At 66.1% G+C, this 111,080-nt stretch carries 101 protein-coding genes, 2 tRNA genes and 1 pseudogene (2 of these 104 only partly in view); 58 read left to right on the top strand and 46 right to left on the bottom strand.

Annotated elements, in window-relative coordinates:
- From ACY34H_RS13260 to ACY34H_RS13250, 3 genes are all read right to left on the bottom strand, one after another.
- On the bottom strand, positions 1 to 322 hold the 5' portion of the coding sequence (locus ACY34H_RS13260) for a hypothetical protein (RefSeq protein ID WP_464977963.1). It extends 59 nt beyond the left edge of the window; the window shows 322 of its 381 coding nt (coding positions 1-322); it begins with the start codon at positions 320 to 322; the stop codon falls past the left edge of the window.
- A gap of 48 nt (positions 323 to 370) precedes the next feature.
- Positions 371 to 523, bottom strand: coding sequence for a DUF3309 domain-containing protein (locus ACY34H_RS13255; RefSeq protein ID WP_107141531.1), 153 nt, complete (start codon positions 521 to 523; stop codon positions 371 to 373).
- Between the two features lie 90 nt (positions 524 to 613).
- On the bottom strand, positions 614 to 1,057 hold the full coding sequence (locus ACY34H_RS13250; protein ID WP_464977962.1) for an outer membrane lipoprotein: 444 nt from the start codon (positions 1,055 to 1,057) through the stop codon (positions 614 to 616).
- Positions 1,058 to 1,420: 363 nt separating this feature from the next.
- Here ACY34H_RS13250 and ACY34H_RS13245 point away from each other — a divergent pair, with 363 nt between their 5' ends.
- From ACY34H_RS13245 to ACY34H_RS13235, 3 genes are all read left to right on the top strand, one after another.
- Positions 1,421 to 1,906 carry a hypothetical protein gene (locus tag ACY34H_RS13245; protein WP_464977961.1) on the top strand — a complete coding sequence of 162 codons (486 nt, stop codon included), beginning with the start codon at positions 1,421 to 1,423 and terminating at the stop codon, positions 1,904 to 1,906.
- A gap of 63 nt (positions 1,907 to 1,969) precedes the next feature.
- Positions 1,970 to 2,296 (top strand): BON domain-containing protein, encoded by a 327-nt coding sequence (locus ACY34H_RS13240; protein ID WP_464977960.1) that lies wholly within the window; start codon positions 1,970 to 1,972, stop codon positions 2,294 to 2,296.
- Positions 2,297 to 2,355: 59 nt separating this feature from the next.
- On the top strand, positions 2,356 to 3,555 hold the full coding sequence (locus ACY34H_RS13235; protein WP_464977959.1) for an AI-2E family transporter: 1,200 nt from the start codon (positions 2,356 to 2,358) through the stop codon (positions 3,553 to 3,555).
- 170 nt (positions 3,556 to 3,725) lie between these two features.
- Here the strand turns inward: ACY34H_RS13235 and ACY34H_RS13230 are convergent, their stop codons facing one another.
- From ACY34H_RS13230 to ACY34H_RS13220, 3 genes are all read right to left on the bottom strand, one after another.
- On the bottom strand, positions 3,726 to 4,631 hold the full coding sequence (locus ACY34H_RS13230; RefSeq protein ID WP_464977958.1) for a YihY/virulence factor BrkB family protein: 906 nt from the start codon (positions 4,629 to 4,631) through the stop codon (positions 3,726 to 3,728).
- Between the two features lie 144 nt (positions 4,632 to 4,775).
- Positions 4,776 to 5,813 carry an OmpA family protein gene (locus tag ACY34H_RS13225; protein WP_464977957.1) on the bottom strand — a complete coding sequence of 346 codons (1,038 nt, stop codon included), beginning with the start codon at positions 5,811 to 5,813 and terminating at the stop codon, positions 4,776 to 4,778.
- 392 nt (positions 5,814 to 6,205) lie between these two features.
- Positions 6,206 to 6,475 carry a hypothetical protein gene (locus ACY34H_RS13220; RefSeq protein WP_464977956.1) on the bottom strand — a complete coding sequence of 90 codons (270 nt, stop codon included), beginning with the start codon at positions 6,473 to 6,475 and terminating at the stop codon, positions 6,206 to 6,208.
- Positions 6,476 to 6,774: 299 nt separating this feature from the next.
- Here ACY34H_RS13220 and ACY34H_RS13215 point away from each other — a divergent pair, with 299 nt between their 5' ends.
- The 5 genes from ACY34H_RS13215 (at position 6,775) to ACY34H_RS13195 (ending at position 10,834) form a co-directional block, all read left to right on the top strand.
- Positions 6,775 to 7,347 (top strand): winged helix-turn-helix domain-containing protein, encoded by a 573-nt coding sequence (locus tag ACY34H_RS13215; protein WP_165391023.1) that lies wholly within the window; start codon positions 6,775 to 6,777, stop codon positions 7,345 to 7,347.
- A gap of 162 nt (positions 7,348 to 7,509) precedes the next feature.
- Positions 7,510 to 8,424 (top strand): M90 family metallopeptidase, encoded by a 915-nt coding sequence (locus ACY34H_RS13210; RefSeq protein WP_464977955.1) that lies wholly within the window; start codon positions 7,510 to 7,512, stop codon positions 8,422 to 8,424.
- On the top strand, positions 8,424 to 9,737 hold the full coding sequence (locus ACY34H_RS13205) for an ATP-binding protein (protein WP_464978096.1): 1,314 nt from the start codon (positions 8,424 to 8,426) through the stop codon (positions 9,735 to 9,737). The genes ACY34H_RS13210 and ACY34H_RS13205 overlap by 1 nt, the downstream gene beginning before the upstream one ends.
- Before the next feature lie 133 nt (positions 9,738 to 9,870).
- Entirely contained in the window at positions 9,871 to 10,422 is a 552-nt protein-coding gene (locus ACY34H_RS13200; protein ID WP_464977954.1) for a glycine zipper domain-containing protein, read from the top strand.
- Between the two features lie 46 nt (positions 10,423 to 10,468).
- Positions 10,469 to 10,834 (top strand): hypothetical protein, encoded by a 366-nt coding sequence (locus ACY34H_RS13195; RefSeq protein WP_464977953.1) that lies wholly within the window; start codon positions 10,469 to 10,471, stop codon positions 10,832 to 10,834.
- Positions 10,835 to 10,861: 27 nt separating this feature from the next.
- On the opposite strand, the gene ACY34H_RS13190 is transcribed toward ACY34H_RS13195, so the two are convergent.
- The 7 genes from ACY34H_RS13190 to ACY34H_RS13160 form a co-directional block, all read right to left on the bottom strand.
- Positions 10,862 to 11,770, bottom strand: coding sequence for a universal stress protein (locus ACY34H_RS13190; RefSeq protein ID WP_464977952.1), 909 nt, complete (start codon positions 11,768 to 11,770; stop codon positions 10,862 to 10,864).
- Between the two features lie 62 nt (positions 11,771 to 11,832).
- On the bottom strand, positions 11,833 to 12,234 hold the full coding sequence (locus ACY34H_RS13185) for a TraR/DksA family transcriptional regulator (protein WP_464977951.1): 402 nt from the start codon (positions 12,232 to 12,234) through the stop codon (positions 11,833 to 11,835).
- Positions 12,231 to 12,758 carry a hypothetical protein gene (locus ACY34H_RS13180; RefSeq protein WP_464977950.1) on the bottom strand — a complete coding sequence of 176 codons (528 nt, stop codon included), beginning with the start codon at positions 12,756 to 12,758 and terminating at the stop codon, positions 12,231 to 12,233. Before ACY34H_RS13180 ends, ACY34H_RS13185 begins: the two co-directional genes overlap by 4 nt.
- The gene (locus ACY34H_RS13175) at positions 12,755 to 13,666 is read right to left on the bottom strand and encodes a hypothetical protein (protein ID WP_464977949.1); all 912 of its coding nucleotides are present in this window, start codon (positions 13,664 to 13,666) and stop codon (positions 12,755 to 12,757) included. Before ACY34H_RS13175 ends, ACY34H_RS13180 begins: the two co-directional genes overlap by 4 nt.
- Positions 13,667 to 13,761: 95 nt before the next feature.
- On the bottom strand, positions 13,762 to 14,580 hold the full coding sequence (gene otnI, locus ACY34H_RS13170; protein ID WP_464977948.1) for a 2-oxo-tetronate isomerase: 819 nt from the start codon (positions 14,578 to 14,580) through the stop codon (positions 13,762 to 13,764).
- Positions 14,581 to 14,708: 128 nt separating this feature from the next.
- On the bottom strand, positions 14,709 to 16,148 hold the full coding sequence (locus ACY34H_RS13165; protein WP_464977947.1) for a DEAD/DEAH box helicase: 1,440 nt from the start codon (positions 16,146 to 16,148) through the stop codon (positions 14,709 to 14,711).
- 183 nt (positions 16,149 to 16,331) lie between these two features.
- Positions 16,332 to 17,114, bottom strand: a complete 783-nt coding sequence (locus ACY34H_RS13160; RefSeq protein WP_464978095.1) for an inositol monophosphatase family protein — start codon at positions 17,112 to 17,114, stop codon at positions 16,332 to 16,334.
- Between the two features lie 224 nt (positions 17,115 to 17,338).
- Between ACY34H_RS13160 and ACY34H_RS13155 the strand changes: the two genes are divergently transcribed.
- From ACY34H_RS13155 to ACY34H_RS13130, 6 genes are all read left to right on the top strand, one after another.
- Positions 17,339 to 18,118: an RNA methyltransferase gene (locus ACY34H_RS13155; protein WP_464977946.1), complete on the top strand. Its 780-nt coding sequence runs from the start codon at positions 17,339 to 17,341 to the stop codon at positions 18,116 to 18,118.
- Between the two features lie 68 nt (positions 18,119 to 18,186).
- Positions 18,187 to 19,119, top strand: coding sequence for an esterase/lipase family protein (locus ACY34H_RS13150; protein WP_464977945.1), 933 nt, complete (start codon positions 18,187 to 18,189; stop codon positions 19,117 to 19,119).
- Positions 19,120 to 19,273: 154 nt separating this feature from the next.
- A complete protein-coding gene (locus ACY34H_RS13145) occupies positions 19,274 to 22,903 on the top strand; it encodes an EAL domain-containing protein (RefSeq protein ID WP_464977944.1) in 3,630 nt (1,209 codons plus the stop codon).
- A gap of 12 nt (positions 22,904 to 22,915) precedes the next feature.
- On the top strand, positions 22,916 to 23,182 hold the full coding sequence (locus ACY34H_RS13140; protein WP_464977943.1) for a hypothetical protein: 267 nt from the start codon (positions 22,916 to 22,918) through the stop codon (positions 23,180 to 23,182).
- Between the two features lie 85 nt (positions 23,183 to 23,267).
- Entirely contained in the window at positions 23,268 to 23,936 is a 669-nt protein-coding gene (locus ACY34H_RS13135) for a TetR/AcrR family transcriptional regulator (protein ID WP_464977942.1), read from the top strand.
- Positions 23,933 to 24,481: an LOG family protein gene (locus tag ACY34H_RS13130; RefSeq protein WP_464977941.1), complete on the top strand. Its 549-nt coding sequence runs from the start codon at positions 23,933 to 23,935 to the stop codon at positions 24,479 to 24,481. The genes ACY34H_RS13135 and ACY34H_RS13130 overlap by 4 nt, the downstream gene beginning before the upstream one ends.
- 166 nt (positions 24,482 to 24,647) lie before the next feature.
- On the opposite strand, the gene phaP is transcribed toward ACY34H_RS13130, so the two are convergent.
- Together phaP and ACY34H_RS13120 are read right to left on the bottom strand one after the other, a co-directional pair.
- Positions 24,648 to 25,214, bottom strand: a complete 567-nt coding sequence (gene phaP, locus ACY34H_RS13125; RefSeq protein WP_464977940.1) for a TIGR01841 family phasin — start codon at positions 25,212 to 25,214, stop codon at positions 24,648 to 24,650.
- Positions 25,215 to 25,383: 169 nt separating this feature from the next.
- A complete protein-coding gene (locus ACY34H_RS13120; protein ID WP_464977939.1) occupies positions 25,384 to 26,541 on the bottom strand; it encodes a hypothetical protein in 1,158 nt (385 codons plus the stop codon).
- Between the two features lie 239 nt (positions 26,542 to 26,780).
- On the opposite strand from ACY34H_RS13120, the gene ACY34H_RS13115 reads away from it, so the two are divergent.
- Complete coding sequence (locus tag ACY34H_RS13115; RefSeq protein ID WP_464977938.1) at positions 26,781 to 27,179, top strand: VOC family protein; 399 nt, start codon at positions 26,781 to 26,783, stop codon at positions 27,177 to 27,179.
- Between the two features lie 64 nt (positions 27,180 to 27,243).
- On the opposite strand, the gene ACY34H_RS13110 is transcribed toward ACY34H_RS13115, so the two are convergent.
- Together ACY34H_RS13110 and ACY34H_RS13105 are read right to left on the bottom strand one after the other, a co-directional pair.
- The gene (locus ACY34H_RS13110; protein WP_464977937.1) at positions 27,244 to 28,611 is read right to left on the bottom strand and encodes a chloride channel protein; all 1,368 of its coding nucleotides are present in this window, start codon (positions 28,609 to 28,611) and stop codon (positions 27,244 to 27,246) included.
- Between the two features lie 99 nt (positions 28,612 to 28,710).
- Positions 28,711 to 29,040, bottom strand: a complete 330-nt coding sequence (locus ACY34H_RS13105; protein ID WP_464977936.1) for a four-helix bundle copper-binding protein — start codon at positions 29,038 to 29,040, stop codon at positions 28,711 to 28,713.
- A 274-nt stretch (positions 29,041 to 29,314) separates the two neighbouring features.
- On the opposite strand from ACY34H_RS13105, the gene ACY34H_RS13100 reads away from it, so the two are divergent.
- Positions 29,315 to 30,679: a glycoside hydrolase family 27 protein gene (locus ACY34H_RS13100; protein ID WP_464977935.1), complete on the top strand. Its 1,365-nt coding sequence runs from the start codon at positions 29,315 to 29,317 to the stop codon at positions 30,677 to 30,679.
- A gap of 7 nt (positions 30,680 to 30,686) precedes the next feature.
- On the opposite strand, the gene ACY34H_RS13095 is transcribed toward ACY34H_RS13100, so the two are convergent.
- Together ACY34H_RS13095 and ACY34H_RS13090 are read right to left on the bottom strand one after the other, a co-directional pair.
- Positions 30,687 to 31,661: a Bug family tripartite tricarboxylate transporter substrate binding protein gene (locus ACY34H_RS13095; RefSeq protein ID WP_464977934.1), complete on the bottom strand. Its 975-nt coding sequence runs from the start codon at positions 31,659 to 31,661 to the stop codon at positions 30,687 to 30,689.
- 42 nt (positions 31,662 to 31,703) lie between these two features.
- Positions 31,704 to 32,762 (bottom strand): porin, encoded by a 1,059-nt coding sequence (locus ACY34H_RS13090; RefSeq protein WP_464977933.1) that lies wholly within the window; start codon positions 32,760 to 32,762, stop codon positions 31,704 to 31,706.
- Positions 32,763 to 32,947: 185 nt separating this feature from the next.
- Here ACY34H_RS13090 and ACY34H_RS13085 point away from each other — a divergent pair, with 185 nt between their 5' ends.
- The 4 genes from ACY34H_RS13085 (at position 32,948) to ACY34H_RS13070 (ending at position 37,888) form a co-directional block, all read left to right on the top strand.
- Positions 32,948 to 33,637, top strand: a complete 690-nt coding sequence (locus ACY34H_RS13085) for a response regulator (protein ID WP_464977932.1) — start codon at positions 32,948 to 32,950, stop codon at positions 33,635 to 33,637.
- A gap of 13 nt (positions 33,638 to 33,650) precedes the next feature.
- Positions 33,651 to 35,093 carry a sensor histidine kinase gene (locus ACY34H_RS13080; RefSeq protein WP_464977931.1) on the top strand — a complete coding sequence of 481 codons (1,443 nt, stop codon included), beginning with the start codon at positions 33,651 to 33,653 and terminating at the stop codon, positions 35,091 to 35,093.
- A 250-nt stretch (positions 35,094 to 35,343) separates the two neighbouring features.
- Positions 35,344 to 36,819, top strand: a complete 1,476-nt coding sequence (locus tag ACY34H_RS13075) for a CitMHS family transporter (RefSeq protein ID WP_464977930.1) — start codon at positions 35,344 to 35,346, stop codon at positions 36,817 to 36,819.
- Positions 36,820 to 36,973: 154 nt separating this feature from the next.
- Complete coding sequence (locus ACY34H_RS13070) at positions 36,974 to 37,888, top strand: GntR family transcriptional regulator (RefSeq protein WP_464977929.1); 915 nt, start codon at positions 36,974 to 36,976, stop codon at positions 37,886 to 37,888.
- Positions 37,889 to 37,927: 39 nt separating this feature from the next.
- Here ACY34H_RS13070 and ACY34H_RS13065 read toward each other — a convergent pair whose 3' ends face one another.
- Together ACY34H_RS13065 and ACY34H_RS13060 are read right to left on the bottom strand one after the other, a co-directional pair.
- Positions 37,928 to 38,824 (bottom strand): cupin-like domain-containing protein, encoded by an 897-nt coding sequence (locus ACY34H_RS13065; RefSeq protein WP_464977928.1) that lies wholly within the window; start codon positions 38,822 to 38,824, stop codon positions 37,928 to 37,930.
- 11 nt (positions 38,825 to 38,835) lie between these two features.
- The gene (locus tag ACY34H_RS13060) at positions 38,836 to 39,369 is read right to left on the bottom strand and encodes a YgjP-like metallopeptidase domain-containing protein (protein ID WP_464977927.1); all 534 of its coding nucleotides are present in this window, start codon (positions 39,367 to 39,369) and stop codon (positions 38,836 to 38,838) included.
- A 48-nt stretch (positions 39,370 to 39,417) separates the two neighbouring features.
- Between ACY34H_RS13060 and ACY34H_RS13055 the strand changes: the two genes are divergently transcribed.
- From ACY34H_RS13055 to ACY34H_RS13040, 4 genes are all read left to right on the top strand, one after another.
- A complete protein-coding gene (locus tag ACY34H_RS13055) occupies positions 39,418 to 40,269 on the top strand; it encodes an endonuclease (RefSeq protein ID WP_464977926.1) in 852 nt (283 codons plus the stop codon).
- A gap of 159 nt (positions 40,270 to 40,428) precedes the next feature.
- Complete coding sequence (modB, locus tag ACY34H_RS13050) at positions 40,429 to 41,100, top strand: molybdate ABC transporter permease subunit (RefSeq protein WP_464977925.1); 672 nt, start codon at positions 40,429 to 40,431, stop codon at positions 41,098 to 41,100.
- Complete coding sequence (locus tag ACY34H_RS13045) at positions 41,097 to 41,768, top strand: ATP-binding cassette domain-containing protein (protein WP_464977924.1); 672 nt, start codon at positions 41,097 to 41,099, stop codon at positions 41,766 to 41,768. The genes modB and ACY34H_RS13045 overlap by 4 nt, the downstream gene beginning before the upstream one ends.
- Before the next feature lie 10 nt (positions 41,769 to 41,778).
- A complete protein-coding gene (locus ACY34H_RS13040; RefSeq protein ID WP_464977923.1) occupies positions 41,779 to 42,621 on the top strand; it encodes a TOBE domain-containing protein in 843 nt (280 codons plus the stop codon).
- A gap of 21 nt (positions 42,622 to 42,642) precedes the next feature.
- Here the strand turns inward: ACY34H_RS13040 and ACY34H_RS13035 are convergent, their stop codons facing one another.
- The 3 genes and pseudogenes from ACY34H_RS13035 to ACY34H_RS13025 form a co-directional block, all read right to left on the bottom strand.
- A complete protein-coding gene (locus ACY34H_RS13035; protein WP_464977922.1) occupies positions 42,643 to 43,146 on the bottom strand; it encodes a Dps family protein in 504 nt (167 codons plus the stop codon).
- A gap of 437 nt (positions 43,147 to 43,583) precedes the next feature.
- Positions 43,584 to 43,844, bottom strand: a pseudogene (locus ACY34H_RS13030) (KGG domain-containing protein); the annotation flags it as partial.
- A gap of 303 nt (positions 43,845 to 44,147) precedes the next feature.
- On the bottom strand, positions 44,148 to 44,753 hold the full coding sequence (locus ACY34H_RS13025; protein WP_464977921.1) for a hemerythrin domain-containing protein: 606 nt from the start codon (positions 44,751 to 44,753) through the stop codon (positions 44,148 to 44,150).
- A gap of 215 nt (positions 44,754 to 44,968) precedes the next feature.
- Between ACY34H_RS13025 and purU the strand changes: the two genes are divergently transcribed.
- Both purU and ACY34H_RS13015 read left to right on the top strand, forming a co-directional pair.
- On the top strand, positions 44,969 to 45,835 hold the full coding sequence (gene purU / locus ACY34H_RS13020; RefSeq protein ID WP_464977920.1) for a formyltetrahydrofolate deformylase: 867 nt from the start codon (positions 44,969 to 44,971) through the stop codon (positions 45,833 to 45,835).
- 10 nt (positions 45,836 to 45,845) lie between these two features.
- The gene (locus tag ACY34H_RS13015; RefSeq protein ID WP_464977919.1) at positions 45,846 to 46,388 is read left to right on the top strand and encodes a YaeQ family protein; all 543 of its coding nucleotides are present in this window, start codon (positions 45,846 to 45,848) and stop codon (positions 46,386 to 46,388) included.
- Here ACY34H_RS13015 and ACY34H_RS13010 read toward each other — a convergent pair.
- The gene (locus ACY34H_RS13010; RefSeq protein ID WP_464977918.1) at positions 46,385 to 47,506 is read right to left on the bottom strand and encodes a serine hydrolase domain-containing protein; all 1,122 of its coding nucleotides are present in this window, start codon (positions 47,504 to 47,506) and stop codon (positions 46,385 to 46,387) included. The two genes, ACY34H_RS13015 and ACY34H_RS13010, sit on opposite strands and share 4 nt — an antisense overlap.
- Before the next feature lie 119 nt (positions 47,507 to 47,625).
- Here ACY34H_RS13010 and ACY34H_RS13005 point away from each other — a divergent pair, with 119 nt between their 5' ends.
- Positions 47,626 to 48,066, top strand: a complete 441-nt coding sequence (locus tag ACY34H_RS13005) for a copper chaperone PCu(A)C (protein WP_464977917.1) — start codon at positions 47,626 to 47,628, stop codon at positions 48,064 to 48,066.
- Positions 48,067 to 48,216: 150 nt separating this feature from the next.
- Here the strand turns inward: ACY34H_RS13005 and ACY34H_RS13000 are convergent, their stop codons facing one another.
- From ACY34H_RS13000 to ACY34H_RS12980, 5 genes are all read right to left on the bottom strand, one after another.
- The gene (locus ACY34H_RS13000; protein WP_464977916.1) at positions 48,217 to 48,993 is read right to left on the bottom strand and encodes a head GIN domain-containing protein; all 777 of its coding nucleotides are present in this window, start codon (positions 48,991 to 48,993) and stop codon (positions 48,217 to 48,219) included.
- 325 nt (positions 48,994 to 49,318) lie between these two features.
- Positions 49,319 to 50,602 (bottom strand): cytochrome c, encoded by a 1,284-nt coding sequence (locus ACY34H_RS12995; protein ID WP_464977915.1) that lies wholly within the window; start codon positions 50,600 to 50,602, stop codon positions 49,319 to 49,321.
- Positions 50,599 to 51,378 carry a c-type cytochrome gene (locus tag ACY34H_RS12990; protein WP_464977914.1) on the bottom strand — a complete coding sequence of 260 codons (780 nt, stop codon included), beginning with the start codon at positions 51,376 to 51,378 and terminating at the stop codon, positions 50,599 to 50,601. Before ACY34H_RS12990 ends, ACY34H_RS12995 begins: the two co-directional genes overlap by 4 nt.
- Before the next feature lie 70 nt (positions 51,379 to 51,448).
- Positions 51,449 to 52,132: a 3'-5' exonuclease gene (locus ACY34H_RS12985; protein ID WP_464977913.1), complete on the bottom strand. Its 684-nt coding sequence runs from the start codon at positions 52,130 to 52,132 to the stop codon at positions 51,449 to 51,451.
- Positions 52,132 to 52,659 (bottom strand): ProQ/FINO family protein, encoded by a 528-nt coding sequence (locus tag ACY34H_RS12980; RefSeq protein WP_464977912.1) that lies wholly within the window; start codon positions 52,657 to 52,659, stop codon positions 52,132 to 52,134. The genes ACY34H_RS12985 and ACY34H_RS12980 overlap by 1 nt, the downstream gene beginning before the upstream one ends.
- Before the next feature lie 527 nt (positions 52,660 to 53,186).
- Here ACY34H_RS12980 and rpoD point away from each other — a divergent pair.
- From rpoD to ACY34H_RS12965, 3 genes are all read left to right on the top strand, one after another.
- The gene (rpoD, locus tag ACY34H_RS12975) at positions 53,187 to 55,664 is read left to right on the top strand and encodes an RNA polymerase sigma factor RpoD (protein WP_464977911.1); all 2,478 of its coding nucleotides are present in this window, start codon (positions 53,187 to 53,189) and stop codon (positions 55,662 to 55,664) included.
- 254 nt (positions 55,665 to 55,918) lie between these two features.
- Entirely contained in the window at positions 55,919 to 56,230 is a 312-nt protein-coding gene (locus tag ACY34H_RS12970) for a hypothetical protein (protein WP_464977910.1), read from the top strand.
- 53 nt (positions 56,231 to 56,283) lie between these two features.
- Entirely contained in the window at positions 56,284 to 56,997 is a 714-nt protein-coding gene (locus tag ACY34H_RS12965) for a YjjG family noncanonical pyrimidine nucleotidase (RefSeq protein ID WP_464977909.1), read from the top strand.
- Between the two features lie 31 nt (positions 56,998 to 57,028).
- Here the strand turns inward: ACY34H_RS12965 and ACY34H_RS12960 are convergent, their stop codons facing one another.
- The 3 genes from ACY34H_RS12960 to ACY34H_RS12950 form a co-directional block, all read right to left on the bottom strand.
- The gene (locus ACY34H_RS12960; protein WP_464977908.1) at positions 57,029 to 58,123 is read right to left on the bottom strand and encodes an HAF repeat-containing protein; all 1,095 of its coding nucleotides are present in this window, start codon (positions 58,121 to 58,123) and stop codon (positions 57,029 to 57,031) included.
- A 61-nt stretch (positions 58,124 to 58,184) separates the two neighbouring features.
- The gene (locus ACY34H_RS12955) at positions 58,185 to 59,171 is read right to left on the bottom strand and encodes an SMP-30/gluconolactonase/LRE family protein (protein WP_464977907.1); all 987 of its coding nucleotides are present in this window, start codon (positions 59,169 to 59,171) and stop codon (positions 58,185 to 58,187) included.
- A 149-nt stretch (positions 59,172 to 59,320) separates the two neighbouring features.
- The gene (locus ACY34H_RS12950; RefSeq protein WP_464977906.1) at positions 59,321 to 59,659 is read right to left on the bottom strand and encodes a zinc ribbon domain-containing protein YjdM; all 339 of its coding nucleotides are present in this window, start codon (positions 59,657 to 59,659) and stop codon (positions 59,321 to 59,323) included.
- A 71-nt stretch (positions 59,660 to 59,730) separates the two neighbouring features.
- Between ACY34H_RS12950 and ACY34H_RS12945 the strand changes: the two genes are divergently transcribed.
- Positions 59,731 to 60,399 carry a GNAT family N-acetyltransferase gene (locus tag ACY34H_RS12945; RefSeq protein ID WP_464977905.1) on the top strand — a complete coding sequence of 223 codons (669 nt, stop codon included), beginning with the start codon at positions 59,731 to 59,733 and terminating at the stop codon, positions 60,397 to 60,399.
- A gap of 10 nt (positions 60,400 to 60,409) precedes the next feature.
- Here ACY34H_RS12945 and ACY34H_RS12940 read toward each other — a convergent pair whose 3' ends face one another.
- Positions 60,410 to 61,051, bottom strand: a complete 642-nt coding sequence (locus ACY34H_RS12940) for a GIN domain-containing protein (RefSeq protein ID WP_464977904.1) — start codon at positions 61,049 to 61,051, stop codon at positions 60,410 to 60,412.
- Between the two features lie 243 nt (positions 61,052 to 61,294).
- On the opposite strand from ACY34H_RS12940, the gene ACY34H_RS12935 reads away from it, so the two are divergent.
- A complete protein-coding gene (locus ACY34H_RS12935) occupies positions 61,295 to 62,668 on the top strand; it encodes a S41 family peptidase (protein WP_464977903.1) in 1,374 nt (457 codons plus the stop codon).
- 95 nt (positions 62,669 to 62,763) lie between these two features.
- Complete coding sequence (locus ACY34H_RS12930) at positions 62,764 to 63,243, top strand: hypothetical protein (RefSeq protein WP_464977902.1); 480 nt, start codon at positions 62,764 to 62,766, stop codon at positions 63,241 to 63,243.
- A gap of 78 nt (positions 63,244 to 63,321) precedes the next feature.
- Here ACY34H_RS12930 and ACY34H_RS12925 read toward each other — a convergent pair whose 3' ends face one another.
- The gene (locus tag ACY34H_RS12925; RefSeq protein ID WP_464978094.1) at positions 63,322 to 64,251 is read right to left on the bottom strand and encodes an IS1595 family transposase; all 930 of its coding nucleotides are present in this window, start codon (positions 64,249 to 64,251) and stop codon (positions 63,322 to 63,324) included.
- Between the two features lie 163 nt (positions 64,252 to 64,414).
- Positions 64,415 to 67,336, bottom strand: a complete 2,922-nt coding sequence (ppc, locus tag ACY34H_RS12920) for a phosphoenolpyruvate carboxylase (RefSeq protein ID WP_464977901.1) — start codon at positions 67,334 to 67,336, stop codon at positions 64,415 to 64,417.
- Positions 67,337 to 67,602: 266 nt separating this feature from the next.
- Between ppc and hemC the strand changes: the two genes are divergently transcribed.
- The 5 genes from hemC (at position 67,603) to ppa (ending at position 72,367) form a co-directional block, all read left to right on the top strand.
- Positions 67,603 to 68,508 (top strand): hydroxymethylbilane synthase, encoded by a 906-nt coding sequence (gene hemC, locus ACY34H_RS12915; protein WP_464978093.1) that lies wholly within the window; start codon positions 67,603 to 67,605, stop codon positions 68,506 to 68,508.
- Between the two features lie 3 nt (positions 68,509 to 68,511).
- A complete protein-coding gene (locus tag ACY34H_RS12910) occupies positions 68,512 to 69,318 on the top strand; it encodes a uroporphyrinogen-III synthase (RefSeq protein WP_464977900.1) in 807 nt (268 codons plus the stop codon).
- Positions 69,315 to 70,478 carry a uroporphyrinogen-III C-methyltransferase gene (locus ACY34H_RS12905; RefSeq protein WP_464977899.1) on the top strand — a complete coding sequence of 388 codons (1,164 nt, stop codon included), beginning with the start codon at positions 69,315 to 69,317 and terminating at the stop codon, positions 70,476 to 70,478. Before ACY34H_RS12910 ends, ACY34H_RS12905 begins: the two co-directional genes overlap by 4 nt.
- 1 nt (position 70,479) lies before the next feature.
- The gene (locus ACY34H_RS12900) at positions 70,480 to 71,676 is read left to right on the top strand and encodes a heme biosynthesis HemY N-terminal domain-containing protein (RefSeq protein WP_464977898.1); all 1,197 of its coding nucleotides are present in this window, start codon (positions 70,480 to 70,482) and stop codon (positions 71,674 to 71,676) included.
- Between the two features lie 151 nt (positions 71,677 to 71,827).
- A complete protein-coding gene (ppa, locus tag ACY34H_RS12895; protein ID WP_464977897.1) occupies positions 71,828 to 72,367 on the top strand; it encodes an inorganic diphosphatase in 540 nt (179 codons plus the stop codon).
- Between the two features lie 191 nt (positions 72,368 to 72,558).
- Here ppa and ACY34H_RS12890 read toward each other — a convergent pair whose 3' ends face one another.
- Positions 72,559 to 73,011 (bottom strand): MerR family transcriptional regulator, encoded by a 453-nt coding sequence (locus ACY34H_RS12890; protein ID WP_464977896.1) that lies wholly within the window; start codon positions 73,009 to 73,011, stop codon positions 72,559 to 72,561.
- Positions 73,012 to 73,086: 75 nt separating this feature from the next.
- Between ACY34H_RS12890 and ACY34H_RS12885 the strand changes: the two genes are divergently transcribed.
- The 4 genes from ACY34H_RS12885 to ACY34H_RS12870 all read left to right on the top strand — a co-directional run bounded on the left by ACY34H_RS12885 (position 73,087) and on the right by ACY34H_RS12870 (position 79,769).
- On the top strand, positions 73,087 to 74,328 hold the full coding sequence (locus ACY34H_RS12885) for an NADH:flavin oxidoreductase/NADH oxidase family protein (RefSeq protein ID WP_464977895.1): 1,242 nt from the start codon (positions 73,087 to 73,089) through the stop codon (positions 74,326 to 74,328).
- 113 nt (positions 74,329 to 74,441) lie between these two features.
- Positions 74,442 to 75,857, top strand: coding sequence for an aryl-sulfate sulfotransferase (locus tag ACY34H_RS12880; RefSeq protein ID WP_464977894.1), 1,416 nt, complete (start codon positions 74,442 to 74,444; stop codon positions 75,855 to 75,857).
- Between the two features lie 84 nt (positions 75,858 to 75,941).
- Positions 75,942 to 78,329, top strand: coding sequence for a TonB-dependent receptor (locus ACY34H_RS12875; RefSeq protein WP_464977893.1), 2,388 nt, complete (start codon positions 75,942 to 75,944; stop codon positions 78,327 to 78,329).
- A gap of 12 nt (positions 78,330 to 78,341) precedes the next feature.
- The gene (locus ACY34H_RS12870) at positions 78,342 to 79,769 is read left to right on the top strand and encodes a sulfatase family protein (RefSeq protein WP_464977892.1); all 1,428 of its coding nucleotides are present in this window, start codon (positions 78,342 to 78,344) and stop codon (positions 79,767 to 79,769) included.
- A gap of 155 nt (positions 79,770 to 79,924) precedes the next feature.
- Here the strand turns inward: ACY34H_RS12870 and ACY34H_RS12865 are convergent, their stop codons facing one another.
- The 3 genes from ACY34H_RS12865 to ACY34H_RS12855 form a co-directional block, all read right to left on the bottom strand.
- Complete coding sequence (locus ACY34H_RS12865; RefSeq protein WP_464977891.1) at positions 79,925 to 80,596, bottom strand: transposase; 672 nt, start codon at positions 80,594 to 80,596, stop codon at positions 79,925 to 79,927.
- 130 nt (positions 80,597 to 80,726) lie between these two features.
- Positions 80,727 to 81,362 (bottom strand): DUF4214 domain-containing protein, encoded by a 636-nt coding sequence (locus ACY34H_RS12860; RefSeq protein WP_464977890.1) that lies wholly within the window; start codon positions 81,360 to 81,362, stop codon positions 80,727 to 80,729.
- Positions 81,362 to 82,783, bottom strand: coding sequence for a hypothetical protein (locus ACY34H_RS12855; protein ID WP_464977889.1), 1,422 nt, complete (start codon positions 82,781 to 82,783; stop codon positions 81,362 to 81,364). The genes ACY34H_RS12860 and ACY34H_RS12855 overlap by 1 nt, the downstream gene beginning before the upstream one ends.
- Before the next feature lie 148 nt (positions 82,784 to 82,931).
- On the opposite strand from ACY34H_RS12855, the gene ACY34H_RS12850 reads away from it, so the two are divergent.
- The 3 genes from ACY34H_RS12850 to ACY34H_RS12840 all read left to right on the top strand — a co-directional run bounded on the left by ACY34H_RS12850 (position 82,932) and on the right by ACY34H_RS12840 (position 87,899).
- Positions 82,932 to 84,137: a serine hydrolase domain-containing protein gene (locus ACY34H_RS12850; protein WP_464977888.1), complete on the top strand. Its 1,206-nt coding sequence runs from the start codon at positions 82,932 to 82,934 to the stop codon at positions 84,135 to 84,137.
- A gap of 214 nt (positions 84,138 to 84,351) precedes the next feature.
- Positions 84,352 to 87,468 carry a TonB-dependent receptor gene (locus ACY34H_RS12845; RefSeq protein ID WP_464977887.1) on the top strand — a complete coding sequence of 1,039 codons (3,117 nt, stop codon included), beginning with the start codon at positions 84,352 to 84,354 and terminating at the stop codon, positions 87,466 to 87,468.
- Positions 87,469 to 87,599: 131 nt separating this feature from the next.
- On the top strand, positions 87,600 to 87,899 hold the full coding sequence (locus ACY34H_RS12840; protein WP_464977886.1) for a hypothetical protein: 300 nt from the start codon (positions 87,600 to 87,602) through the stop codon (positions 87,897 to 87,899).
- A gap of 66 nt (positions 87,900 to 87,965) precedes the next feature.
- Here the strand turns inward: ACY34H_RS12840 and ACY34H_RS12835 are convergent, their stop codons facing one another.
- Positions 87,966 to 89,108, bottom strand: coding sequence for a GNAT family N-acetyltransferase (locus ACY34H_RS12835; RefSeq protein ID WP_464977885.1), 1,143 nt, complete (start codon positions 89,106 to 89,108; stop codon positions 87,966 to 87,968).
- Positions 89,109 to 89,459: 351 nt separating this feature from the next.
- Here ACY34H_RS12835 and ACY34H_RS12830 point away from each other — a divergent pair, with 351 nt between their 5' ends.
- The 3 genes from ACY34H_RS12830 (at position 89,460) to ACY34H_RS12820 (ending at position 94,055) form a co-directional block, all read left to right on the top strand.
- Entirely contained in the window at positions 89,460 to 91,514 is a 2,055-nt protein-coding gene (locus ACY34H_RS12830; RefSeq protein ID WP_464977884.1) for a TonB-dependent receptor plug domain-containing protein, read from the top strand.
- A 77-nt stretch (positions 91,515 to 91,591) separates the two neighbouring features.
- Complete coding sequence (locus ACY34H_RS12825) at positions 91,592 to 93,655, top strand: NAD(+) synthase (protein WP_464977883.1); 2,064 nt, start codon at positions 91,592 to 91,594, stop codon at positions 93,653 to 93,655.
- A 61-nt stretch (positions 93,656 to 93,716) separates the two neighbouring features.
- The gene (locus ACY34H_RS12820; protein WP_131146791.1) at positions 93,717 to 94,055 is read left to right on the top strand and encodes a P-II family nitrogen regulator; all 339 of its coding nucleotides are present in this window, start codon (positions 93,717 to 93,719) and stop codon (positions 94,053 to 94,055) included.
- A gap of 93 nt (positions 94,056 to 94,148) precedes the next feature.
- On the opposite strand, the gene ACY34H_RS12815 is transcribed toward ACY34H_RS12820, so the two are convergent.
- The 3 genes from ACY34H_RS12815 to trxB all read right to left on the bottom strand — a co-directional run bounded on the left by ACY34H_RS12815 (position 94,149) and on the right by trxB (position 96,579).
- Complete coding sequence (locus tag ACY34H_RS12815; protein ID WP_464977882.1) at positions 94,149 to 94,775, bottom strand: trimeric intracellular cation channel family protein; 627 nt, start codon at positions 94,773 to 94,775, stop codon at positions 94,149 to 94,151.
- Between the two features lie 127 nt (positions 94,776 to 94,902).
- Positions 94,903 to 95,610, bottom strand: coding sequence for a Smr/MutS family protein (locus ACY34H_RS12810; protein WP_464977881.1), 708 nt, complete (start codon positions 95,608 to 95,610; stop codon positions 94,903 to 94,905).
- Between the two features lie 18 nt (positions 95,611 to 95,628).
- On the bottom strand, positions 95,629 to 96,579 hold the full coding sequence (gene trxB / locus ACY34H_RS12805) for a thioredoxin-disulfide reductase (protein ID WP_464977880.1): 951 nt from the start codon (positions 96,577 to 96,579) through the stop codon (positions 95,629 to 95,631).
- Positions 96,580 to 96,860: 281 nt separating this feature from the next.
- On the opposite strand from trxB, the gene ACY34H_RS12800 reads away from it, so the two are divergent.
- The 5 genes from ACY34H_RS12800 to ACY34H_RS12780 are packed head-to-tail and all read left to right on the top strand — an operon-like array spanning position 96,861 to position 102,335.
- Positions 96,861 to 99,269, top strand: a complete 2,409-nt coding sequence (locus tag ACY34H_RS12800; RefSeq protein WP_464977879.1) for a DNA translocase FtsK — start codon at positions 96,861 to 96,863, stop codon at positions 99,267 to 99,269.
- A gap of 5 nt (positions 99,270 to 99,274) precedes the next feature.
- Positions 99,275 to 99,904: an outer membrane lipoprotein chaperone LolA gene (gene lolA / locus ACY34H_RS12795; RefSeq protein WP_464977878.1), complete on the top strand. Its 630-nt coding sequence runs from the start codon at positions 99,275 to 99,277 to the stop codon at positions 99,902 to 99,904.
- An 11-nt stretch (positions 99,905 to 99,915) separates the two neighbouring features.
- The gene (locus ACY34H_RS12790) at positions 99,916 to 101,223 is read left to right on the top strand and encodes a replication-associated recombination protein A (protein WP_464977877.1); all 1,308 of its coding nucleotides are present in this window, start codon (positions 99,916 to 99,918) and stop codon (positions 101,221 to 101,223) included.
- Positions 101,224 to 101,239: 16 nt separating this feature from the next.
- Positions 101,240 to 102,061, top strand: a complete 822-nt coding sequence (locus tag ACY34H_RS12785) for an alpha/beta fold hydrolase (RefSeq protein WP_464977876.1) — start codon at positions 101,240 to 101,242, stop codon at positions 102,059 to 102,061.
- Positions 102,039 to 102,335, top strand: coding sequence for a YciI-like protein (locus tag ACY34H_RS12780; RefSeq protein WP_137316981.1), 297 nt, complete (start codon positions 102,039 to 102,041; stop codon positions 102,333 to 102,335). Before ACY34H_RS12785 ends, ACY34H_RS12780 begins: the two co-directional genes overlap by 23 nt.
- A 41-nt stretch (positions 102,336 to 102,376) precedes the next feature.
- On the opposite strand, the gene ACY34H_RS12775 is transcribed toward ACY34H_RS12780, so the two are convergent.
- Positions 102,377 to 106,141 carry an ATP-binding protein gene (locus tag ACY34H_RS12775; RefSeq protein ID WP_464977875.1) on the bottom strand — a complete coding sequence of 1,255 codons (3,765 nt, stop codon included), beginning with the start codon at positions 106,139 to 106,141 and terminating at the stop codon, positions 102,377 to 102,379.
- A gap of 430 nt (positions 106,142 to 106,571) precedes the next feature.
- Here ACY34H_RS12775 and ACY34H_RS12770 point away from each other — a divergent pair, with 430 nt between their 5' ends.
- From ACY34H_RS12770 to ACY34H_RS12755, 4 genes are all read left to right on the top strand, one after another.
- Positions 106,572 to 106,772 carry a hypothetical protein gene (locus ACY34H_RS12770; RefSeq protein WP_464977874.1) on the top strand — a complete coding sequence of 67 codons (201 nt, stop codon included), beginning with the start codon at positions 106,572 to 106,574 and terminating at the stop codon, positions 106,770 to 106,772.
- A 99-nt stretch (positions 106,773 to 106,871) separates the two neighbouring features.
- Entirely contained in the window at positions 106,872 to 108,161 is a 1,290-nt protein-coding gene (serS, locus tag ACY34H_RS12765; RefSeq protein ID WP_464977873.1) for a serine--tRNA ligase, read from the top strand.
- 79 nt (positions 108,162 to 108,240) lie between these two features.
- Positions 108,241 to 108,330 (top strand) — tRNA-Ser (locus tag ACY34H_RS12760).
- A 450-nt stretch (positions 108,331 to 108,780) separates the two neighbouring features.
- A tRNA-Ser gene (locus ACY34H_RS12755) sits at positions 108,781 to 108,870 on the top strand.
- 343 nt (positions 108,871 to 109,213) lie between these two features.
- Here the strand turns inward: ACY34H_RS12755 and nhaA are convergent.
- Complete coding sequence (gene nhaA / locus ACY34H_RS12750; protein ID WP_464978092.1) at positions 109,214 to 110,431, bottom strand: Na+/H+ antiporter NhaA; 1,218 nt, start codon at positions 110,429 to 110,431, stop codon at positions 109,214 to 109,216.
- 275 nt (positions 110,432 to 110,706) lie between these two features.
- Between nhaA and ACY34H_RS12745 the strand changes: the two genes are divergently transcribed.
- A protein-coding gene (locus ACY34H_RS12745) for a sensor histidine kinase (RefSeq protein ID WP_464977872.1) crosses the window boundary here: on the top strand, positions 110,707 to 111,080 show its beginning. It continues 2,560 nt past the right edge of the window; 374 of the gene's 2,934 nt are visible here — the first part of the coding sequence; it begins with the start codon at positions 110,707 to 110,709; its stop codon lies off the right edge, out of view.

Below are 111,080 nucleotides of genomic sequence, written 5' to 3'. Positions count from 1 at the left end.
GGTCCTGCACGCTGGCCATGTCGCGCCGGTAGGTTTCGCGCGCCTCCCGCACGCAAGCCTTGCGTTCGCCGCTGGCGGCCCCCTTGCAGTCGTTGAGCGCCTCGTTCAGCGCCGCGCCGATTTCCTTGCGCTTGGTGGCAATCTGCGCCTGCATCGTGCCGTCGGCCTTCATCCAGCGCGCCGGTTCGCCGCGGGCGATTTCCCGTTGCTGTTGCTGCGCCATGGTAGGCGAGGTGCTTTGTGCCGCCGCGTTGCTGCCCAGCCCGGCGATTCCGGCCAGGCCGGCGGCCAGCGCCGCGCCCGCGATGATTCGTTTCATCATGATTCCCCCATCAAAGCAGCGGGGCGCCGCAGCGCCCCGTGTTTTCCGTTACAGCCTGCCTGTCAGCAGCATGATCAGCAGGATCACGACGATGAGGCCGGCGATGCCGCTCGGGGCATAGCCCCAGTTCCTGCTGTGCGGCCAGGTCGGCAATGCGCCGATCAGGACGAGTACCAGAATGATCAAGAGAATAGTGCCCATGGTTGGTCCTTTATTTATGTTTGTCGAAGTGAATGCTGGGACTCGATCGCGATGCGCGGCCGCGGCCACATGGCCGGCACCGCGCAGCCGTCAATACCGGTACACCCGGCCGTCCACCATCCGCACGCGGCTGCCCACGCGCAGGTCGTAGGCGCTGTCCTGGTTCACGGTGCGGTAATCGCCGTTATCCAGGCGGATGCTGATCTGGTACATGTCGTGCGGGGCATTGCGGTTCGATTCGATCTGGTTGCCGACGAGGGCACCGCCGATCGCACCGGCAGCGGTGGCTGCGGTACGGCCGCCGCCCGAACCGACCTGGCTGCCTACCAGTGCGCCGACCAGGCCGCCCGCTACCGCACCTGCACCACTGGTGGCGGGATCCACGCGCACGACCTGGATATTCTCGATCGTGCCGTAGGTGGAAGCATCGGCCTGGGTCGAGTAGTTGGTGCCGGTCGGATAATTACTGGCGCAACCCGCGGTCAGCAGAGTGACCGCGACCATCGCTGCGCTCAAGGCGTGAGTTGGTTTCATGTTAGTCCTCCTCGATGATGTGGCATCAGATTAGTCCCGCGCCGCGGCAGGGGTCTGTGCGATGCCGCACCCTGTCCTGTCGAGTCACGCCGGACCCGGCGCTTCGCTGCCGTTGTGGCAATTGTTGCAAAACATGCACTGAATGTACGCCAGCGTACAGAACGCCGGGTGCGGACAGGCGACACTGTGGTCATGGAGAACAGGCATGGAGTCATCGGCATGAAAGCGGCAAGTGTCGCGGCGGGGTGCGCAACGAATCGGGCAATGCATTGCATAACGGATCGCACGGCGACCAGCACAGTGAAAAGAGTGTTGAACACCTCGGTCCGGCTCGCCGCATTGCTGCTATGCGCAGGAACGGCCATGGCGGCCACGCCGGAAGCAAAGACGCTGTTCGAGAATGCAAAGGCGGCCGCTGCCGCCGAATACAAGGCCGCGCGCGAGCACTGCAATGCCGCTGCGGGCAACCCGAAGGATATCTGTATCGCCGAGGCCAAGGCTGCGCGCGTGCGTGCCGAAGCCGATGCCACGGCGCAGTACCGCAATACGCTGCGGGCCTACACCAAGGCGCGCATCGATATCGCCAATGCCGACTTCGCGCTGGACCGCACCCGCTGCGCCGCATTGACGGGCAACGAGCGCGACGTGTGCGTGGAGCGGGCCAAGGCCAGCCGCACCGCCGCGCTGGCCGATGCGCGGGCAGACAAGAAAGTCATCCAGGCGCGCAGCGATGCGCGCGAGGATAAAAGAATCGCCGAGTACAAGGTCGCCGCAGAGAAGTGCGACGCCTTGGCCGGCGCGGCCAAAGACCAGTGTGTCGCGGCTGCGAAATCCCAGTTCGGCTATTGAGGCCGGCCGCTGGTCAGAAGCTCGTTTCCGGGCATTTTCACAACACGAAGAAGGAGTTCTATCATGATCGCTAAAAAATACGTTGCTCAAAAAATCGCCACTGCCATCTTCACCGCCGCCACCGTGTTCACCGTCGTTGGCTGCGCCAGCACGGCCACCAAGGAAGGCACCGGAGAATACGTCGACGACGCAGTCATCACCACCAAGGTGAAGTCGTCGATCTTCAACGAGCCGACCCTGAAGGCCACCGAGATCAACGTCGAAACGTTCAAGGGTACCGTGCAGCTGTCCGGCTTCGTGGCCCAGCCAGGCGACATCACCAAGGCCGGCGAGATCGCCCGCGGCGTCAAGGGCGTGAAGTCGGTGAAGAACGACATCCGCGTCAAGTAATCAGGACGCGGCCGGACCGCCCGGTGCTCCACCGGAGCGGCCCGGGCCGCGGTGCAAGAATGGACCGTCCGCACATCGTTTCCCCCGAGCCGGCCACGCCGGCCGATCCCCCGACGGAAGGCGGCGAGCACGCGTCCAAGCTACAGTTTCCGCTGCATGTGCATGCGAAGGGCCTGGCGCTGGGCATCATCGCCACCGTCGCCTTCCTGTATGCGCTGCAATGGGGCAGGAACTTCCTCGTTCCCCTGTTGTTGGGGATCTTCATCGCCTATACCCTCAATCCCCTCGTCAACTGGCTCGAACGCCTGCGGATCCGGCGCATCATCGGCGCGACGCTCGTGACGGGTGCGATCTTCGGCGGCTCGCTCGTCGTCATCGACAAGGTGCACGGCGAGTTCCAGAACATCGTCGAGGAACTGCCGACCATTACCCACAAGCTTTCCAGGCTGCTGGCCTCGACCACCGGTTCCAGCACCAGCACCATCTCGCGCATCCAGGCCGTAGCCAACGAGATCGAGCAGGCCACCGCCGGCAGCAGCGCGCGCCGCGCCGCCAAGCGGCAGCACGAGGCGGCCGCCACCCCGTCCAACGCCAGCCCCAGTACCGGCGGCATCCGCGTAATGGACTGGGTCTGGGTCAGCGCGCGCGGCCTGATGGGGTTTCTTTCGCAGGCCACGATGGTGATCTTCCTGGTGTTTTTCCTGCTGCTGTCGGGCGACACGTTCAAGCGCAAGCTGGTCAAGCTGACCGGCCCGTCGCTGTCGAAAAAGAAGATCACCGTGCACATCCTGGAAGACATCAACACGTCGATCCAGGCCTATATGTTCATGCTGCTGGTGACCAACGTGCTGCTGGCGCTGCTGATGTGGGTCGCGCTGCGCGCCATCGGCCTGGAAAACGCCGGCGCCTGGGCCATCGTGGCCGGGCTGCTGCACATCATGCCGTACTTCGGCCCGCTGCTGATCACCAGTGCCACCGGCCTTGTCGCATTCCTGCAGTTCGAATCGCTGCAGATGGTGCTGCTCGTCACCGGCGCCTCGCTCGGCATCGCCACGCTGGTCGGCACCTTTGTCACTACCTGGATGACCGGCCGCATCGCCCGCATGAACGCCGCCGCCGTCTTCGTCAGCCTGCTGTTCTGGGGCTGGCTGTGGGGTGTGTGGGGACTGCTGCTCGGCGTGCCCGTGATCGTGATCGTCAAGGTCGTCGCCGAGCGCGTGGAGGGGATGGAGATCGTCGCCGAACTGCTGGGCGAATGACTTGCCCTGGCTTCGTGCCAGCCTGGCTTCGCGAGAGGCGCCAATCGGGCAGAACCGGTGACAGGCACCTGTTAAACCAGTGCAGGCACCTGTTAAAACCGGTGACAGGCTCCGGTTAATCTGAAGCATTTCCGAAGAATCGGAGCCTGTCACCGGTTCGCCACCGGTCTTTATTTCACTTTCAGCTTGCCCTGTTCATCGCGCGGATGATGCTTCAGGCTGCCGATCTGCAGCGCATATTGCCGGGCGAATTCGGCGCCGAGGAAAAAGATCTGCGCCGAGTAGTACACCCACAGCAGCAGGGCGATCGTGGAGCCGGCGGCACCGAAGCTGCTGGCCACGCCGCTGTTGCCGATGTAGGCGCCGATGCCGAATTTGCCGATCATGAACATGACGGCGGTGCCGATCGCGCCGATGACCACGTCTTCCCATGCCAGCTTGATACGCGGCAGCAGCTTGTAGATCACGCCGAACATCGTCGCGATGACGAGGAAGCTGATGGTGTGGTTCAGCAGCGTAATGAGCAGGGTGGCATCCGGCCAGTAACGGTTCCAGAAGCGCTGGAATATTTCCAGCGCGGCACTGACCACGAGCGACGTCATCAGCAGGAATCCCAATGTCAGTACCAGCCCGAATGACAGCAGCCGGGTGCGGACGGTATCCCAAACCGTATTCTCGGTGACCGGCGGCAGCTGCCACATATCGTCCAGGCTTGCCTTCAGTTCGGCGAACACGCTGGTGGCGCCGAACAGCAGCAGGGCACCGGCGATCAGCGTGGCGATCTTGCCTTCCTCCTCGTTGCGCGCGCCAGCCAGGATCAGCTGGATCGCTTCCGCGCCCTGCGCACCCACCATGCCGCGCAATTGCGCGAACAGCTCGCCCTGGGCGGCTTCCTTGCCATAGAAGATGCCGGCGATCGCGATCACGAGCACCAGGATCGGCGCGAGCGAGAACAGCGTGTAGAAGGCCAGCGCCGCGCCCTTGCTGCTGCCGCGGTGGTCGAACCATTCCATGACGGCGCAATACAGCAGGTTGGGGATTTTTTTGGCGATGTGGGGAAACTTTCTCCAGTTCATTTTTCAGCTCCGTATAAACAAAAAGGGGCCGAGGCCCCTTTTTTGCGTACGGCGTTCGTCGTGGACTTGGTCCGGGGGGAACGGCCTGGCCATGCCAGTCCTTTCCCCCCGGAGCCATCCCGAACGCAGGTGTTTGACTGCTGCTTAGTTCACGCGGCGTTCGATCGTGATCTGCTCGACTTCGACGCGGCGGTTCGGCTCCAGGCACTTAATCAGGTCAGCGCGCTTCTTGTTGTCGCACTGGACGATCGGCTGGGACTCGCCTTTGCCTTCGGTGGTCAGGCGGTCAGCGGCGATGCCTTTGCCCACCAGGTATTCCTTGGCGGCTGCAGCACGTTTTTCCGACAGCGTCTGGTTGTACTTGTCGGAACCGATGCGGTCGGTGTGGCCGACGATCGTGATGCCCGTCAGGCTAGGGTTCTCGTTCAGCACGCGCGCGACGTCATCCAGCTTCGGCTGGTCGCCTTTCAGCTTGGAACTGTTGAACTCGAACAGTTCGGTCGCCGACATCGTCACTTTCTCGAAGCGTGCCGGTGGTGGCGGCGGCGGCGGCGGTGCTACCGGTGCCGGCGGTTCGACGACCGGTGCTGGCGGCGGTGCCGGAGGTGCCGGCGGTTGCGGCGTCGGGCCCAGGGCGTAGTTGAAGCCCACGGTGGCGTAGACGTTGTTCGAGCGGTCGTGACGGAAATCGTCGCTGCTGATGAAGCCGTAGACGCTACGCACGTCCGCCTGGAACGACCAGCGGTCGTTGATGACGGACTGGAAACCCAGGCCGGCCGACAGGTACGGCGAGGTACGCTGAGGCTGGGCGAAGCTGTTGAAGCGGTTTTCCTTGTCGCGCTGGGCACCGAGGCCTACCAGCACGAACGGGCGGAACGTCTTGCGCGAGAACAGGTACAGGAAGTCAATGCCCAGTGTTTCCTGTTGGTAACGCGAGCCGTTCTCGCTGGCGCGGGCGTAGGTGTAACCCAACTGGATATCCCAGTTTTCCGCGAGCGGCCTGCCGAACTTCAAGCCGCCGCCATAGCCGGTCTTGTCGGTCACCCAGTCGGAGTCGGGCTTCAGCGCGTTGACGCTTGGCTGGATGTACCAGTTCGGATTGATGACAGCATCCTGCGCCGAGGCGGCGAAGGAAGCGCACAGCAGGGCTGCGGCGATTGCGATCTTGTTGGATTTATTCACTGATAACTCCTGATGCGTTGGAAGAGATTTTTATTCGACAGCAATATTGAAAGAAGTCGCCGGGGCATTTCTGTGCCGGCTCTACTTTCAATTGCAGCTTATGCATTGCTGTTACGTCAAGTTTATGGTGCTAGCAACCGGGGCTCGGTGCGTTAGCGCACAATAAGCTTGCGTTATATCAAATGTGTGGCGATCGTACAACAGGAACTGAAAGATTGTCGTTCCGTCCAACGGGAGGGGTGAACGGAAAAAACGCGCCTCAGGGGCGCGTTCCGGGCAAAAGTACGAGAAATCCCGCATTTGCACTGTGGCTTGTTTGCCACGAAACAGTAACTGGCCTGTACGGTACCGACCCGGTACGAGTCCGGCAGCAATGCTGCCGGACCGCGCTGTTACTGGGTCGTCGTGCCGCCGGCCGGCGGGGTCGTGGTGTCGGCCGGGGTGGTGCCGGTACCGGCCGGTGCCGTGGTATCGGCCGGCGGGGTGGTGGTGTCGGCCGGTGGCGGCGTCATCGTATCGGCCGGAGCGGCAGCAGGAGCTGCCGGTTCGGTCACTGCCGGAGCAGCAGGTGCCGTATCGGTGGCCGGGGTGGCATTGTCAGCCTTGTTGCAAGCGGACAGGCTCAGGGCGGTGATGGCCGCCAGCAAGATGGAGTATTTCATGGTGAATCCTCTCTTTAAGGTTGATCCGACATGCACATTAAACAACAAATTGCAGCCGATCTGTTCGCGAGCGCACATTCGCGCTGCGACGTGGCGATTCCGGTACGGCGCGTGGCTTTAACTTTTGAACCATTTTGTGTTCGTTGCCGCACAGACTTGTACAACGCATAACGGCAATCTGGAACCCAATGAAGGAAATACTGCGCGGTGACCCCGCATCGCGCAAACCGGCTACCGTTATAAGGAGTGTTCAAATGCACGCAATCAGAGAATCTCACGACCTGTCGAACAGCGATGTGATGGCCTCCCAGCCCGCCGCGAAGCCGCGCCTGGCGCTGGTCGAGCGCCCGGGTCCGGGAACCGAGCGCAAGGCATTGTCGCTGGCGCCGATCGAGCGCGTACGGTCCACCTCCGCAACGCTGCGCCGCATCGAAAACATGCAAAAACTGATCGGCGAACTGCAGCAGCACGAGATGCTGGCCGACGAGATCGCCTGGTTCCTGAAATTTTCCCCGTCCGGCGCCCGTAAATATATTCGCGACCTGCGCGAGGCGGGCGTGATCGAACTGGCGCGCTATATCGAGGGTACCGCCACCTACCTGGGCAAGGCCGTCTACCGGCTGACGCCGGATGCCGAACGCGTGCAGGCCTTCCTGGCCGCGATCGCCCAGCCGAAACGCGAAGGCACGCCGCCCCGCAAGGAGCGCCCGAGCCTGCGCGAGCAAAGCATGGCAGGCAGCGGCCGCCACTTCCATATCCTGGCGGACGATACGCATTACGCGATCCGCGTGAACCGCGGCCCCGTCACCCGCGATCCGCTGGTGGCAGCGCTGTTCGGCGCCCCGCAATCGCTGCAGAAGGCCCAGCAGTAACGAAGACCGGAAATGCGCCGTTGCCGGCGCGGGTGCAGCGCGCGAAGCCTGTCGCGTGGCTTGCCGGTCATGCATTGCGCGTTGTGCCTTGACCCGCGCATTCATTGAATTACCGGCAACGCTCCCCATCTGTGGCGACATGTATCGTTATGGACGGCCAATATGGACGCATTGCTCGGATTGACGCTCGTGGCGCTGGCTGTGGCCGCGCCATTTCTTTATCCCCGCCTGACCTTGCGCCGGGCATTGGCCCGGCCCCTGCCGCCCGCGGCGCTTGCCGCGCTGCGCCGCTACGTTCCCATTCACGATCGCCTGGACGCCGGCCTGCAGGAGCAGCTGCACCGGCTCGTCAAACAGTTCCTGCACCAGAAGAAGTTCGTCGGCTGCGCCGGCCTCGACGTGACGGACGAAATGCGCGTGGCGATCGCCGGCCAGGCTTGCCTGCTGCTGCTCAATCGCACCACCGGCGTGTACCCGTCGCTGCGCACGATCCTGCTGTACCCGGGCGCGTTCGCGGCGGCCAGGCAGGATGTCGGGCCGGGCGGCGTGGTGACCGACTTCCGCCAGACGATGCTGGGTGAATCCTGGCAGGATGGCCGCGTGGTGCTGTCCTGGGACGATACCGAGCGTGGCGCGCTGTCCTGGGATGGCCAGAACGTGGTGCTGCACGAATTCGCCCACCAGCTCGACAGCGAATCGGGCAACACCAATGGCGCGCCCTATCTGGGCAGCCGGGAAAACTACCGCAACTGGGCCGAGGTGCTGTCGCGCGACTATGCCCACCTGCGCCGTGCCGCCTGGCTGGGCAGCCAGGACAGCGTGCTCGACCACTATGGCGCCACCAGCCCGGCCGAGTTCTTTGCAGTCGCCACCGAATCGTTCTTCGGCAAGCCATGGCAGCTGGCACAGCGCCATCCGGCGCTCTACGAGGAACTGTCGAAGTTCTACCGTGTCGATCCGCGCGGCTGGCTGGACGAGCCGCCGGCGGCGATCGATCCGGAACCGCCTGCAGTCCCGCCGACCGCGGTAGCGCCGGTATTGCCGGCCAACCGCTCGTTCGCGTGGGCCAGCTGGTAATGCAGTTCGAGGACTTCGATGCCTCGCCACCCGCTGTGCCGGCAGGCGCGGCCCGGTCCGATCGTGCGCCGCCCACCCGCCTGCAATACCTGATCGACAACACGCCGGCGCTGATCTACTGCACGGTGCCCAGCGGCGACTTCAAGATGACGTTCGTCAGCAATAACGCCTTCAACATGCTGGGCTACCGGCCCGACGGCATGCTGGCGGACCCGAATTTCTGGTTCGATCACATCCACCCCGACGACAAGCCGGGCATCGTTGCCAGCCTGGCCGAAGTGTTTACCGAAGGGCAGCGCGTCTACGAATACCGCTTCCGCGCAGCCGATGGCCGCTACGTGTGGGTGCACGATACGCTGCGGCTGGTCCGCGACGCGGCCGGCCAGCCGCTGGAAGTGATCGGCGCGCTGACCGACATCACGGACCGCAAGGCGATGGAAGAGGCGCTGGTGGCGAAAGGCATCGAACAGCAGCAGCTGATCGGCAAGCTGCGCGAGGCCCACGAGCAATTGCTGCAGGCGGAGAAGATGGCGTCGATCGGGCAACTGGCGGCCGGCATCGCGCATGAGATCAACAACCCGATCGGCTTCGTCAATTCCAACATGAGCTCGCTGCAAGGCTATGTGGACGCGTTACTGCGGCTGATCGATGCCTACCACGGCGCGATCGCCGGCCATCCCGCGCTGGTGGAGCAGATGGCGCCGGTGCGGCAGGCCGCGGACCTGGAGTTCATGCGCGGCGACGTGACGGCGCTCGTCGACGAATCGATCGACGGCCTGCGGCGTGTGAAGGACATCGTGCAGTCGCTGCGCGAGTTCTCGCACGTGGGCGAATCGGAGTGGCAACTGGCCGACCTGCACCGCGGGCTGGACAGCACATTGAACATCGTCGCCAACGAGTTGAAGTACAAGGTCAAGGTGGTGAAGGAATACGGCAAGCTGCCTCTCGTGGAATGCCGCGTCTCGCAACTGAACCAGGTCTTCATGAATCTGCTCGTCAATGCCGGGCAGGCGATTGCCGACCGGGGCGTGATCCGGCTCCGCACCGGCGTCCAGGACGAATGGGTATGGATCCAGATCACCGATACCGGGGCCGGCATCGCCCCGGAGCACCTGACCCGCATCTTCGAGCCGTTCTTCACCACCAAGCCGGTGGGCAGCGGCACGGGACTGGGGCTGTCGCTGTCCTACGGCATCGTCAAGCGCCACGGCGGGCGCATCGATGTCGCCTCGCGGCCGGGACAGGGCACCGCGTTTACCATCTGGCTGCCGCAGCACCCGCCGCGGCGGGAAGCCGGCAATGCCGGGGCCTGATACCGTGCCGGACTGATTTCGCTACCAGGAGATGAGAAATGGACTTGCGCCAGGCTATGTGCGTCAACGTACGGAAGCACGGTGGTGTGCGCGGCAAGCTGAGTGCGTCCAATCCATGCAGGAGATAACAATCATGACAACCATCATTGCCGGCCACTTCCAGTTGCAGGAACAGGTCGACGGCGCACGGCAGGCCCTGCTGGAAGCGGGCTTTCCGGAAGACCGCATCAGCGCGTTTTATGTGAACCAGCCCGGCCAGCATGACATGCACATGCTGGGCGGCGACCGTACGCTGTCGCCGGGTGCCAAGGATTCGCCCGAAGGCCTGGCCAAAGGCGCCGCCACCGGGGGCGCGATCGGCGCGGCCATCGGCGCCGCGACCGCGCCGCTGACCGGGCCGGCCGGCCCGGTCGTCGGTGGCCTGGTCGGCGCGCACGTGGGCTCGCTGTACAGTTTCTCGCACATGAAGGACAAGGGCGAGTCGGAGGATGGGGGCGAAAACACAGTCGCGCCGCGCAAGTCCGGCATGCTCATCGCTGTCGCCTTGCCGGATGGCGGCGAGGAACGCGCCGTGCAGTTGCTGCGCGGGCTGGGTGCCAACGATATCGAGCGCGCCGACGGCACCATCGCCGGCGGTGACTGGAAAGACTTCGATCCACTGTCGCTGCCGCGGCGAATCGCCTGACCGGAGCCTGGGCTCCGTCGCGCCACGTTCATTCTGGAGGGCGTGCATGACACACGCATGGGTAGAGCTCACGGGGCCGGATGGCCACAATGTACAGGCGCCGACCGAAGCGCAAATGGCGGCGGCGTTGTCGGAAATCTACGAGGGCGACGGTGGCGGGACGGATGGCACCGCGCCGTCCGCGGTGCTGCGCTTCGGCTACGACGATGGCCTGATGTACCAGATGGAAGTGGTGCGCGGCGGTGCGGGCCATGGGGCTATCCGCTTCGAGGAATGGTCGGACCGCGATTGCGAGATCGCGCTGGCCAGCCCGCGCCAGATGTCGGCAGGCAAGGAAGACGCCTTGCAGTTGTGGCGCTGGATGGCGCTGCGGCAGGTGGCGAAGATCCGCGACCAGGACTGGCAGGAGTAGCCCCGGCAGACGAAGGGCCGGCCGCTCTCAGTGCGCCATCAGCACGGGTACCGTCATCGTTTCCAGCACGGTGCGCGTGACGCCGCCCAGCAGCGTTTCCCGGAAGCGCGAGTGGCCGTAGGCGCCCAGCACGACGAGATCGCAGCCGGCTTCTCCCGCCAGCATCAGGAGTGCCTCGCCGGCATCCCCGGGGCGTTTCAGCAAGCCCTGGCGGGTGGTTTGCCGCATCTGCGTGCCGGCCGTGATGCCGTGGCGTGCGAGCCATGCCAGTACGTCCGCGCCGGGAGTATCGCCGAACGCCGCCGGCCGCAGGTCGGCATCGATGATCGCCAGCGTCACTTTCTCGGCCCGCGCCAGCAGGGGCAGCGCCTCGCGCACCGCGCGCGCCGCTTCCTTGCTGGCATTCCACGCGATCAGCACGTGGCGGCCGGGCGCCGGCGCGCCCGAGCTAGCCACGCCGGCGGTGGTGACGGAAATCGAGCCGCGCGGGCGCGCCGTGTGCGGCACCACCAGCACCGGGCAGCCGGATTCGGTCAGCACCTCGGCCGGGAATCCCGCCGGCGCCGAGGCGCGCCCCTCCGGCGGCGCCTGCCCGACGATCAGCAGGTCCGCATGCCGTGCCAGCAGCGCCAGGCCGGCGCCGGGTTCGTCGTCCAGTATCCGTTCTTCGAAGCTGTGTACGCCCAGCGCGTGCAACTGCGGCGCGAAGCCGGCCAGCGCCCGGCTGGCCCGTTCGCGCAGCACGTCGAGGTGCTGCGCGAGGTTGGGATCCTCGTCGTCGACCATTTCGTTCTGGTACAGGAAGCGGGACACGCCGGTCAGCGCCACGCCGATCACATGTGCGCCATGCTGCAGCGCCAGGTCGGCCGCCATCAGCACGCGTGCCGCCGAGTGCGCTGTCTCATCCACGTGTACCAGGATTGTCTTGTAGCCCATGGGGGAATTATAGGCCGGTGCGGCGGACGGGCTGCGCACACCACGGCGCAGCAGTGCGCACCTCAGCGCCGCTGCTGCTCCAGCCGGGTCTGGCAGGCAATGCAGAAGCGCGCCTCGGGGCGGGCTTCGAGGCGCGAATAGCCGATCGGCTCGCCGCAATTCTCGCAAGCGCCATAGTCGCCACCTTCGCCCTGGTTGCCCAGCTCGCCGCTGCCGTCGAACTTGGCCAGCGCGTGGCGGATCGACGACAGTTGCGCCATCCGGAGATCATCCGCCTCCGCCTCCAGCTGGTTCAGCGTGCGGTTGGTGGCGCTGTCGGCGGGAGAGGTTTCGACTTCCTCGACGGCAGGAGTGCGGTTGGACTCGCTGTTCGGCCGGCCGGCAAGCTGCCGCAGCAGCGCCATCTTGCGCTGTTCGAGCGATGCATGCAGCGCCGCGCGCTGGTCGGGTGTCAAGGCTTTCATGACTCCATTGTATGCCCGCCGCCGGCAGGGCGGGAGGCCGGTTTGCCGGTGTCCGGCAACGCGTCGACATGTTCCTTCAGGTCTTCCAGCGCCGGCGCCAGGGCCTCCGGCCTCAGCGCGGCGATCGCCGCCGCGGCATTGAACAGTGCCGCGGCGATGCCGGCCAGTTCCTTGATGCGGTCGATGCGCCGGATCCGCTCGCGGGCGCGCTCCGCCAGGTCGAGCAGTTCGCCGGGCGGTACCGCGAGGCCCCTGGCGGCCAAGCCGGTCGCGTCCGCGTATAGCGCGTTGGCCTGCTGGCGCAGCGCGATCTCCTGCGCGAACAATGCCTGCGCCTCGGCATGCGATATCGCCTGCCCGTCGGTGGCGGCGTTCTTGCGGATCGCCGACATGATGCGCTTGTGCAGCGCGTCCGCGCTGTCGGACAGGCTGTCGGCCAATGCCTCGATGGCGCCGGGCAATGCGGCAGCGGCGGGCAGGTCGGAAGGGGCGGCGGGGCCGGCGGCGGTGGCGGGCTGGTTCATGGCAGTGATCCTCCCTGGTGGGCGGCGATGCGCGCCGCCGGTTGCGGATGGGCGGGCACCGGTACGGTACTTTGGTACAGGGCCTCATGGCGTTCGCGGATTGTGTTCACGTGCTGCAAGGCCAGCGTGTGGCGCCGGCCCAGCAGGCGGTATTCGTCGAGTTTCTGTTGCCGGTGCACTTTCGCCAGCGCCGCCAGCAGCCGATCCTGCGGCTTGCCGGCGAACGGGATTTCGGTGTCCAGCATGCCCATCACGATGGCCTGTTCGTTGTCGTGGTGCTTGTCGTAGTAGTGCAGCACCGTTGCCATCGCCTCGAGTGCGCCGCGCAGTGGCGCGTAGCCGTCGCGCAATAGTTCCTGCACTGCCTGGTCTTGCGCCCGGCCGGTCGCGGTGCGCGCGAGCAGCCGCGCCAGGCCGGAGACGGCATTCACGTGGCGGTCGGTCAGGCCGGTGTCGGGCCAGGCCTTGATGCCTTTTGCCACCTCCTTGATCTGGTCGCCCGGATCGAACTGCGCGCCGCCGGCCAGCTTGCCCAGCGTTCGCATGTAGGCGACGACGGCCTCGTGTATCGCCACCAGGTCGCGGTAAGCGGCACGCCGCTGGTCGTCGATCGCCTGTTCACGCTTGTCGGCGGCCGGGTCCAGGTACGGCTGTTCGCGCTCGTACGTGTCGCGGTAACGCTGGCTCAATTCCAGATAGCCGTTCAGCCTGGGCGCCTCGGCGGCGAATGCGCGCGCTTCCTCCAGGCGGGGATTGCCGGCACACCCGCCCAGCAGCGCGGCCACTGCCGGGACAATCAGCGGGAGGACGAGCAGGCGCAGGATGGCACGAGCGGAGAATGGCGGAAAGGACGGCAGGGAGGATGGCAGGAAGGACGGCAGGAAAAATGACAAAAGCGAGGGGCGCATGATGTTCCCGTGTCGTGAGCGGAATTAACATCTTGCGCTTGCAAAATCGCTGCTGTTTGCGAAAACGCAAACAGCTGAAGCCGGCAAGGCTCCAGTCAGGCGGCTGGATTCAGGCAGGCGGCGGCGGGTACCGCGGCGGCGGAAATCCCGCTGCGCCATTGCAGGCCGCTCGCGGTGTCGTTGCGCGGGTGGTATTCGCAGCCGATCCAGCCCTGGTAACCCAGTTCGTCGAGCAGCGCGAACACGCCGGCGTAGTCGATCGCGCCGGTGCCCGGCTCATTGCGGCCGGGCGCGTCCGCCACCTGGATGTGGCGGATATGCGGCAACGCGCGTTGCAGCATCGCCGGCACGTCCTCGCCCATGCTGTGCATGTGATAGATGTCGGACTGCAGGAACACGTTGCTGCTGTCGCAGGCCGTAATGACGTCCAGCGCCTGCTCGGTGCGCGACAGGAAATAGCCGGGCATGTCGACCGTGTTGATCGGCTCGATCAGCAGGCGAATGCCGCGCGGGCCGCACAGGCTGGCGGCGTACTCGATATTGAACAGGTAGCTCTCGCGGGCCCGGCGCAGCTCCATGCCCGGCGGCACCACGCCGGCCAGGCAGTGCAGTTGCGGCACGCCCAGCAGCGAAGCGTATTCCAGTGCCCGGTGCACGCTTTCGCGAAACTCGCGGTGGCGGCGCAGATCACAGGCCAGGCCGCGGTCGCCGGCCTGCCAGTCACCGGCGGGCAGGTTGAACAGCACCATACGCAGGCCGTTGTCGTCGAGCCGCCGCCGAATGTCGGCAGCCTTGTGATCATAGGGAAACTGGCATTCGACGGCATCGAAACCGGCCGCACGCGCGGCGGCAAACCGGTCCAGGAAAGGCATTTCCGTGAACAGCACGGTCAGGTTGGCGGCGAAATTGGGCATGGGCGGCTATTGTTTTGAAAGCCACTGGGTGACAATTGCGGGTGGGGTTAGCAATTATGCACTATTTTTCACCCGACCGCCAACGCGGCGGTCAGGGAAATCGCGAATAAATGCCGGGTGTTGCGGAATTAGCGACCGCGGCCGCCACCGCCGCCGGTGCGGGACGGTGCATTGCCGGCCGGACGCTGGCCACTGCGCGGGGCAGCGGAGCGTGCGCCTGGCGCCGCCGCGGAGCGATTGCCGCCGCCGTTGCCGCTACCACCGCCGCCACCGCCGCCGCCGCCGTTGTTCGCACGCGACACGCCAGGCTTGCCGCGGCCACCGCCGCCACCGCCGCCATTGTTGCCGCCGCCGCGGGGATTGCGGTGCGGGCCGTTGCCGCTGCGCAGCTGGATAGGTTGCGGGCGGGCGCTCGGGTCCGGTTCGAAGCCGGCGATGACTTCACGCGGCAGCGTCTGCTTGATCAGCTTCTCGATGTCTTTCAGCATCTCATGCTCGTCCACGCAGACCAGCGACACGGCCTCGCCCTTGGCGCCGGCGCGGCCGGTGCGGCCGATCCGGTGCACGTAGTCTTCCGGCACGTTCGGCAGGTCGTAGTTGACCACGTGCGGCAACTGGTCGATGTCGATGCCGCGCGCGGCGATGTCGGTGGCCACCAGCACCTGCAGGGTGTTGTCCTTGAACTCGGCGAGCGCACGGGTGCGTGCCGACTGGCTCTTGTTGCCGTGGATCGCCATCGCCTTGATGCCGTCCGCGCCCAGTTGTTCGACGAGCTTGTTGGCGCCGTGCTTGGTGCGGGTAAACACCAGTACCTGCGTCCACTTGTGCGTGCGGATCAGGTGCGACAGCATCGGGTGCTTCTTGTCGCGGTCGACCGGGTGGATCTTCTGCGCGATGATTTCCACCGTCGAATTGCGGCGCGCCACTTCGATCGTGGCCGGCTTGTCCAGCAGGCCGTCGGCCAGCGCCTTGATCTCGTCGGAGAAGGTGGCCGAGAACAGCAGGTTCTGGCGCTTCGGCGGCAAGGCGGCCAGCACCTTGCGGATGTCGCGGATGAAGCCCATGTCCAGCATCCGGTCCGCTTCGTCCAGTACCAGGATCTCGATCCTGTCCAGGCTGACGGTGCCTTGCTGCATGTGGTCGAGCAGGCGGCCCGGCGTGGCAACCAGGATGTCGACACCGTGCTTGAGCTGCTTGATCTGCGGATTGATCGACACGCCGCCGAAGATCACGGTCGAGTTCAGCTTTGTATACTTGCCGTACACGCGTACGCTTTCCTCGACCTGGGCGGCCAGTTCGCGCGTCGGCGTCAGGATCAGCGCGCGGATCGGGCGCGTCGAGGTGTTGTTCGCCAGCTTGCTGCCCGCCGCGTCGGTGGACAGGCGGTGCAGCAGCGGCAGCGTGAAGCCGGCCGTCTTGCCGGTACCGGTCTGGGCGCCGGCGAGCAGGTCGCCGCCGTTCAGGACTGCGGGAATGGCTTGGGTCTGGATGGGCGTCGGTGCGGTATAGCCGGCTTCGGTCACGGCACGGACGATCGCATCGGACAAGCCGAGTTGTTGGAAGGACATAGTTGCTCTGGATGAATGCAGCCCCATGCCAGTCACAGGCAGGGTAGGTGTTTAGCAAGGCCGGACTGGTCGGCAATTTCTTCCAGGAAGTATATCAGTATCCATGGTAACTAAATTTCGCGGAAGCAAATAAAAAGGCCCCGAAGGGCCTTTTTTGTATCAAAGCTACACTGATTGTTGATTTTAGGCAAATTCAGCCAGCAAACCGACCATCTGGCCGAACACGCGCGGGCTGCCGGCAATGACGTGGCCGGTCCGCATGTAGTTCGATTCGCCATTGAATTCGCCGGCGATGCCGCCCGCTTCCGTCACCAGCAGCGTGCCGGCGGCGATGTCCCATGGCTGCAGGCTTTTCTCGTAATAGCCGTCCAGGCGGCCGCTGGCCACGTAGGCCAGGTCCAGCGCTGCCGAACCGGCGCGGCGCACGCCGTGGCAGCGTTCGGCCATGATGCCGTACATCTTCAGGTATTCGTCGAGCGCCTTCGGGCTGCCGTTCTTGTAGCCGGTGCCCAGCAGCGCGCCGGCGATGCGGTCCAGCTTGCGCACGCGGATGCGCTTGTCGTTCAGGAACGCGCCGGCGCCTTTTTCGGCGGTAAACAGTTCATTGCGTACCGGGTCGTACACGACGCCCAGCGTGATGACGCCGCGCTGCTGCAGCGCGATCGATACCGCGTACTGGGGGAAGCCGTGGATGAAGTTGGTGGTGCCGTCCAGCGGATCGATGATCCACACGAATTCGCTCTCGTCGTTCACATTGCCGGTGGTGCCCGATTCCTCGCCGAGGAAGGCGTGGGTGGGGTAGGCCTTCTGCAGTACTTCGATGACGGCCTCTTCGGCGGCCCGGTCCACGTCGGTGACGAAATCGTTGGGATTCTTTTCAGCGAAGCTGACCCGGTCGAGGTCGAACGAAGCGCGGTTGATGACGGCGGCGGCGCGGCGCGCGGCCTTCACGGCCGTGTTGAGCATTGGATGCATGGCGATTCCGTAGAAAAATGGACAGGCCGCCCGGGCAGTCGGAGACCGGCCGCGGCGGTGGCTGTGTGAACAGGAGCGAATTAAAAGAGCGGCGCAAAACAAAGCAGAGGCGGAACAGAACCGGAGCAAATGCCCGGACAGACACTGACCGGACGCAAGGCGTTGTAAAATCTGCCGTTTCGCGAAAACCGCTATTCTAAATGATGCCGCAGGAAATGACACCCAGCACAACGCCTCTTTTCCAGCGCCTGCCGCTTTTCCCGTTGCGCATCGTGCTGGTGGAAACCAGCCGGCCCGGCAACATCGGCTCCGTCGCCCGGGCCATGAAGACGATGGGATTTTCCGAGCTGGTGCTCGTCAATCCCCGCATCGAGGGCGCCCTGCAGCACGAGGAAGCGGTGGCCTTTGCCAGCGGCGCGCAGGATGTGCTGGCCAATGCGCGCATCGTCGCCACGATGGCCGAGGCGCTGGAAGGCATCAACCACGCCGCCGCCGTGTCGGCCCGGCTGCGCGAATTTTCGCCGCCCGTGCACACGCCGCGCGAAGTGGCGCAGCACGTCGCCGCGTCCGCCGACCTGAGGCCGGCACTCATTTTCGGCAACGAGCGCTTCGGCCTGCCGAACGAGATCGTCGAGCGCTGCAACGTGCTGGTCAACATTCCCGCCAATCCCGATTACTCGTCGCTCAACCTGGCGCAGGCTGCGCAGGTGCTGCTGTACGAATGCCGCATGGCGGCCCTGGGCGACGCGGCGCCGGCTGCCTCGCCGGTCGGCTTCCACGGCGATGCGGCCAGCCAGGCGCAGGTCGAAGGCATGTATGCGCACCTCGAGGAGGCGCTGGTGGCGATCGGCTTCCTCGACGCGGACAATCCCCGCAAGCTGATGCCGCGCCTGAAGCGGCTGTTCGCCCGCACCGGCCTGGAGACGGAAGAGGTCAACATCCTGCGCGGCATCGCCCGGCAGATGATGGCGCGCGAGCGCAAGCGCGACCAGTGAACCTGGCGGGGCTGCGGCGCAGGCCGCGGATCGCTTAAACTGCGTCTTTCCACCAAGGGGAACAAGACATGGTCGTGCGCATCCTGCTGGCAATCATGGCGGTACAGATCGCGGCGGCGCTGGCGATCTGGCATGCCGCCGCCCGGTATGTGCCGCTCGACCTGGCTTTGCTGCTGGCGCTGCTGGCGGTGATCGTGGTGCGCGGCGCCATCAGCGCCAACAATTTCCGGATGGCGCGCAAGCTGTCCAGCGAGGTGCCGGCCGAGCACCGGCTCGGCCTGGCAGCCCGGCTGTGCCTGTTCTGCGGCGAATTCCGCGCCTCGATGGTGACATCGTCCTGGACCATGCTGCGCCACAAGCCCGCTCCCTTCTTTGCCTGCGAGGCGCGCACGCTGCCCGTGCTGCTGGTGCACGGCTACGGCTGCAACGGCGGCTTCTGGGCGGCCTTGCGCGCGCGGCTGCGGTGCGAACGCATCAGCCACGATACCGTCGACCTGGAACCCGTCACCGCGCCGCTGGACGATTATGTCGAACACGTCGAACGCGCCGTGCAGCGGCTGCTGGCGGCTACCGGCGCGCCGCGCGTGGTGATCGTCGGCCACAGCATGGGCGGGCTGGTGGCGCGGGCCTGGCTGCGGCGCCACGGCGCGGCGCACGTGGCGCGCATCGTCACCGTCGGCACGCCGCACCACGGTACCGGCCTGGCGGCGCTGGGCATCGGCGCCAATGCGCGGCAGATGCGCCGGGACGCCGAATGGCTCGCGCAACTGGCGCAGGACGACACGGCGCACCGCGCGCTGGTCACGTCGATCTGGTCGTGGCACGACAATATCGTGGCGCCGCAGACATCCTGCCGCCTGCCAGGCGCGAACAACATTGCCTTTTCCGGCATCGGCCACGTGGCGCTGGGCAGCGATCCGCGCGTGCTGTGTCGCATTCTCGATGAAATCCTCACGGCCGGTCCTTTGACGCGGCAACAGTCCCCGGCTACAATCTGTTGACGTACGGCAATACCTGCTTACACCGGATCAATAACCGGCGAGGTGGGACGGGCACGCCTTCCGTGCTTCGCTTCCGTACGGAATAAGGGATACTGACAGGACGGGGAGGGCTGTTGCCCGGCAACGACAATCTATAACAAGAGGGAGGGACAACGTGTCAGCACGCATCCTCATCATCGAAGACAATCCCACCAACATGGAGCTGATGGTGTACCTGCTGCGCGCCTTCGGCTACACCCCGCTCACCGCGAGCGACGGCGAAGAGGGCGTGGCCGCCGCGCGGCGCGAACAGCCGGACCTGATCATCTGCGACGTGCACCTGCCGAAGCTCGACGGCTATGGCGTCGTCACCACGCTGAAGGCCGATCCGGCCACGCAGCGCATCCCGGCGCTGGCGGTGACCGCGCTGGCCATGGTGGGCGACCGCGAGCGGCTGCTGGCGGCGGGATTCGACGGCTATATCGGCAAGCCGATCGAGCCGGACAGCTTCGTCACGCAGCTCGAGTCTTTTTTGCCAGGGGAGATGTCGCCCCGTAAAACAGACGACATCGCAACGATCCTGATCGTCGACGATCATGTGCTGAACCGGCAATTCCTGATGACCCTGCTGGGCTTTTCCGGCCACCGGCTGATGGAGGCGGCCAGCGGCATCGAAGCGCTCAAGTTGATCGAGCGCGACCGGCCCGACCTGATCATCTCGGACATCCTGATGCCGAACATGGATGGCTACGAATTCGTGGCCCGCGTGCGCGAGAATCCGCAGACGGCCGCCGTACCGATCATTTTCTATACCGCCACCTACCGCGAGCGCGAGGCGGTCGCCGTGGCGCAGTCGTGCGGCGTGCGCTGGGTGCTGCCGAAGCCCTCGGACCCGGAAGTGATCATGGCCACCGTGCAGGAAGCGCTGGGCGTGCCCGCCGGGCCCGCCGGCGTGCCGGATTACGCCGCCGGCCTGGTCGATGCGCCAGGGGCCGACAGCAAGCTGGACGGCATCGGCCACAAGATGGCCGAGTACCTCGACGAAGTGGAATCCTCCACCCAGGTGATTTCCGAACTGGCCCACCATGAAACGCCGGACGGCGAAACCGAGCGGCTGCGCTCGATGACGCAGCGGCTGTCGACCAGCCTGTCCAGCCTGCAGGCGGTGAGCCTGCGGCTGACGGCGCTGATCGAGCTGGGCATCGACCTGTCCGCCGAACGCGAGCCGCAGGCGCTGGTGGACATCGGCTGCAAGGTCGCGCAGAACATCTGCGTGGCGAAGTACGCCTGCATCGGCGTGCTCGCCGAGCATGGCGGCGCACTGGACTGGTTCAGCCAGTGCGGCACCGCCGAGGGCGTGCGGGTACTGTGCAGCACGCCCGACGCCGGCATCCTGAAACGCATCCTCGACGAACGCCAGGCGGTGCGGGAACACCCGCTGCCGGGCGACCCGGCGCACCTGGGCTTGCCGCGTGAACACCCCGCCGTGCATTCCTTTCTCGGCGTGCCGATCGCCTCGGGCACGCGCGTGCATGGCTGGCTGTACCTGGCGGACAAGCTGGGCGACGAGGGCTTTTCCGAGGTCGACGAACGGATCGCCGTCACCGTCGCCGCGCAGATCGCCGTATCCTATGAAAACCTGCAGCTGTACGAGGAAGTGCGCCGCAACCACGCGCAGCTGCAGCAGGACATGGCTGCGCGCAACCGGCTCACCGAAGACCTGCGCCGCTTCCGCCTGGCCATGGATGCGACCGCCGACGCGATCTTCCTCGTCGACCGCGCCAACACCTGCTTCGTCGACGTCAACGTGACCGCGTGCCGCATGCTCGGCTTCGAGCGCGAGGATTTCCTGCTGGTGGGCCAGCGCGAGCGGGGCAGCGCGCCGATGCAGCTGGTGGACCTGTACGACAAGCTGCTGGCCGGCGACCAGGGCGGCGCCATGGCCGAACTGATGCTGCACCGGCGCGACGGCTCGCTGATGTCGGTCGAGGTGCAGCGCCGCACGCTGCGCTCCGGCCAGAACTGGATTCTCGTTGCCGTGGCGCGCGATATCACGGAACGCAAGGAAGCCGAACGCCGCCTGCTCAAGCTGGCCCACTTCGACACGCTGACGAACCTGCCCAACCGCAGCCAGCTGTATGAATCGCTGACCCATTCGCTGAAGCAGGCCGCCGAGCACCGCTGGGCGCTGGCCGTGCTGTTCCTCGACATGGACCGCTTCAAGAACATCAACGACACGCTCGGCCACACGATCGGCGACGAACTGCTCAAGCAGTTCTCCAGCCGCCTGGTCGATTGCCTGCGCGTGCGCGACACCATCGGCCGCTTCGGCGGCGACGAGTTCGCGGCGATCCTGATGCTGCCGGAAGGCGCCCAGGGCGCGCTGCCGGTGGTCGACAAGATCCGCGAAGCGATGCGCCAGCCCTTCGACCTGCAGGGGCATGAAGTCACCGTCACGGCATCGATCGGCATTTCGGTCTACCCGGACGACGGGCAGGACGCCGATACGCTGATCAAGTACGCCGATACGGCCATGTACCGCGCCAAGGAAGCGGGCCGCGACGCCTTCCGCTTCTTCACGGCCGAGATGAACGCCCAGTCGCTGGCACGGCTGGACATGGAAAACGCGCTGCGGCGCGCCATCGACAACGGCGAATTCGTGCTGTACTTCCAGCCCAAGATCGACATCGGCACCGGCCGCATCAGCGGCGCCGAGGCGCTGATCCGCTGGAACCGCCCCGGCCACGGCATGGTGTCGCCGGCGCTGTTCATTCCCCTGCTGGAAGAAACCGGCCTGATCGTTCGGGTCGGCGCCTGGGTCATCCGCGAGGCGTGCCGCCAGATCGCGTACTGGATCAAGACCGGCGCCGGCGCCGTGCAGATTTCCGTGAACGTGTCGGGCATCCAGTTCTTCGTCGGCGGGCTGGAAGAGGAGGTGCTGGGCGCGCTGCGCGAGCACGACATCCCGCCCGAGCTGCTGGAACTGGAGCTGACGGAAAGCTCGCTGATGAGCAATGCCGAGGAAACCATCACGATGCTGCAGAACCTGAAGGAACTGGGCATCAAGATCTCGATCGACGACTTCGGCACCGGCTATTCGTCGCTGGCCTACCTGAAGCGCTTCCCGATCGACAAGCTGAAGATCGACATTGCCTTCGTGCGCGAGGTGACGTCGAACCCGGACGATGCGGCGATCGTCCTGGCGATCATCAACATGGCGCACAGCATGAAGCTGAAGGTCATTGCCGAAGGGGTCGAGAAGGATGCCCAGCTGGCGTACCTGCGGCGGCACGACTGCGATGAAATGCAGGGCTATTATTTTTCGCGGCCGGTGCCGGCGGACGACTTCGAGCAGATGCTGCGCGAGAAGCGCTACCTGGCCGCGCCGGCGGACGAAGCGCGCGACGACGGCAAGCCGACGCTGCTGATCGTCGACGACGATGCGTTCATGCTCGACGTGCTGTCGGACTTCCTGGCGCAGGACGGCTACCGGATCCTCACGGCGCAAACGGCGCTGGAAGGCTTCGACATCCTGGCACGCCACAACGTGCAAGTGATCCTGTGCGACCAGTGCATGCCGTCGATGAGCGGCACGGAGTTCATGGAGCGGGTCAAGAACCTGGCGCCGGAGACATTCCGCATCATGCTGTCGGCCTACGCGGACCTGACGCCGATCATGGCCGCGATCAACCAGGGTGCGATCGACCGCTTCTACACGAAACCGTGGAAGGGGGCGGTATTGCGCGAAAACATCCGCGAGGGCTTCCGGCTGTACTCCCAGGCACGGCGGGCCCAGGCGGCATAGGAGAGCGTCATCATGGTCAAGAAACGCATCCAGGCGATCTGGCAGGCAGGGATCGAGGACTTCGCGGCGCGCCGCGAGCGCGCCGAGGCATTGCGCGCCGCCGTGCGGCATGAATCGGCCGCTTCGCCGAAGCGGCAGTTGCGCGACCGGGCGATGGAGGAGCAGGTGCAGCGTGCCGTGATCGCCGCCACCGCCCCGCTGCGGCAGGAAGTGGAGTCGCTGAAGCAGGAAGTGGATGGCCTGCGGGCACAGGTGGGCAAGCTGAAAAAGGGCAGGTAGACCAGGCAGGCGCTACGCAGGTGCAATTCCGCACGGCCGTGCCATCGGTGTTATGCTTGCGTCCAGAACAACAGTACCTCCGCCCATGTTACAAAAAGCTCCCAGACGAACGCGCGAACGCATCCAGGAATTGTCGCTGCGCCTGTTCAATGAATTCGGCGAACCGAACATCACCACCACGGTGATCGCCGAAGAGCTGAGCATTTCTCCGGGCAACCTGTACTACCACTTCCGCAACAAGGACGACATCGTCAACTCGATCTTCGTCGAGTTCGAGCAGGAGATCGAGCGCATCCTGCATGTGCCGGCCGGCCGCCGTTCCAACATCGAGGATGTGTGGCAGTACCTGCACCTGATGTTCGAGCTGATCTGGCGTTACCGCTTCTTCTACCGCGACCTGAACGACCTGCTGTCGCGCAACCGCAAGCTGGAACTGCACTTCAAGCAGATCCTGGCGCACAAGATCAAGGTGGCCCGGCAGCTGTGCGAGGACTTGCGCAGCGAAGGTTCGCTGGAAGCGAACGACCTGAAGATCGACGCGATGGCCACCAACATGGTGGTGGTGGCCACGTACTGGCTGTCCTACGAATACGTGCGCAACCCGCGCAAGTACACCGAGCAGCAGTCGATGGCCGACGCGCTGGCGCGCGGCTGCTACCAGGTGCTGATCCAGGTCGAACCCTACCTGCGCGGCGAAACGCTGGCGCGCTTCCAGAAACTGTCCGACGACTACCTGAAGAAACTGAACAAGTGAAATCCGTTTGTGTTTACTGTGGCGCCAATGCCGGCGCCAGCCCGCTGTATGCGGAACGCGCGCGCGCCCTGGCGGCCGCGCTGGTCGATGCCAACCTGGCGCTCGTGTACGGCGGCGGCAACGTGGGCCTGATGGGCGTGATCGCCGACGAGGTGCTGCGCCTGGGCGGCGAGGCAACCGGCGTGATTCCCACTGCGCTGGTCGAGCGCGAAGTGGGCCACATGGGCCTGACGCGGCAATTCATCGTCAAGGACATGCACGAGCGCAAGGCGATGATGGCCCAGCTGTCCGATGGCTTCATCGCCATGCCTGGCGGCCTGGGCACGCTGGAAGAACTGTTCGAGATGCTGACCTGGTCGCAGCTGGGCATTCATGACAAGCCGATCGCGCTGTACAACGTGGATGGCTTCTATGACCGGCTGATCGATTTCGTCGCCCACGCGCGCGAGGAAGGCTTCATCCATCCGCGCAATGCGGAGCGCATGCTGGTCGAGGTGGAGCCGGCGGCGCTGGTGGCCTTGCTGAAGGGGCAGCGCGGCGGGTAATGCGGCGGGTAATTCGGCGGGTGCCGCAGGTAATGCGGCAGATGGTGCAGATGAGGCAGGTGGTGCAGATGAGGCAGGTGGTGCAGGTGGTGCAGGTGGTGCAGGTGGTGCGGCTGACCGGTGCCGCAGCCGTCATCGTGGCCAGGGCACCGGCGCCGCATGCCGCTTACTTGGCGGTGGCAGCCGCCGGGGCGTTCTTGACGGCCGCGTTGAACTGGCTGACCGCGGCGTTCACGTTGGCTTCGATCGTGTCCGATGCCTGTTTTGCCGTACGGGTGAACTGCGCGTAGCCGGCATCGGCGCTGCCCAGTGCGGATTTGAACAGCGCGATGGCGTTTTCGCTGCCGGCCGGCGCATGCTTGCTGGCCTCGTTCACCAGCGAGAGCACCTTGCCGTTGGTTTCCGACATCTGTGCCTTGGCAGCCTTCGAGAATTCGGCGGCGGTGTCGGCGGCGATCGACGACAGCTGGCGTCCGTAGGCAACGGCTTTTTCAGCCGCCGGCTGTGCCTGGGCGGCGCTCAGCGAGAAGAATTCCTGCGGATTGGTGGCCGACAGCAGCTGTTTGGCGGCGACGGACGAGCCTTCCAGCGATGCCTTGGCGGTGGCCAGGTTCAGGGCGATCAGCTTTTCAACGCCTTCGAATGCCTTGCTGGTCAGGGCTGTGAAGCTGGTGAACTGGGCGTCGAGATTGGCTTTGGCCGCGGTGGAAAATTGCTCGGGAATCGTAGACATATGTTTCTCCATTCTAATAATATTGATGAGAGGGGCGGCTGCGACTCCGAAAATTTATTGTGCAGCGCAACATAAGCTAGTCTACAGAGATGCCTGTCAATGTCAAGCGGGGTTTTGTGCGGCGCACAATCGGCTTGTCTCAGGCATTGCCGGTGCGCTGCCCGTCTCCCTAGCGCGACGGGACGTTCCGCAGGATCGGCCGCAGCGTCTTGGTTTCCATGTCCGACGCCTCGCCGATCGCCGACAGGCTGCCTCCCGGCGTCAGGATATTGCCGAGCAAGATCGTCTCGCTGCCGGCCGTGGCGGCAATGGTGTCGCGGAACATGATGGACACGACGAAGACATTGCCGCGTGACCGTTCGGTGAACCGGGCCGGGAATTTCTGCTCGAAGCGGGGCGCCATGAACATGTTGAATGCCGCGAACTGCATGTCGATCGACGTGGTGAGCTGCTCGAAGCCGATGTTGTAGAACTTGTTGTTATTGAACGGGTCCGTCTGGCCCTTGCCCCTGATCGATGCCAGCCCGACCTCGCCCGTGATGCGGCCGCCGGTGATCGTGTTTTCGTTGACCCATCCTTCCTTGCCATTTTCCACGCCCGGCGTGTCGCTGACCTTGCCGGTCGTGAGCAGGATGCCCACGCGGTTCTGGTGCAGCGTGTCGAACGTCACGCGGTTGTACTGGCTGCCGTACCACTTGCCGTTCGACTGCCTGCCCGAGCCGGTCAGGCGGATGCCATTGGCAAAGCCGGATACCCGGTAGACCTGGATATTCGATTCCGTCGCATCCTCCAGCGTGAGGCCGGCATGGGCATAGTTCCGGTATACCGGCTTGGCCGCCCACGGTTTGCCTTCGATGACATTGAGCTCCAGCTTGTGGGTGCCGCGCACGGTCAGGCCGTCCGAATTCGGGAAGGACAGCGTGCCGAGCGATTTGATCGACAGCCGCTTCTTGAAGGGAAGCACGACAGGCTGCGCGAACTTGTAGACGCCGTTGGGAATGACGATCTCGGCGCCCGTGGGCGCAAAATCGAGCACGGCATCGAGCGCCTTCGAATTGTCGGCCGCATGCGTGTCCATCCACCAGCCGGCATTGATCGGTCCATCGATATGCCGGATATAGGTGCGGTTGTTGGACGTCCTGACGATGCGTACATTGTCGGCCTTCGCGGTGGAATCCGGCGTATAGATGAACAGGCCTTCTTTCCCGGGCGTGGTGATGAAAATGGAATTCTGCTCTGTCGACAATTGCGAAACGGCTGCGATATCGGAGAGTGCCTGCGCGCCAGCAATGGTGGTGATCAGCCAACCGCCGATTGCGATTGCCATTTTTGCTACAGTCATCAATAACTCCTGGCTTGCTATGAAAGAGTGCGCAATCTAGCACGAAGGGCAAGGTTTCCGGCAGTTGCTGCAACATGGTTACAAATGCCGGGCGAACCCGGGGCCTGGCCCGCGGCCTGCGGCGCTGCGAATCCTGGACGCGGCGTGTCGATTTCCGGCGGTCCCGAACGTCGTCACATTGCAGTAATCCCCGCTGTCCAACCGCAGTCACCAATGGGAGCATCATGAACAAGCAGATCATCTTCAACCTGGCCGTCCGGGATCTCGACAAATCCCGGGCCTTCTTCGCTGCGCTCGGCTTCACGTTCAACCCGCGCTTTTCCAGCGACAGCGCGGCGTTCATGAATATCGTGGACGGCAGCATCCATGCGATGCTGATGACGCAAGCGTTCTTCAAGTCCCTGATCGACAAGCCGCTCGCCGATGCCGGCACTGCGAACGAAGTCATCATCTGCCTGAGCTGCGAAAGCCGCGAAGAAGTGGACAGCCTGATCGCCAGGGCCGTTGCCGCAGGCGGCCGCATCCCCCATCCGCCCGAAGACCACGGCTTCATGTACGACCAGGGATTCGAGGATATCGACGGCCATTTGTGGAACCTGGTCTGGACGGCGCCCGAGGCCTGAGCGCCGTCATTCGCACCGCCGGCGCAATTCCTGCGCAATGCCGGCGGCGTGGCCCGGGCATGCCTCACGCCGGTCCAGGGGCGCTTTGTCCGTCCGGCCGTGCACCAGGTTGTGCGCGTGGCGGCAACTGGATCGTGGCCAGGGCAGAGTACAGGGGCGGCGTGAGCACGCGCGACACGGTACTGGCGACCACGGCGCAAGCCATCAGGCTCAGCACCATGCCGTGGCCGTCGACCATTTCCATCACGATGATGAACGCCGTCAGCGGGGCCTGGGTTGCCGCGGCGAGAAAGCCGACCATGCCCAGCGCAATCAGGGCGGCGCCCTGGGTATACCCGGTCAGCAGTGCGATATCGTGGCCGAGCGCCGCGCCGATCGACAGGGACGGTGCGAAAATCCCCGCCGGCACGCCCGACCACGCGGTGAGCCAGGTGGCCACGAATTTCAGGAAAGCGAATCCGCCGGGCACCGCGGGGCTGTTCTCGAGCAGGCTGCGGGTCGCTTCGTTGCCGCTGCCGTAGGTTGCCCCGGCGCTCACGGCACCGATGATCGCCACAGCCAGGCCGCAGCCGGCGGCAAAGCGTACCGGGTATCGGGCCCGCCAGCGGGTCGGCAGGTCGGCCGACTTGCCGCGCAGGCAGGTCAGCAGCAGGCGTGCAAACAGCCCGCCCGCGGCACCGGTCACCAGCGTTACCAGCAGGCCCGGCCACAGCAGGAACAGCCCGATCGGGCCCGGATGGATCACGCCGAAATGCGTGCCGTTGCCATGGATCGATACGGCGATCAGGCCGGCCAGCACGATGCCGGCCACGATCAGGCCGCTGTTGCGCTGTTCCGGCGTGCGCGACAGTTCCTCGATGGCGAACATGACACCGGCCAGCGGCGTATTGAACGCCGCCGCAATGCCGGCCGCGCCGCCGGCCACCAGCAGGGAATGCGCGCTGACACCGCTGCGCCGCGGCAGCCAGCGCCGTGCCGCCAGCATCACGCCGGCGGCGATCTGCACCGACGGGCCTTCCCGTCCCAGCGAAAGCCCGCCGAGCAGCCCGGCCGAGGTCAGGCCGATCTTCGCCATGCTCAGCCGGAGCGACACCAGGCGCGGCCGGCGCCCGCCCGACAGCGCGGGATCGAGTGCCGCGATCACCTGTGGAATGCCCGAGCCTGCGGCGCCCGGCGCAAAACGCCGCGTCGCCCAGACGATGGCGGCACACACCAGCGGCGTCCAGAGCAGGGGCAGCCACCAGGCGCCCTCCGCCATGCCCAGGAAGAGCCCGAGCCCGGCCTCCGCCAGCCAGCTGAACGCCACCACGACCAGGCCGGCGATCGCGGCGGCGCTGACCACGACGGCCCGGGTAATCCAGGTGTCCGTTGTTGCAAATTCTCGCTGGAAGGCGGACCGGACGTCGTGGGGCTGGGTGTCGTGGGGAGACATGGAAGGGCAGGCGCGGCAAAGACGCCATTATAAAGACATATTCGCGCAAATGTATTTTGCGGCGCTGTCTTCGTCGACCTCGCTGCCGCGCCCGGTTGCTCAGGCAGCCATCTTTGCGCACGCGTCGGCGCACTCCCGGCAGGCCTGCGCGCATTGCTGGCAGTGATCCATCTGGTGCTGGCCGCATTCGGCGGCGCAGGCGCGGCAGACCGTTTCGCAAACACGGCACAGCGCCGCGGCATGGTCGCTGCCGCGTGCCATCAGTGCCGCCGCCGTGCGGCAGACCTGCGCGCAGTCCATGTCCAGCGCGATGCAGCGCGCCATGGCCTTCACATCCTCTTCCCGCAGGCAGGACGCGGCGCAATTGTCGCAAGCCTGGGCGCAGCGGTTGCAGGCGTCGATGCAGTCCTGGAAAGTCGACTGATCCATGATCCCTCCTTGAACGATTGAGACTGGAAAAGTAGCATCGGCAGCGGCGCGCGGGCGCACGGCATGTGATGCCGGTTTCGGTATCGAAGCGGCTTTTTTCTTGATCGCAGAAGCGGTGATCACCGCCTGATTGCCGAGTTATCATCGTGCTCGCTCAACCCGGGAGGAGATCGCCGGCCGCGCCGGCACTGGGTTGGACGACATAAAAAGCGGAACCTGCCGCCAGGTGAACCACGCGCGGCGGTCCATCCGATCATTCGATTCCAGGCAGAGCATGAACCCACACCGCAGAAACCTCCTTACCGCTTCCATCCTCACCGGCCTGGCCGGCGTGACCCCGGCCGTCGCTGGCGCAGCGACGCCTGCCGCCGCGCGCAAGACGAACGCGCTGGCCCCGACCCCGCCGATGGGCTGGAACAGCTGGAACTCGTTCGCCACCACGATCACCGAGGCGCAGGCGCTGGAAAATGCCCGCATCATGGCCGACAAGCTGCTGCCGTCCGGGTACGACGTGTTCACCGTGGACATCCAGTGGTACGAGCCGAACGCCAGCAGCTATGAATACCGCAAGGGCGCGGAACTGACGATGGATGCCAACGGCCGCCTGCTGCCGGCGCCGAACCGTTTCCCCAGCGCGGCCAACGGCGGCGGCTTCAAGGCGCTGGCCGACCAGGTACACAGGATGGGCATGAAGTTCGGCATCCACGTGATGCGCGGCATTCCGCGCCAGGCGGTGCGCGCGAATACGCCGGTGCTGGGCACGCAGTACCGCGCGCAGGACATCGCGAACACGAATTCGATCTGCACGTGGAATCCCGACATGTACGGCGTGGACATGAGCAAGCCCGGCGCCCAGGCCTACTACGACTCGATCTTCGCGCTGTATGCGTCGTGGGGCGTGGACTTCGTGAAGATGGACGACATGTCGCGGCCCTACGATGCCAACTGGCCGGAAATCGAGGCGGCGCACAAGGCGATCCGCAAGACGGGACGGCCGATCGCCCTCAGCCTGTCGCCCGGCGAAACGGACCTGAAGTGGGCGCTGCACGTGCCGCACTACGCGCAGATGTGGCGCATCTCGGACGATTTCTGGGACGAGTGGAAGCTGCTGCACGAGCAGTTCACGCGGCTGGAAAACTGGAATCCGTACATGGGCGCCAATTCCTGGCCGGATGCCGACATGCTGCCGCTGGGCCGGCTGGCGCTGGGCCAGCGCGATACCAAATTCACGCCGGACGAACAGCAGACGCTGATGACGCTGTGGTCGATCGCCCGCTCGCCGCTGATCATGGGCGGCGACCTGCGCCACCTCGATGAACGCACGCTGGCGCTGCTGACCAACCCGGAAGTGCTGGCCGTCAACCAGCGCAGCACGGCGAACCGGCCGCACCGTGCCGATGCCGGCACGCGCATCTGGAGCGCCCAGCCGGCCGGCAAGGCCAACGTGCATTACCTGGCGCTGTTCAACACCGGCGACAGTGCCACGGAACTGGTGTTCGACCTGTCGCGCCTGAACCTGGGCGGCCGGCAGGTGCGGTGCCGCGACCTGTGGGCACGGCGCGACCTGCCAACGCTGACCGGCAGCGTGAAGCAGGCGCTGGCGCCGCATGCCTCGGTGCTGCTGCAACTGACCGCCTGAAGTGTGATTACCGTTCGCGCACCAGCCCGAACTGCTCCGCCTGCCGGTTGTAGGTTGCCGCGGTGCGCTTGACATAGGCGGTCAGCGCATCGCCGGTCAGTGAGAACGGATACAGCCCGGCCTGCGTGCGCATCTGCGCGAAGCCGGGCGCCGTTTCGATGCCGGCAAAGGCCGCGACCCAGCGGCGATAGTCGGCGTCCGGCACGTCCGGGCCCATCCACACGCCGCGGATCACCGGCCATACCACGTCATAGCCCTGTTCGCGCGCCGTCGGCACGTTGGCCAGCAGGCCCGGCAGGCGCGCTTCGGACAATACCGCCAGCACGCGCACCTTGCCTGGCCCCGCGTACAGCAGGGCTTCCGACGTGTCGCCCGACACCGCCTGCACGTGATTGGCCTGCATCGCCACGAACTGCTCGCCGCCGCCCTCCAGCGCCACGAAACGCAGCTTGCGCGGGTCGATGCCGGCCAGGCGCGCCAGCAGCGCCATCTTGATCCAGTCCTGGCTGCCCACCGTGCCGGACATGCCGATCAGCACGCGCCGCGGATCGCGGCGCAAAGCACCGATCAGGTCGCCCAGCGTGCGGTAGGGCGAATCGGACGGCACGGCGACCATGCCGTAGTCGGCGCCGAACGCGGCGACCCAGCGCACGTCGTCGACATCGGCCTTGCCGAATTTGCCCAGGGCCAGGTTGAGGATCGAGCCGCTGGAGAACGTGACCAGCGTATTCGCTTCCGCGCGCCGCTGCGAGACCAGCGTGTGCCATGCCACCGCGCCGACGCCGCCCGGCAGGTAGCTGAGCTTGAGCTGCGGCGCGGCGGGGGCCTGCTGCAGTGCCGTGCGGGCCAGCTTGCAGGTCAGGTCCATCGCGCCGCCCGGCTTGGACGGGATCAGGCATTCCGCCTCGGGCGGCGCGGCCCCGGCGCTCCCCAGGCAGAGCAGGGCAACGCAGACCGGCAGGAGGGAGCGCAGGTGTTTCATGGGCCCATCATAGCGCGATGCGCCGGCATGCCCGGGATCGGCTTAGAAACGGTGCTGGATGCCGGCGGTGATGCCGCTCTGGGTCGGGGCGGCGCCGGCGTCGTCGCGCGACAGGCCGACCAGCTGGCCGCGCGCGGCCTTGGCATGCGCGGCCGACAGGTACAGGGTGGTGCGCTTCGACAGTGCCAGCATGGCGCGCGCCACGAACATCGTCGGATCGGCGTCCTGGCCGGCCGGCAGCTTGCGCGTGTCGATGTGGTAGACGGCACCGGTCAATGTCACGTCGTCGATGACCCGGGTGATGCCGCCCCAGTAGGTGTTGCCGCGCAGGTCGGGCGTCGCGGCGGCGCCGGAACGCAGCTTGTAGCCGCGCATGCCGGCCGTGTAGCGCCAGTCGCCCGTGGTGAAGTCGGCGCCCAGGTGGCAGGCGCTGGTCCGGTCGCGCCGGATGGTGGGGGCGGCCGTGCTGCCGTTGATCTGCTCGCACGCCGCCATCAGGCCCACGCCGTCGCCGAACCACGAACCGCCCAGCGCGATCTTGCGCCCGTCGTTGCTGTTGCCCGCTTTCTCGCCGAGGCCGAGCGAGGCGCCATAGGTGAAACCGCCGGTCTTGCCGGTATATTTCACCAGGTTGTCGAACGCCGTCGTCATGCCGTATTTCGACGGGCCTGTCGCGCCGCCGGTGGTGGCCCACGAATAGTTCGGCGCAAAGCCCATCGGGTCGAACTTGATCACCAGGTCATAGGTCGTGGTGAAGGAGCGGCCGATGACGAGCCGGCCATACTTGCCGTCCAGGCCGACGTAGGCCTGGCGCTTGAACAGCGCGCCGTCGGCGCCGCCGGTATCCATCAGGATGCCGCCTTCCAGGTTGTACACGGCCTTCAGGCCGCCGCCCAGGTCCTCGCTGCCGCGAATGCCCCAGCGCGAAGTGTTCTTGCCGCCCGAGATGACGCGCGCCAGGTTGCCGCCGTCGTCGCCGGCGTGGTTGACGAATTCGACGCCGGCGTCGAGCAGGCCGTAGATCTGCACGCTGCTCTGGGCGGAAGCGGAATGGCTGAGGGAAAGCGCTGCCAGGACGGCGAGCGCGAGGTGTTGCTTCATGGTGTCTCCTGATCTGTCATCGTTATGTGCCGCTTTGCTTGCGGCTTTGGGCGGACTATAAGCGCGCCGAGCTTTCATTTCCCTTTCAATGCACGCGAGCACCTGTCGGTACACTCATCAGCGCTGTCGTTCCCATCCGCGGCCCGGCCTTTCCGCGGTGCGCCGTTTGCGCTTACACTGGCGCCATGAGAATCCTGTTAGTCGAAGACCATGTCGAGCTGGCGCACTGGGTATCGAAGGCCCTGCGCGATGCCCATCTCACTGTCGAGTGCGCGGCCACCGGCGCCGATGCCGACACGCTGCTGCACACCCAGGATTACGCGCTGGTGATCCTCGACCTGACCCTGCCGCGCATGGACGGGATGGACGTGCTGCGCCGCCTGCGCGCCCGCGGCGGCAGCCGCGGCGGCACGCCGGTGCTGATCCTGACGGCGCGCGGCGGCCTGGAAGACCGCGTGCAGGGCCTGAACGAAGGCGCCGACGATTACCTGGCCAAGCCTTTCGAGCTGGCCGAGCTGGAGGCGCGCGTGAAAGCGCTGCTGCGCCGGCGCAGCGGCAACGAGGCGCTGGTGCACCGCTGCGGGCAGCTCGGCTTCGACACCGTCTCGCGCATGTTTTCCTACTGCGGCGAACCGCTGGCGCTGACGCCCCGCGAGCACGCCGTGCTGGAGGCGCTGATCGCGCGGCCGGGCCGCGCGCTGTCGAAGGAAAAGCTGTTCCAGGAAGTGTTCGCGCTGGAGGATGACGTCAATATCGACGCCATCGAGCTGTACGTCCACCGCATCCGCAAGAAGCTCGAACGCCGCCCCGACGGCGGCGCGTCGATCGTCACGCTGCGCGGCATCGGCTACCTGATGCAGGAACGCCCGGCCTGACGCCGGGGCCGCCATGCCCTGGCTCGCCTCGCTGCGCCGCCGCACCATTGCCGCCAGCCCGCTGGGCAGCCTGCGCAACCAGCTGCTGCGCTGGCTGATCCTGCCGCTGGTGGCGCTGGTTGCGCTGAACGCGGTCTCGGTGTACCGCGATGCGCTGGAAACCGCCGACATCGCCTACGACCGCTCGCTGCTGTCGTCCACGCGCGCGCTGGCCGAGCGCGTCTCGGTACGGGACGGCAAGGTGGTCGCCAACGTGCCTTATGTGGCGCTGGACAGTTTCGAGACCGACACGCTGGGCCGCATCTACTACAAGGTCACCGGCCTGCAGGGCGAGACCGTGTCCGGCTACGACGATCTGCCGCCGGTGCCGGCAAGCGTGCCGCGCTCGGACCTGTATCCGGCCCTGGTGCGCTTCTATCACGCCGGTTACAACGGCGAGCCGGTGCGCATCGCGGCCCTGCTGCAGCCGGTGTATGACGAATCGATGCGCGGCATCGCGCTGATCCAGGTGGGCGAGACCCTCGATGCGCGCCGCGCGCTGTCACGGCGCATCCTGCTCAATACCCTGCTGCGCCAGGCCCTGCTGGTGCTGGCGGTGGCCACGCTGGTGTGGTTTGCCGTGCGCCTCGTGCTGCGGCCGCTGATGCGACTGAAGAGCGAAGTCGAGACGCGTCCGCTGTCCGACCTGTCGAACATCGACCAGGCCCTGGTGCACCGCGAAGTGCGCCCGCTGGTGGCCGCCATGAACGGCACCATGGCGCGCATGCAGGACCTGATCGCCAGCCAGCGCCGCTTCATCGCCGATGCTTCCCACCAGCTGCGCACGCCGCTCGCGGTGCTCAAGACGCAGGCCGAGGTGGCCCTGCGCGAAGACGACCCTGCGGCCATGCGCGCCATCGTGCGCTCGATTGCCGGCACCACCGATTCCGCCATCCACCTGGCCAACCGCCTGCTCACGCTGGCGCGCATCGAGCATGGCGGCGGCAGCGCGCCCGCCGGGCCGGTCGCGCTGGCGGCGGTGGCGGCCCAGGTGGGACTGGAGCTGGCCGTGCCCGCGGTCCAGAAAGGCATCGACCTGGCGCTGGAGGCGGAGGAGGGCGCCGATACCACGGTGCATGGCCAGGAACTGCTGCTGCACGAGCTGGTCGCCAATCTGGTGGACAACGCGATCCGCTACACGCCGGCCGGCGGCAGCGTGCTGCTGCGGGTGGCACGGCAGGAGGCCGGCGTGCTGCTGGAGGTCGTGGACAGCGGCCCCGGCATCGCGCCGGAGGAGCACGACAAGGTGCTGATGCCGTTCTACCGCGCCCAGGCAACGCTGGAAGCCAATCCCGGCGGCACCGGCCTGGGGCTCGCCATCGTGCGCGACATCGCCGGCATGCACGGCGCCACCGTGGCGCTCGGCACCGGCGAGGGCGGCCGCGGCCTGAAGGTCGGCGTATTGTTCGGGCGCTGAAAGCCACTGAAAGCCAGTTGAAAGCAACGCAAGCTTATAGTCGGCACAAACGAGCAAAACAATACGCCGACAACGACTGGAGACACGATGCACGAACCCCTTCCGCGCGCGCCGTCCTGGCGCCGCCCATCCCGGCGATTTGCCTGGAACCCTGAACGCCGCGGGGTTGCCGCCTGATCCCGGCAGCCTGCGCAGCGCTTCCCGACACAACAGCAAGAACGCAGGTATCGCGCCTGCAAGGAGACCGATAATGTTGACCACCCTGGCCTATTCGATGGTCGTAGTGTTCATGTTCCTTATCATGACCAAGCGCCTGCCGGCGCTGGTCGCGCTGATCATCGTGCCGATCGCCTTCGGCATCATCGGCGGCTTCGGCCCCGAACTCGGGCCGATGATGCTCGACGGGATCAAGAAACTGGCGCCCACCGGCGTCATGCTGATGTTCGCCATCCTGTACTTCGGCATCATGATCGATGCCGGCCTGTTCGATCCGGTGGTGCGCCGCATCCTGAAGATCGTCGACGGCGACCCGATGAAGATCGTGGTCGGCACGGCGGCGCTGGCCATGTTCATCTCGCTGGACGGCGATGGCGCCACCACCTACATGATCACGGTGTCGGCCATGCTGCCACTGTACAAGCGCATGGGCATGAGCCGGCTGGTGCTGGCCTGCGTGATCATGCTGGCGGGAGGCGTGTTCAACATCCTGCCGTGGGGCGGGCCGACCGCGCGGGCGGCCAGCGCGCTGGGCGTGGATGTCAGCGAGATTTTCGTGCCGATGATCCTGCCGATGGCCGTCACCGCGCTGTGGGTGCTGTTCGTCGCCTACATGCTCGGCATGAAGGAGCGCAAGCGCATCGGCTTCGCCGCACTGCCGGCCGCCGGCGCCGGGCGCAAGGCCGCGACCACGCCGGGCTTCCCCCAGCCGGCGCTGGCGGGGATGCCGCCGACCGCCGAGCTCAATGCGATCGCCGACCAGTGGGTTGCCCATGGCGGCAGCGCGGACGCGGCCGGCACGCATGCCGGCTCCGGCGGGAGCGGGGCATCCGGCCCGGCAGCCGCCGCGCCGGAGATCACGCTGTCCGGCGCCGGCATTGCGCGGCCAAAGCTGATCTGGGTGAACTTCCTGCTGACGGCGGCCCTGATGGTGCTGCTGATCATGGGCGCCTTGCCGCTGCCGGCGCTGTTCATGATCTTCTTCGCCATCGCGATCATGGTCAACTACCCGGGCCTGCAGGAGCAGAAGGAGCGTATCGCCTCCCATGCCGCCAACGCGGTGCCCGTGGTGTCGCTGATCTTCGCTGCCGGCATCTTCGTCGGCATCCTGCAGGGCACGAAGATGGTCGACGCCATCGCCAACAGCGTCATCGCCGGCGTGCCGGAGTGGATGGGGCCCTACCTGGCCGTGGTCACGGGCATCCTCAGCATCCCGTTCACGTTCTTCATTTCGAACGATGCGTTCTACTTCGGCATCGTGCCGGTGCTGGCCAAGGCTGCCGAGATCTACGGCATCAGCGCCGCCGAGATCGGCCGCGCGTCGATCATCGGCCAGCCGGTCCACCTGCTCAGCCCACTGGTGGCATCGACCTACCTGCTGGTCGGCATGTCCGAAGTGGAGTTCGGCGACCACCAGCGCTACACGCTGATCTGGTCGATCTCGGCGGCGCTGGTCATGCTGGTGTCGGCCATCGTGTTCGGCGTGATCCCGCTGATGGGCAACGCATGATCTCCGGGCATCGCTTCGCGCGATGACGTGACAGGGCCGCCGGGGCAGGGCGGCGGCATCCCGGGTGAATGCACACCGGGATGCTCAGGCGGATGGGCAGGTAAAATGAACCATTATTGTCCTTGCGCCGCCAGCGCGGCCCGATGCACGCACCATGTCCAAGCTGCCCACCACCTCGCGACGCTGTACCAACCTTCTGCTGGAGTACATCGACGAACATGTGGCGGTCGGCGAACCGTTGCCCACCGAGGTCAGGATGACGGAGCTGGTGCAGGGCAGCCGCACGGCGATCCGCAGCACGCTGGCCCACTTCATCGAGCGTGGCCTGATCGCCGGCATGAAGGAGCGCCACCTGCTGCGCAAGCCGCGCGCGGAAGACTGGTTCGACGTCTCGGAACTGCACAGCGGCACCGAGCGGCTGCAGCAGGTGCTGATGGAGCGTATCCACCAGCGCGACCTGCCGCCGGGCGCCGAGTTTTCCGAAGCGGAGCTGGCACGCGCTTCCGGCGTGAGCACGATCGCCGTGCGCGAATTCCTGATCGGCTTTTCCCGCCACGGCCTGATCGAGAAGAAGCCGCGCGGCGGCTGGCGCCTGTGCGCCTTCGACCCGTCGTTCGCTCAGGAACTGGGCGAAGTGCGCGAGATGTTCGAGCTGAAGGCCATCGAACGGGTGGCCGCGCTGCCGGCGGACGACGCGGCCTTCGCGCGCCTGGCCGAACTGCTGGCGCGGCACGAAGCGCTGGGCGCGGCACCGGCAGCCAGCCACGCGGATTTTCCGCCGCTCGACCGCGAATTCCATACCTTCCTGATCGGCCTGCTGGAGAACCGCTTCGCGAACAGCCTGAACGACGCGGTATCGCTGGTCTTCCACTACCACTACCAATGGGACAAGCACGACGAGCTGCCGCGCAACCAGTACGCGGTGCAGGAACACGTGGCGATCCTGCGCGCGCTGGTGGCGCGCGACGTGCCGGCCGCGCTGGCGGCGATGCGCACGCACCTGCAATCGTCGCGCAGCACCATGCTCCAGGCGCTGCACAACCGGGAGGGCCGGCAGCACGCCGATTGACGCAGTACGCATGAGGCATGGCGTCGCCCAGGGTGTGGCCTATCCCGCCAGCGCGGCCCCGTCCCCCAGCGCCAGCGGCACCCCGCGCGCCCAGCGGTTCGACGACAGCGAAAAACTCAGCGCGCGCACCTGGTGGAACCAGCCGGCCGGCACATACAGCATGTCGCCGGGGCCGACGATGCATTCGACCGTCGCGGCGTGGCGCGCCAGCGGAAACCGGTCGAAGTCGGGCGCCTCGGGATCGAACGGCGAGCCGAACAGGATGGCGTTGGCTTCGGACGGGTACAGGAACTCGTCGTGATGCGGCGGCGCCAGCATGATCCGTTTCGTGCCCCAGACCTGGGCGAAGACATTGTCGTCGTAGTCGCAGTGCAGCGGCGTGACCGTGCCCGCGGGGCCCAGCCAGAAGCGGGGCGGGCCCATCTTGTCGAAATACGCAGGCCAGTGGCACAGCCGGTTCAGCTCGCGCAATGCCAGGTTGCCAAGGTAGGGAGGCAGGCCCGGCGTGCCGGCGGCCACCAGGTCGAGATACTCGAGCATGCCCATGTCGCGCATCGCCCGGTCGGCCGCGAAGGCCGTGTTGACATAGTCGCCCACCCGCGCCCGCACGGGCAGGTGGCTGTAGTGCTCGCGCAGCGACTGCACCGTCAGCGCGGCGAGCGGCCAGCGCCCGACGATGCCGGTCATCACGAACGGCAGCCCCTGCGCGGCGCGCGCGCGAAAGGCCGCCTTGTCGAGCGCCTTGACGCGCGCTACCTCGGCGATGGGCGGCAGGGTGCGCGCGGCTGCCTTGATCGCATCGCGCATGGCGGCGATGGACGGCACGCCGCGCACCTGCGCATCCCTGCGCTCGCGTTCCTCGCGGTGGGCGGCGCGGTCCGCGGCGGCCGCTTCCGATTCCTGGCGGGTGGGCGGCAGGCGTGGCGTTTTTCGCATCGCGGCCCCGCTTACCACAGCTTCTGCCCCGAATGCTCCAGTTCCGTCAGGTACAGGCGCACGTCGAACTCGTACTGGTGGTAATGGGGCTCCATGTACGTACAGAGTTTATAGAATGCCTTGTCGTGCTGCTTTTCCTTCACGTGCGCCAGTTCGTGCACGGCGATCATGCGCAGGAACTCGATCGGGCAGTCGCGGAACATGGTGGCCACGCGGATTTCGTGCTTGGCCTTCAGCTTGCCGCCCTGGATGCGCGAGATCGCCGTGTGCAGGCCGAGCGCGTGGTTGATGACGTGGATCTTGCTGTCGAAAAGTACCTTGTCGATCGGCGCGGCGTTGCGCAGGAACTCGTCGCGCAGGTCCTGCACGTAGTCGTACAGCGCCTTGTCGTTGCGCACTTCGTGGGCTTTCGGATAACGTTTTTTGATCACGTCGCCGAGGCGGTTCTGGTTCAGCAGGGCTTGCACCTGGTGGCGCGTGTCGTCGGAGTACGCGCCGAGGTATTTCAGTGTGGCTGTCATGGCGGCGAGACTGTACCACAGCATGGTATTTCGATCTTGCCTGCCCATGTTGCCACGCCGTATCATGGCGGGATGCGCACCCATGTCAATTCAGTGGGACTGCTGATCCGCGCCGATCCCGCACTCCTGTTCACGTATCCCGCGCACATCCCGCGCGACTGCATCGATGTATTGCCGCAGCAGCCGGGCATCTACATCTTCCGCGACGAGGCCGCCACGCCGATCTATATTGGCAAAAGCGTCAACATCCGGCAGCGCGTGCTGTCGCACCTGCGCACGCCCGAGGAAGCGCAGATGCTGGCGCGCACCCACCACATCGATTTCGAACGCACCGGTGGGGAACTGGGCGCGCTGCTGCGCGAGGCGATGCTGATCCGCGAACACCAGCCGGTCTTCAACGTCAAGCTGCGCCAGCAGCGCGACATGTGCGCGATCGCGCTGCGCGAACACCGGCCGGAGATCGTCTTTGCGAAAGAAGTCGATTTCGGCCGCACCGATGGCCTGTTCGGCCTGTTCGGCACGAAGAAGGCGGCGCAGGAAACGCTGAAGAACGTGGCGCAGGCGGCCAATCTGTGCTCGGTGCTGACGGGCCTGGAGAAGGGCAGCCCGGGCCGGCCATGCTTCGCGCGGCAGCTGGCGCGCTGCCGGGGCGGCTGCACCGGCGAGGAAAGCCTGGCCGAGCACGGTGCGCGGCTGCATGCGGCGCTCGGGCACATGCTGGTGCGGCGCTGGCCGTTCGACGGGCCGATCGCAATCGTCGAGGAATCCGGTGGCCTGAAGCAGAAGCAGCTGGTCGACAACTGGTGCTATCTCGGCACCGGCAGGCTGAAGAAAAAGCGCGGCACGGCGCGCTTCGATCCCGCGGTCTATCACATCCTCCAGCGGCCCCTGCTGGAGGGCGGATTGACCGTCGAACTGCTGTAGCGTTCACGCTATATATTCAGGTATATTGCGCTTTTCGGTTCTCGACGAGAAACTCATGCGCAGGAACATCCTGTTTCCCCCGCTTGCCGCGTTGCGGTTCCTGGCCGGCGTGTCCGGTTCCACGGCCCTGCGGGTCACGCACCGCTGCGGCAAGCGCTGATGGCGGACGCCTGGATCGCCCTTGCCCTGTCGCTCAAGGTGGCCCTGTGCGCCACGCTGATCGACCTGGTGTTCGGCGTGGCCATCGGCTGGGTGCTGGCGCGCCGGCGCTTTCCCGGCCGCGAGCTGCTCGATGCGCTGCTGACACTGCCGATGGTGATGCCGCCCACGGTGCTCGGCTATTACCTGCTGGTCGTCATCGGCCGCAACGGCCCGCTGGGCGGCTGGCTGCACGACACGTTCGGCATCAACCTGATCTTCACGTGGCAGGCCGCGGTGATCGCGGCGGCCGTGGTCGCATTCCCGCTGGTGGTGAAAGGCGCGCGTTCGGCGTTCGAGACGGTCGACCCGCAACTGGAGCAGGCCGCGCGCGTGCTCGGCGTATCCGGCCCCGGGGTGTTCCTGCGGGTGACGCTGCCGCTGGCCTGGCGCGGCGTGCTGGCCGGTACCCTGCTTGCGTTCGCCCGCTCGATGGGCGAGTTCGGCGCCACGCTGATGGTGGCCGGCAGCATTCCCGGCAAGACGCAGACGCTGTCGATCGCCGTCTACGAAGCCGTGCAGGCCGGGCAGGACGATACCGCCAACCTGCTGGTGCTGGTCACCTCGCTTTCCTGCGTGGCCGTGCTGGTGCTGGCCAGCAGGCTGGCGCCGCCACGCAGGGCGCTGCCATGATCCGGGTCCACATCGATACCACGCTGCGCTCCGGCAACCGCGCGTTCCGGCTGAACGCGCGCTTTGCCTCGGACAGCCAGCGCATCGTCATCTATGGCGCTTCGGGCGCCGGCAAGAGCCAGATGCTGAAGGCAGTGGCCGGCCTGGCCCGGCCGGATGCCGGCTATGTCGAGCTCGCTGGCCGGGTGCTGTTCGACAGCGCCAACGGCATCGACGTGCCGCCGCAGCGGCGCAACGTCGGCTACCTGTTCCAGGACTACGCGCTGTTTCCCCACCTGAACGTGCGGCAGAACATCGCCTTCGGCCTGCGCCGCGGCCTGTTCAACCCGCCGCGCGCGGTCGATGGCGAAGCGGTTGCTTACTGGCTCGATGCGTTTGCGCTAGCGCCGGTGGCGCAGCAGTTGCCGGATCAGTTGTCCGGCGGCCAGCGGCAGCGGGTGGCGCTGGCGCGCGCCCTGGTCGCCGAGCCGGCCGCGCTGTTGCTGGACGAGCCGTTCGCGGCCCTGGACCCGGCGCTGCGCGTGCGCATGCGCGCCGAACTCGATACGCTGCAGCGCCGCCTCGATATTCCGATGCTGATGATCACGCACGACCCGGAAGATGCCGTCGCGTTCGGCGGCCATGTCCTGACGATGGCCGATGGCGTCATCGTGGCGGAAAAACCATGACGGAGGAAATATGACGGAGGCGGCGACACCCGATCCCCTGGAATGGCACGGCAAGCTGTGGCTGAGTGCCGGCGGGCGGCAGCTGGGCGGCTCGGACCGCATCGCACTGCTGGCCGCGATCGCCGAGCACGGCTCGATCACGGCGGCGGCCAAGGCCGTGGGCATGAGCTACAAGGGCGCGTGGGATGCGGTGGAAGCGATGAACAACCTGGCCGGCACGGCGCTGGTCGAGCGGCTGGCGGGCGGCAAGGGCGGTGGCGGCACCCGGCTCACCGAACGGGGCGGGCAACTGGTGGCGCAGTTCCTCCACCTGGAGGAACTGCATCGGCGTTTCGTCGAACAACTGGGCCGGAGCCAGGGCGCGGACGGCCTGCGCGATGTGAATCTGCTACAGGTGATGAATATGAAAACCAGTGCACGCAACCAGTTCCTGGGTACCGTGGAAACCCTGACGCGCGGCGCCGTCAACGATGAGGTCGTGCTGCGCATCGTCGGCGGCCAGCGCATCGTGGCGGTGGTCACGCATGAAAGCGCGGCAAGCCTGGGCCTGGCGCCGGGCGTGCAGGCGTTCGCGCTGGTGAAGGCGTCGTCGGTGATCGTCGCGGTGGCGGAGGAGGGAGCAGTTCAGGGAACCATGCAGCGCGTGAAACTGTCGGCCCGCAATCAGCTGGCCGGCACCGTTGCCCGGGTCGTGCCCGGCGCGGTCAACGCGGAGGTGGCGATCGCGCTGCCGGGTGGCGGCACGATCGCGGCGACCGTGACGCGCGACAGCGCGGAGGAACTGGCACTGGCGGCCGGCATGCCGGCGACCGCGCTGTTCAAGGCGTCCAGCGTGATCGTCGGAGTGCTGTAGCGCCAGTTTCTGGTGCCTGAATCAGGCGGTACGGGTCGATTCGAACAGGAACCAGATGCGCTGTTCGGCTTCGTCGATCCAGTTTTCCAGTACGCTGGCGGTGGCGATGTCCTGGTCTTCGTCGCACACGTCGTGCACTTCGCGCATCGATTTCACCAGCGCCTGGTTGTCGGCGCGCAGTTCGTCCAGCATGGCGATCGCGTCGACGAAGGGCTCGTCATTGTCCTTGATGCGTTGCAGTTCCGCGATGTGCTTTATGGAGCGGATCGTGGTGCCGCCCAGCTTGCGCACGCGCTCGGCGATCGGATCGAGCATCGCGTAGATCGCCGTGGCCTGCTCGTCGAGCAGCAGGTGGTAGGAGCGGAAGTGTGGGCCGCTCACGTGCCAGTGGAAATTCTTGCATTTGATGTACAACGCGAACGTATCCGCCAGCAGCGCATTCAGCCCTTCGGCCACGTCCTTGCGGGCCTTGTTGCCGAGGTCGGTCGGCGTTTTCAGTGCGTCTTCCTGTGCTTGATTGCTCATACATGCCTCTTCTGAATTTGGAAATTCATTGTATCGCAGACAATGAAATCGCGCGATGAACCGTGCGGGCTGGATCCGCCACTGCCGAAAGAGGTAGACGCCCCGCCAGCAGCAGGACTAAGCCCTGCCGGAAGCCCGATTCCCTGGCGGCAAGCCATGCGGCGCAATGCCTGGTGTGGCGCAAAATAAGCGGGCCAATCGCGGGACACGCCGAAGCCGCGGTGTCGATGACCGGTGTCGACGATGTGGCGTCGATGATGCGGTGCCGATGATGTGGCGTCGATGATGCGGTGTCGATACCAGTGTCGATGCGGAGTGGGCGGAACGGGGGGATGGCTTGCGGCCAGGCATGGGAGGCATGCCGGATGACCGGCGGCACCGGGAGCTGCCCCGGCCCGCCGCGGTGTGGATGCGCCGACGCGGCCCGCGTCGCCCTGTCAGCGCTTTTCTTCCTTGGCCCCCTGGCGTGCCAGCCGGCTGGCCGACTGGCGGCTTTCACCGCCCTTGCGGCCGATTTCCGCCATGTGCTCGCGATCGCGGCTGACCGCCTCGCCGCCTTTCTGGCCGGCGCGGCGCGCTTCCTCGGAATCGAATTCGTGCGCTGTCCCTTTCTGGTGGGCTGCCTGGCCCCCCTTGCTGGCGATCATCCGCTGGGTTGCCTCGTCCATTGCGGCAAAACCCCGTTTGCTTGTGCTTTTTCCGCTGCCCTGGGCGGCCGCGCGCTGGCTGCTCCCCTGGTTTGCTTCGGATCTCTGCGCGGAACTCGCATCGGTTAGCGGATTGCCGCGGGATTCGCCACGGGGCTGGTCTGGTTCTTCGCCGTGATGTGTAGCCATACTCCACCTCTCTCTCTAAATCGAATCAATTGAGCGAATCAAACGAGTCGAATGAATCGAGCCGCATGACTCGAAGCCGGGCTGCAGGCCCGGATGCCAAGACGGCCGGGCTGGCCGCCTCGTGTAATTAGAGAAGGAGGCTGTCGCGTAAGTTCCGGCGATCGCTCAGGAATCGGCCTTGCCGATCGCCGAGCGTTCGCCGACGGCTTCGCGGGTGCCGCTGCGCAGCGGGCGTGCGCCCATGTCGTGTTCCAGCTGCTCCTTGCGGTCGGCCAGCTGTTCGCACAGCGCCGTGAGGTCCGCATCGCCCTGGCGCGCCTGCGGGAACATTTCCTGCTCTTCTTCCTGCACATGGTGTTCGATCGCCTTGCGCAGCATCGCCATGGTGCTGTCGAGGTCCGGATCGTCGCCCGACATGCCCTGGATATGGGCGATCAGCTCCTTCGCCTCGGCGTGTTCCTGGATGGCTTCCCGCACCATCTTTTCATCGCCGGTTTCCTGGCGCACGGCCGGATAGAAGATTTCCTCTTCGATCATGGTGTGGATTTCCAGTTCCATGCAGATCTGCAGGGCCAGGTCGGCCTTGAGGCTGATGTCGCCGATGTTCTGCAGCCGTTCGTACTCGCGGAACAGTTGCTTGACCTTGTCATGGTCGGCGGTGAGCAGGGCGACGGCATCCTTCGCCTGCGTGTTCTGGCTGCGCGGCATGTCGACCGCCGGGTGGTTGCCGCTGCTCGGCATCGGTACCGGATCGTTGATGTTGGTGGTCATGGGTGGCTCTCCTGTTGTGTGATGAAGATGCCGCGCAAGGCCCGGTCAGATGCATCGCGCGGCGGCTGCCTGTTACCTGGGATTCAGTATAGGCCGGGTGCCGCAAGGCGGGCGCGCCCTTGCCATATTGGTATGCTCTGCCGTTCGTGCGACAATAGCGCTCTTGCGCCGGCGTGTCCGGCCACCTCAGTCTCCACCTCAGCCCTTACTCAACCATGAACCCCGAATACATCCTGACGCTCTCCTGCCCGGACCAGCGCGGCATCGTGCACCGCGTGTCCGGCTTTCTTGCCGAGCACGGCTGTAACATCATCGATTCCGCCCAGTTCGGCGACCAGGAAACGTGCAAGTTCTTCATGCGCGTGCACTTCGCCGCCGAGGATGCCGGGGTGGGCGATGCCGTCCTGCGTGCCGACTTCGCCGAACTGGCCGACACCCTGCGCCTGGAATGGCACCTGCACGATGCGCACCGCAAGCCGCGCGTGCTGCTGATGGTGTCGAAGATCGGCCACTGCCTGAACGACCTGCTGTTCCGCTACAAGAGCGGGCTGCTGCCCGTCGAGATCCCGGCGATCGTGTCGAACCACATGGATTTCTACCAGCTGGCCGCCAGCTACAACATTCCGTTCCACCACCTGCCGCTGGCCGCGGGCGCACCGGAAAGCGCCAAGCTCGCGCAGGAGGCGCGCATCGTCGAACTGGTGGAATCGCACGACATCGACCTGGTAGTGCTGGCGCGTTACATGCAGATCCTGTCGCCCTCGCTGTGCGCGCGGCTCAAGGGCAAGGCGATCAACATCCACCATTCGTTCCTGCCCAGCTTCAAGGGTGCCCGGCCATATGCCCAGGCGCACCAGCGCGGCGTGAAACTGATCGGCGCCACCGCGCACTTCGTCACGGGCGACCTCGACGAAGGTCCGATCATCGAGCAGGACGTGGAACGCGTCGACCATTCGATGGATGCGGAAACGCTGTCGGCCATCGGCCGCGACGTGGAATGCGTGGTGCTGGCGCGCGCCGTCAAGTGGTTCGTCGAGCACCGCGTGCTGCAGAACGAACACCGCACCGTGATTTTCAAATAAGACTGTAACAATGGCACTCAAGGCAACAATCTACAAGGCGGAACTGTCGATCGCCGACATGGACCGCAATTACTACGGCACCCACGCGCTGACGCTGGCGCGCCATCCGTCCGAAACCGACGAACGCATGATGGTGCGCCTGCTGGCGTTCGCGATCCATGCCAACGAGGCGCTCGGCTTCACCAAGGGCATGTTCGATGTCGAGGAACCGGACCTGTGGCAGAAGGATCTCACCGATGCGATCGAACTGTGGATCGAGGTGGGCCAGCCGGAAGAGCGCCGCATCCTGAAGGGAGCCGGCCGCGCCGAACACGTGATCGTGTACAGCTACAGCGCGGCCAGCCCGATCTGGTGGAAGAACATCGCCAACAAGATCGAGCGGGCGAAAAACGTCTCCGTCGTCAACCTGCCTGCCGACACCACGGCGGCGCTGGAAAAGATGGCACAGCGGAACATGCAGCTGCAATGCACGATCCAGGATGGCCAGATCTGGCTGACCGACGGCAGCGAGACCGTGCTGGTCGAGCGCGAGGTGTGGAAGGCCGAGCGTTAGGCGAAATCCCTGTATGCGGCGTTGCGCACGTCGCGCGGGAAGGCGCCCGCCATCCCTTCGAACGTGGTGTTGGTCAACTGCACCACGATCAGGTCCGCGAGCGGATCGAAGAACCAGTAGTGGCCATATGCGCCGCCCCACTGCAGCGTGCCCGCCGACTGCGGCGAGTGGGCTTCCTTTGGATGGCCCAGCACCGCGCCCAGGTAGCCGAAGCCCCAGCCGGGGCCCTGCGTCATCGCGCCGGTGCCGGTGCGGTCCACTTCGGCCGCACGCAGGATCGCCCGGTTCGATGTCCTCAGGCTGAGCAGGAAACGCATGAAGTCGTCCGCCGTGCCGGCCATGCCGGAACCGCCGGACGGATACGAGGCCGCGTCGAAGATCCGCGCCGGCGCGAAATGCGCGAAGCCGTCCATGAACGGCACGGCTTCCTCGTCGCCCATGCGCGCCGGCGGCGCGGGTTTCGCGTCGCGGTAAGGCGTGGCGAGACGCTCCGCATCGGCGACGTGGAACGCCGTGTCGCGCATGCGCAGGGGGCCGGTCACTTCGCGCTGGACGATTGCCGGCAACGGCATGCCCGCGGCTTTTTCCAGCACGGCGCCCAGCACGTCGGTCGCCACCGAATAGCGCCAGCCCGTGCCGGGTGCATAAGCGAGGGGCGCGGCGGCGATGCGGGCCAGGTTTTCCTCCAGCGACAGGCCAGGCTGGTCCAGGCCGTCGGAAACGCGCGCCCGGCGGTAGGGACCATCCGCGGGCTCCATGAAACCGTACGACAGGCCGGCCGTATGCGTCAGCAGTTGCTGCAGCGTGATCGCGGGCGCCGAGCCATCGCCGAGGCGCGGGCGGAACTCCGGCAGCCACTCCGTGACCGGCGCGGACAGGTCGATGGTTTCCTCGTCGGCCAGCTTCAGGGCGGCGCTGGCGACCAGCGGCTTGGTGAACGAGGCCAGGCGAAACAGGGTGTCGTCGCGCATCGGTACGCCGCGCTCGCGGTCCGCGCTGCCGGCCGCGCGGCGGTAGACTATCTCGCCATCGCGCGCGATCATGACCACGGCGCCGACGATGCGCTGGCGGGCCAGGGCGCTGTCGATCACTTTATCGAGATGGGAAGCGGTCTGCATGATGGGCCTCTTTTTGCACAGGGCGCCATCTTAACGGCGATCGCGCGGCCCTGCAGCGCGGGCTATAATCGCCGTCCGTCGAGACATCCCGCAACGGTTGCCCATCCAGGAGTAGTCGCATGAAATACCTCGTTACCGCCGCCGTGCTGGCGCTTGCATCGCTTTCCGTTCACGCCCAGGTCGTCGTCAAGGATGCGTGGGCGCGTGCCACCGTGCCCGCCGCCAAGGCTTCGGGCGCGTTCATGCAGATCGAATCGAAAACCGATGCGCGGCTGGTCGGCGTCAGCAGCCCGGTCGCCATGGCGGAACTGCACCAGATGTCGATGCAGGACAACCGCATGGCGATGGCCCATGTCGACGCCATCGATCTGCCGGCGGGCAAGGCCGTGCAACTGGCCCCCGGCGGCTACCACGTGATGCTGATGCAGCTGAAGCGCCAGCTGAAGGAAGGCGAGACCGTGCCGGTCACGCTGGTGATCGAGCAGAAGGGCGGCAAGCGCGACAGCGTGGAAGTGCAGGTCGCGGTGCGGCCGCTGACTTACGCGCCGCCGCGGCATTGACAGCTGCCGTGAGCCGGGCAGGGGAGACGGCCTGCGGGCCATCAAAATGACAGGCCCGGCGGGCTGCGCCTGCCGGGCCTGGCAAAGAGGTGGGCGCCTGGCGGCGCCGCGTGTCTGGTGATTCAGTGGGTTGCCGTTGCCGGGTGACTCCTAGCGTGCCGACGTGCCCAGGCGCTGGACGGTGCCGGAGCCGGCAACCGCTTTCGTCAATTGCGCATCGCCGTAGTAACCGACGTTGCCGGAACCGGTAATGTTGGCGGTGAGCGAGCTGCGTGCCGCCAGCAGCGACTGGCCGGAACCGCTGACGCTCACGGTGGCATGCTGCACGTTCAGTCGGGTGGTATCGGCCTTGCCGGAACCGGCGATCGAAATGTCGGCCCGCGCCGCCTGGCCGGCCGCCTCGACCCTGCCGCTGCCGGCCACGCCGACCTCGACCGATTTCGCCTCGATGCCGTCGATGTCGAGCGCGCCGGAGCCGGCCACTTCGAGCGTCAGCTTGTCGGCGCGCACGCGCTTCGCTTCCAGCCGGCCGGAACCGGCGACGCCGAGACTGTCCACATTGCGGGCCCGCACCACGATGCGCACGCGGCGGCCGTCGATCTGCATGTTCTGCCTCACCGGGCGAATCGTCAGCACGCCGTTGCGCACCACTGTTTCCAGCAGCGGCAGGATATTGTCGTCGCCCTCGAGCGTCAGCGTATCGTCGCCGCCGGTGACGACTTCGACGTGCGCACCGGTCGTCAGCTCGACGCCACGGAACGCGCCGGGCTGGCGCGTCTGCGACACGATCTTGCCGCTGCCCTGCACGCGCTCGCCACCGTTCAGCCAGGCCAGCGACGGCCCGTCGGCGGCTGCCGGGACGGCTGCCGCCAGCGCGGCGACAGTGGCAATCGCGGTGGCGAACAGGGCAAGTTTCTGGGTTTTCATGGTGCGTCTCCGGGAATGCAGTGTCGATGGCTGGATCGTACGCAAACCCGGCAAGGCGGTCGCTAGCCGTGCGATGGAATGCAGAGCGAGCGGAATGGACTGCTCAGAAACGGTGCCAGAAGAAAAACTGGGGACGTACCCGTGTTTGCAGGAAAAACCGGGGACGTACCCGTGTTTGGCGGAAAGATCCAGTCGACACTGAGTCCGGCGGCGCTGGGGCAGGCCCTCTTGTGAAACGCGGTACGCCCCTGGTCGTCTTTCCATCTGCACGGGATTTCCTGGAAACAGGGGTACGTCCCCAGTTTTGCGCCCTCGGTTTTTGCGGTCAATCCAGCGGCACGGCGCGATAGCGGTTGACGTCCACGCTGGAGACCGGGGGCGCGTTGTTGCCCCATGCGCTGCGCAGGTATGACACGACCTGCGCCACCTCGGCATCGTCCAGCGCGTGGCCGAACGGCGGCATGCCGTAGGGCCGCGGGTTGCCGCGCGTGCCGGGCGGGAAGCCGCCGTTCAGCACACTGCGGATGGCGTTGGTGGAATCGGGCATGGTCAGCGCGCGGTTGCCGGCCAGCGGCGGGTAGTGGGGGGGATAGCCGCGGCCCGCCGCGCCGTGGCACTCGGCGCAGTGCTTGTCGTACAGCCTCGCGCCGGCCTGCAGGAAAGCCGCTGCCTCGGGCTCCTTCGAGCGTTCGTAAGGCGGGCTGCCGTTGCCGGACGCCGGCAGCGACTTCAGGTACACCGCCATCGCCCGCACGTCGGCCTCCGACAGGTGCTGCAGGCTTTCGCGCACCACTTCCGCCATCGGCCCGAACACGGCCGCGCGCGGTGCCACGCCGGTGTGCAGCAATTGCGCGATTTCGCCGACCGGCCAGCTGCCCAGCCCCGCTTCCGCATCGGACGTCAGCGACGGCGCATACCATCCCAGCACCGGCAACAGGCCGCCGGACAGCTCGCCGCCGCTGCCGCCCAGCACATTGCGCGCGCTGTGGCACGCGCTGCAGTGGCCGGGGCCTTCGACGAGGTAGGCGCCGCGGTTCCACTCCGCCGGCCGGTCCTGCCGTTCCTGGTAGACGCCGGGGCGGAAGTACAGTGCGCGCCAGGCCGACAGCGCCAGCTGGGTGTCGTACGGGAAGCGCAGCCGGTGCGGCTCGCTGGCGCGGCGCACGGCGGGGATGGTGCGGAAATAGGCATACAGCGCATCGGCATCGTCGCGCGTGATCGCCGTGTAGTTCGGGTACGGGAATGCCGGGTACAGCAGCCGGCCGTCGCGCGAGCGGCCGTTGTGCAGCGCGTTCCAGAAGTCATCCGCGGTCCAGCTGCCGATGCCGGTTTCGGCATCCTGCGTGATGTTCGGTGCGACGATGGCGCCGAACGGCGTCTGCAGCACGCGCCCGCCGGCATACTGTTCGCCGCCGCGTACCGTGTGGCAGGCCATGCAGTCGGCCGCGCGGGCCAGGTAGGCGCCGCGCGCGATCTTTTCGCCGGCGGGCAGCGCGGCGAAGGCGGCGCTGCCCGGCGGGCCGGCATCGTGGCGTGGCCACAGCAGCCCGGCGGCCACCGTGACGATCATCGCCGTGGCGGCGGCGATCCAGCGCGCGCGGCGGCTCATGGCGCGGCCCCGTGATCGGGCACGCCACCGCAGCGCATCGGCAGCGCCGCGGCGGGTGCCGATGCCGGCCGCGCCGCGTCGTCGACGGGCTGGCTTGCCAGCCAGGCCGAAACGGCCGCCACGTCGGCGTCGGTGAGGCGGGCCGCGATATCGGCCATGCAGTCCGGTGCCTGTGCGCGCCGCGCCTTGTTTTTCCACGCGCCGAACTGCGCGTTAACGTAGTCGCGCGGCAGGCCGGCCAGGCCGGGAATCGCCGGTGCCACGCCGGTCAGCTGCTGGCCGTGGCAGGCCACGCAGGCAGGAATCCGGCGCGCCGGGTCGCCCTGCCGGGCAAGCACGCGGCCCCGTTCCAGCATCTGCGCCGTGGCGGCGACAGGCGGCAACGCGGGGTAGGGCGGATGCTGGCTGGCGAAGAACTGGGCGATCTCGCGCAGGTAGGGTTCCGGCAGGTTGCCGACCATGTACGTCATCATCGGGAATTGCCGCCGCCCGTCGCGGAAATTGAGCAGCTGGTTGTACAGGTAGCCCTCCGGCTTGCCGGCGATGCGGGGAAAGAACGCATCGTTGCGGCCGCGCGGCTGGTGGCACGCCAGGCAGGGCGCCACGCGCTGCGCCAGCGTATCGGGCGGCGGCGCAGCGGGGGCAGACCGCGCGGGCGCGGGCAGGAGCAGTGCGGAAAGGAGCAGTGCCGGCAGGAGCAGCGCGCGCAGGAGCAGCGATGGCACGAGCAGCGCGGGCAGATTCAGCACATCGGTCGGGTGTCTCGAAGGGGGCATACCGTTCCTGGGCGGAGGTCGACCGCTCAAGAATACCCCCGCGCGCCGCCGAAGAACAGTGGCGCGCGGTTCAGTCGCCCGGTGGGGTGGCCAGGTTGGCCGCGGTTGCCGATAGAGGACGGCGCTGGCGCGGCGCCCTGGGCTGCGGCAGCGCGTTGCCGAGCGCGAGCCAGTGGCGGTACACGCGCAGCGCCACCTGGGCATCGTCGGCGGCGTACTGCAGCTGCTTGTCCGTCAGCCGGGGCGAGGCCCAGTTGGTGGTCGAGATCTTTTTCGATTTCTGCAGCTTGAGCCCGAAATAATGCGCCACCGCGCTCTTGGCGCCCAGGTCGTGTTTCTGGCCGGGCACGCGCAGCGCCTTCGACAGGTCGGCCACCCGCGCGGGCTCGATTGCCAGCTTGGCGCGCAGCCGTTTGACGTCGTCCGCCAGGCCGAAGCCCACCTTCAGCGTGTGTGCCGATTCGAGGATCGCCTTCAACACCGGCAGCAGCGGCGCCACTTCCGGGCCGACCGGGAACAGCCATGCGGTGTGTTCGTCGGCGAACTGCACGAGGTGCGGCCCGTCCGAGCTCTGGCCCTTGACGAAGGTGGGTTTCGATTCGGTGTCGAAGCCGATGGCATCGTGCGCCAGCAGCGCGGCCTGCGCCGCCCGGGCTTCCTCGGCCGTGCGCACGAGGCGGATGTCGGCCAGCGCGATGCCCTGGTAGGGCGGCAGGTCGGGTTCGCGCGGCCGTGCTTCGGTATGGAACGCCATCAGCCCTTGCGGGAGAATTTCGCGGTCAGCTGTTCCAGCTTTTCCTGGCGGCGCTGCGCCGCTTCCTCGGCCGCCTGCGCTTCGCGCTCGGCCTTCTTGCGCTCCGCTTCCTTGCGGAAGCGTTCGCTCAGCGTATCCTTGGCGTGCTTGCGGTGCACGTCCGTGACTTCGGCGCCGGTGCTGCCATCGAGGTTGTAGCGCACCGTGGCCTTTTCCATCGCGCGCAGGTAGCGCTGCGAGCCGGTATGGATGCCCAGCGCGGCACGCATCAGCTTGCGGTCGATGCCCGGCACCTGCGCGAGGATCTGCTTGTCGATCCCGATTGCCAGCGGCAGGAAATCGCGGAAGGGCGGGAACTGCTGCGCAAGCTGCTTCAACAGCGCGCGGGCGCTCGGCGCCGGGGTTGCCGGCGCGGCGGCAGCTGCCTCGGAAGGCGCAGCGGCGGCGACGTTGGTGGATTCAGCGGATGCGGCAGATTCGTCGGCAGCGGACGTCTCGGGGGTAAGGCTGGTATTCATCGACTTCATGGATTGATCAGGAGGCGCCAGCATACCACGGCGCGACCCGCGCGCGCGTTGCATTTTTCCTCATCATGGCGCTTCGCCCACATGCCGATCACGGCCGCCCGCTGGTAGCGATGCGCTGTGCCGCGGCCATCTTCCTGCGACGGCGTGCCAGGCAGTGACAAAGCGTGTATAATGGCCGACGCACCAAAAGCAGGGCGGTGCAGATTCAGTTTGGTAAGGAGTTGTCCGCGGTCCCCTGCACAGGGCTTTCCGCATGCCGGCGCCCCCGCAATCCATGCAGGTTCATGGACTGCAACGGCGCGCCAGGGCCGAGCCCTCTCTTCTGTTCGCACTGAATACCTACAGAATCACCACGGAGTCATGACGATTGCAGTCCGCGAATCGAACCTGCGAGGTTCGTGAGGCGCGGGCTTTTTTCATTCCGGATGATCCCCATATACGTACCGGCACGGCCTTTGCGAAGGCCGGGCTGGATTGTTCAATTTTCCACTTGCGTCGTGCCCGGCCAGGCACTGAAGAGATATTTGATGACGACGAAAACGCCGAAGACCCTAACGCTGTCCACCAAGAAGCCGCGCGCCGAAGCTGCGCCGCTGACGGTGCCGAAGACCACCTTATCCTATGTGATCGACAATGCGCAAGAGGCCGCCGGTAAAGTGACCGTTGTAAAGAAAAAGACGTCCCGCCTGGCCGTGCTGCCGGGTGACGAGCCGGTGACGGCCGACGCGCCCGTGGCCGAGTCCGCCGAACCCGCGGCAGTGGCCGGCGACGAGCCGAAGAAGGCCGTGCGCAAGGCCGTGCCCGGTGCCGACGACGCGCCGAAAGCGCCGGTGGTGCGCGTGCGCAAGGCCAAGCTGGAAGCGCCTGCCGCCGTGCAGTCGCCATCGGCACCGGCCGCCGTCAGCCAGGTGACCGATGCCGCCACGCTGGCCTCGATCGATACCTCCGGCTACCTGCTGCCTTCCGTGAAAGTGCCGGGCCGCCGCGGCCGCAAGCCGAGCGAATTCACGCCCGAGAACGATGAAGTGGCGGCACTGAACGCCGTCGAACGCGCCGAACTGAAGGCCGCGTCGAAGGCGCGCGAGCGCAAGGCCAAGGGCCTGGACCCGTTCGGCGGCGAAGCCGGCATGTCCACCGAAGACCTGGAAAAGCGCCGCCAGCAGTTCAAGAACCTGATCAACATGGGCAAGGACCGCGGCTTCCTCACCTATGCCGAGATCAACGACCAGCTGCCCGAGAACATCGTCGATCCGGAAGCGATCGAAGGCATCATCGCCACCTTCAACGACATGGGCATCGCGGTCTACGAGCGCGCCCCGGATGCCGAGGCGCTGCTGCTGTCCGACAACGTGCCGACCGCCACCTCCGACGATGAAGTGGAGGCGGCTGCCGCGACGGCGCTGTCCACCGTCGACTCCGACTTCGGCCGTACCACCGACCCGGTGCGCATGTACATGCGCGAAATGGGCGCGGTGGCGTTGCTGACGCGCGAAGGCGAGATCGAGATCGCCAAGCGTATCGAGGAAGGCCTGCGCGACATGATCCAGGCGATCTCGGCCTGCCCCACCACGATCAACGAGATCGTCGAGCTGGCGGCCAAGATCGAGAACGACGAGCTGAAGGTGGATGACGTGGTCGATGGCTTCGTCGATCCGGACGAGAACTCGGCACCGGCACCCGCGCGCGCACCGGCCGTGGCCGCGTCCAGCGACGAGGACGACGATGAGGAAGAAGAAATCGAGGAAGAAGAAAGCGACGGCGACGCCAACGGCGGCGCGGCCGGCTTCTCCACCGAACAGCTGGCGCAGCTGAAGGTCGACGCGCTGGAGCGCTTCGCCGTGATCTCCGCGCAGTTCGACAAGATGCGCAAGGCGGCCTATGGCTCGGCCGTGTACCAGAAGGCGCAGGCCACCATTTCCGCCGAGCTGCTGGGCATCCGCTTCACGGCCAAGGTCGTTGAGAAGCTGTGCGACACGCTGCGCGGCCAGATGGAGCAGGTGCGCGGCATCGAGCGCGCCGTGCTGGAGCTGTGCGTGAACCGCTGCGGCATGCCGCGCGCGCACTTCATCAAGGTATTCCCGGGCAATGAAACGAACCTGGACTGGGTCGACGGCGAAGTCGACGCGCGCCATCCGTACAGCGCCGTGCTGGGCCGTAACGTGCCGGCCATCAAGGAACTGCAGAACAAGATGATCGACCTGCAGGAGCGCGTGGCGCTGCCGCTGGCCGACCTGCGCAAGATTAACAAGCAGATGGCGGCGGGCGAGAAGCGTGCCCGCCACGCGAAGCGCGAAATGACGGTGGCCAACCTGCGCCTGGTGATCTCGATCGCCAAGAAGTACATCAACCGCGGCCTGCAGTTCCTCGACCTGATCCAGGAAGGCAATATCGGCCTGCTGAAAGCGGTCGACAAGTTCGAGTACCGCCGCGGCTACAAGTTCTCCACGTACGCCACGTGGTGGATCCGCCAGGCGATCACGCGGTCGATCGCGGACATGGCCCGCACCATCCGCGTGCCGGTGCACATGATCGAAACGATCAACAAGATGAACCGCATCAGCCGCCAGATCATGCAGGAAACCGGCAACGAACCGGACATGGCGACGCTGGCCGCCAAGATGGAAATGCCGGAATCGAAGGTGCGCGAGATCATGAAGATCGCCAAGGAGCCGATTTCGATGGAAACGCCGATGGGCGAGGATGGCGATTCGCAGCTGGGCGACTTCATCGAGGACAACACCACGCTGGCCCCGCTGGACGCCGCGCTGCATGCCTCGATGCGCAACGTGATCAAGGAGGTGCTCGACTCGCTGACGCCACGCGAAGCCAAGGTGCTGCGCATGCGCTATGGCGTGGAAATGTCGAACGACCACACGCTGGAAGAAGTGGGCAAGCAGTTCGACGTGACGCGCGAGCGTATCCGCCAGATCGAAGCCAAGGCGATGAGCAAGCTGCGCCAGCCTTCGCGCTCGGACAAGCTGAAGACGTTCCTGACGCAGAACTGATCCGCTTCGTGGGTCGCCTGAAAAAGGAAGCCTCGGCTTCCTTTTTTTTCGGCGCCCCACGGCGCACGGTTGCCGAAATAACTAGGTGAAAGGGGCAGCGGGCTGTATGCTCTGCCTTGGACAGCATCATGTCGTGATGCTGTTGCTGGTCCCGATCTCCCGTCTCGCCTACCCGCGGTCCTGCCGGTTGGCTTACCTGCCGCCTGGCCGCATGAGGGCTTTTAACATGCTGGCAAACTGACTGGAGAACTCCCATGGATGACATGGATAATTGCGACACCGAAATGGTTGTGGCCGTACTGGAAGCGCTGCGGGAAGAAATGGCGGCCGACCTCGATGACATGGAACGCCGCATCCGCGGCATGCCGGACAACAGCCAGATCGACCCGCCCCCCGGCGGCGAGCTCGATGAATTGCGCACCGCGCGGGTTGCCCTGCACAGCGGCCTGGCCAGTATTCGCGAAGTGCTGGGATGGATCGAGTGGGTTACGGAAAAGGATCCCGAAGGCGAAACGGCGATTGCGGCACAGCCACTGCCGACGGCGCTGGGATTCCCGATCCACTGACGCGATCGCCGGACCGTGCTAGGATGCAATATTCCCTGGCTTCCCCTAGAACCATGAAACACCGGCTGTTCCTGTTCGACCTCGACGATACGCTGCTCGATTTCAAGGCTTCCGAACATCTGTCATTCGCGCGCACGCTCGGTGCGCTCGGTTTCACCGGCCCGCTCGACGGGCTGTTCGCGCAGTACCAGGTCGTCAACACGGCGCTGTGGCGCCGTTTCGAGGCCGGCACCGTCGCCAAGGAGTTCCTGAAGGTGGACCGCTTCCGCCAGACCTTCGCCGCCAATGACCTCGACCTCGATCCGGAAAAGGCCAGCCGCCTGTTCGTCGAATCGTTGTCCGATACCGTGGTGCTGATCGATGGCGCGGCGGACCTGTGCGAAGCGCTGGCCGGCGTGGGCGAAGTCGGCATCGTCACTAACGGCGCCGAACAGATCCAGCAGCTGCGCATCGCCAGCTCGGGGCTTGGCAGGCACATCTCGTTCGTCTGCACTTCGGAAGCCTGCGGCTTCGCCAAGCCGGACGTGCGCTTCTTCGAGCATGCCGGCAAGCTGGCGCGGGCCTTCGCCCGCCACGAGGCGATCATCGTCGGCGACCGGCTCGACGCGGACATCCTCGGCGCCAACCGCTACGGCATCGAAAGCTGCTGGTTCAATCCCGGCCGGCTGGCCAACGATTCGCAGGCCGTGCCCACTTTCGAGGTGGAGAGCCTGCATGAAATCGTCCCCACGCTGGTGGCCGATGCCGGCACGCGCCGGCTGGCATGAGCGGTCCGCCAGCGGCGCTGCGACTCGCGGCTCAGTAAGCCGTCGGCTTGCCCAGCAAGCCGTAACGCCAGTGCAGGTAGCCCTTCTGCAGGCACCAGCCCACCATCAGCACCAGCAGCGCCAGCAGCAGGTAGTCCGTCGAGGTCCTCTTGTACGACAGGTCGACGATCGCCGGCACCGAGAACGCCTGGTAGCGGTGGCCCGTGTAGTGGGCGCCGACCACCTTGCCATCGTCGGTGATCCTGGTGGTCTCGTACAGGCCGTTGCGGTTCGGATGGATGCGCATCCGGCCGTCCTTGTAGACGAAAGTCAGCGGCGCATTGTCGCGGTAGCGGATCGTGCCGACCACGTCGCCGGCCGCATTGATGCCGGTGGCGTAGCTCTGGCCCTGCGCGATCATCGCGCCCAGGTCGACCATCTTCGTGCCATCGTGCAGGAAGGCGTGCCACCTGCGCTCGGCCGTCTCGGCGGCGCCGACGATCATGCCGCTGTCGTTGATCGCCGTGGCGACGCTGATCCTGCCGCCCAGCGTGCCGAGATCGCGCATGCCGCCTGCCGGCGTCCACACGAAGGCGCGCCGGTAGCCGTTGTCCAGTTGCGCCGCGCCCACCACCGTGCCGCCGTTGTTGATGGCCGTCGCATGGCTGGTGCGGCCGCCGAGCGTGCCGAGATCCGTCATCGTCGCGCCGTCGTGAACGAAGGCATGGAAGCTGCCATCGGCGATGTCGGCATAGCCGGCGATCTGCCCGGCCTGGTTGATGGCGATCGCCAGGCTGCTGTTGCCACCCAGCGTGCCAAGGTCCTGCATGCCGGCATTGCGGTTCCAGCGGAACGCGCGCCAGCGGTTGCTGCCGTCCAGTGCGCCGCCGGTCACCGTGCCGGCGCTATTGATGGCGGTCGAGTAGCTGTCGGTGCCGCCCAGCGTGCCCAGGTCGGTGGCCTGGCCGCGGTGGTAGAGCACCGCGCGGCGCTGGCCATCTTCGTTGCGGATTTCGCCAGCCACCAGGCCGGCGGGATTGATGTCGGCGGCCAGGCTGTGTTTGAAGCGGCTCTCGCCAAAGCCCGCCTGGGCCAGGGCGGCGCTGGACAGCGACAGTGCCGCGAGCAGGATCATCGTAGTACGCATGCAGATCTCCTCCTTGTTGGATTCACTACACACTTCTGTGCGCCGCGGGCGCGGCGAACCTTCAGTAAGGCTGGCCCGTAACGTCGAGCGCGATGCGCCACAGCGCGCGGTCGCCTGTGATGAAGAGGGTACGGCCGTCGGCACCGCCGAAGGCCGCGTTGGTGACATTGGCATCGACGCGGATCGTTGCCAGTTCCTTGCCCTGCGGCGAGAACACGCGCACGCGGCGCGCGCCATGCTCGGTCACGTACAGGTTGCCGTGGCAGTCGAGCGTCATGCCGTCGCCGCCGTCGATGCCCTTGATGAAGGTGCGGCCGGCGCCGGGAACGCCGTTCCCGATCGGGTAGGCCTTCACTTCGCCGTCGCCGGCGTTCACGTACAGCAGGTCGCCGGCCGGCGACAGCGCGATGCCGTTCGGGTTGCGCCGCGTGCCGTCCACCAGCGTGACCTTGCCGTCGGTACCGACGCGGTAGATGCCGGTGACGGGCTGGCCGCCGGGCGCCGCGGCCTTCTGGTAATCGGGGTCGGTGAAGTACAGCGTGCCGTCGGCGGCGATGGCGATGTCGTTCGGCGAGTTGAAGACATTGCCTGCATACCGTTCGGCGACAGCGCTGCGCGCCTTGCCCGGCATCGCGTAGCGCGACAGCGCCTTGTACTTGTGCGTGGCAGCGACCAGGTTGCCCTGTGCGTCGACGGCCAGGCCGTTGCTGCCGCTATCATCGAGGAAGGTACTGACAGTGCCGTCGGCGGCCAGCTTGCGGATGCGCGAAGGGAAATTGCCGGTGTGGCCGAAATCGGAGAAGTACAGCGCATCCTTGATCCACACGGGGCCTTCGTACAGCTGCGGGCCGCTGCGTGTCGGCTGCGCCGCCGCGACCCGCTGCGCGGCCAGTTCGCCGGAGGGCGCCTTGCCGCAGGCGGCGGCCAGGGCCGGGCCGGCGGGCAATATGGCCAGGGCGGTGGCCAGGGCGGCAGCCTGCGCGGTGCCCAGGGCAGCGGTCCGGGTGACGAAACGGAAGTTGGAGCGGGATGGTACCGTGAATGCCATACATTGCCTCGAGTGGGAAACCTCGGCGATTGTAGGCAGGTATTATTCTTGTTGCAATCGTTTTCGCGCTGCACGCCGGCACCGGCGCAGGGCGCGAACCTTGCGCCGGCATTGCCGCGGGCCCGGGCCCCGTGCCGGCGCGTGCGCGCTTACACCTTGCGCACGAATTCCGATTTCAGGCTCATCGCGCCGAAGCCGTCGATCTTGCAGTCGATGTCGTGATCGCTGTCGACGAGGCGGATGTTCTTCACCTTGGTGCCCTGCTTGATCACGCCGCCGGAACCCTTCGGCTTCAGGTCCTTGATGACGGTGACCGTGTCGCCATCCTGCAGCACGTTGCCGGCCGCGTCGCGGTACACGCGCGCAGCGTCGGCGGACGCTTCGTTCGCGGTCGACCACTCATGCGCGCACTCGGGGCAGACGAGGTTGGCGCCGTCCTGGTAGGTGAATTCGGAACCGCATTGCGGGCAGGGTGGCAGGGTGCTCATCGTGGATTCTTCGCGAAAAAGCGCGCAGTATACTCCCCTCGATCGCAAGGGTCACAAGAAGGAGGACGACGATGGAAAGGCTGGCCAATCCGGTCTGGGCGGCGCTGACGAGCGGCCAGCGCCACCTGGCGCGCGAACTCGGCGCCATGCTGCGCTACGAGCCCGACGTGGCGCCGTTCTGCGCGGTGCCGGAGCACGGCATGTTCGTGCCGGCGCACGATCTCGCGCGGTTGCCCGAAGACGTGTACTTCGTCGGCGCGATTCCCGCGGTGCCGGACGGATGGCAGCTGGCGGAGCTGGGCGGCGTGCTGCAGATGGTCTACCGGGGCGGCCCCGTGGCGCGGCCTTCGGCCGGCGAAATCGTCGAACTCGATGCGCTCGATCCGGCCATGGAAGCACTGACCGCGATCGCGTTCCCCGGCTACTTTCGTGCCCGCACCGGCACGATGGGCCGCTACATCGGCATCCGCGACGCCGGCCGGCTGGTCGCGCTGTGCGGCGAGCGAATGGATGTCGGCGCGCTGCGCGAAGTGAGCGCAGTCTGCACGCACCCGGACCACACGGGGCGCGGCCATGCAAGGCTGCTGGTGCGCCACATCATGCATGGCATGCAGGAGCAGGGCGTGACGCCGATGCTGCACGTGGGGGCGCGCAACGAGCGCGCCATCGCCCTCTACGAAGCGCTCGGCTTCGAGCGCAACGGCGTGCTGCGGCATGCGAAGCTGGCGGCACGGCCCTGACCAGGGCGCGTCAGTCGCCGGCCGAGACGCTGCCGATGCCGGACACCGACTTGTTCAGCGACTTCGGCTTGCCGAAATAGGTCAGGCTGCCCATGCCGCGCACCACCGCGTTCAGCGTCTGGCTGGCGTATACCTTCACATCGCCGATACCCTCGAAATTCACGTCGGCGCGGTCGGCCTTCAGGTGTTGCGTGGTCACTTCGCCGACGCCGCGCGCCTTCAGCCGCAGCCACTTCGCGCTGCCTTTCGCCTCCAGGCGGCCGGCGCCCTCGAACTGCAGGTCGAGCCGCTCTTCCTTCACGTTGTCGATGACCACCTGGCCGGCACCTTCGACGATGCATTTCACCAGTGACGGTACGGTGATCACGATCTTGTCGCCGTTCTTGACCGAAGCATTGTTCTTGTCCGCGTAATCGATCTTCAGCTCGTCGGACTTCACGCTGGTCAGCACCTTGCCGATGAACTCGGGCCGGCCGATCACCTTGACCGACTGGGCCTGGCCGGCACGCACTTCGATGTTGATCGGGCCGTGGATGGCGATGGCGCGGAAGGCGCCCAGCTGGCGGGCATCCTCGGCGCCATGGGCCGACGTGGCGAACAGGGCGGAACAGAGCAGCGACGCAAAGAGGGTACGGGACGAGACAGGACGCATGGCAGGAACCTTTTGTTGTGTTGTATGGTGATGCGATTCTAGGGCCATGGCCGGTCCGATCGGCGGCGATTGCGACGAAACGTCGTTTTTCGGTACCAAATTGCAGGGATCGCGACTGAATGGCGCCGCGCCGCCCGGCGCCTTCCTCTGCACGGGACATCCGGCCTTTACGTGAAATTACCTGGCTTGACGGCACTTCGCACCTGCCCGCCGCAGAATCGGCACTTCATGAAGGAGCAAAAAATGAAGCAATGGATTCTGGGTGCAGTGATCGGCTATTGCGCGGCAACCCTGCCGTGCCATGCGGACCAACCGGTGCAGATACCGAAGGAAGAGTTCGAGCAGATGCTCGACAGTTACCAGCTCGTGCTGAAGGATTACGTGGCGCCGGCCGACGGCAGGAAATTGTTTACGGAGGCGATCCGCGGCATGATGTCGGCGCTGGACCCGCATTCGCGCTACCTCGACAAGGGCGACCTGGAAGACCTGGAGCGTATCCATTCCGGCCAGTATGTCGGCATCGGGATCGGCGTGGAGATGATCAACGGGCAGATCCTGGTCCGCGACGTGTCCGACAACGGCCCGGCGGACAAGGCGGGCGTGCGGGCCGGCGATTCGATCGTCGCGATCGACGGCGCGCCGCTGTTCGGCCTGCGCGACAGCCAGGTGGCCAGCCGCGTGCACGGCGAACCGGGATCGAAGGTGGAGCTGACGCTGGCCAGGCGCGGCAGCACGCCGCTGCGGACCATCAGCGTGGAACGCGCCACCTTGCAGGAACACACCGTCACGGTGCAGCGCCTGGACGGCGATATCGCGCGCGTCCGCATCACTGAATTCGGCGGCAATACCGCGGCTGAACTGATCGCCGCACTGCGCCAGCTGGACGAGCCGCGCGTGAAAGGCATCGTGCTGGACCTGCGCAATAACCCCGGCGGCCTGCTGCCGGCAGCGGTGGCGGTGGCCGGCGCCTTCCTGCCGCAAGGCGCCGTCGTGTTCTCGTCGACCGGCCGGATCCCGGAAAGCAACAGCAAGATCACCGTATCGCCGGCATTCTTCGGCAAACCCGGTGCCCCGGACGCCTATGAACAGTTGCCCGAATTCGCCCAGGACGTGCCGCTGGCCTTACTCGTCAACGGCGCGTCGGCATCGGCGGCGGAGCTGGTGGCCGGCGCGATCCAGGACCATGGGCGTGGCAAGATCATCGGCGCGCAAACCTATGGCAAGGGCTCGATCCAGACCGTGTTTCCCCTGTCCGACGAATCGGCCATCAAGCTGACCATCGCGCGCTACTACACGCCCAACGGCCGCGAGGTACAGGCGCAGGGCATCGTGCCGGACGTGCCGGTTGCGCCGGCGCTTGCCAGGGATGGCGACGAAGCCCTGCTGTTCCGCGAAGCCGACATGGCCAACCACCTGCCAGCCAGTTCGGCGCTGCCCGACGCCGGGGCTTCCCCGCGCCCGGTCGTCGAGGACAGCAAGCGCTTCGGCTCGGCCAGCGACCGCGCGCTGCAGGCGGCGATGGTGCAGTTGCATCCCGCACTGCCGCCAGGGCCAGGCCAGGCGCTGGGATCGGTCTGGCGCGGCGTCTCCGCGAGGTTCCGGCGCTTCGGCAGCTGAGCGCTGCCGTTCCCGGCGCGTAGGTGGCGACATCCTTGCACCGGGATCGCTACAGTTGAGTGGAATTGTCAACCTTCACTTGCACAGGAGTACAGATGAATATCCGCAGCCTGCTTCCCTCCATCCTGATCGGCGCGGTCGCCAGCGCCAGGTCGATGACCCCCATGGCCACCATCGCCACGGCACGCCTGGCGGGACGCCATACGCCGGGCCGGCTGGTCCTGCTGGATCACCCGCTGTTCAAATATGGCGCGCTGGCGATGGGGGCAGGCGAACTGGCCGGCGACAAGATGAAGTCCGCGCCCGACCGCACGGTATTCCTCGGACTGCTGGCGCGCGTGATGAGCGCCGGGATCGCCGGTGCCGCGCTGGCGCCGGAAGGCCGTGAAGGAGAGGGCGCCGCGGTTGCCGTGGCCACCGCCGTGCCGCTGGCCTACCTGACCCTGGCCGGCCGCAAGCAGGCCATGGCGCGCATCGGCCAGACCCGCAGCGGCCTGATCGAAGACGCGCTGATCCTCGCCGCGGGGACCGCGATCGTCGCGTTGACGTCGAAGGCGAATAACAGTGCGCCATAAAAAAGGCGCTGTTCGCGTAAAGTCGGTTTTGCATCCGGGTACGGAACTTTTCGTGCCTGTCGCTGGTCATTGGTGCCGCTAGCGATCAGCGGCCACCGCAACCCGAAGCCAATGGGCGGGAGCCGTCAACCGGGCGGCGTCGAGCACGCGCTGCCAGCCGGTGTAATTGGCCAGGTAGCGGCTGGCCACGCCGTTGAACCGGCGCAGCCAGGTCTTGAAACGGCCATGCCAGCCATTCACACCCTGGATGTGGATGGCGCCGCGCACCCGGATGCCGGCCCGGACGTTGACTGCTTCATGTGTGATGCCGGCCTGCCGTGCAAACGCCTGATAGGCATTGGCCGCGTCGCTGACGAGCAGGACGTCCGCTGCCAGCACCGGCAGCAAGTGTTTGGCCAACTGCTCGGCGGTCACCGGGCCTCGTCCGGTGACGAAGTCGCAGGTTTGCCGGTTGCGGTCGCGGGCGACGAGGATGCAGTCCAGCTCCGCGCTGATGCCGCGCCGGCGCGCCTTGCCGCCGCGCTTGCGGGGCGGGCGATCCAGGTTCCGCGAGCCTTTTTGCGATTCGAGGTGGTACGTTTCATCCGCCTCGACAATCCCCGATAACCGTGGACGCGGCTCCTGCCGCACGGCGGCAATGAAGCGGTGGCGCCAGCGGAAGCTGGTGGATTTTGCCACCGCGACGCGCGCGGCAGCTTTCCGGACCGTGGCCGACTCGATCAGGCATTGCAGGTAGGCCAGCCACTTGTCGCGCAATCGCAGGCGGGCCAGCGGCGTGCCGGTCAGGGCGTTGAAACTGCGCCGGCAGGCGACGCAGCGATAGCGCTGCAGGCCGTTGGCCTGGCCGCAGCGGTGGCACCGCTTGCCGCCGCAGGCGGGGCACGATTGGTTGCCCGCGGCGTCCTCGATCAGGCGCAGGCAGTGGCCGGGTAATACAAGATTGGCGAGAGCGCCCTGCAGAAGAGCGATTTCCGCATCGGAAAGCTGGACTTGCTCCAGCACCTTCAACACCACGCCCACATCGGCTGCACCCATCTCGCCTCCTCATATACATGAAGTATCTCAACAGGAGGTCAGACAATGGTTCTGGTCGAACGTTCACCGATTTAACGCGAACAGCGCCATAAAAAAAGCGGACCCGCAGGTCCGCTTCCCAGGGCAACGTCAACACTCAACCCGTATTGCGCAATCCCGCGGCCACGCCATTGATCGACAGGTGAATCCCCCGGTGCACGCGGGGATCGGCCTTGTCGGCCAGCGCGCGGCGCCGCTTGATCAGCTCCACCTGCAGGTGGTTCAGCGGATCGAGGTAGGGGAAGCGGTTCTGGATCGAACGCGCCAGCAGCGGGTTGCCGGCCAGGCGTTCGGTCACGCGGGTCACGGTATCGAGCACGTCCAGCGTCCGGCGGTATTCGTCGCCGATGCGCTTGAAGATCCGTTCGCGCAGTTCCTTGTCCGGCACCAGTTCCGCATAGCGCGAGGCGATCGCCAGGTCGGTCTTGGCGAACACCATGTCCATGTTCGACAGCAGCGTGGCGAAGAAAGGCCAGTGCGCGGCCATGTCGCGCAGTTGGCCGATGCGCTCGTCGCGGTCGCCGTCGGCGATCCAGCCGGCCACGGCGCTGCCGAAACCGTACCAGCCCGGCAGCAGCAGCCGGCACTGGCCCCACGAGAAGCCCCAGGGAATCGCGCGCAGGTCTTCGATGCGCTTGGTCGACTTGCGCGAGGCGGGGCGCGAACCGATGTTCAGCTCCGCGATCTCGGCGATCGGTGTGGCGGCAAAGAAGTAATCGGTGAAGCCCGGCGTTTCGTACACCAGGTTGCGATATGCCTTGTACGCGCGGTCCGACAGTTCCGCCATCACGGCTTCGAAGCCGGCCAGCTGTTCGCCGTGTTCCGGGTGCGCGGCCGGCATCAGGCTGGCCTCCAGCGTGGCGGCCACCAGGCGCTCCAGGTTGCGCCGGCCGATCTCCGCGTTCGAGAATTTCGACGCGATGATCTCGCCCTGCTCGGTCAGGCGGATCTGGCCGTTGACGGTGCCTTTCGGCTGCGCCAGGATCGCCTCGTAGCTTGGGCCGCCGCCGCGGCCCACCGTGCCGCCGCGGCCATGGAACAGGCGCAGCTTCACGCCGGCCTTGCCGAACACCTCGATCAGCGCGATCTCGGCCTTGTACAGTTCCCAGTTCGACGTGAGGAAGCCGCCATCCTTGTTGGAGTCCGAATACCCCAGCATCACTTCCTGGATCTGCCCGCGCTTGGCGATCAGGTCCTTCACGAGCGGCAGCGCCATCACCGCTTCCATGATGCCGGCGGCGCGCTGCAGGTCGGGAATCGTCTCGAACAGCGGAATCACCATCAGGTCCGCCGTCGTGTCGCCCGCGGCGTTGGTGCGCAGCAGGCCCGTTTCCTGCTGCAGCACCAGCACTTCCAGCAGATCGGACACGGTTTCCGTGTGCGAGATGATGTAGTTGCTGATGGCCCGCTCGCCATAGCGGCGGCGGATCTCGCAGGCGGCGCGGAAGATCGACAGCTCCGTCTGCGTTTCCTCCGAATAGTCGAGGTACGGCGAGTACAGCAGGCGAGGCTGGTCCAGCTCTTCGAGCAGCAGCTTTACTTTTGCATCTTCGTCGAGCTCCGCATAGTTCGGCAGGGCGCCGGCGCGGGCGAACAGTTCGGCCAGCACGCGCTCGTGCACGTCGGAGCTCTGGCGCATGTCCAGCGACGCCAGGTGGAAGCCGAAGATGTCGGCCGCGCGTTTCAGCGTCGTCAGGCGCGGGCGTGCCAGCATGCCGCCGTGATTGGCTTCCAGCGAATCGATCAGCACCTGCAGGTCGGCCGAGAAAGCGGCCGCGTCCGGGTAAGGCTCGGCATGGCCCACTTCCTTGCGCAGGATATTGGTCGCGCCCAGCTTGCGGGCGGTGCTGGCCAGACGCGCGTAGATGCCGATCAGGGCGCGGCGGTACGGCTCGTCCGCACGGTGGTCCGACTGGTCGGGCGAGGCATCGGCCAGCGCCTGCAGCGCGGGGCTGCACGGCACCATCAGCGTGGAGATCGACAGGTCCGCGCCCAGCGCATGCGCTTCGTCGAGATAGAAGTCGAGGATCGTCGTGGCCTGGCGGGCCAGCGCATGCTGCATGGTATCGGCATTGACGTTCGGGTTGCCGTCGCGGTCGCCGCCGATCCAGCTGCCCATCTGCAGGTAGGGCGTGTCGATGCGGGTGACCTCCGCTGCCGCGTCGTTCGTGCCGTACTGCTCGGCGATATCGGCTTCGATGTCGTCGTACAGGCCCGGCACTTCGGTCAGGAACGTGATGCGGTAGTACGACAGCGCGTTCTCGATCTCGTCCGCCACCGTCAGCTTCGTGTAGCGCAGCATGCGGGTCTGCCACAGGGTGGCGATGCGCACGCGCAGCATGTGCAGGTTGGCGGCGCGTTCGCGCGGCGTCAGCGGCAGATCACGTTCGGCAAGCAGGCGCGCGATGTCGTGCTCGGCATCGAGGATCGACTTGCGCTGCACCTCGGTCGGGTGGGCGGTCAGCACCGGCGCGATCAGCGCCTCCTGGAAGAAGCCCTGCACGGTAGCCTGGTCGACGCCGGCTTCCTTCAGCTTGGCCAGCGCGTAGCGGGTGCTGCCGCGCCGCGGCTGCGACTGCGCCAGCAGGTGGGCGCGGCGGCGGCGGATGTGGTGCTGGTCTTCGGCGATATTGGCCAGGTGCGAGAAGTAGGAGAAGGCGCGCACCACCGAGATGGTCTGCTCCTTGGTCAGGATCTTCAGCATGCCGTCCAGCTCCTTCGCTGCCCCGGCGTCGGCCTCCCGGCGGAAACGCACGGCGGTCTGGCGGATGGTTTCCACCACCGCGAAGACTTCCTCGCCTTCCTGCTCGCGCAGCACGTCGCCGAGCAGGCGGCCGAGCAGGCGGATATCCTCTTTCAGTGGCGCGTCCTTGTCGGCGCCGCCCGCGTCACTACCTTGTCCATTGTTTGACTCGGCTGCCTGGGTCACACTTGCTTGAGTCACACTTGCTTGGGTCATACTTGCTTGATTAACCATGGAATGATCGCTACGAAGTGGCAAAGTTGAGGTTCGGTGCATGGGGCTCGTGGCCACGGCTGCAAGGAAAGCGCGTGCTAGAATTTGTGGTCCACGAACACGCGCAGGTCACTGGTGCATGCCTGTCGGCTTCCGCAACAGCGAAGTAATCAGTGAAAATAATCAGTGAAAAATACAGCGAAAAGTACAGGAAAGAAGCAGCTTTGAATACCTCTGAAACAGTCCAGTCTGAAATGCATGCGAACGTGAATGTCGCTGCCACCGTTCCATCCAGGCTGGTGATCGCCTCGCGCGAAAGCCGGCTCGCCATGTGGCAGGCCAAGCATGTGCGCACACGCTTGTCTTTATTATATCCGCAGTGTTCCGTCGAGATCCTCGGCATGACGACCCGCGGCGACCAGATCCTCGACCGCACGCTGTCGAAAGTGGGCGGCAAGGGCCTGTTCGTGAAGGAGCTCGAAGTGGCCATGGCCGAAGGCCGCGCCGACCTCGCCGTGCACTCGCTGAAGGACGTGCCGATGGATCTGCCGGAAGGCTTCGCGCTGGGCGCCGTGCTCGAGCGCGAAGACCCGCGCGATGCGTTCGTCTCGAACGATTACGCGTCGCTCGACGAGCTGCCGGCCGGCGCCGTCGTCGGCACCAGCAGCCTGCGCCGCCAGGCGCTGATCGCGGCGCGCTATCCGCACCTCGTGATCAAACCGTTGCGCGGCAACCTCGATACCCGCCTGGGCAAGCTGGACCGCGGCGATTACGCGGCCATCATCCTGGCCGCCGCCGGTCTGAAGCGCCTCGGCCTGCCGCAACGCATCCGCGCCGTGCTGGAGCCGGAACACAGCCTGCCGGCCGCGGGGCAGGGCGCGATGGCGATCGAAATCGCCGATCGCACGGATGGCGTCGACCTGGTGGCGCTGCTGGCGCCGCTGAACCATGTGCCGACCGCGCAAGCCGTCACGGCCGAGCGCCGCGTGTCGAAGGTGTTCGGCGGCAGCTGCCAGGTGCCGCTGGCCGCTCACGCCACGATCGCCGGCGGCCAGATGCACCTGCGCGCCATGGTCGCCACGCCGGACGGCAAGCGCGTCGCCAGCGCCGAAGTGCACGGCCCGGCCACCGATGCTGCCCAGCTGGGCGACCAGGTCGCGGACAAACTGCGCGAACAGGATGCCGTGGCGATCCTTGCTGCCTGCCTCGTCGAGGCGGACGGCAGCGGCGCCTGACGGATGCCGGGCGCCGTCGTCATCACCCGTCCGCGCGCGCAGGCCCTGCCGCTGGCCGAGCGCGTGACGGCGCTGGGGCGGCGAGCCGAAGTGCTGCCGCTGCTCGACATCTCACCGCTGCCCGATGCCGGGCCGCTGCGCGCCGTGCTGGCACGGCTGCATGAATTCGCGCTGGTGGCGTTCGTGTCGCCGAACGCGATCGACGCGGCCTTCGCGCATCTTCCCGATTTTTACCCGCATTTGCCCCATTCCTGGCCGGCCGGCGTCACGCTGGCCGTGGTGGGCGAGGGCAGCCGCGCCGCGCTGGCGGCCCATGGCATCACGCCCGACGTGGCAACCATCGTCAGTCCGCTGGACCCGGTCCACAGCGACTCCGAGCACCTGCTGCAGGCACTCGACCTCGCCGCGCTGAACGGCAAGCAGGTGCTGATCGTGCGTGGCGAGGCGGGCCGCGAACTGATGGGCGACGGCTTCCGCGCCGCCGGTGCCCGCGTGACGGCGATTCCCGCCTATCGCCGCAGCGTTCCGCCGCTGACGCCGGCATTCGCGGCACGCCTGCGGGCCTTGCTGGCCGAGCCGAACGACTGGATCGTCACCAGTTCGGAAGCACTGCGCGGCCTGTTCGTGCTGCTGGAAGAACTGGCCTGCTCGGCCGGCGGCGATGATGTTGTGGCAAAGATGCAACAGCAGCATCTCATTGTCCCGCATGCCCGGATTGCCGAAACGGCCCGCCAGCTCGGCCTCTCCCGAATGACGCTCACAGGATCCGGCGACGAGCGCCTGCTCGCCGCGTTACAATCACGGCCATGAACGAATTGCCTACCTTACCCGACCCGGCCGCACCGCAAGGCGGGGCCGCTTCACAAGCTGGCTCCCCGGCCGGCGCGGCCGTTCCCACGGCGCCCGCCGGCCCGCCGCCTTCCGCCCCCGTTGCCGGCCTGTCGAACCGCAACCTGACGATCGCCGTCGCCGTGCTGGCCGTGCTGCTGGCCGCGCAGGCGGTCAACACGCATACGCAGATGCGCAAGGTGCGGTCCGAAACGGCACTGCGCCTGCAGAAGGGCGATGCGCTGAACGCGGAATCGAACCAGCTGGTGAAGACGGTGCAGGAAGCCACGCGCGACTTGCAGGTGAAGGTGGGCGTGCTGGAAAACCGCCAGCAGGAAGCGCAGGCCCAGCAACTGGCGCTCGAACAGCTGTACAACGACATGTCGCGCAACCGCGACGAGTGGGCGCTGGCCGAGGTCGAGCAGGTGCTGTCGACGGCGAGCCAGCAGCTGCAACTGGCCGGCAACGTGCCGGGCGCGCTGATCGCGCTGCAGAACGCCGACCGCAGCCTGGCGCGTTCCGACACGCCGCAGTTCATCACGATCCGCCGCGCCATCGCACGCGATACCGAGAAACTGAAGGCGCTGCCGAGCGTGGATTCGGTGGGCCTGGCCGTGCGGCTCGACAATGTGATCGCCCAGGTCGATTCGCTGCCGATGCTGGCCGACGCCACCACGTCGACGGCTGCGCCGGCACAGCAGGGCAGGTCCGGCAAGGCCAGCAAGGCGCCGCAGATGGAACCGGTGGTGCCGCAGGATACCTGGGTCACGCGCCTGCAGGCGGCCTGGAACGGCTGGAGCAGCGAGATGTGGACCGACGTGCGCCAGCTGGTGCGCGTGCGCACCGTCGACAATCCCGAGTCGATGATGCTGGCGCCCGAGCATGCGTACTTCCTGCGCGAGAACCTGAAGCTGCGCCTGCTGAATGCGCGCATGGCGCTGTTGTCGCGCAACGAGGCCGCCTTCCGCACCGACCTGCTGGCGGCGCAGGAAACCCTGGCCCGCCACTTCGACACGCGTGCGCGCCAGACGCAAACCGTGCAGGCGCTGCTGCGCCAGGTGCAGGGCAGTAACCTGTCGATCGAGATGCCCACGCTTTCGGACAGCCTGAACGCCGTGCGCAACTACAAGGCGAAGCCCTGACATGCGCGTATTCCTCTGGTTACTTGCGCTGATGGCGACGGCCATCGGCATCGCCGTGACGGCCCGCTACAACCCGGGCAACGTGGTGCTGTTCTATCCGCCGTACCGGATGGACCTGTCGCTGAACTTCTTCGTGGTGCTGCAGGTACTGCTCTTCGTGCTGCTGTATGCGGTGGTGCGCGCCGTGCGCGCCACGGCGAAGATGCCGGCGCGGGTGGCCGAATACCGCCAGCGCAAGCGCGAACGCGACGGCAACAAGGGCCTGCGCGATGCACTGAAGGCGCTGTTCGAAGGGCGCTTCGGCCATGCGGAAAAGGCGGCGCTGCGTGCCGCCGAGCTGCCGGAGAACGCCGGCGTCGCCGCGCTGATCGGCGCCCGCGCCGCGCACCGCATGCGCCAGAACGCCCGCCGCGACCAGTGGCTGGCACGCATCGCCGACGACCCCGCGATGAAGACCGCCCGCCTGATGACGATGACCGAACTGCTGGTCGACGACCACCAGCCGGAAGCGGCGCTGGCCGCCGTGCGCGAGCTCAATGCCAGCGGCACACGCCACATCCATGCGCTGCAGTGGTCGCTGAAGGCCGAACAGCAGGCCAAGAACTGGCCCGAGGTGCTGCGCCTGGTCCGTTCGCTGGACAAGCACCGCGCGCTGCACCCGGCGCTGTCGGCGCGGCTGCGCGAGCTGGCTTACCAGGACCTGCTGTCGAACAAGGCGCACGACGCGGAATCGATCCTGCGCGTCTGGTCGACGATCCCGACGGCGGACCGCGTCAAGCCGTTCGTGGCGTGCCGTGCCTCCAGCGCGCTGAACGCCCGCGGCCTGCACGACGAAGCACGGCAGGTGGCCGAGGAAGCACTGAAGGCGAACTGGGACGAACGCGTGGTGCGCGCCTACCGCGATGCCGCCGCCCCGGCCGGCTCGGCCGCGCTGCTGGCGCAGATCGAGCATTGCGAAGCCTGGCTGCTGGAACGCCCGACCGACGCCGAACTGGCGCTCACGCTGGGCTCCCTGTGCCTGAAGCAGAAACTGTGGGGCAAGGCCCAGCGCTACCTGGAACAGGCCCTGTCCGACGCCACCGACCCCGCCATGGTGCGCGAAGCCCACCTGAAGCTCGCCCAGCTGCACGAAGCCCTGCAGCAGCCCGAGGAAGCCGCCAGCCACTACCGGCAGTGCGCCCTCGCCACCATCCTCTAAATCAAAAACTGGGGACGTACCCCTGTTTTTGGGAAAAATTTCTCGAGAACAGGGGTCCGTCCCCAGTTTTTCCGCGGCGCACAACCAGCTTGCATTTGGCTATAATTGCGCGGTTTAGCCAATTGACAGAGCTGTATTAACGAGGAAAAACATGAGCCTGAATAAAGTATCCGCCGGCCGCGATGTGCCGAACGACTTCAACGTGATCATCGAGATCCCGATGAACGCCGATCCGATCAAGTATGAAGTGGACAAGGAATCGGGCGCGATCTTCGTCGACCGCTTCATGGGCACCGCGATGCACTACCCGTGTAACTACGGCTACGTGCCGAACACGCTGTCCGCCGATGGCGATCCGGTCGACGTGCTGGTGATCACGCCGTTCCCGCTGATCCCTGGCGTGGTGGTGCGCTGCCGCGCGATCGGCGTGCTGAAGATGACGGACGAAGCCGGCCAGGATGCGAAAGTGCTGGCGGTGCCGGTCGACAAGGTGCTGCCGATCTACAAGCACTGGCAAAAGCCGGAAGACCTGCAAGACCTGCGCCTGCAGCAGATCCAGCACTTCTTCGAACACTACAAGGACCTGGAGCCGGGCAAGTGGGTCAAGGTCGACGGCTGGGCCGGTCCGGAAGAAGCCAAGGAAGAAATCCTGTCCGGCGTGGCCGCGTACAAGAACGGCGAATCGCAGTAAGCGATTTTCGCTCATTGAAAGGCAGCTTCGGCTGCCTTTTTATTTTTTTCGCAATACCTGTAAAGCAGTGTAAAACCCGGCAATACCCCCGCAAGACTGCGCGTTGGGCGTATCACCCGCCCCGGCGCCGGCGGCGGCCGCGTTGGCGGCCATCATGGCGCTGGCATGGGTGCTACAGCACTGGGCATGAATCACGCTGCCGAAGCGTGGCGCTCCGGCAGCGCGGCGGCTTCCGCGCCGTCGCCGCAATGCTGGCTCTTTTGTGCCAGTTCGGCGCCGTTCAGGCATTGGCCCTGCGCCCAGGCGTCGCGCAGCCGCTCCCGGGAATCGAGCAGGGCCTGGCGCTGCGCCTGCAGCGTGGCGATCAGCCCGTCGATTTCGCCCAGCCGGGCGTCCAGCCCCTGCAGCAGGCCATCCTGCAGCGCCTCGCCCTGCAGTTTCAGCACACCGCGGATGGCATCCAGCGAAAAGCCCAGCTTTTGCCCCGTATCGATCAGGCGCAGCTGTTCCAGCGTTGATTGCTCGTAGACCCGGTAGCCGTTGGCGCCGCGGCCGGCCTTCGGCAGCAGGCCCTCCTGCTCGTAATAGCGGATCGCCGACGCCGCCACGCCGCTGCGCGCGGCCAGTTCACCAATCTTCATCATCATAAATTCCCGCTTGACCTTCAAGTTGACTTGAAGCTTAGGATACCTCATCCCACTATCCCTATCGAGGTTTCCATGATGTTTACGCCGCTCGCGCTGCCCAACGGCGCCACGATTCCCAACCGCCTGGCCAAGGCCGCCATCGAAGAAAACATGGCGGAAGCAGGGCAGCTGCCGGGCGCCGCGATCCACCGGCTGTACGAGCGCTGGGCCGAGGGCGGTGCCGGATTGATCATCACCGGCAACGTGATGGTCGACCACCGCGCGCTGTCCGGTCCCGCCACGCTCGTGCTGGAAGCCGATACGCCGCTGGAACCGTTCCAGCGCTGGGCGCAGGCCGCGCGGCGTCATGGCGCGCAAGCGTGGATGCAGATCAACCATCCCGGCCGCCAGGTGATGGCCAATATGGGCGGCCAGGCGTGGGCGCCGTCCGCCATCGCGCTCGACATGGGCCGGCACAGCAAGCTGTTTGCCCAGCCGGTGGCCATGACGGAGACCGATATCGCCGACGTGGTGGCGCGCTTCGCGGCCACGGCGCAAGCCGCAGAACGGGCCGGCTTTACGGGCGTGCAGATCCACGCCGCGCACGGTTACCTGATCTCGCAGTTCCTGTCGCCACTGAGCAACCGCCGTACCGATGCGTGGGGCGGTACCCTGGCCGGGCGCGCCCGGCTGCTGCTCGATGTGGTGCGCGCAGTGCGTGCCAGCGTGTCGCCGGCGTTCTGCGTCGCCGTCAAGCTCAATTCGGCCGACTTCCAGCGCGGCGGCTTTTCCGAGGCCGACGCGCGGCAGGTCGTGCTGATGCTGAACGAGCTGCCGGTGGACCTGGTGGAACTGTCCGGCGGCAGCTACGAGAGCCCGGCGATGCAGGGCCAGTCCGCCGACGGCCGCACACTGGCGCGCGAAGCGTATTTCCTGGACTTCGCCCGGGATGTCGCGGCGGTCGCACGCATGCCGGTGATGACCACCGGCGGTATCGCCCGGCGTGCCGTCGCCGAGCGGGTACTGGCGGGCGGCGTCGCCATGGCCGGCATCGCCACGGCATTGGCTGCGATGCCGGACTTGCCGCGCCAATGGCAGGCCGGAGCCGACCCGGTGGCCGCCATGCCTGCCGTCACCTGGAAGGACAAGACCCTGGCCGGCCTGACCCGCCTGGCGCTCGTGCGCCGCCGGATCCGCGCGCTGGGTGCCGGCCGCGATCGTGGCACCGCGTACCAGCCCCTGTTGACACTGTTGGTGGACCAGTTGCACAGCGCGTGGATGGCCAGGCGCTACCGCGCGTGGCTGGCGGGGCGGGCAAGGAGACTCGCCGCATAAGCGTATACGGCGTCACCAAATATCATTATGCAAAGGTATTCGTAGTCGCTTTCATAACCCCTCCTTATGATGGCATCACTCATCTGTAGTGATCTCATCTAAAGGAGAAATTCATGACCGCAGTACCGCGCCGCTTCCATACCCTGCCAACCTCGATCGCGCTGGCGGCAGGGATGATGCTGGCAATGTCTGCGGTCGCGGCGCCCAGCGTGCACCCCACCGGCGTCACGCGCTACGAGCCGGACCGCGCCTGGAACGGCTACGTGCTGTTCACCGGCCAGGACAAGAAAACCCGCCTGATCGACATGAACGGCAACGAGGTGAAGCAGTGGCCGTATGAGGGCTTTCCGCCTGTACTGCTGGACCCCGCGCTGACCAAGGGCAAAAAGGGCAACGTGCTGCTGCAGCTGGCGCAACTGCCCGGCGTGCAGCAGGCCGGCAATGGCCTGGGCAACAAGGCCATCGGAGAAGTCGACTGGAACGGCAACGTGCTGTGGCAGTGGGGTGCCGGTTCGCAGGATGCCTATGCTTCGGCATCGGTCGACAGCGGCGGCGCGCCGGGCGGTGCGGCAAAGCAGCACCACGACTGGCGCCGGCTCGCCAACGGCAACACGCTGGTGCTGGCCAACAAGGTGCACGCGGTGCCGGGCTTCGCGGCCAGGGCATTGCTGGACGACGTGATCTACGAGGTCACGCCGGATGGCAGGATCGCCTGGCAATGGACCGCCTCCGAGCACCTGAATGAATTCGGCTTCTCGCCCGAAGCCCTGAAGCTGGTCAAGGCCGCGCAGCCGAAACACGGCGCGCAGGCGGTGGACTGGCTGCACATCAACGACATGGCCGTCGTCGGCCCGAACAAGTGGCACAAGGGAGTTGACGGAAAACCAGGCGACGAACGCTTCAACCCGGACAACATCGTCATCGATTCGCGCGAAGCGAACTTCATCGCCATCATCGACAGGAAGACCGGCAAGGTGGTGTGGACGCTGGGCCCGGACTTCCCGGCCATCGCCGGCACGAAGGTGCCGCGTCCGGTGGACCAGATCATCGGCCAGCACGATGCCCACATCATTGCCGAAGGCCTGCCGGGCGCCGGCAACCTGCTGGTATTCGACAACCAGGGCGAGGCCGGCTATCCGAAGGTCAGCCCCGGCATCTTCCCGCACTCGCGGGTGCTGGAGATCGACCCGGTGAAGAAGGAAATCGTGTGGCAGTACACGGCCGTCGATTCGCGCCAGCCGGCATGGAGCTTCTACAGCGCGTTCATTTCCAGCGCGCGCCGCCTGCCGAACGGGAACACGCTGATCGACGAGGGCATGAACGGCCGCTTCTTCCAGGTCACGCCGCAGGGCGACATCGTGTGGGAGTACGTGAGCCCGTACTACGGCACTTCGGCCGTGGGCGGCAACGGCAAGCAGGTCGACACCAACTGGGTGTACCGCGCCCAGCCGGTGCCGTATGACTGGGTGCCCGAAGGCACGCCGCGCGCCGAGCAGCCGGTCAGCGCGCCCGCCGTCGCCAGGCGATAAATCCGCATTCCATGTAACGACCAGGCGCGCCCGCCATGGGGGCAGGGCGCCGCACGCCCAAACAACTATAAAAAGGGGAATCTCTTGATCCAGCCATTCAAACAGACCGCCATTGCCCTGGCGCTGCTGGCCGCATACGCCGGTACCGTCCACGCCAGCCCGGTGGTAGCCGCCGTCGCCGGCGCGCCGTCCGGCGTTGCACTGGCCTTTGCTGAAAGTGGTGGCGGCGAGGCCGCCGCCGCGGCAGCCGCGCCGGAAGCCCAGGCCGAGGCGGCCGGCGCTTCCGCCGAATCGTTCGTCGGCGCCGTGCAGACCGTGCTCGTCACCACGCGCCGCCGCGTGGAAAGTTCGCAGAGCGTGCCGACACCGATGACGGTGCTGGGCGATGACGTCCTCGAAGGCAGCCGCATCTACCGCGTACAGGACCTGCAGCAACTGCTGCCCAGCACCACGATCAACTACGTACATGCGCGCCAGCTGAGCTTTGCCGTGCGCGGCCTGGGCAACAATCCGGCCAGCGACGGCCTGGAAGGCAGCGTCGGCATCTACCTCGACAACGTCTACCTGGCCCGCCCCGGCATGGCCGCCTTCGATGCGCTGGACGTGCAGCAGCTGGAACTGCTGCGCGGCCCGCAAGGCACGCTGTTCGGCAAGAACACCACCGCCGGCGTGCTGAACATCTCGACGAAGAAGCCGACGTTCGCGCCCGAGCGCAGCGTGGAGCTGTCCGGGGGCCAGTTCGGCTACGTGCAGGGGAAAGTATCGTTGTCCGGCCCTGTCACGGAGCAGGTCGCCGCGCGCTTCTCCGCGTATAAAACGCATGATGACGGCTATATCACCAACCGCTACAACGGCAAGAAGGTACAGGGTGGCGACCGCCAGGGCGTGCGCGGCCAGCTGTTGTACGAGCCGGGCCGCGAATTCAGCCTGCGCGTGATCGCCGACTACAACGAGGAAGACTCGAACAACGGCACGCTGGTGTTCTTCAACGCCGGCCCGAGCGGCCGGGCCATCGCGCAGGCCGCGCTGGTGGGCGCCACGCCCGTGCTCGACCCGGCGGCGCGCGCCGTCGACCTCGATACCGGTTCGAGCGTGACGGTGCACCAGGGCGGCGTGTCGGCCGAGGCCAACTGGACCTTCGCCGACGATGCGAAGCTGACCTCGATCACCGCGTGGCGGCGCTGGAACTTCGTGCCGCGCAACGACGATGGCCTGCCGGTGCCGGTCACGCTGAACGTGGGCGCTTCGGCCAACCACAAGCAGTTCACGCAGGAGCTGCGCTGGTCCACGCCATCGGGCCGCGCGGTGGAATCCGTGTTCGGCGGCTATTACTACTACCAGGAGCTGTCGAACAACTCGTTCACCGTCAACGGTCCGCTGGCCGACATCTACAACGGCAATCCGGCGGGCGCCTGGGCCAATGTCAGCAGCACCGCACCGGGCGAGCTGCGCGTGAACAGCTATGCGCTGTTCGGCCAGTCGACCTGGCATGCCATCGACAGGCTCGATCTGACCGCCGGCGTGCGCGCCAGCTACGAGGACAAGTGGGCCCGCGTGATCCGCCACGCACCGACCGGCGGTGCCGTGGTTACCGGTGCTGCGCTGGGCGCCCGCAACGGCCGCTACGGCGCCTTTGATTCGGGCGACCTGTCGCTGACGCAATCGAGCCCCACCGCGCTGCTGTCGGCCGGCTACAAGCTGCAGCCGGACGTGCTGCTGTATGGCAGCCTGTCGCACGGCGAGAAATCCGGCGGCATCAACCTGGCAGTGCCGGGTGCCGGCGGCGTCGCCTCGATGCTGGTCGGCGCCGAGCGGGCCAACGCGCTGGAACTGGGCGTGAAAAGCACGGTGCTCGACAATCGCCTGCAACTGAACGGCAACCTGTTCGCCACGATCGTGCACGGCTACCAGAGCAATGCCTATGACCCGATCAGCCGCACCTCGTATCTGACCAACGCGGGCGACGTGCGCACCCGCGGCATCGAGGTCGAAGCGATCGCCACGCCGTTCCGCGGCCTGACCTTGCGCGCCAACGGCTCCTTCAACGACGCCAGCTACCTGCGCTACACCAACGCGCCGTGCGCACCGGAACGGGCAGGCGCGTTCTGCGACCTGTCGGGCCGCAACGCGCTGGTGAATGCGCCGCGCTGGATCGGCAACCTGGGCGCACAATACTCTCGCGCCGTGGCCGAGGGCCTGCAGGGCTACGTCAACGGCAACTACGCCTACCGCGGCGCCACGTACGGCACGCTGGACGCGTCCGAGTACGCGAAGATCCCGTCGTACAGCGTGAGCAACCTGTCGGTCGGCCTGCGCAGCACGCGCGGCGCGGCATGGGACGTCTCGCTGTGGGTGAAGAACGCCTTCGACAAGCATTACTACACCAGCCTTTGGAACAGCGGTTTCGGTTCCTACAACGCCGTCATCGGCACACCGCGCACCGCCGGCATCACCGGCCGCTACGAATTTTAAGGAGGAGAATTCATGACCATCAATCAGAAACGCCGCGCCGTCGTTGGCGGACTGGGAACGCTGGCCGTGCTGCCCGCGATCGCACTGGGCAAGGCCGCGCGCGGTAGCGCCGGCAGCAAGCCAACCGGCAAGCCGAGTATCATCTTCATCCTGGCCGACGACCTGGGCTGGGCCGACCTGTCGGTGTACGGAAACACCGATTTCAAGACGCCGAACCTCGACAGGCTGGCCGCGCAGGGCCTGCGCCTGACGCAGCATTACTCGAATTCCGCGGTGTGCTCGGCCACGCGTTTCGGCCTGATCACCGGCCGCTACCAGTACCGGCTGCGCGGCGGTCTGGAAGAGCCGATCGCCGGCGCATCGGACACGATCGGCCTGCCGCCCGACCATCCCACCTTGCCGTCGCTGCTGAAGGCGGCCGGCTACCGCACCGCGCTGTTCGGCAAATGGCACCTGGGTTCGCTGCCGAACTTCGGCCCCCTGAAGAGCGGCTACGAAACCTTCTACGGCAACTACGGCGGCGCGATCGACTACTTCACGCACAAGCCGGGCGTGGGCCCGAACGTGAAGGAAGACCTGTACGAAGGCGAAACCCCGGTGTCCGAAGTGGGCTACTACACCGACCTGCTGGGCGACCGCGCCTCGGGCTACATCAAGAAGCACTCGTCCGACAAGCCGTTCTTCCTGTCGCTGCACTACACGGCGCCGCACTGGCCGTGGGAAGGCCCGCAGGACGCTGAAACCTCGAAGCAGATCTCGAACATCTTCCACTACGACGGCGGCGACCTGGCCACCTACGCGAAGATGGTGGTGGCGCTGGATGCCTCGATCGGCCGCGTGCTGAAGACGCTGGAGCAGAAGGGCCTGGCCGACAACACGATCGTCATCTTCACCAGCGACAACGGCGGCGAGCGCTTTTCGAAGACGTGGCCATTCTCCGGCCAGAAAACGGAGCTGCTCGAAGGCGGCATCCGCGTGCCCGGCATCGTGCGCTGGCCCGCCAGGATCAAGGCCGGGCAGGTGAGCGAGCAGGTGGCGGTCAGCATGGACTGGCTACCCACGCTGCTGGCCGCCGCCGGCACCCAACCGGCCGCGTCGCATCCGCCCGATGGCAGGAACCTGCTGCCGGTGCTGCTGGGCGACGAGAAACCCGCCGAGCGTACGCTGTTCTGGCGCTACAAGGCCAATGCACAGCGCGCCGTGCGCGCCGGCGACTGGAAGTACCTCAAACTGAACGGCAACGAGTTCCTGTTCGACCTGTCGAAAGACCAGCGCGAACGCGCCAACCTGGCGCGCAGGCATCCCGACAAACTGGCCGACCTGAAGGCGCAGTGGGAACAGTGGAATGCAGAGATGCTGCCGATCACCCAGGAGGTGCGCACCCATGGCGTGAACGGCAAGGCGCAGGCGGACAAGTATGCGCCGGAGGGAACTGACTGATCGCACCGCAGAAAAACTGGGGACGTACCCCTGTTCTCAGGAAAGGAAAAGCGTCTTGGCGATCTGCGGTCAATTCCAGCAAACAGGGGACGTACCCCTGTTCTCAGGAAATGTCGACGGCATCAGGGCACAATCCCAACCGGCATGCCTGCTGGTCATTCCGCGGGAACGCCGGCTGGCAGCACTAGAAGCGCCTTGCGCGGTCTTCCGCATTTCGCCGGCGCGCTCCCGGGTACTGTGTTGCCGTTGGTCGCACGACGCAGTTCTGCGATGTCTTCATCGGACGGCGTAGCGAATTGCGTCCGGTACACGACGCCGCATTCGAGATCCGACATTCCGAGCGCGGAATACACGGTGTGCGGTCGGATATTGGAATCGTCCGCCAGCCCGGCATTCGCCCGGTAACTGGACCACGGATAATCTCCGACGCACTCGGCCATTCCCGCGCGCACCGGATTGAGTTCGATATAGCGGTGACAGATCATCAGGTATCGTTCCGTCGGCACCGGGCAGGAGCGATACCGGCCTTCCCACAGCGTGCCGCATCGTGCGAGACGGCGGTTCAGGTACTGCGTGTAGCGTTGCATGACGGCCTTCATAAATTCGCCCGGCAATGCGGCAGACGAAAACGATGCGAGCATGTGGACATGATTGGTCATCAGTACATAGGCGTGCAGCGACACCTCCATCAACTCGCCGTATTTGATCAGCAGGCCGAGGAAATGCAGGTAATCGCCGTTGGTATGGAAGCACTGCTGGCGATAGTGTCCGCGCTGGATGATATGGAGTGGAATTCCCGGCAGGTAGATGCGCGCTCGGCGTGGCATGGTCGTCTCCTCAAGATTTTCATCGAAGGGCGTTGCGGTGATCCGGCAAGCCCGTGGCGTTGCTTGGAAACCAGGGTACGTCCCCGGTTTTAATGTTGCTTCTAAACAGGGGTACGTCCCTGGTTTGTGGTCAGCCGAAGGGAATGTACGCAATCCCGGCCGACATCGCCCCGACCAGTTGCGCCGTGTTTTCCGGGCTTTCGGAAAACCCCATCAGCACGCCGGCGGCATCGGTCTGGTGCCGGTCCAGCACGCCGACCCAGTAATCGAGGCCGGCCTGGTCCGGTGCCCGGTGCAGCACGTTCTGGTAGAACTTCGTGACCATGTCGTGGTGACCCGGCGCGGCGCCGTACATGGCGTGGAATTCCGCCGAGCCGATGAACGCCTGCGCCACCGCCTTCAGGCCCGCGCCCGCATCCATCTGCGCGATCCAGTAGCCGAGGCCGGCCAGGTCCGGTGCGCGGTCGAACGCGGCCTGGTAGATGCGGTATGCCTGCGCCGGCACACCTTCCGTATCGAGTGCCACCATGCGGTCGTCGAAGGCCACGCGCTCCACGCTGAACAGCGTGTCGGTGCCGCCGTTGCCGGTCACGCTGGCGCCCGCGCTGGATGCCGTGATGGCGTAGAGACCGGCATTGCCGTAGTACTTCACGGTGTCGGTGCCGGTGCCGCCGTTCACGACATCGCTGCCGCCGGTATTGACCATGTAGTCGTTCGTCGCCGTGCCGCGCAGCGTGCTGCCGCCGCTGCCGGCCACGCCGGTCATCAGCGAATACTGGCCGGGAGCGATGGAATCCCATGTGGTGCCATCGGCGAGTTCACGTAATAGGTGCCGGCGCCGGGCAGTTCGACGGCGACCAGGTCGTTGCCGTTCTCGTATTTTTCAAACAGCGCCTTGCCGCTGCCGTCGACGATCGACAGTGCGATGCCGGTGCCGGACGTCGACACGCCGGCGGGATGCCAGAACCCCACGGTGAGCGTGCCGGGAGCGGCGGCATGGATGGCGAAGTAGTCCAGGTCGCCGGCGTCCAGCATGCCGACGACGGCCTGGCCGGCTGCCACGTTCTGCGCGGCGGCGGCGGTGCCGTTGGCCGCGCCATCGTAGACCGTGCCCGGCGCGGTCGTGAAATGGGTGCCGATCCGGTACAGGCCTTCGTCGCCGCTTTGATAGCTGCCGCCGGTGACGTGGATGAAGTAGTCGCCGCCGGTGGCGACAGTGGTGGTCAGCGACGTATCGCCGCGCAGCTCGCGGTCCAGCACCTTCCTGCCGGCCGTGTCGATGATCTCGATGCCGATCGGCGGCGCCGTGCCGCCTGCGCCGCTGGGGTGGGTAAAGTCCAGCTTCAGCACGCCGCCGGCGGTGGAGGTCAGCTTGAACACATCGGTATCGCTCAGTTTGAGGCTGCCCACGATCGGCGCGCCCAGCGGTGCCGCGATCGCGCTGGCGCTGGTGTCGTTCGCCGGGCCGTCGTAGACCGTCCCTGCGACGGACGTCATGGTCGGCGTCACGGTATACAGGCCGTCGTTCCTGTTCCACAGGTAGTTATTGAGCAGCTTGATATAGTAATTGCCCGCTTGCGCCACGGTGGCCGTGATCGTGGCATTGCCTTGCAGGTCGGCCTGCGCCGCAACGATGGCGCCGTTCTCGTCGATCACTTCGATATCGATCTGCGCGCCGGTCGAGCCGGCACCGCCCGGGTGGACGAAGGCCAGTGTCAGCGCGCCGCCGCTCGCGGCGTGGATCCTGAACACGTCCGTATCGTTGTAGGCAATGCTGCCGACGATGGGGCTGCCCAGCGGGGCGTCGGGCGCGGTGGCGCTGCTGTTGTTCGACGTGCCATCGAATACCGTACCGGCGGCGCCGCTCAGCGTGGTGGTGATCGCGTAGGTTCCCGGGGGGCTGGCCGACCAGTCGCCATCCTTGATGCTGAGGTAGTAGTCACCCGCCGCGGCGACCGTGGTATCGAGCGTGAAGTTGCCCTGCACAACGCGCTGGAAGACCGTGCCGCCGCCGGCATCGAGCATCGCCAGGTTGAAGGTGTTCCCCGTCGTGCCGGGGCCGTCCGGATGCACGAACGTGAATTGCAGCCTGCCGCCGGCGCCGGCCGCCAGCTTGTAGGTATCGGTGCCGTTGTTCGCCAGGGTAGCGGTGAGCCGGGTGTTGAACGAGCCGTCGTAGGTAGCCATGGAGTCTTCCTGAATGCAAAAAGGGGAAGAAAAAAGTAGCATCCACGCATCAGCCCGCCATTTAACGCGATCAATCTGCCCGATGGAACTTTTGCCGCGATGGCATTCATGCCAGACTTCGGGGATGCCCACGCCAGGAGCCTCGGCCATGAACAAGATTCTCGGCGGTATCGTGTTCGCGCTGTCCTCCGCCGTCCATGCCTCTGCCGACCCGCAATGGCCGGCAGTCGAGGCAGCCGTGCAGTCCGGCCTGCGCACCACCGGCGCGCGCGGGCTGGCCCTGGCCATCATCGAGCCGGGCAAGCCCGCGTTCATCCGCACCTGGGGCGAGCGCGATGCCTCCGGGGCGAAGCTGGAGCCGGACACCATCATGTACGGCGCCTCGCTGACGAAAACCGTCTTCGCGCACCTCGTGGCCCAGCTGGCCGGGGAGAAAAAGCTCGACCTGGACCGGCCCCTGGCCGGCTACCTGCCGAAGCCGCTGCCCGACTACGGCAACCTGTCCGCCTACGGCAACTGGGCCGACCTGCGCGGCGACGAACGCTGGCGCCGCATCACGGCGCGCATGGCACTCAACCATTCGACAGGTTTCGCCAACTTCGCGTACGTGGAACCGGACGGCAGGCTGCGCATCCACTTCGAGCCCGGCAGCCGCTATGCCTATTCAGGGGAAGGCATCATGCTGCTGCAGTTCGCGCTTGAAAAAGGCCTGGGCCTGGACGTGGGCGCCGAACTGCAACGGCGTGTCTTCGACCGCTTCGGCATGCGCGACACCAGCCTGGTGTGGCGTCCGGAGTTCGCGCGCAACCTGGCCGACGGCTGGACCATCGACGGCAAGGCCGAGCCGCACGACGAACGCAGCCGCGTGCGCGCCGCCGGTTCGATGGATACGACGATCGCCGACATGGCGCGCTTCGCCGCCGAGCTGGTGAACGGCGAGGGATTGAGCAACGCGGCGCACGACGGCATGCTGCGGCCGCAACTGGCGATCACCACACGCAGCCAGTTTCCCACCTTGCAGCCCGAAGCGGCGCCCGCGGAACGGGTGCCGGGCCTTGCCGCAGGCCTGGGCGTCGTCACCTTCACCGGCCCGCAAGGCCCCGCTTTTTTCAAGGGCGGCCACAACGAGTCGACCGGCAACATGCTGGTGTGCCTGCGCGCGCAGCAGCGCTGCGTGGTCATTCTGTCGAACGACGTGCGGGCCGAAGCTGCGTTCGCCGGCATCGTGCGGGCCGCGCTCGGCGAGACCGGCATGCCATGGCAGTGGGAGTACGGGAGCAAGGCCGTGGTAAAGCCCGCGACCGATCCTGGCGCCACCGGCCCCAATGGTACCAAGCCCGCCAAGGGACCGTGAACGATTGATGGTAGCGTAACCACATACCCGAAGTCATTTCTGCCCGCAAGCTGATATTTCAGCTTGTTGCTCCCTGCCGACTGTTCGCCAGAGAACAGTCAACTCACTGACCGTTTCGCCGCGCGCTGCTCAACTACTGGTATTCATCTTCTAGAATCGGATCGAAAGGTAACCACCTTTCATATTGATAATAAGATCCCGGAGACCAGAAAAGATGTCATCGAACCGCTCCCCGCGCGACCGCATTCGCCCCACCGTGTGCGCCGCCGCCGTTGCTACCGCCATTTCCCTGCTGGCCGTTGAAACGGCCGTCGCACAACAGGCGCCTGCCGCCGCACCTTCGAACGTCGTCGTCGTTTCCGGTACCCGGGCATCGGTGGCGTCGGCGATCGACCGCAAGAAAAACGCCTCCACGATCGTCGATTCGATCGTGGCCGAGGACATCGGCGAATTCCCCGACAAGAACGTGGGCGAGGCGCTGTCGCGCGTCACCGGCGTGCAGCTGTCGCGCGATTTCGGCGAGGGGTCGCAAGTGAACATCCGCGGCGTGGAAGCCAACCTGAATCGCGTGGAAATCAACGGCCTGTCCGTGCTGTCCACCAACGGCACGCCCGGCCGCGGTGCTGAACTGCGCGAGCTGCCGGCAGAGCTGATCAAGTCGATCGACGTGTTCAAGGGCGTGACAGCCGACCAGACCGAGGGCGGCATCGGCGGTACCGTCAGCATCAAGACGAATATGCCGCTGGACTTCAAGACGCGCATGCTGGTCGCCAAGCTGGAAGCGGAGCACAACACCAATCGCGGCGCCGTGCAGCCCCGTGGCAGCCTGCTGTTCGCCGACAAGTTCCTCGACGGCCGCCTGGGCCTGATGGCGAACCTGGTCTACGACAAGGTCCATACGCAGAACGACTACGTCCGCAACAGCAACTGGCGCTACCTGCGCGACTGGGACTTCTCGCCCGAGAAGACCAACACCAGCCTGAATCCGGCCGCGGCCGCGGTCGGCACCAAGGACGGTTGCGCCGCGCTTGCCGGTGCCAGCAGGACCGCCTGCGAAAGCCAGTGGAACGATTATTCGCCGGGCGTGCCGCGCTACGGCATCTGGACGCGCGACCACAAGCGTTCCAGCGCCGAGCTGACCGCGCAGTACAAGATCAACAATAACTTCGACGTCTGGGCGCGCTACAACAAGAACGACCAGAAGCAGATGCTCAACGACCGCAACTACACCACCGATTTCGGCGCGCTGCAGCGCTTCTCGCCGGGTGGCGTGGCGCCTGTGTACGGTGCGAACGGTGCGCCATTGTCCACTCCGGCGGCCAGCTGCGCCAATCCGGCTGGCGGCGTCACGCCGGCAGGCATGTCGTTCACCAATCACGTGATGACCGAGTTCTATGCCGGAACGTGCCAGAACGTGGCGGGGCAGGGCGCGTCGTACAACTTCGATACGTCGGCGCGCGACTTTGCGCTGAATATCAATTCGAACTACAAGTCCGCTGGCTTCAACTGGAAAAACAGCGCCTGGTCGGCCGAAGGCCTGGTGGCCAAGACCGATTCGTTCTATGACCTGAACACGAACCTGATTTCGATGGCCGGCAATATCCCGGGCCTGAAGGTGACGCTGGATGAACAGGGCCTGCCGAAGTTCACCTTCCCGGCCGGCTACAACCCGAACGACAGCAGCACCTATACCCGCATCCGCTCGCAGTACCAGCCGTCGTTTACGGACAACACGGAAGACCAGGTCAAGCTCGACCTGAAGTACCGGCCCAACCTGCCATTCCTGAAGCAGCTCGCGTTCGGCGGCCAGGGCCGCAAGTCGACGTCCGACCAGTACCGGTGGACCGGTTATTCGGTGACCGGAGATCCGAACACCACGGCGGACGACATCATCGTGCGCAGCCCGGAAGTGCTGCAGGAAATCATCTACGATCCGCTCAACACCTCCGGCGTGCTGCGCAACAATGGCGCCACCGTCCCAGGGTCGGGCCTGACCGCCAACAATACGACGCGCTACGTGACGGCCGGGCAGATGGCGTCGCTGGTGGATGCGATCCGCACCAATACGCCGGGCAAGTTCCTGAACGGCTACGGCGGCCTGTCCGGCTACCCGAGCGGCTGGATGGCGCCGAGCTTCGCCCAGTCGACCGAATTCTTCGACCTGTCGCGCTACAACCACGACCTGCTGCGCCAGTCGATCGGCAGCGACGGCAAGCTGTATGACATGCCGCCGCAGTTCGCCGTCGAGGAAAGCATCCGTGCGTTCTACGTGCGGGCCGATTTCTCGCACGAGCTGTTCGGCATCGAATGGGACGGCAACGTGGGCGTGCGCTATGCCGGCACGCGCACCCGAGCCACCGGCCTGCAGTCGTACCGCGCCTACTCGCTCAATCCGAGCACCAACGCGCGCGTGGAAACCATCGTGGCGAACCAGATCGTCACCTACGAGAACAAGTACAGCGATGTGCTGCCGAGCTTCAACCTGTCCGGCTGGGTGATTCCGGACAAGCTGGTGGCCCGTATCGGCTGGGGCAAGGTGATGGCGCGGCCGTTCATCGACAAGCTGACGCCGACCATCAGCTGCATCAAGGGCAGCGGCCAGTCGATCTATGGCGGCGATGGCAGCGCCGACGACTGCACGGCCGGCAACGTCAACCTGGAGCCGTTCCGCGCCACCAACAAGGACGCCAGCGTGGAGTGGTATCCATCGCGCGACAGCCAGCTGTCGCTGGCCTTCTTCCGCAAGGATATCCGCAGCTACATCCAGAACGACGTAACGGTGGGTGGCGTGGACGTGTTCGGCGATGGCGTGCTGTGGGACGTGAAGACGTCCATCAACAGCCAGGGCGCCGTCACGAAGGGCTGGGAGCTGGCAGGCCGCACGGCGCTGACGATGCTGCCGGGCCTGCTCAGCGGCTTCGGGCTCGATGCCAATTTCACCCGCATGAGCTACTCCTACTCGGCGGGCAATGAGCTGCTGAACCCACTGGACAATTCGGTGATGCCGTATCCGGGCATGTCGCGCAACAGCTACAACGTGGGTGTCTGGTACGACCTGAACAAGTGGAACGCGCGTCTCGCCTACAACTACCGCGACGGCTACTACACCGGTTCGGTCGATTCGAACGCCTCACTGCCGGTGTATGGCGAGAAGGTCGGCTTCCTTGATGCCAAGCTGCAGTACCGCGCGACCGACAACCTGACGCTGTCGATCGAAGGCAAGAACCTGACGAACGAGGGGCAGTACCTGAACGCGGGGTCCACCTCGCGGCGCAACGAGCTGGCCTGGTCGGGACGGCGCTATTTCGTGGGCGCGACGTACAAGTTCTGATCCACCTGTAATGCCCGCGAACCGGGGTCCGGCACCCGAAAGGTGTCCGACACCGGTTTTTCTTTGAAGCCAGTTGGCACTCTTCTTGCAACGCAAAGCTGCATCGCTGCGTAAAGCACAGGAGGGTAACGATGGCTCACCAATTCAATGCACTGATCCGCGCGCTGCCGGCGCTGGCGCTGTGGTCCTGCGCCGGTGCAGCCATGGCGGCCAATCCGCTCGGGTTTGCCGTTGCCGCCGCCCCGTCGATGTTCGTGCTGGCAGTGGCGCAGGCCGACGCCGGCAGCGTGGATGGCAAACCGCTCAAGGCCGAGGCGCCACCCCCGCCGCGGCAGGAAGCGCCCGCGACGGATGCGGGCCGCAGCCCGCCAGCGGTTGCGCAATCGGCGCCGCAGGACCGGGCCGACGAGCAAAAAGTCGCGCTGCGCTGAACATGGCCGGGCACCGCCAAGGTGCGCCGGCGCTTCGCGGCGGGGCAAGCGCCCCGCTGGCGGGCATCACTCCCTGAACGGATTGCGCTCGTTCAGCTCATCCATGTAAGCCTCGATCCCGCCACTTTCGCGCTCCAGGAACCGTTCCACGGCATCGGCGAACGCCGGATGCGCCAGCCAGTGCGCCGACCAGGTGCGCGTGGGCAGGAAGCCGCGAGCCATCTTGTGTTCGCCCTGGGCACCCCCTTCGAAGGTGGCGATGCCCTGTTCGATGCAGAACTCCAGCGGCTGGTAATACGCGGTTTCGAAATGCAGGCAGGGCACGTGCTCCAGCGCGCCCCAGTAGCGGCCGTACAGCGTGTCTTCCGTGTGGATCAGCAGCGATGACGCAATCGGGTGGCCGTCCCGTTCCGCGATGACCAGCAGGATATTCCGCGGCATCGTGGCGCCGATGCGCTGGAAGAAATCGAGATTCAGGTAGGGCGACGAGTGGTGCTCGGCGTAGGTGTTGCGGTAGCAGCGGTGGAAGAAGCGCCAGTCGGCGTCCGTCGCGTCGACCCCGCGCACGCGGCGCAGCGTCACGCCGGCCTCGCGCACCTTGCGCCGCTCGGCGCGGATGTTCTTGCGCTTCTTGTGCTCCAGCGAAGCGAGGAAGGCATCGAAGTCCGCATAGCCCTCGTTGAGCCAGTGGAACTGCACACCGCTGCGCAGCATGAAGCCGGCATCCTTCAGCGCATCGGCCTGGGCCTGCGGCGGGTACAGCACGTGGGTGGACGACACGCCGGAGGCTTCCTGCTGCTCGCACAGCAGCGCGACCAGGGCTTCCCTGGCGGCGTCGTCGCGCGCCATCAGCCGCGAACCCGTCACCGGCGTGAACGGAATCGCCGACAGCAGCTTCGGGTAATACTCCACGCCATTGCGGTGGTAGGCATCCGCCCAGGCCCAGTCGAACACGTATTCGCCATACGAATGCGATTTGACGTACAGCGGCATCGCGGCGGCCAGTTCGTCGCCATCCCACAGCGCCAGGTATTGCGGCTGCCAGCCGGTTTTTCCGCTGGCGCTGCCCGACTCGTGCAATGCATGCAGGAAGGCATGCGACAGGAAGGGATTCGGCGCGCGGCCGGGGTCCTGTTGCGCCAGCAGTGCATTCCAGGCGGCTTCGCCGGCCTGCGACAGGGTGGTAAAGACGGCGGTTCGAAAGCTCATCGGGGCATTGTACGGGAGTTCGGCGGGCATTGCCGGGCGCGATGGTGCCGTCATCGGGATTCAACTCGCGTTATCTGGACGGTATTTACATGAACGGTCGTGATCGGAATGTATAGGAAAAAAACCGGGAAAACCTGGACTTAATCAGCCGGTTGATTATTTTTATTGCGGCGGATATTTTATCGGCGCCCCGGCATAATCGCCGGGTTTTAATTTCGCCCGATAAAGATATCAATACAGATGCTATCCCGACTGACTACCATATTAATACTTTCCGCGAGTGTTCCTGCATTTGCGCAGGAAAGCAGGCCAGCCGATCCGCCAGCGCCGCTCCCAACGGAACAGAAACCGATGGCGAAAGTGGAGATCAAGGGTTCCGCCGAAGACTACGACCCGCGGCGCGACGATACGGCCAGCAAGACCGTCATCAGCAACGAGGAAATACTGAAATACGGCGACACCAATGTGTTCGACGTATTAAAGCGCGCGCCGGGCGTGACGGTAATCGGCAACAGCATCCGCATGCGCGGCCTGGGCGGCAATTACACGCAGATCCTGGTCAATGGCGAGCGGCCGCCTCCCGGTTTTTCGCTGGATAACCTGCCGCCGGACCAGATCGAGAAAATCGAAGTGTTCCGCGCCGGCACGGCCGAGCATTCGATGCAGGCGATCGCCGGCACGATCAATATCGTGCTGAAGAAGGTGGTGGCGAAGGCGCAGCGCGATGTGCGCATCAATACCAGTTATTCGGGCAACCAGCGCAACCTGTTCCTGAGCGGCACCATCGCCGACCGTTCGGGCAGGCTGTCGTGGTTCGTCACGCCCGTGATGGGCCGCTTCCTGATGGATTCGGACGGAGTCGGCACCGACCGGTTTACCGATCCGGCGGGGCAGGTGACGAAGCTGCGCGAGTACACGCGTGCTTCGACGGGCAACAACACCTTCGTCGGATTCGCGCCGCGGCTGAACTGGAAACTGCCGGACGACGGCCAGCTCAATGCCAGCGCCCAGATCAGCGCCAACCGGAACGAATTCAACAACGCATCGGCCTACACCTATCGCACCGGCAGTTTCAACCGCATCGACTACGCCGATTTCGGCACGCGCAACGAGGGCCGCTCGCGCAACGCGCAGGGCGAGGTGAACTGGATCACCAAGCTGGCGGGCGGCAAGCTCGATGCCAAGCTGTCGGCATCGGGCCGCTCCGGCACGCAAACGCAGCGCGCGCTGTCCGTGACGGCCGACCGTGCCGTGTTCTACCGGAACGACAGCGATACCGACGAAGACAACACCACCTGGAGCACCACCGGCAAGTACACCCGCACCCTGTTCGAGGGCCACGCGCTGGCCACCGGCTGGGAATACAACCGCCAGCGCAACGACGACGAGGTGCTGCGCATCCAGGGGCGGCTGGGCAGCGAGCCGGCGGCCATCCGCGAGCGCTTCGAGCCGGTGGTGACGCGCTACGCGGCCTATGCGCAGGATGAATGGAACGTGACGAAGGACTGGTCGATGTATTTCGGGGCGCGCTGGGAAGCGATCCGCACCGACAGCGAGGGCACCGGGCTGCCGTCCACGCAGTCGAAGAGCCACGTGCTGAGCCCCGTCGCGCAGACGCTGTACAAATTCCCGGACAAGAGCGGCCGCCAGCTGCGCGCCGCGCTGACGCGCACCTACAAGGCGCCGAACCTGCAGCAGCTGACGGGCCGGCGCTATTACGCGGAAGAGAACTCGCTGTTCACACCCGACGGCGGCGGCAATCCCGACCTTCAGCCCGAGCTGGCAAACGGGATCGACATCACGTATGAGCATTTCTGGGCGCCGGGCGCGGTGTTCTCGGTCGGCACCTCGCAGCGCCGCATCCGCGACTACATCCGCACGCTGTTGCGGCAGGAAACCGACGGCAGGTGGATCTGGCGGCCGGTCAACAGCGGCAACGCCACCGTGCGCACGTTCGACGTCGAACTGAAGTTCCCACTGAAGGCGGTGCTGAAGGATGCGCCGGGCATCGACCTGCGCGCAAGCTTCAACCGCAACTGGTCGAAGGTCGACGGCGTGCCGGGGCCGGACAACCGGCTGGACGAGCAGATCCCGCTGACGGCGACGCTGGGCATCGACTACAAGGGCGGCGCACACAACGCGGGCGCCAGCCTGGCCTACCGTGGCGGCGGCCCGCTGCGGGTCTCGGTGGAACAGTACCGGCAGCAGTTCCAGCGCCGCGACCTGGAAGCCTACTGGCTCTGGAAGTTCACGCCGCAGTACCAGGTGCGCGTGACTGCCAGCAATATCCTGGGCGAGGACAACCACGATTACCAGCGCTATGTGACGTCCGCCGGGACCGAGGAAAACGTCGGGCGCAGGCCCGACTCGGCGCGCGTTTCGGTCAACCTGGAATTGAAGTTCTGACGGGGCTTCCCGAGGGCGGCGGCATGGCCGGGAGGTGAATGTTAAAATCTTCGACATTCGACGCGAAGAACAGTCCCATGCCGCAATCCTTCCACAATCTGTACTCCCATGATTTCGTCCGCGTCGCGGTGGCCGTGCCGCGCTGCCGCGTGGCCGATCCGCTCTACAACGCCCAGCAGACGATCGCGCTGGCCGAGCAGGTCGCCGCGAAGGGCGCCGTGCTGGCGGCGTTCCCCGAGCTGGGCCTGTCGGCCTACACCTGCGACGACCTGTTCCACCAGCGCGCGCTGCTCGATGCGGTGCAGGCCGGGCTGGGCAAGGTCGTCGAGGCATCGATCCGGATTCCCGTGGCGATGATCGTCGGCATGCCGCTGCGCGTCGACCACCGGCTGTTCAACTGCGCGGTGGTGGTGCAGGGCGGCCGCATCCTCGGCGTGGTGCCGAAGATCTACCTGCCCAACTACAACGAGTTCTACGAGGTACGCCAGTTCAGCTCCGCCGACGATGCGGTGGCCACCGAGATCGAACTGCTGGGCCAGCGCGTGCCGTTCGGCGCCGACCTGCTGTTCCAGGCCGCCAACCTGCCGCTGCTGCGCTTCCATACAGAGATCTGCGAGGACGTGTGGGTGCCGATTCCGCCGTCGTCGTATGCGGCGCTGGCCGGCGCCACGGTGCTGGTGAACCTGTCGGCCTCGAACATCGTCGTCGGCAAATCCGATTACCGGCACCAGCTGGTGGGGCAGCAGTCGGCGCGCTGCATGGCCGCCTACCTGTATTCGTCGGCAGGGCGGGGCGAGTCGTCCACCGACCTGTCGTGGGACGGCCAGGCGCTGATCTATGAAAACGGCGAGATGCTGGCCGAGGCCGAGCGCTTCCAGGACGATTCGCACGTGATCTTCGCCGACGTCGACCTGGAGCGGCTGTCGCGCGACCGCATGCGCACCAACACCTGGGGCGACTCGGTGCGGCGCCATGCGCAGCAGGTGGAAGCCTTCCGCGTGGTGAAGTTCGCGCTCGAACTGCCGGTGCAGGACACGCTGCCGCTGCAGCGCACCGTGGCCCGTTTCCCCTACGTGCCCGCCAACCCGGCCGTGCGCGACAAGCGCTGCATGGAGGTCTACAGCATCCAGGTGCAGGCGCTGGTGCAGCGGATGGGGGCCATCGGCATGAAGAAGATGGTGATCGGCATTTCGGGCGGGCTCGATTCGACCCACGCGCTGCTGGTGTGCGCGAAGGCGATGGACCGGCTGAACCTGCCGCGCACGAATATCCTGGCCTATACGATGCCCGGCTTCGCGACCAGCACGCGCACGCTGGAGCAGGCGCGCAAGCTGATGGAGTTCGTCGGCTGCACGGCCCACGAGATCGATATCCGCCCCAGCTGCATCCAGATGCTGAAGGATATCGGCCACCCGTATTCCGAAGGCGCCGAGCAGTACGACGTGACGTTCGAGAACGTGCAGGCGGGCGAGCGCACCAGCCACCTGTTCCGGCTGGCGAACCACCACAACGGCATCGTGATCGGCACCGGCGACCTGTCCGAGCTGGCGCTGGGCTGGTGCACGTATGGCGTGGGCGATCACATGTCGCACTACAACGTGAACGCCAGCGTGCCGAAGACGCTGATCTCGCACCTGGTGCGCTGGGTGGCGGAGAGCCGCCAGTTCGGCGAAGCCGACTCGCAGGTGCTGCTGGACGTGGTGAACACCGAAATCAGCCCCGAACTCGTGCCGGGCAAGGCCAATGCGCATGGTGAACTGATTGCGCCGGCGCAGAGCACGCAAAGCGTGATCGGCCCCTACGAGCTGCAGGACTTCAACCTGTACTACATGCTGCGCTTCGGCTTCGCGCCGGCCAAGGTGGCGTTCCTGGCGCTGCACGCGTGGAAGGACCGTTCGAGCGGCCCGTGGCCTGAAGACGCGCATGTCGTACGCAACCAGTACGCGCTGAAGGACATCAAGCACAACCTGGGCATCTTCCTGCGCCGCTTCTTCCAGAGCCAGTTCAAGCGCACCTGCGTGCCGAACGCGCCGAAGGTGGGCTCGGGCGGTTCGCTGTCGCCGCGCGGCGACTGGCGCGCGCCGAGCGATGCCGAATCGGTGGTGTGGCTGGAGAACCTGAAGACCGTACCGGACGCCTGACGCCGGCAGCAAAGATCCCGGGCCCGAGGCCTGACCCAACAATTTCTATAAGGAGAATGCCATGAAACAGATTACCGCCATTATCAAGCCCTTCAAGCTCGACGAGGTGCGCGAGGCGCTGGCCGAAGTGAACGTGACCGGCCTGACCGTCACCGAAGTCAAGGGCTTCGGCCGCCAGAAGGGCCATACCGAGCTGTATCGGGGCGCCGAATACGTGGTCGACTTCCTGCCGAAGGTGAAGGTGGAAGTGGTGGTCGACGACGGCGTGGCGGAGCAGGTGGTGGATGCCGTCATCAAGGCCGCCCGCACCGGCAAGATCGGCGACGGCAAGATCTTCGTGCAGAACGTGGAGCAGGTGGTGCGGATCCGTACCGGCGAGACCGGGCCTGACGCGGTTTGATCAGGTAGATGCACCTGGCGCCAGGCACCTTTTCGAGCCCGCTCGGCAAGGTGTCCGGCACCGGCCTGGACCGCCGTGCCGCACCGCCGGCCTTTACGGCCGTCCCACCCGCAAGTCGAACTTCCACGTCACCAGCCGCAACACCGTGATCGTCGCCGCCGACGACCACAAGGCCACATCCTCGCTTGCTTCCACCTGCCGCAGCAGGATGTACAGCCAGCAGCCGAAGAATGCGCAGATCGCGTACGGCTTGCCATCCCTGAACACCATCGGCACTTCGTTGCAGACAATGTCGCGCAGCACGCCGCCGAAGATCCCGGTGATCACGCCCATCATCGCCGCGATGAAGACCGGCATTTCCGCCGCCAGCGCCTGCGACACGCCGGCCACCGCGAACAGGCCCAGGCCCATCGCATCGGCCACCACGATCAGCCGCTCGGAAACGATGTGCCGCAGGTGCTTCATGAACGGCGCCACCGCGAGCGCCAGCACGAACAGCAGGATCGTGTATTCCTGGTGCTGCACCCAGAACAGGGGGCGTTTGTCGAGCAGGATGTCGCGCAGCGTACCGCCGCCGAACGCGGCAATGAAGGCCACGATGATGACCCCCACGATATCCATCCGCTTGCGCCGCGCCTCCACGAACCCCGAAAACGCCCCGACCAGGATCGCGATCACTTCGATGACGGTGACAAGAGAGACGTGGGGAACGATTTTCATGCGAGCAGCGAAAGTAACGATGCCCACAGGCTAACAGAAACATTGCCAAAAAAATGGGGACGGACCCTGTTTTCCAGGAAATTTCCTGGAAAACAGGGTCCGTCCCTAATTTTTGAGTCCTATATTTTTAGCGTTCGGGTCGCAGGGCTGCCCGCAACAGTACGATCAGCGCGCCTTCGCCACCTTCGGCGGCATGCGCCTGGCAGAAGGCGATCACGCCGTCGGTCTGCACCAGCCAGCTGTGCACCATCGATTTCAGCACCGGTTCGCCGCCGCGCGAGCCGAAGCCGCGGCCGTGGATCACGCACACGCAGCGCTGGTTGCGCTGGACCGCCTTGTGCAGGAAGGCCGCGAGGGTTTCGCGGGCGTCGTCGCGGCGCAGGCCGTGCAGGTCGAGTTCATCCTGCACCGGCCAGTAGTTCTTGCGCAGCCGCTTCATGACGTCGCTGCCCACGCCGGGGGCGAGGTAGTTCAGCGACGGTTCTTCTTCCATGTAATGCTCGACCCCGAACAGGTCGGACAGCGATTCGCGCAGCACCGCCGCGTCGTCATCCTTTTGTTCGGCCGCCGTCAGCTTGCGCCTGGGGGCAGGGGGCGGCGTGATGACCGGTTTCGGCATCTGCGGCACGTAGCGGTTCGATTCGGGCAGCTTGTTGACGCCCTTCATCGTGGTGCGGAAGATGCTCGCCTCGGCCACGCGCTGCTTCTCGCGCTCGATCCGTTCTGCCTCGGCCCTGGTGCGTTCGGCTTCTTCCCTCGCGCGCTCCTCGCCCTTGCCCTTCAGCTGCTGGCCGAGGGCTTTCAGGGCCGCGAAATCCTTCAGGCTGCCTGCCATGCGCATTTCTCCATATCGTTACTCCTGTGCTTCCAGGAAGCGCTGCGCATCCAGCGCGGCCATGCAACCGGTGCCGGCGCTGGTGATCGCCTGGCGGTAGACGTGGTCCTGCACGTCGCCGGCCGCGAACACGCCGGGGATCGACGTGGCCGTCGCCATGCCTTCGGTGCCGGCACGCGTCTTCAGGTAGCCGTTGTGCATGTCCAGCTGGCCTTCGAAGATGCCGGTGTTCGGCTTGTGGCCGATCGCCACGAACAGGCCGTGCACGGTGACCTTCGACTGTTCGCCATCGTTCGAGCGCAGGGTCAGGCCGGTGACGCCGCTGTCGTCGCCCGTCACTTCGTGCAGGTTGTTGTTCAGCTTCAGCTCGATCTTGCCTTCGGCAACCTTGGCCATCAGGCGATCGACCAGGATCGGCTCGGCGCGGAACTTGTCGCGGCGGTGGATCAGCGTGACCTTGGTGGCGATATTGGACAGGTAGAGCGCTTCTTCGACGGCCGTGTTGCCGCCGCCGATCACGGCCACTTCCTGGCCGCGGTAGAAGAAGCCGTCGCAGGTGGCGCAGGCGGACACGCCGCGGCCCATGAAGGCTTCTTCCGACGGCAGGCCGAGGTACTGGGCGGAGGCGCCGGTGGCGATGATCAGCGCGTCGGCCGTGTATTCGCCGGCATCGCCGATCAGGCGGAACGGTTTTTCATCCAGCTTCGCGGTGTGGATATGGTCGAACACGATCTCGGTATTGAAGCGCTCGGCGTGCTGCAGCAGGCGCTGCATCAGTTCCGGGCCCTGCACACCCAGCGGATCGCCGGGCCAGTTTTCCACGTCCGTCGTCGTCATCAGCTGGCCGCCCTGTTCGACGCCGGTGATCAGCATCGGCTTCAGGTTCGCGCGGGCCGCATACACCGCGGCGCTGTAGCCGGCGGGGCCGGAGCCAAGGATCAGGACGCGGGCGTGTTTGGTAGTGGTCATGGAAGCTTCTCTGCGAAATTGGGAGATATATAAGCCGAAACACCAGCCGAAAATAAGGGTCTAAGCCCTATATGGAGGCCTTGCCGAAGCGCACAAGTGGTTCGGTCAAGTCGTTCGGTCAACAAAACGCAAATTATATGCGAACCCCTGCTTTCTTGAATCGGAAGGCCGGAAGAGGCCGGGATGCCTTAAAATAAGCGCAATAGAAACAATTCCCCTGGCGCAACTTCTGACTTGACCGTCCTGCGCCCACTCACCGCACCGCATTGATCAAAGCAGCAATGAGCAAAACCACGCAACAGACGAGCAATTCCTATCGGCGCACGGCAACCGAACGGCAACCGTTGCCGAGCCGGCTGGTGCGCCTGCTGTCCGAGGCGCGCTGGCTGGCGCTGGCGTTCGCCTGCCTGTATTTCGTGCTGATCCTGGCCAGCTACCACGAGGGCGATCCGGGCTGGTCGCATGCCAGCCTGGTGTCCGACGTGAAAAACCTGGGCGGCCGCGGCGGCGCCTGGCTGTCCGACCTGATGCTGTACATCTTCGGTTTCTCGGCCTGGTGGTTCTGCTTCTACCTGGTCCGCTACACATGGCTCGGCTACCGACGGCTGACGAACAAGTTCGTGCTGGAGCAGGAAGAAGACGAAGAGCATAGCCACGAAGGCATCATCCGCCTGATCGGCTTCGTGCTGCTGCTGACCGGCAGCATGGGCCTGGAATACCTGCGCATGTATTCGCTGCCGGTCGACCTGCCGCGCGCGCCCGGTGGCGTGCTGGGCCAGCTGATCGGCCATGCCGCCCACGTGGGGCTGGGCTTCACGGGCGCCACGCTGATCCTGCTGCTGCTGCTGGGCATGGGCATCTCGCTGTTCTTCCATGTTTCATGGCTGACCGTGGCCGAGCGCATCGGCGCGGGCATCGAGACGGCAATCGAATGGGTCGTGCTGCGCTATGAAGACCGGCAGGATCGCCGCCAGGGCGCGGCGGCCACCGTGAAGCGCGAGGAAGTGGTCGTCAAGGAACGCGAGAAGCACGTCGAGAAGCATCCGGAAATCCTGCCGCTGAAGGTCGAGCCGCAGATGGTGGTGGTGCCGAAGGCCGAGCCGGTGGAAAAGCCCGAGCGGGCGCCGAAGGAGAAGCAGCAGACGCTGTTCCCGGAAACCGAGCTGCCGAAGGAGCGGCCGGTGCTGTTCCAGAACATCGACAACACCGACCTGCCGCCGCTGGCGCTGCTGGACGAACCGCCGCCCGTACAGGAAACGGTGTCGATCGAAACGCTGGAATTCACCAGCCGGCTGATCGAGAAAAAACTGTCGGACTTCGGCGTGGAAGCGAAGGTCGTTGCCGCCTATCCGGGCCCGGTCGTCACCCGCTACGAAATCGAACCGGCCACCGGCGTGAAGGGCAGCCAGATCGTCAACCTGGCGCGCGACCTGGCGCGCTCGCTGTCGCTGACGTCGATCCGCGTGGTGGAAACCATCCCCGGCAAGAACTACATGGCGCTCGAACTGCCGAACATGAAGCGGCAGATCGTGCGCCTGACCGAGATCCTCGGCTCGAAGGTCTACAACGACAGCGCGTCGGCCCTGACGGTCGCGCTGGGCAAGGACATCGCCGGCAAGCCGGTGGTGGCCGACCTGGCGAAGATGCCGCACCTGCTGGTGGCCGGTACCACCGGCTCGGGTAAATCGGTGGGTATCAACGCCACCATCCTGTCGCTGCTGTACAAGTCCGATCCGCACGATGTGCGGATGATCCTGATCGACCCGAAGATGCTTGAGATGTCGGTCTACGAAGGCATCCCGCACCTGCTGGCACCGGTGGTCACGGACATGCGCCAGGCCGGCCATGCGCTGAACTGGGCCGTCAACGAGATGGAACGGCGCTACAAGCTGATGTCGAAGCTCGGCGTGCGCAACCTGGCCGGCTACAACGCCAAGATCGCCGAAGCGGCCAGGAAGGAACAGCACATCCCGAATCCGTTCTCGCTGACGCCGGACTCGCCGGAGCCGCTTGAAAAACTGCCGACCATCGTCATCATCATCGACGAGCTGGCCGACCTGATGATGGTGGTCGGCAAGAAGGTCGAAGAGCTGATCGCCCGTATCGCGCAGAAGGCGCGCGCGGCCGGCCTGCACCTGATCCTGGCCACCCAGCGCCCGTCCGTGGACGTGATCACGGGCCTGATCAAGGCGAACATCCCGACCCGGATCGCGTTCCAGGTATCGTCGAAGATCGACTCGCGCACCATTCTCGACCAGATGGGCGCCGAAACGCTGCTGGGCATGGGCGACATGCTGTACATGCCGCCCGGTACCGGCCTGCCGGTGCGCGTGCACGGCGCCTTCGTCTCCGACGAGGAAGTGCACCGCGTGGTGGCGCACCTGAAGGAACAGGGCGAACCGAACTACGTGGAAGGCATCCTCGAAGGCGGCACGCTGGAAGGCGAGGGCGGTGGCGAAGGCGCGGTGGCGGGCGAGGGCGGCGGCGAGGCCGACCCGATGTACGACCAGGCCGTGCAGGTGGTGCTGAAGAACCGCCGCGCCTCGATCTCGCTGGTGCAGCGCCACCTGCGCATCGGCTACAACCGCGCGGCGCGCCTGCTGGAACAGATGGAACAGAGCGGCGTGGTCTCGGCCATGCAATCGAACGGCAACCGGGATATCCTCGTGCCGGCGGCTTCCGCAGAATAGGAAAAATGATGATGAAACGATTGATGATGGCCGCCGCGCTTGCGGTGTCGTTTGCCGGTGCCGCGCACGCCGCCGCGCTGGACCAGTTCAAGTCGTTCGTGGGCTCGACCAAGTCGGCCCGCGGCGAATTCACGCAGACGCTGACGAAGAACGTCGACGGCGCGAAGAAGACGTCGGCGCCGTCCACCGGCACCTTCGTGTTCGCCCGCCCCGGCAAATTCATCTGGACCTACCAGAAGCCGTACGAGCAGGTACTGCAGGCCGATGGCGAGCAGCTGTTCATCTACGACAAGGACCTGAACCAGGTCACGGTCAAGAAGCTGGGCGATGCGCTGGGCTCGTCGCCGGCGGCGATCCTGTTCGGCTCCAACGACCTGGAAAAGAATTTCACGCTGTCCGAAGGCGGCACGCGCGGCGGCCTGGAGTGGCTGAAGGCCGTGCCGAAAGCAAAGGACACCAGTTTCGAGCTGATCTCGATCGGCCTGAAGAACGGCCAGCCGGAGGCGATGGAGCTGACGGATAATTTCGGCCAGGTCTCCACGCTGGCGTTCCGCAGGTTCGAGAAGAACCCGTCGCTGGGCAACACGGCATTCAGGTTCGACGTGCCGAAGGGCGCCGACGTCGTCAAGCAATAAACGATAAGCACATGGCCGATCTCTTTTCCGCCGAGCCCCGCCAGCCGCTGGCCGAGGCGCTGCGCCCGAAAACGCTGGACGAGGTGATCGGCCAGCAGCACCTGCTGGGCGAAGGCAAGCCGTTGCGCCTGGCGTTCCAGGCCGGCAAGCCGCATTCGATGATCCTGTGGGGCCCGCCCGGCGTGGGCAAGACCACGCTGGCGCGGCTGACCGCCAACGCCTTCGATTCGGCCTTCATCGCGCTTTCCGCCGTTTTCGCCGGCGTGAAGGACATTCGCGCGGCGATGGAACAGGCGCAGCAGAACCTGGACCAGTTCGGCCGCAACACCATCCTGTTCGTCGACGAGATCCACCGTTTCAACAAGGCCCAGCAGGATGCGCTGCTGCCCTTCGTCGAGTCGGGCCTGGTGACGTTCATCGGCGCCACCACGGAAAACCCCAGCTTCGAAGTCAACTCGGCATTGCTGTCGCGCGCCCAGGTGTACGTGCTGAAATCGCTGACCGACGCGGAGATGCGGCAGCTGCTGGAAAAGGCCCGCGCGTCCGCCTTGCCGGGCCTGACGTTCGACGACGTGGCCGTCGACACGCTGGTCGGCTTCGCCGACGGCGATGCGCGCCGCTTCCTGAACCTGCTCGAACAGGCCGACACCGCGGCCCGCTCGGCGCGCATCACGCACATCGACGCGAAGTTCGTCGAGAACGCGATGACGCTGAACGCACGCCGCTTCGACAAGGGTGGCGACAATTTCTACGACCAGATCTCGGCGCTGCACAAGTCCGTGCGCGGCTCGCATCCCGACGCGGCGCTGTACTGGTTCTGCCGCATGATCGACGGCGGCGCCGACCCGCGCTACCTGGCGCGCCGCATCATCCGCATGGCATGGGAAGACATCGGCCTGGCCGACCCGCGCGCGCTGACGATCGTCAACGACGCCGCCGAAACGTATGAGCGGCTGGGCTCACCCGAGGGCGAGCTGGCGCTGGGGCAGGCCGTCGTCTACCTCGCCATCGCCGCCAAGAGCAATGCGGGCTACAACGCCTTCAACGCCGCCATGGCGTTCGTCAAGAAGGACAAGTCGCGCGAGGTGCCCGTCCACCTGCGCAACGCGCCGACCAAGCTGATGAAGGAGCTGGGCTACGGGCACGAGTACCGCTATGCCCATGACGAACCGAATGCCTATGCGGCCGGCGAGACCTACCTGCCGGACGGGATGCCGGAGCCGCGCTGGTACCGGCCGGTGCCGCGCGGGGTGGAGAGCAAGATTGCCGAGAAGCTGGCGTGGTTGCGGGAGCTGGATCGGCAGGCGGGAGAAGACTAACGAACTCGGAGGGCACGTGGCGGCGACACTCATCGGCAATACCCAGGTCTTCATCGACGGCTCCGGCCCCGACACCATCCTGATGCTGCACGGCTGGCCCGACACGGCCGCCATGTGGGAACCGCAAGTGGCGGCCCTTTCCCCATACTTCCGTTGCGTGCGCTTCACCTGGCCGGGCTTCGAAACCGGCGCGCCCCGCAGGGAGCATTCGCTGGATGAGCTGATCGCGCTGTGCGAGCAGGTCGTCCGCGACGCCAGCCCGGAGAAACCTGTCACGCTGCTCGTGCACGACTGGGGCTGCGTGTTCGGCTACCAGTTCGCCCAGCGCCACCCGGACCTTGTCGCGCGCGTGATCGGCGTGGACATCGGCGACGGCGGCTCGAAGGCGCACCTGGACGAGATCGGCCTGAAGGGCAAGCTCGGCATCGTGTCCTACCAGCTCTGGCTGGCGGCGGCATGGAAGATCGGCGGCGGCATCGGGGAATCGATGACGCGCTCGTTTGCAAGGAAGGCGCGCGTGCCGGTGGCCCCCGAGGCGCTCACGCCTGAAAAGAACTATCCGTATTACGCGACGTGGACCGGCAAATACAAGCGGATGAAACCATTCCGCCCCCTGTGCCCGATGCTGTTCATCTACGGCACGCGCAAGCCCTTCATGTTCCATTCGTCCGCATGGGCTGCCGAGCTGAAAGGCAAACCCGGCAGCAAGGTGGTGGCGATGGACACCGATCACTGGCCGATGCTGCGCCAACCCGAATCCTTCAACCGGATCGTGCTCGACTGGCTCGGCGCATCCACCGCTACGGAAAGTACCAATGCACTACCTGCTAACCTATGAGCTTGCCGACGACTACCTGCAACGCCGCGGCGAGTTCCGCGACGAGCACCTGAAACTGGCCTGGGATGCCGTCGAACGGGGCGAGTTGCTGCTGGCCGGCGCGGCCGGAGAGCCGATCGACGTTGCCCAGCTCGTCTTCACCATCGATGCGCCGGCCATTGCCGAAGCGTTTGCCGTGGCCGATCCGTACGTGAAGCATGGCCTGGTCAGGCGCTGGACGGTGCGCAAATGGCACACCGTCGTGGGCGAACTGGCCAGCACGCCGGTACGCTGAGCAGGCGGGACCCGTTGCCGGGAAGGGAGCCTGGCGAACTCCTAAGCAGCGCGGATGGTCTCCAGCACCTCTGCCAGGCGCTGGAAATCCACCGGCTTGACCAGGTGGTGGTCGAAGCCGGCGTCGAGCGCCGCGAGCCGGTCCTGTTCCTTGCCGTAGCCCGTCACCGCGATCAGCACCGTGCTGGCGGTTTCCGGTTGCTGCCTTAAACGGACGGCCAGTTCGTTGCCGTCCATGCCCGGCAAGCCGATGTCGAGCAGGCACACATCGGGACGCAGCGTGCGGCTGCGGTCCAGGGCCCGCCGCGAATCGTGGTCAGCGCTGACGCGGTAGCCCGATGCCTCGAGCAGCATCGCAAGCATCTCTGCCGCATCCTCGTTATCGTCCACTATCATGACCGTGAGGTGCTTGGCGGCGGGCGGCATGGCCTGGATCTGCTCGCGTTCCTGGCGGTCGCGGCGCTCGGTGGCGCGCGGCAGGCAGACGGTGAACGTGCTGCCCCGGCCAGGCCCGTTGCTGGCGCCTTCCACGGTGCCGCCATGCAGCTCGACGAGGCTGCGCACCAGTGCCAGGCCCAGTCCCAGGCCGCCCTGTGCCCGGTCGGGCGTGCGCTCCGCCTGGGCAAACAGTTCGAAGACGCGGGGCAGCAGTTCCGGCGCGATGCCGATGCCGTTGTCTGCCACCTCCACCAGCACACGTCCATCGTCGACGATCGTGCGCAATGCGATGCGCCCGCCCGGCGGGGTGTACTTGGCGGCGTTGTTCAGCAGGTTGGTGAGGATCTGCACGAGGCGCTTCGCGTCGCCCATCACGCACGCCGGCGCGGGATCCAGGTCGATGGTCAGGTGGTGCCGCTGCGTCTCGATCAGCGGACGCACCTGTTCGACGGCATTCGCCACGACGGTTTTCACATCCTGCAGGCTGGTTTCCAGCGTGACGAGCCCGCGGGTGACGCGCGACACGTCGAGCAGGTCGTCGATCAGTCCCGTCATGTGCCGGACCTGGCGCGAAATCACATGGCTGGTCTGCTTCAGCCTGGCCTCGTCCAGGCGCGCCTGGCCGATCAGCGCGGCGGCGGCACTGATCGGCGCCAGCGGGTTGCGCAGCTCGTGCGCCAGCATGGCCAGGAACTCGTCCTTGCGGCCGCTTTCGGCGCGAAGCTCCGCTTCCGCGGCTTTGCGCGGCGTGACATCGAGTACCACCGCCAGTACGCTGGCGACCCTGCCGGTTTCATCCCGGATCGGCGTGACCGCCTTGGTCACCCAGATGATGCTGCCATCCGGGCGCAGATAACGGTTTTCCAGCTCGAACGGTGCGCCGCTCGCCATGCGCCGTTCGTTCTCGGCGCGGTCTTCAGGATCGATCAAGCGGTCGAAGCGGGTGCCCAGCAGCTCCTCTCGCGGTCGGCCGACGATGTCGCAATAGCGGTCGTTGACGCGTAGCAGCCTGCCGTCGGCATCCGCCTCCGCCACGCCGGCCGCCGTCTGTTCGTAGAGCGAAGTGACGTGCGCCTCGCTGTGGCGCAGCGCCATGCGGCCGCGCTCCGCTTCGATCTGCACGAGCAGGTCCTGTTCGCGCCGCGCGGCATCGCGCCGCTGCCGGCCGAGTGCCACCGCGCCATCGACGCGGGCGCGCAACTCGCGCGCGCTGAACGGCTTGACCATATAGTCGTCCGCACCTGCCGCCAGCCCTTCGGCGCGCGCTTCCACGCCGGCTCGCGCCGACAGGAGAACCATGACGACGCCCGCCGTGGCCGGATCCCCGCGCAGTGCGGACAGCAGTTCGAAACCATCCATGTCCGGCATCATCACGTCGCTCAGGACCAGGTCCGGCAACGGGCCACCACGGACCGCGGCCAGGGCTGCGGCGCCGTTGCTCACCGCGTGGACCTGGTAGCCGCCGTCGCCCAGCACGCGGGCGACGTACTCGCGCATGTCGGCGTTGTCGTCCGCCAGCACGACGCGAGGCTTGTCCGGCCCGGCATCGGCGCTGCCGCCATCCCCGGTCCCCGATTCGCCGGGCAGCCAGCGCAGCGCTTCCTCGACATAGGTGCTCGCCAGCTTCGACAGCGGGGCATCGGCCGGCGGCGCGGCCGGATCCGCCTCGCCGGCTACCTGCCCGGGCGGCAGGTGGCTGCGCCCGTAGGGGATGCGCACCGTCAACGTGGTGCCGTGGCCTTGCCGGCTGGTCACGTCGATGGTGCCGCCATGCAGCAGCACGAGTTCGCGGACCAGGGCCAGCCCGATGCCCGAACCCTCCACCGAGCGCCCGTGCTGGCCTTCCACGCGGTGGAAGCGGTCGAAGATGCGCGGCACGTCGCCCGGCGGGATGCCCACGCCGGTATCGGCCACGGTCAGCTCCAGGCCATTGTCGAGTTCACGCTGCGTGACCTGGATGCCGCCATGCAGCGTGAACTTGAAGGCGTTCGACAGCAGGTTCAGCACGATCTTTTCCCACATGTCGCGGTCGAGCCAGACCGGTTCCCGCAGCGGCGCGCAGGCCACGTCGAACGCCAGGCCCGCCTGCATGCAGGCGGAGCGGAAGTTGGAGGCCAGTTCCGCCGTCAGCGCCGCCGCATCGGTGGGCACGAAATGGCTGGCCGCGCGGCCGGCCTCGGTGCGGGAAAAGTCGAGCAGTGCGTTGACGAGCTTGAGCAGCCGCAGCGCATTGCGGTGGGCCAGCACCAGGCCTTCGCGCCGGTCGTCCAGGTTTCCCGTGCCGGCCAGCGCATCCTCGAGAGGACCCAGCATCAGCGTCAGCGGCGTGCGGAACTCATGGCTGACATTGGAGAAGAACACGGTCTTCGCCCGGTCGATCGCCGCCAGCATTTCGGCGCGCTTGCGCTCCTCCTCGTAGATCGTTACGCGCGTCAGCGCCGCGGCAAAGGCGGCGCCCACCAGGTCGAAGAAGCCGCGATACACATCGTCCAGCGGCAGGCGGCTGCTGGCGCCGGCCATCATGATGGCAACCGGCGCATCCGTGCCATGCCGGCGAATCGGCACGGCGAACGCCACGTCGGGAGCCTCCTCGTACGGTCCGCAGCGCTGCGCGCCGACCCGGTCGCGCAGCCGCGGTACCTGGATCGCCGTCATGGCGTGCATCAGTTCCGCGACGGGCCAGCCGCAAGGCTGGGCGATCGACAGCACTGGCGGCGCAAAGGTGGCGCCGCCATCGATGCCGTGATGGCCGTGCAGGCGATACTGCGGGGCCGGCTGGTCCATGGTCGCCGGATCGGGTTCGTACAGCAGCATGAACGGCACGTCGAACTCGAAGCCGGCGAGCGTATCGACGGTCAGCCGGAAGACCTCGTCCGTGGTGGTGGCCTGCGCCAGGCGCGCGGTCAGGTCGCGTACGGCGCGCGTACGGCGTTCGCCCACCATGGTGGCCGTGGTTTCCGTGACCGGATGAAACAAGCCGCCGATGCCGCCGGTCTCGTCGCGGATCGGGCTCAGCGAGAAAGTAAAGAAGGTCTCTTCAAGGTAGCCGTTCCGGAACAGGAACATACGCACGTTTTCCAGGAACGACGTTTCGCCGTTGCGGGCCCGCTCGAACGGCTCGCCGATGGCGGGCCAGGCCGATGCCCAGCATTCCCTGTAATCCATGCCCAGCGAGGCCGGATGCTTCTCGCCGCACACGATGCGGTAGCCGTCGTTGTAGATCTGCACATTGTGCGGGCCCCAGATGATATTGATGGGGAAGCTCGATGCCAGGCACAGGCTCACGGTCGTGCGCAGGCTCTGCGGCCAGCCTTCGATCGGACCCAGCGGCGAATTGGTCCAGTCCAGCGAACGGATCAGTATTGCCATGTCGCTGCCGCCGTCGAGAAAGCTGGCGTCCCCGCCTCGCTGGTCAGGCACGGGAGCGGGGGCGCGGGCGGAGTCGGAAATCGTCACGTTATGGCTGGTCAGGTGGGGTGATTCCTGAGTGTAACGGCAAGTCACTTGCCTGCACGCACGATTGCCGGTCCCGGCTGCGCGCCGTGCCCGGCGAAGTTTGCTGACCGGGACTTGATCTCCGTCAGGCTGTTTCCTTGTGCCGGCTCAACTGGCTTCGGTCGGCGTAGCCTAACCTGTGATCCTCGTCAAACGAGGATCTGCCCTGTCGCAGCGCATTTCATGCCGCGTTTTTTACGCTTCATCGCACGCCGATGGCAACGCAGACCGCCTGTAGGTACAGTGCAAACATCCCGGGACGCCTTGTGACACCAGCCAAAACCAACCACCATCGGAGCCCATCATGAACGCATTGAAACACATGGAAGTCATCTTCTTCACCGTTGCCGCCATCGGCGTCGGCGCGGCCTTCGCCACCAGCGAAATCCAGCCGCTGGTCGTGGCCGCCGACCGCCCGCTGTTCATCCATCCGGACGTGCAGATGCCGGTCGTGACGGTTGCCGCCAAGCGCCTGAGCGCCGCCGAAAAAGCCGAGCTGATGTAACGCGGCCGGCCCGCCAGGGCCGCGCCGCGAGGGCGTAAAACTCCTGGGAAGGTGCGTCCTCTTGGTACAATTGCGGTTTCGACATTCGCTGCGTTTGCCATGATTGACATCCAACTTCTCCGTAAAGACATCGACACCGTGGCCGCCCGCCTGGCGAGCCGCAAGTTCCAGCTGGACGTTGCCGGATTCACCGCCCTGGAATCCGAGCGCAAGGCGATCCAGACGCGTACCGAGGAACTGCAGGGCAAGCGCAATGCGCTGTCCAAGCAGATCGGCATGTTGAAGGGCAAGGGAGAAGATACCTCCGCCGTGATGGCGGAAGTGGCCGGCATCGGTGACGAGCTGAAGAACAACGAAGCCGCGCTGGCCGTCCTGCAGCACAAACTCCAGGCATTCCTGCAAGCCGTTCCGAACCTGCCGCATGAATCGGTGCCCGTCGGTACCGACGAATCGGGCAACGTCGAAGTACGCAAGGTCGGCACGCCGCGCACCTTCGACTTCGAGGTGAAAGACCATGTGGACGTCGGCGCCGCGCTGGGCCTGGACTTCGATACCGCCACCAAGCTGACCGGCTCGCGCTTCTCCGTCATGAAAGGCGGCATCGCGCGCCTGCATCGCGCGCTCGCCCAGTTCATGCTCGACACGCACACCGACAAGCACGGCTATACCGAGTGCTACACGCCGTACATGGTCAATGCCGACTCGCTGCTCGGCACCGGCCAGTTGCCGAAATTCGAAGCCGACCTGTTCTCGGTGAAGAAGGGCGGCGCGGAAGGCGAGGGCGAGACCTTCTACCTGATCCCCACGTCGGAAGTGACGCTGACGAACACCGTGCGCGACGAGATCGTGGCGCTGGATGCGCTGCCGCTGAAGATGACCGCGCACACGCCGTGCTTCCGCTCGGAAGCGGGCAGCTACGGCCGCGACACGCGCGGCATGATCCGCCAGCACCAGTTCGATAAAGTCGAAATGGTGCAGATCGTCCACCCGGATGCTTCGTACCAGGCGCTGGATGAAATGGTGGGCCACGCCGAAACGATCCTGCAGGCGCTTGGCCTGCCGTACCGCGTGCTGTCGCTGTGCACCGGCGACATGGGCTTCGGCGCCGCCAAGACGTTCGACCTGGAAGTATGGCTGCCGGCGCAGAACACCTACCGCGAGATCTCGTCGCTGTCGAACTGCGAAGCGTTCCAGTCGCGCCGCATGCAGGCCCGCTTCCGTAACGCGCAGGGCAAGCCGGAACTGGTGCACACGCTGAACGGCTCCGGCCTGGCCGTCGGCCGCACGCTGGTTGCCGTGCTGGAAAACTACCAGCAAGCCGACGGCAGCGTGGAAATCCCGGAAGTGCTGCGCGGCTACATGGGTGGCCTGACGCATCTGAAAGCTTAAGCTTGGCGTTTAAAAATAGCCCTTCCATTTTCTTTTTGGGATGGCTATAATCTTGCCTTCTCGCAGCGATGCGGGAAAAGGAGAGGTGGCAGAGTGGTCGAATGTACTTGACTCGAAATCAAGCGATGGTGCAAATCATCCGTGGGTTCGAATCCCACCCTCTCCGCCATGAATAAATAAAAAGGCCACCCCTGCGGGTGGCCTTTTTATTTATTCATGGCGGAGAGGTGGGATTCGAAGACGAGCGCCTGCAGGCGCGAGGCTCTCCGAATCGCCCATCTGCTGGCGCCCCGCGCCAGCCTCGCGCGCCGAGGGCGCGCGGCGCATGCGCCATCTTTCGCCGAGGTTGGCAGGAGGACGGAGAGGTTGGGATTCGAAGACCACGCGCCTGCAGGCGCGGGGGCTCTCCGAATCGCCCAACTGCTGGCGCCGTCTTTCGCCATCCTGACTGGGCGTCAAGCCTTGAGCCCGCCACCAACGCTGCCCCAGCCACTACTTCTCAACATCAAGATTTGACGCAACATAAATGTTGCTATAGAATCCGTGCCTCTTGAGTTGCAACAAGTCATTGTTCAACTCGGAGCACAAGGCACCGACAGGCGCATTGTGAGTACCACCAGGAGAGGTGGCAGAGTGGTCGAATGTACTTGACTCGAAATCAAGCGATGGGGCAACCCATCCGTGGGTTCGAATCCCACCCTCTCCGCCATGAATAAATAAAAAGGCCACCCCTGCGGGTGGCCTTTTTATTTATTCGGACGGAGAGGTGGGATTCGAAGACGAGCGCCTGCAGGCGCGAGGCTCTCCGAATCGCCCATCTGCTGGCGCCCCGCGCCAGCCTCGCGCGCCGGAGGCGCGCGGCGCCCGCGCCATCTTTCGTCGAGGTTGGCAGGAGGACGGAGAGGTGGGATTCGAAGACGAGCGCCTGCAGGCGCGAGGCTCTCCGAATCGCCCATCTGCTGGCGCCCCGCGCCAGCGTCGCCTGCGCTTCGGGCTGGCGTTCATCCCGTGATTAGGTCTTGTGACTTTGCTCGGCCCCAGCCTTCAACCCGCTACGACCGGGCACGATCATCCACCTCCAGGTCCATGGTCTCCATATCCGTATCCGAAGCCAGCGGCGCCCCCATCGTCTTCAACCACGCGAACCCGGCGATGCCGGCCGTCAGCGATGCCAGCAGGATCGCCATCTTCGACGCATTGATCGCATCGGCCTGGCCGGTAAACGCCAGGTTGGTGATGAAGATCGACATCGTGAAGCCGATCCCGCCAAGCAGCCCGGCGCCCAGCACGTGGCGCCACGCCAGGTCCAGCGGCAGGCGGCACAGGCCGGCGGATACCGCGGCAAAGGTGAACAGGAAGATGCCGACCGGCTTGCCGGCGACCAGGCCGAGGATGATGCCCAGGCTGTTCGCGTCCAGCAGGTCGGACATCCAGCCGGCGCCGATCACGATGCCGGTATTGGCCAGCGCGAAAACCGGCAGGATCAGGAACGTGACAGGCTTGTGCAGCGCGTGCTCGAGCCGGTGCGATGGCGATTTCGCATCGTCCTGGCGTGCCGAATAGGGAATCGCGAACGCCAGCAGCACGCCGGCAATGGTGGCGTGCACGCCGGACTTGAGCATCAGGAACCACATCAGCGCGCCGCCGAGCAGGTAAGGCAGCAGGCGCATCACGCGCAGGACGCGGTTCATGGCCAGCAGGGCGCCGAACACCGCCAGCGCGCCCAGCAGGTACGCGAACGACACCTCGGCGGTATAGAACAGCGCGATGACGACGATCGCACCGAGATCGTCCATCACCGCCAGCGCGGTCAGGAAGATCTTCAGCGATGCCGGCACCCGGCTGCCCAGCAGGGCCAGCACGCCCAGCGCGAAGGCGATGTCGGTCGCCATCGGAATGCCGACACCGGCCTGCGTCGGCGTGCCGGCGTTGAAACCGAAGTGGATCAATGCGGGGACCGCGATGCCGCCGGCGGCTGCCAGCATCGGCAGCAAGGCGTTCCTGAGGTCGGACAGTTCGCCGTTGTACAGCTCACGTTCGAGCTCGAGGCCGATCAGCAGGAAGAAAATCGCCATCAGTGCGTCGTTGACCCAGTGCTCGATGCTCAGTCCCGCCACATAAAGATGCCAGAAGCCGAGGTAGTCCGCGCCAAACGAGGAGTTGGCGATCGCCAGCGACGCGATGGTGCACAGGATCAGGACGATGCCGCCGGCCTTGCTTGACGAGGCGAAGGCCTTGAAGGTGTCGGACAGGCGCCGCTCGATACGCATCATGCGGCCTCCGCAGCGGCAGGGAAAAGAACGGGTATTGAACGAACGGGCAGAAAACGAACGGGCAGAAAACGAACGGGCAGGGACAGCGCAAGAAGGATCATGGATGGTCGCGTAAAAGCCGCGTGGCGGCCCGACCAGCGCGAATCCTGTCATGCGCGAACGCATGATCACCCGGCCGCCATTATACGTTGTTCGCCGGGAAGCCAGCCGCACATTTCACTCGCCCGGTGCCCACGGGTTACACTGCGCCCCTGCAATTGGAGAGGGAAAGCATGCTGTTTCGTCGTTTCGTCCTGCTCGGGCTGGTGATCCTGTGGACGCTGGCGACGACAGCTTCCGCCATGGCGGCGCCGTCGTTCGAGCGCCGCATCTGGACACGCGCCGACGGCGCGCCGCAATCGGCCTACGGCATCGCCCAGGACCGCGATGGCATGCTGTGGTTCGCCACCGTGACGGGCCTCTACAGTTTCGACGGCGCGCATTTCACGCGGCAGGAATCGGTGTACGGTCACCGCCTGCGGTCGAACAACCTTGTGTCCGTGGTGGCCACACGCGACGGGATCGCCGTCGGCTACCAGTTCGGCGGCGTATCCGAATTCACGCGTGAACACGCGCGCCACCACACCACGGCCGAAGGCCTGCCGGC

The sequence above is a fragment of the Pseudoduganella sp. jia 9 genome (assembly GCF_055502615.1).
This window is presented reverse-complemented; position numbering and strand designations above follow the sequence as displayed.

Excerpts from the sequence above, each read along its gene's own strand:
- ACY34H_RS13255 (WP_107141531.1), bottom strand. The coding sequence starts at position 523 with ATGGGCACTATTCTCTTGATCATTCTGGTACTCGTCCTGATCGGCGCA.
- ACY34H_RS13250 (WP_464977962.1), bottom strand. The coding sequence starts at position 1,057 with ATGAAACCAACTCACGCCTTGAGCGCAGCGATGGTCGCGGTCACTCTG.
- ACY34H_RS13245 (WP_464977961.1), top strand. The coding sequence starts at position 1,421 with ATGGCGGCCACGCCGGAAGCAAAGACGCTGTTCGAGAATGCAAAGGCG.
- ACY34H_RS13240 (WP_464977960.1), top strand. The coding sequence starts at position 1,970 with ATGATCGCTAAAAAATACGTTGCTCAAAAAATCGCCACTGCCATCTTC.
- ACY34H_RS13235 (WP_464977959.1), top strand. The coding sequence starts at position 2,356 with ATGGACCGTCCGCACATCGTTTCCCCCGAGCCGGCCACGCCGGCCGAT.
- ACY34H_RS13230 (WP_464977958.1), bottom strand. The coding sequence starts at position 4,631 with ATGAACTGGAGAAAGTTTCCCCACATCGCCAAAAAAATCCCCAACCTG.
- ACY34H_RS13220 (WP_464977956.1), bottom strand. The coding sequence starts at position 6,475 with ATGAAATACTCCATCTTGCTGGCGGCCATCACCGCCCTGAGCCTGTCC.
- ACY34H_RS13215 (WP_165391023.1), top strand. The coding sequence starts at position 6,775 with ATGGCCTCCCAGCCCGCCGCGAAGCCGCGCCTGGCGCTGGTCGAGCGC.
- ACY34H_RS13210 (WP_464977955.1), top strand. The coding sequence starts at position 7,510 with ATGGACGCATTGCTCGGATTGACGCTCGTGGCGCTGGCTGTGGCCGCG.
- ACY34H_RS13205 (WP_464978096.1), top strand. The coding sequence starts at position 8,424 with ATGCAGTTCGAGGACTTCGATGCCTCGCCACCCGCTGTGCCGGCAGGC.
- ACY34H_RS13200 (WP_464977954.1), top strand. The coding sequence starts at position 9,871 with ATGACAACCATCATTGCCGGCCACTTCCAGTTGCAGGAACAGGTCGAC.
- ACY34H_RS13195 (WP_464977953.1), top strand. The coding sequence starts at position 10,469 with ATGACACACGCATGGGTAGAGCTCACGGGGCCGGATGGCCACAATGTA.
- ACY34H_RS13190 (WP_464977952.1), bottom strand. The coding sequence starts at position 11,770 with ATGGGCTACAAGACAATCCTGGTACACGTGGATGAGACAGCGCACTCG.
- ACY34H_RS13185 (WP_464977951.1), bottom strand. The coding sequence starts at position 12,234 with ATGAAAGCCTTGACACCCGACCAGCGCGCGGCGCTGCATGCATCGCTC.
- ACY34H_RS13180 (WP_464977950.1), bottom strand. The coding sequence starts at position 12,758 with ATGAACCAGCCCGCCACCGCCGCCGGCCCCGCCGCCCCTTCCGACCTG.
- ACY34H_RS13175 (WP_464977949.1), bottom strand. The coding sequence starts at position 13,666 with ATGCGCCCCTCGCTTTTGTCATTTTTCCTGCCGTCCTTCCTGCCATCC.
- otnI (WP_464977948.1), bottom strand. The coding sequence starts at position 14,580 with ATGCCCAATTTCGCCGCCAACCTGACCGTGCTGTTCACGGAAATGCCT.
- ACY34H_RS13165 (WP_464977947.1), bottom strand. The coding sequence starts at position 16,148 with ATGTCCTTCCAACAACTCGGCTTGTCCGATGCGATCGTCCGTGCCGTG.
- ACY34H_RS13160 (WP_464978095.1), bottom strand. The coding sequence starts at position 17,114 with ATGCTCAACACGGCCGTGAAGGCCGCGCGCCGCGCCGCCGCCGTCATC.
- ACY34H_RS13155 (WP_464977946.1), top strand. The coding sequence starts at position 17,339 with ATGACACCCAGCACAACGCCTCTTTTCCAGCGCCTGCCGCTTTTCCCG.
- ACY34H_RS13150 (WP_464977945.1), top strand. The coding sequence starts at position 18,187 with ATGGTCGTGCGCATCCTGCTGGCAATCATGGCGGTACAGATCGCGGCG.
- ACY34H_RS13140 (WP_464977943.1), top strand. The coding sequence starts at position 22,916 with ATGGTCAAGAAACGCATCCAGGCGATCTGGCAGGCAGGGATCGAGGAC.
- ACY34H_RS13135 (WP_464977942.1), top strand. The coding sequence starts at position 23,268 with ATGTTACAAAAAGCTCCCAGACGAACGCGCGAACGCATCCAGGAATTG.
- phaP (WP_464977940.1), bottom strand. The coding sequence starts at position 25,214 with ATGTCTACGATTCCCGAGCAATTTTCCACCGCGGCCAAAGCCAATCTC.
- ACY34H_RS13120 (WP_464977939.1), bottom strand. The coding sequence starts at position 26,541 with ATGGCAATCGCAATCGGCGGTTGGCTGATCACCACCATTGCTGGCGCG.
- ACY34H_RS13115 (WP_464977938.1), top strand. The coding sequence starts at position 26,781 with ATGAACAAGCAGATCATCTTCAACCTGGCCGTCCGGGATCTCGACAAA.
- ACY34H_RS13110 (WP_464977937.1), bottom strand. The coding sequence starts at position 28,611 with ATGTCTCCCCACGACACCCAGCCCCACGACGTCCGGTCCGCCTTCCAG.
- ACY34H_RS13105 (WP_464977936.1), bottom strand. The coding sequence starts at position 29,040 with ATGGATCAGTCGACTTTCCAGGACTGCATCGACGCCTGCAACCGCTGC.
- ACY34H_RS13100 (WP_464977935.1), top strand. The coding sequence starts at position 29,315 with ATGAACCCACACCGCAGAAACCTCCTTACCGCTTCCATCCTCACCGGC.
- ACY34H_RS13095 (WP_464977934.1), bottom strand. The coding sequence starts at position 31,661 with ATGAAACACCTGCGCTCCCTCCTGCCGGTCTGCGTTGCCCTGCTCTGC.
- ACY34H_RS13090 (WP_464977933.1), bottom strand. The coding sequence starts at position 32,762 with ATGAAGCAACACCTCGCGCTCGCCGTCCTGGCAGCGCTTTCCCTCAGC.
- ACY34H_RS13085 (WP_464977932.1), top strand. The coding sequence starts at position 32,948 with ATGAGAATCCTGTTAGTCGAAGACCATGTCGAGCTGGCGCACTGGGTA.
- ACY34H_RS13080 (WP_464977931.1), top strand. The coding sequence starts at position 33,651 with ATGCCCTGGCTCGCCTCGCTGCGCCGCCGCACCATTGCCGCCAGCCCG.
- ACY34H_RS13075 (WP_464977930.1), top strand. The coding sequence starts at position 35,344 with ATGTTGACCACCCTGGCCTATTCGATGGTCGTAGTGTTCATGTTCCTT.
- ACY34H_RS13070 (WP_464977929.1), top strand. The coding sequence starts at position 36,974 with ATGTCCAAGCTGCCCACCACCTCGCGACGCTGTACCAACCTTCTGCTG.
- ACY34H_RS13065 (WP_464977928.1), bottom strand. The coding sequence starts at position 38,824 with ATGCGAAAAACGCCACGCCTGCCGCCCACCCGCCAGGAATCGGAAGCG.
- ACY34H_RS13060 (WP_464977927.1), bottom strand. The coding sequence starts at position 39,369 with ATGCTGTGGTACAGTCTCGCCGCCATGACAGCCACACTGAAATACCTC.
- ACY34H_RS13055 (WP_464977926.1), top strand. The coding sequence starts at position 39,418 with ATGCGCACCCATGTCAATTCAGTGGGACTGCTGATCCGCGCCGATCCC.
- modB (WP_464977925.1), top strand. The coding sequence starts at position 40,429 with ATGGCGGACGCCTGGATCGCCCTTGCCCTGTCGCTCAAGGTGGCCCTG.
- ACY34H_RS13045 (WP_464977924.1), top strand. The coding sequence starts at position 41,097 with ATGATCCGGGTCCACATCGATACCACGCTGCGCTCCGGCAACCGCGCG.
- ACY34H_RS13040 (WP_464977923.1), top strand. The coding sequence starts at position 41,779 with ATGACGGAGGCGGCGACACCCGATCCCCTGGAATGGCACGGCAAGCTG.
- ACY34H_RS13035 (WP_464977922.1), bottom strand. The coding sequence starts at position 43,146 with ATGAGCAATCAAGCACAGGAAGACGCACTGAAAACGCCGACCGACCTC.
- ACY34H_RS13025 (WP_464977921.1), bottom strand. The coding sequence starts at position 44,753 with ATGACCACCAACATCAACGATCCGGTACCGATGCCGAGCAGCGGCAAC.
- purU (WP_464977920.1), top strand. The coding sequence starts at position 44,969 with ATGAACCCCGAATACATCCTGACGCTCTCCTGCCCGGACCAGCGCGGC.
- ACY34H_RS13015 (WP_464977919.1), top strand. The coding sequence starts at position 45,846 with ATGGCACTCAAGGCAACAATCTACAAGGCGGAACTGTCGATCGCCGAC.
- ACY34H_RS13010 (WP_464977918.1), bottom strand. The coding sequence starts at position 47,506 with ATGCAGACCGCTTCCCATCTCGATAAAGTGATCGACAGCGCCCTGGCC.
- ACY34H_RS13005 (WP_464977917.1), top strand. The coding sequence starts at position 47,626 with ATGAAATACCTCGTTACCGCCGCCGTGCTGGCGCTTGCATCGCTTTCC.
- ACY34H_RS13000 (WP_464977916.1), bottom strand. The coding sequence starts at position 48,993 with ATGAAAACCCAGAAACTTGCCCTGTTCGCCACCGCGATTGCCACTGTC.
- ACY34H_RS12995 (WP_464977915.1), bottom strand. The coding sequence starts at position 50,602 with ATGAGCCGCCGCGCGCGCTGGATCGCCGCCGCCACGGCGATGATCGTC.
- ACY34H_RS12990 (WP_464977914.1), bottom strand. The coding sequence starts at position 51,378 with ATGCCCCCTTCGAGACACCCGACCGATGTGCTGAATCTGCCCGCGCTG.
- ACY34H_RS12985 (WP_464977913.1), bottom strand. The coding sequence starts at position 52,132 with ATGGCGTTCCATACCGAAGCACGGCCGCGCGAACCCGACCTGCCGCCC.
- ACY34H_RS12980 (WP_464977912.1), bottom strand. The coding sequence starts at position 52,659 with ATGAAGTCGATGAATACCAGCCTTACCCCCGAGACGTCCGCTGCCGAC.
- rpoD (WP_464977911.1), top strand. The coding sequence starts at position 53,187 with ATGACGACGAAAACGCCGAAGACCCTAACGCTGTCCACCAAGAAGCCG.
- ACY34H_RS12970 (WP_464977910.1), top strand. The coding sequence starts at position 55,919 with ATGGATGACATGGATAATTGCGACACCGAAATGGTTGTGGCCGTACTG.
- ACY34H_RS12965 (WP_464977909.1), top strand. The coding sequence starts at position 56,284 with ATGAAACACCGGCTGTTCCTGTTCGACCTCGACGATACGCTGCTCGAT.
- ACY34H_RS12960 (WP_464977908.1), bottom strand. The coding sequence starts at position 58,123 with ATGCGTACTACGATGATCCTGCTCGCGGCACTGTCGCTGTCCAGCGCC.
- ACY34H_RS12955 (WP_464977907.1), bottom strand. The coding sequence starts at position 59,171 with ATGGCATTCACGGTACCATCCCGCTCCAACTTCCGTTTCGTCACCCGG.
- ACY34H_RS12950 (WP_464977906.1), bottom strand. The coding sequence starts at position 59,659 with ATGAGCACCCTGCCACCCTGCCCGCAATGCGGTTCCGAATTCACCTAC.
- ACY34H_RS12945 (WP_464977905.1), top strand. The coding sequence starts at position 59,731 with ATGGAAAGGCTGGCCAATCCGGTCTGGGCGGCGCTGACGAGCGGCCAG.
- ACY34H_RS12940 (WP_464977904.1), bottom strand. The coding sequence starts at position 61,051 with ATGCGTCCTGTCTCGTCCCGTACCCTCTTTGCGTCGCTGCTCTGTTCC.
- ACY34H_RS12935 (WP_464977903.1), top strand. The coding sequence starts at position 61,295 with ATGAAGCAATGGATTCTGGGTGCAGTGATCGGCTATTGCGCGGCAACC.
- ACY34H_RS12930 (WP_464977902.1), top strand. The coding sequence starts at position 62,764 with ATGAATATCCGCAGCCTGCTTCCCTCCATCCTGATCGGCGCGGTCGCC.
- ppc (WP_464977901.1), bottom strand. The coding sequence starts at position 67,336 with ATGCACCGAACCTCAACTTTGCCACTTCGTAGCGATCATTCCATGGTT.
- hemC (WP_464978093.1), top strand. The coding sequence starts at position 67,603 with ATGTGGCAGGCCAAGCATGTGCGCACACGCTTGTCTTTATTATATCCG.
- ACY34H_RS12910 (WP_464977900.1), top strand. The coding sequence starts at position 68,512 with ATGCCGGGCGCCGTCGTCATCACCCGTCCGCGCGCGCAGGCCCTGCCG.
- ACY34H_RS12905 (WP_464977899.1), top strand. The coding sequence starts at position 69,315 with ATGAACGAATTGCCTACCTTACCCGACCCGGCCGCACCGCAAGGCGGG.
- ACY34H_RS12900 (WP_464977898.1), top strand. The coding sequence starts at position 70,480 with ATGCGCGTATTCCTCTGGTTACTTGCGCTGATGGCGACGGCCATCGGC.
- ppa (WP_464977897.1), top strand. The coding sequence starts at position 71,828 with ATGAGCCTGAATAAAGTATCCGCCGGCCGCGATGTGCCGAACGACTTC.
- ACY34H_RS12890 (WP_464977896.1), bottom strand. The coding sequence starts at position 73,011 with ATGATGAAGATTGGTGAACTGGCCGCGCGCAGCGGCGTGGCGGCGTCG.
- ACY34H_RS12885 (WP_464977895.1), top strand. The coding sequence starts at position 73,087 with ATGATGTTTACGCCGCTCGCGCTGCCCAACGGCGCCACGATTCCCAAC.
- ACY34H_RS12880 (WP_464977894.1), top strand. The coding sequence starts at position 74,442 with ATGACCGCAGTACCGCGCCGCTTCCATACCCTGCCAACCTCGATCGCG.
- ACY34H_RS12870 (WP_464977892.1), top strand. The coding sequence starts at position 78,342 with ATGACCATCAATCAGAAACGCCGCGCCGTCGTTGGCGGACTGGGAACG.
- ACY34H_RS12865 (WP_464977891.1), bottom strand. The coding sequence starts at position 80,596 with ATGCCACGCCGAGCGCGCATCTACCTGCCGGGAATTCCACTCCATATC.
- ACY34H_RS12860 (WP_464977890.1), bottom strand. The coding sequence starts at position 81,362 with ATGACCGGCGTGGCCGGCAGCGGCGGCAGCACGCTGCGCGGCACGGCG.
- ACY34H_RS12855 (WP_464977889.1), bottom strand. The coding sequence starts at position 82,783 with ATGGCTACCTACGACGGCTCGTTCAACACCCGGCTCACCGCTACCCTG.
- ACY34H_RS12850 (WP_464977888.1), top strand. The coding sequence starts at position 82,932 with ATGAACAAGATTCTCGGCGGTATCGTGTTCGCGCTGTCCTCCGCCGTC.
- ACY34H_RS12845 (WP_464977887.1), top strand. The coding sequence starts at position 84,352 with ATGTCATCGAACCGCTCCCCGCGCGACCGCATTCGCCCCACCGTGTGC.
- ACY34H_RS12840 (WP_464977886.1), top strand. The coding sequence starts at position 87,600 with ATGGCTCACCAATTCAATGCACTGATCCGCGCGCTGCCGGCGCTGGCG.
- ACY34H_RS12835 (WP_464977885.1), bottom strand. The coding sequence starts at position 89,108 with ATGAGCTTTCGAACCGCCGTCTTTACCACCCTGTCGCAGGCCGGCGAA.
- ACY34H_RS12830 (WP_464977884.1), top strand. The coding sequence starts at position 89,460 with ATGGCGAAAGTGGAGATCAAGGGTTCCGCCGAAGACTACGACCCGCGG.
- ACY34H_RS12825 (WP_464977883.1), top strand. The coding sequence starts at position 91,592 with ATGCCGCAATCCTTCCACAATCTGTACTCCCATGATTTCGTCCGCGTC.
- ACY34H_RS12820 (WP_131146791.1), top strand. The coding sequence starts at position 93,717 with ATGAAACAGATTACCGCCATTATCAAGCCCTTCAAGCTCGACGAGGTG.
- ACY34H_RS12815 (WP_464977882.1), bottom strand. The coding sequence starts at position 94,775 with ATGAAAATCGTTCCCCACGTCTCTCTTGTCACCGTCATCGAAGTGATC.
- ACY34H_RS12810 (WP_464977881.1), bottom strand. The coding sequence starts at position 95,610 with ATGGCAGGCAGCCTGAAGGATTTCGCGGCCCTGAAAGCCCTCGGCCAG.
- trxB (WP_464977880.1), bottom strand. The coding sequence starts at position 96,579 with ATGACCACTACCAAACACGCCCGCGTCCTGATCCTTGGCTCCGGCCCC.
- ACY34H_RS12800 (WP_464977879.1), top strand. The coding sequence starts at position 96,861 with ATGAGCAAAACCACGCAACAGACGAGCAATTCCTATCGGCGCACGGCA.
- lolA (WP_464977878.1), top strand. The coding sequence starts at position 99,275 with ATGATGATGAAACGATTGATGATGGCCGCCGCGCTTGCGGTGTCGTTT.
- ACY34H_RS12790 (WP_464977877.1), top strand. The coding sequence starts at position 99,916 with ATGGCCGATCTCTTTTCCGCCGAGCCCCGCCAGCCGCTGGCCGAGGCG.
- ACY34H_RS12780 (WP_137316981.1), top strand. The coding sequence starts at position 102,039 with ATGCACTACCTGCTAACCTATGAGCTTGCCGACGACTACCTGCAACGC.
- ACY34H_RS12775 (WP_464977875.1), bottom strand. The coding sequence starts at position 106,141 with ATGGCAATACTGATCCGTTCGCTGGACTGGACCAATTCGCCGCTGGGT.
- ACY34H_RS12770 (WP_464977874.1), top strand. The coding sequence starts at position 106,572 with ATGAACGCATTGAAACACATGGAAGTCATCTTCTTCACCGTTGCCGCC.
- serS (WP_464977873.1), top strand. The coding sequence starts at position 106,872 with ATGATTGACATCCAACTTCTCCGTAAAGACATCGACACCGTGGCCGCC.
- nhaA (WP_464978092.1), bottom strand. The coding sequence starts at position 110,431 with ATGCGTATCGAGCGGCGCCTGTCCGACACCTTCAAGGCCTTCGCCTCG.